This is a genomic window from Saccharibacillus endophyticus, from assembly GCF_013185185.1.
Taxonomy (GTDB): domain Bacteria; phylum Bacillota; class Bacilli; order Paenibacillales; family Paenibacillaceae; genus Saccharibacillus; species Saccharibacillus endophyticus.
Map to the genome: position 1 here is coordinate 1 of NZ_JAAZWE010000010.1, position 85,936 is coordinate 85,936.

An 85,936-nucleotide genomic window follows, 5' to 3' on the forward strand; every position below is an offset into this window, starting at 1 on the left:
CGAGCCGAGCCGAGCCGAGCCGAGCCGAGCCGAGCCGAGCCGAGCCGAGCCGAGCCGAGCCGAGCCGAGCCGAGCCGCTTATAGGCATTCGCTTCCGTGCAAAAAGCCGCGTTCCCTTGGGAACACGGCTTTTTGTCGATATTTATATTGTCTTTAAGGATGCAACCTTTCAACAAACGCGAGTCAAAGTCCTATCCCTGCTTTTCGGCATAAAGAACCGATCAGGCTCGTTCGTTAATCCAGCGGTGTCTCCAGCTTTTCCAGTTCCGCGCGTCTGGCACGGGACTTGCTGCTGATTTTCATCAGGAACTCGTACACGACAGGTACGATCACGAGGGTCAGCGCGGTGGAACTGATCAGGCCGCCGATTACGGTGATCCCGAGACCCTTGGAAATGATCCCGGCTCCGCCTTCCCAGCCCGCAACAAGCGGAATCAAGGCTCCGATTGTAGCAAGGGCGGTCATCAGGATCGGACGCAGACGGGTCGATCCGGCTTCGAGCAGCGCTTCGCGCGTCGAGAGGCCTTCGCGTTCCTTATGAATCACGCGGTCGATCAGGACGATCGCGTTGGTGACGACGATACCGATCAGCATCAGTACGCCCATCAGTGCCGATACGCTGAGCGATTCTCCGCCGATCAGCAGACCGATCAATGCGCCGATGACGATGAACGGCAGCGAGAACAGAATCGCGAACGGTGCCAGACCGCCGCCGAAGGTGACGACGAGCACGAAATACACGATCGCGATCGCGGCCAGCATCGCGAGGCCGAGCTGCGAGAAGGTATCGTTGATCTGCTCCGTAACGCCGCCGAATTCGACGGTGATGCCGTCCGGCAGATCCAGATCGTTAATCTTGTTCTCCAAAGCGGTCGAAGCGCCGCCGACGTCGGAGGAAACGATATTGGCCGACAATTGGGCGACGGTCTTGCCGTCGGAGCGGCTGATCGTGTCCGGCGCAAGGCCTTCTTGAACTTCGACGACGTCGCTGATCGGGACTTGAACGCCGAGCGGCGAAGTCAGTTCGGTGTCTTCGATTTCGGAAAGGGTCGAATACGTCTTGCTCTCGGTCTCGATGTAGACGTTATGGTTTTGCCCGTCCAGATCGACTTCGGTCAATACCGGACGCTGCGTAACCGGAGCGAGCGCCATCGCGATCTGTCCGGCAGTCAGTCCGTACGAGCTGAGCTTTTGCTGATCGGCCACCAATGTATATTGGTTATAGCCTTCTTCCAGGTTGCTTTCGGCTTCTTCGAAGTTGGAATCGGCCTGAATCAGCTTCAATACTTCGTCGGCTACCGGCTTGAGGTCGTCCGTGCTGTCGCCGTAGATGCTGACGCTCAGCTGGCTGCCGCCCAGGCCGCCGCCGATATCCATTTGGCTCCATTCGCCGTCCGGAACGCGTTCTTCCAGGCCGGCCAGCAGGTTTTCCTTAACCTTATCGAAGTCAGCGGTATCGCTTTCGAACTCCGTATAGAATAGGGCGGAATTCGATGAACCAAAGCCCAACGGATTCGATCCGCCGATCGAATATTGCATATTGGTCAGATTCGGCTGATCGCGGACGAATTCTTCGGCGTCCAGCATCCGCTGCTGAGCCTGTTCATCCGTCGCGCCCGCTTCCGGCGAATACGTGAACGTGAACGTCTTGTCTTCTTGTTCCGGCAGGAAGCTGGTGCCGACATACGGCAAGGTGAACAAGCTGCCGACAAGCAGCACCACCGCGATCAGGAACGTGATCAGCTTATGGGACAGCGACCATTCCAGAATGCGCTTGTAGCCTTCGGACATGCGGCTCGGCTTGTCGTGCGCAACTTTTTTCTTGATGCCGCCGCGGAACAGCGTGTGGGCCAACATCGGCACAAGCGTGATCGCGATCAACAGCGAGGCGAGCAGCGCGAACACCATGGTCAGGGCAAACGGCATGAACAGCTCGCCGACCATGCCGCTGACGAAAGCAAGCGGAACGAATACGGCCAACGTGACGATGGTCGAGGACATGATCGGCAGGAACATCTCCCGCGTCGCGGCGCTGATCAATTGACGTCCGCGCAGCTTCTCGCTGCTCAACGTCATGCGCCGGTAGATGTTCTCGATAACGACAATCGAGTCGTCGACGACCCGGCCGATCGCGACGGTCATGGCGCCGAGGGTCATCATGTTCAAGGTGACGCCCATCTGCTTGAGCAGCAGAACGGCAATCAAGAGCGAGAGCGGAATCGACAGGATCGAGATGATCGTCGAGCGGATATCGCGCAGGAAGATCAGAATGATCAACACGGCGAACAACGCGCCGAAGATCGCTTTTTCCAACATGGTGCGAACGGAATCTTCGATCGGCTTGCCCTGGTCGAGCATGACGGTCAGGTTCAGGCCGGAATATTGGCTCTCCAGGTCGGCGATACGGTCTTTGACCGCATTGACGACGTCGACCGTGTTGGCATCGTTGGTCTTGACGATCTGAATGCCGATCGATTCCAGGCCGTTGGTGCGGGAGACGGACTCGGAGCTTCCTACGACTTCGAGCGTCGCGATATCGCTCAGCTTGACGGTAGGCAGTCCGTTTGCTGCCGCAGCGGCAGCCGCGCCCTGTTGGGCTTCGCCTTCTTGTGCAGCCGCGGCGCCTGCGCCTTGCTCTGCATCGCCTTGCTGCGCGATGTCGACGCCGGCACCCTGTTGGGCTTCGCCTTCTTGGGCGGCATCGATGCCTGCCGCGCCCTGTTCGTCGGTACCTTGACCTTGTCCGGCGCTTGGCGTACCGGAAGCGTCAGGGGCTGCGGCGCCTTGTGCTCCGCCAGCCTGCGGCTGCTCGGGAACGACCGGAATTTCCAGCGCCTTCAGATCGTCCAGCGTCGTGACGTTGCCGTCAACGACAACCGCCGATTGCGTGTCGTCAAGCGTGAACAATCCGAGCGGGGCGCGAAGAGACGAAGCGTCCACGATATTTTGTACCGTTTCCCGCGTCAGACCCAGTTCGGCCATTTTGGCATCATCGAAAGTCAGCTGAACTTCGCGCACGTATTGACCGGAGAGCTGAACCGAGGCGATGCCTTCGATCTTCTCCAGCTCCGGCAGCACCTGCTCTTGCGCGATCCGGGACAGCTCTTCCAGATCGTCCGCACCGGTCTCGGCTGATGCGCTCAGCGAGATAACGGGGAAGGAATTCAGGCTGAAGCGCGTGATTTGCGGACGCTCCACGCTTTCGGGCAGCGTGATCTGGTTCAGTCCTTCGCGAATCTGGGCCGTCGCTTCGTCCAGATTGGCGCCGAAGTTGAACTCGACGGCGAGGGAAGCCACGTTTTCCATCGACGAGGAGGTAACGTTCTGCACGCCGTTCACGTTGCGCAGCATTTGTTCCAGCGGTATGGTCACTTCGTTCATGACCGTCTCCGGGGCGGCGCCCGGATCGACCGCCGTAATGCTCAGGAACGGGACATTGATATCAGGTATGGTTTCCTGCTTCATGGTGAGTCCGCTGTAAATGCCGGCTGCCGTGATGACAATCGTCAAGAACCAGACCGCAAGCTTGTTTCGCAGGGAAAAGCCGATGATACTTTTCATAAAAAGATTCTCCACTCCTCTTAGATGGACTGCACCCGTTGTCGGGCGTCATTTTCGCGGACGTGCTTATTGTTTCGACGACGGGGATTCATGCGCGGACAATTCGTCCAAACGATAAGAAACAAGCGGGCCGAGCTGTTCCAGCGCGCCGTGCAGAACATGGACTTCTTTCAGATTGGCGAACATGCCTTTCACGACGGCTCGTCTCGGCGAGTCGGCAGAAAGTTCTTCTTCCAGCACGTCCAGCGCCTCCAGCGCTTCTTCGCGCTCGGCGCGCAGCAGGGGACTCCAGGCAAGCGTGTCGCGCATTTGGCGGATCAGGATAAACGGACGTCTGGCCGCGCCTGATTCATCCGGCGCTTCCTTGATCCACTCTGCCCACAGCGACGAGGGAATCAGCGGTTCCGGCTGCTGCCGGAGCAAGCGCTCCGCGGCCGCGTCCACCATGGATTCCAGATGGCGGAGCGCCTCTGGAATCGGAATCTCCGGCATGCCCCAATCGTCGGCGAGCTGAAGGTACGAGAAGGTCAATCCGCCGATGACGACGGACAGGTCGCCGGAGTATCGGTCGATCTCCGGTCCGTAGATGCCGATCAGGCTGCGGCGGATCAGGAGAAAGGCTTGGGTCAACAGCGGATTCCGCACGGGAGCGCACCGTCCTTCTTCCTGCCGTTGTCTCAGCTGATCGCCGATCCCGCTGAATTCCTGCTCCCGGATCTGCATCAGCATGAAGGATTTGAATTCGATCAACGAATGCAGAAGCACTTCGATCTGCGCGAGAAAAGTTTCCCGGGCGGAGCGGTTTTCCGCGGCCGCGGCTTCCAGCTTCTCTTGCAAGGTGCCGAGCGCGTATTCGTGGATGGAGCGGATCAGTTCTTCCTTGGAACGAAAATGCTGGTACAGCGTCCCCTTGGAAAAACCGCATCGTTCCGCAATGTCCTGCATGGATGTCGCCTTGATTCCGCGCTCGGAAAACAGGGCGAGGGCCACGGCGAAAATCGTATGTTTGCGCTCTGCGGATTTATCTGCCAAAACGTCATGCGCCTCCTTGTTTGACTTGTGGGTTCTGTGAACGACTGTCGAGTCAGGAATTAGTATAAACGAAAAAAACAGCCGTCTCAACTTTACCGGAAAATCGGGGTCGAGAACGGCTGTTTTCGATTATGAAATCAATTTGAGTCCGACTGCCGCGGCCAAGATCATGGCAATGAACAACAGGCGCTTGGCTTCTTTGGCTTCGCCGTACATGAACATGCCGACGAGCGCGCCGCCTACCGTGCCGATGCCGGTCCAGATCGCGTAGGCCGTACCCATCGGAATATGCTGCATGGCGTAAGTGAGCAGCGAGAAGCTGCCCGCGAAGGCGGCAATCAACAGGGCAAAAGCGGGAACGCCTTTGCGCAAAGAAACCTGCTTGAGTCCGATCACGCCGAATACTTCGCAGCATCCGGCCAAAACGAGAGCCATCCACGGCATATCAGATCGCCTCCTTTTTGCTGACGATGCCTGGAGCGGTTTCATCCTTCGGCGAGTCGGTGACAAGCTTCAGGCCGACGACGCCGGATAGCAGAAGCAGGATAAGCAGCGTCTTGGCAATGCTGAACGGCTCGCCGAACAACAGCGTCTCGGCAACGACCGTCCCTGCCGTGCCGAGCCCCGTGAATACCGCATACACGCTGCCGATCGGCAGCACTTTCGAAGCGTTGATCATCAGCCAGAAGCTTGCCGCGATCCCGATCACGGTCAGCAGCCATTCCCAAATATTCGAGGAGTGCTTGAGGCCCGATACCCAGGCGACCTCGAACACTCCCCCGATCAATACATACAACCACCCGCGATTCGCACGGCTCATGGTATTCACTCTCCTTAAAAAAATCGGTTACTCCGCAATAAGCACGCCCCGACAATATACCGGCCAGATCGCCTCCAGACGCCTTGCCGCTTTTGCCCGGGTCGTATAAATAGCTTCAGCCATCACGCCGTCCAGCACCGTCAGATAAGCCAACGCCGCTTCCTGCGCGCCTTCCGGACGCAAGCGTTCGGAATGAACGGGCTGCTCCAACAGACGAATCAATCCAAGCTCGGCCTGAGCGAAAAACGGATTGACGAGCGCCATCACCTGGTCGTGCAAAGCGCTCGGCGGGAAATAACACATCCGCAGCAAAAAGCGCGTTTCCGCATCCGATTCGTGATCGTCCATCAGCCGCTCAATAAGCTCGCGCAGCGTCTGTTCGAACGGACGTGCCGTATCTTGCAGGATATGCCTAAGCAGCATGTACTGCTTGCGACGCAGCGTTCGTTTGAACACGCACAAGAACAAATCTTCTTTGCTGCGGAAATGGGCATAGATCGAGGGCTTGCGTATCCCGACTGCATCCGCGATCCGGCCCAGCGAAGCTCCTTCGAACCCTTCGCTGGCAAAAAGTTGCAGCGCGACATCCTCGATAGCAGGTTTGCGAGTCATGCGGAAGCTCTCCTTTTCCCGTCAAAATAGCAATCAAAACCGAACTAACGATCGTTAGGTTGTAATTTAGCATGATGGATTCGGAATGTCAACGGGAAGGGTAAAGGGAGTTAACAAGGACTCGGATCGTGTTCGAAAAAGGATTTGCCTGACCGAATAATGAAACCGAACGGGGTTCGGCACGTAGTGACCTGAACGAAGAAATCCCCCTATACCCGAGAGGAGCATGCGAAGTGAGACGCGGATTACTTGTATTTATGCTTGCCGTGCTTCTGTTCGTCTTTTATTATTTCGGCGTCGATTTGTTCGGAACGACCGCGGCTGCCGTAATGAGTATTTTTTCCACCCTGACCGTCGTCTCGATTGCTTTCGTGATCTTCATGGACAACCGCAATCCTTCCAGTACGCTATCCTGGATTCTGGTATTGGGGCTGCTTCCGGTCGTGGGGCTGATTTTCTATTTCCTGTTCGGACAGAACTATTTCCGCCGCCGCAAGTACGATAAAAAAGCGGAGTGGGATCGTCGCATTTATAAGTGGAGCGAAAAAGATACGCTGGCGGGCGTGGAGAATACGGCGCATTTTACCGAGGAGCAGCAGCGGATTCTGCGCCTGTCGCGCCGCTTGTCGCTGATGCCCGTCTCTTATTCCAGCCAAACGGCGGTGCTCACCAACGGCGGAAGCACCTTTTCGGAATTGTTGGAGGCTCTGCGCGCGGCGAAGCATCATATCCACATGGAGTATTACATTTACCGGGCGGACGATATCGGCACGCAGATTCAACGGCTGTTGATCGAAAAAGCCAAAGCGGGCGTCGAGGTTCGATTCATGGTCGATGCGGTCGGCAGCATTCAGCTTCCGCGAAAGTTTTTGGACGAGATGCGGGAAGCCGGAGTGAAAGTGGCGTTGTTCGGCGCGACGAAGTTTTTGCTGGCCACGAGCCGGGTCAATTACCGCAACCATCGCAAGATCGTGGTCATCGATAAAAATATCGGGTTCATCGGCGGATTGAATGTAGGCGACGAATATCTCAGCCGCAGCAAAACGTACGGCTTCTGGCGCGATACGCATATGCGGATCGAAGGCGAGGCGGTCAGCACGTTGCAGCGGATCTTCCTGCGCGACTGGCGGCATATGACGAACGAACAGCCGACGGGACCGGGGTATTTTCAGTCTAAAGGCAAACCGAACCCGGAATTGGGCGCCGTGCAGATCATTGCCAGCGGACCGGATAACGACCGCCGCGCATTGAAGCATATCTTCTTCTCCATGATTACGACCGCAAAAAAGTCGGTCTGGATCGCGACGCCGTATTTTATACCGGACGAGGACATCCTCACCGCGCTGCGAACCGCCGCTTTATCCGGGCTTGACGTACGGTTGCTCTTTCCGGCCAAGCCGGACAAAAAGCTGCCGTTCTGGGCGTCGCACTCGTATTTCCCGATCCTGCTGGACGCCGGCGTGAAAATTTACGAATACGAAAAAGGCTTCCTGCATTCCAAACTGCTGATCGTGGACGGAGAAACGGCGAGCATCGGTACCGCCAATATGGACATGCGCAGCTTCCACCTGAATTTCGAGGTCAACGCGCTGCTTATGAACAACGCCAGCGTACAACGCATCACCGCCGATTTCGAACGCGACCTCCTTAACACAACCATGATCGATCCCGCAAAATTCGGCAGCAAACGCATGGCCGTCCGCTTCATGGAATCCGCAGCCCGCTTGCTGTCCCCTCTGTTATAAAAGTGATCAGACACACTATCTTTAGGGCCGTGACCGCCCCTCAACATGCCGAGAAAGCCCAACGTAGCCGGAAGCGAGAAGACGGAGAGAGAAATTCAGTGTAGGAGCGATAGCGTTCGCCTTTGAAATCGGGAAAATACAAATAAAAGTTCAATCCTTTTTCCCGATTTCAACACGCGACCGAAACGAATTTCTCTCGCAGTCTTCTCGCTTCCCCGCCACCGTAACTTTCAAGAGCAATGAGAGGGCCATAATCGGCCCTTTTTCCCATCCCCCAAAATCTTGTTTGTGAGACGAAGCTTGCTATGTTAGGCTAAAGGAGAATATTTGAATCGCAAGCCAACCGATTTTACAAAGTACATCATTCACAAAACGAGCCGTTAGGCCGGTTATTGGGTAATTAAAAATAATGTGAGAAGTCTAATCACGAAAGGTGAATGGAATGGCGCAAAAGGAAAATCGAAAAACTGCGGTGATCGTAGGAGCAGGACCCGGAGGATTGGCGGCAGCCATGCTGCTCGGCGCAAAGGGATACGAAGTCGACGTGTATGAAAAGCAAGAGGTTCCGGGAGGACGTTCGGGCCGCATCAAGCTGGGAGCGTACACCTTTGACCGGGGCGCAACATTCGTCATGATGCCGCAATTGCTGGAAGAGCTGTTCGAACAAGCCGGGCGCTCGGTGCATGATTATGTGGAGCTGCACAAGCTGGACCCGTTGTATGGATTGTATTTTGATCGCGGACGTACGGTGTTGATGCCGTCCAGCGACAACGAAGAGACCGCAAAACGCATCCAGGCGCTTTTTCCTGGGGAAGAGGCCGGATTCTACCGCTTTATGACCGACGAGTCAGTGAAGTACTCACACGTGGAACCGCTGCTGCGGCGGCCTTTCGGCGGCTTCGGCGATTATATGAAAAGCGATGCGATAAAGGCACTTCCCTACCTGAAAATTACGGATACCGTATACGGTCAGCTTTCGCGCTACTTCAACGACGAGCGGCTTAAATACGCATTTACCTTCCAATCCAAATATTTGGGCATGTCCGCATGGAACTGTCCGGGAACGTTCACGATTCTGTCCTACATGGAACATCGTTACGGACTGGTGCATCCGAAAGGCGGAGTCGCGGCTTTGTGGGATGCCATGGTCAAAGTCGCCGAAGAGCACGGCGTGCGATTCCATATGGGCAGCCCGATTGAACGAATCCTGACGCAAAAAGGTCGCGCCACGGGCGTTCGGTTAAAAGGCGGAGAGACTCGGGAAGCGGATCATGTGGTGATCGGAGCGGACTTTGCTTCGGCGATGAACGGACTGTTCGAACCCGGCGTGCTCAAGAAATATACCCCGAAAAAGCTGGAAGCGAAAAAATATTCCTGCTCGACCGCGATGCTGTATCTGGGTATCGACGGGGACGTCGATCTGCCGCACCACTCGATTCATTTCGCCGACGATTACGAGAAAAACGTCAAAGAAATCACGGAGAGCCTGACGCTGTCGGAAGATCCGTCCATCTACGTGCACAACCCGTCCAGACTCGATCCGACGCTTGCGCCGGAAGGCAAATCGTCGCTGTACGTGCTGCTGCCCGTTCCGAATCTGAAAGGCGACGCGGATTGGGTCGGACAGCGCGCAGAACTCAAAGAACGCATGTTGAGTCGTCTGGAAGAGATCGAGCAGCTCAAAGACATCCGCGGCCGCATCGAGGAGGAAGCCTTTTTCACGCCGCAGGATTGGCAGGATTCGCTGGATGTTTATCAGGGAGCCACGTTCAACCTGTCGCATAATCTGGGGCAAATGATGGCGCTGCGTCCGCATAATCAATTCGAGGAAGTCGAGCGGGTTTGGCTGGTGGGCGGAGGCACGCATCCGGGCAGCGGCCTGCCGACGATCTTCGAATCGGCGCGGATCAGCGTGGATCTGATCGAGAAAGCCGACGGCAAGGCGCACAGAAGCGCGGCTCCGCAAACGCTCGGCACAGCAGGAGCAGCCGAGTGAGCGGCGGTCCGAAAGTCGCCATCGTCGGCGGCGGCATCGGGGGACTGACGGCTGCCCTGCTGCTCAGCAAGCAGGGCGCCGAAGTGACGCTGCTCGAAGCGCGGGATCGCCTCGGCGGGCGGATCGCGTTCGAGCGCGACGAAGGCGATGTGCGTCGAATCGACCAAGGCCCGACCATTGTCCTCCTGCCGGAAATGCTGTTGTCGATTTTGGAAGAAGGCGGGGTCGATCGGGAGCGCATCAAGCTGATCGAATCCGACCCGCTGTATCGGATTCATTTCTCGGACGGACAGGTCATGACCAAGCGCAGACGCCCCGAGCATCAGGCCAAAGAAATCGATCGCTTGTTTCCCGGGGAGTCGGAAGCGTACATGCGGTACATGAACCGTACGCGCGAATTGTACCCCGACGCGCAAAAAGCGGTATTGGAACGGACTTTTCCGCGCAAGCGGGACTTTTTTACCCCGCGCCAGCTCCGGATGCTCGGTCAGCTTCAAGCCCATCGGAGCGTCAGGGGAGCTGCCGCCCGATACTTCCGAAGCGATAACCTGATCGACGCCTATTCGCTTCAGTCCCTGTATATCGGGGGACAACCTACCGGAACGCCGGGAGTATACTCGATTCTGCCGTACGCGGAGCATGAATTCGGCATTTGGATGATCGAAGGCGGTTATGCCCGTCTTCCGGTCATTTTGGAGGAAGAGCTTCATTCGCGCGGCGTCGAGATCCGACTGAATACGCGCGTCGAGCGTTTAGAGGTTGAAAAGGGACGCTGCACGGGTATTGTAGTGGATGGAGTACGGGAAAAATATGATGCCGTGCTGTTCAACGGGGACTTCCCGGGCATCTTGCCGCTGCTTGAAGGACATCCGGAAGCTGCCCGGCGGAAAAAGCCGTATCAACCTTCTTCCGGATGCGTACTTGTCTTTATGGGGGTATCCAAACGCTGGGAAGATACGGCGGCGCATCAGTTTTTCCTGCCGGACAGTCTGAGCGACAGTTTGCAAGCCGTGTTCGAGCGGGGCATGATTCCGGCGAATCCGTCTTTTTACGTGTTCAATCCGGTCGTGCTCGACCCCGATGCCGCGCCGGAAGGCGAAAGCGTGCTGTACTTCTTGATCCCCGCTCCCGACGCTTCGCGCATCGCCTGGTCCAAAGAAGGCCGGCGGCTGGCGCGCAAGGTGCTTCGGGCTGCCGAGGAACGAGGATTTTCGGGATTGCGCGAATCGATCAAATGGATCAAGCTGCGCACGCCCGAGGATTCGAAAGCGGACGGCAACTATGTCGGAGGAAGCTTCGGCATTGCCCCGATCCTTGCGCAATCGGGTCCGTATCGACCTCAGCCGAAACCTTTTAAAACGATTGACGGACTTTATGCGGCGGGGGCTTCCGTGCATCCGGGCGGCGGGGTGCCGATCGTGATGCAGGGAGCGAGAATGGCCGTAAATCAGCTTTTGGAGGAGTGGAATCCATGAACGAACAAATTATGCAGCAATGCGAAGAAACGATGCGGCGGGGATCGTCTTCGTTTTACCACGCCTTCCGCGATTTGCCTGAACGCAGGCGGCATGCCGTCTATGTGATCTACGCGTTTTGCCGGCTGATCGACGATAGCGTGGATGAACCGGAGACGTCGCCGTTTACGATCCATGAACTGAAAGAGCGGTTTTTAAATTTGGAAAAAGCAGAAGGACATTTCATCTGGCCTGCGCTGCGTTGGTTGTTCGCCAGCTTCCCGAACCTTAATCGACATCCGTTTTTGAATCAGATGGACGGTCAACTCTCCGACTTGACGCTGCTGCGTTACGAGACGATGGGGCAGCTGGAGCATTATTGTTATCTGGTGGCCGGGACGGTGGGCGAGATGCTGCTGCCGGTGCTGCGCGACGATCTGCATGTAGAGGCGGCGGAAGCCGGAATTGCTTTGGGCAAAGGCATGCAAATCGTCAATATCATTCGCGATGTGGGAGAAGACTTGCGCCGGGGGCGTCGTTACATTCCGGCGGAGCTGATGCGCCGTCACGGATATACGGACGAGGATCTGGATAATGGAGTGATCGACGCGCGCTTTGTCGCCATGATCGACGAACTGCATAGCCAGGCGGCGAAGTGGTTCGCGAAAGGGTTGTCCAACCTGGAGACGTATCCGAAGCGCAGCGGTTTGGCGGTCGCTTTGGCCGCGGCGTTCTACGGCGCGATCTTCGATCAGGTGCGCCGCAACGGATATGATGTGTTCAATCGCCGCGCGATCGTGCCGGATGAGGAAAAAGGCGTACTGCTTATGAATGTAATGACCGCTTTCGGTGCGATTGACGGGACGGCGGATAGCGCAGCGGTATCGTGATCGGCGAGTTGGGGGAATATGCGGCGACAGAAAAGATAAGCATGCTTGATCGAACCGTTCGTATTTCGGGTATCGTGTTTTATTTCTGGATGTCGATCGGCCTGACTCTGATGTTGACGTTCGGCGTGCCGAATATGCTCGGCTTTTCGAATGCGTTGTTTCTGGTTTTTTATGCCGCGTATGCGTTCGTGCTGCTTCGTTTGGCGATGGAGCCGACGGCAGCCGAGGCTCGACGGCCGGAACGCCCGTTATTGCGTCTGACGCTGGGCGCAGTCGGGATATGGCTGGGCGGTATGGGAATCGAGTGGAGCGGCGTGCATACGGGCTGGCCGTTCGGAGGGTACCACTATTCGTGGATTCTGGGTCCGCACCTGTTCGGCGTGCCGATCACGTTGGGTTTTGCCTGGATTGCGGTGATCGGCAGCTCGGCCTTGATTGCGGGACCGGGAAGACCGACACTGCCGGGACGATTATGGAAAGCCGTGCAGATCGGGACTTGGACGGTGTTGATCGATTTTGTGCTCGATCCCGCCGCCGCGTCGCGCGGTTTCTGGCATTGGAGCGGGGAAGGCGGCTTCTACGGGATTCCGTGGAGCAACTTTGGCGCCTGGTTCGGGGTAGGGGCGATCTTGTCTTTGCTTCTGCCGGAACGCATTCCGAGCCGCCGGACGTTGCAGCTCGGTTTAAGGCTTTATCAATTTATTTTGCTGATGTTCGGTCTGATCGCTCTGCAAGACGGGCTGTACGGTCCCGTCTGGATTGCCGCGGCCGGCATCGTGCTGTCGGAGGCCCGAGTTCGTTATGATATCCGCAGAGAAAGCTCCGGCGTTTCGTGCGCTGTTTGATTTTTATAATCGCCGTTACCTGCTGCCTCGCGCGTTTCGTTCCGTCGGGTTATACGGAACGCTGGACGCCGGGATTGAACCGGAACGTCCTGTTTTGTACATAGCCAATCATAGCTCATGGTGGGACGGCCTGCTGCTCTACCATCTGTGGCGTCGCAGCGGCGAGCACAATCACTATGTCATGATGGACGAAGCGCAGCTGTCGGAATATCGTTTTTTTCGCAAGCTGGGTGCTTATTCGGTGGATAAAAGCGCTGCCGGGGCAAGCCGCGCTTCGCTTCGTTACACCGAGCGGCTGCTGGGCGAAGGGGCGAGGGTATGGCTTTTTCCGCAGGGGGATATTCGTCATCTGGAGAGCCGTCCGCTGGAATTGCGGAGGGGAGCCGCCCATTTGCTCAGACGGGTGCCGCATACCGCAGTCGTGCCGGTGACGTTCTATTATACGTCGGGCCTGCACTCCAAGCCGGAGGTATCGCTGATGGTCGGGCAACCGCTGATTGAAGATTGGGCGGGCTCGGAGGGCGCGGCGACGACGCTGTTGTTGCACGGTCGGCTGACGGAACAGCTTGACCGCCACCGCGGTTATGCGATCGCTGCGGTAAACGACCCGTCGCGCGCCAAGCTGCCCGACCGCGAGCTGCTGCGTGCCGGCTTGTCCGTCAACGAAAAATATGAACGTTTTCGCAAAAAAAGGAGGCCCGCGCATTGACTCTCACCTGGATTCTGACTGTCGTTTGCGCACTGCTGATCGCCCAACTGGTTTTCGTGCTGCTCAATGCGAAGGCGCTGCCGGTTCCCGGCCGCCGCACCAAGCCGATCGAAGGCCGTCCGCTGGTCTCGGTCTTGATTCCCGCGCGCGACGAAGAACGCAACATCGAAGACTGCCTGCGCCACGTATTGGCTTCCGACGACTCGGAGTTCCGGCTTGAAGTGATCGTGTACGACGACGATTCGAGCGACGATACGGGCGGGATCGTGCGCCGGATCGCGATGGAAGATTCGCGCGTCGGGTTGATGCGGGGCGGCGAGCTGCCTTCCGGCTGGAAAGGAAAATGCTATGCCTGCCATAACCTGGCGGAACGCGCTTCGGGAAGTTGGTACCTGATGCTTGACGCCGACGTGAGATTGGGACCGATGGCGATCCGCGACACGCTGCGTTCGGGGCAGAAGAAAAAAGCCGGCTTGGTCACGGGATTCCCCAAGCAGGTTACGGTGACGCCGCTGGAAAAGCTGGTCGTGCCGATGATGGAATTCGTGATTTTGTGCCATCTGCCGATCGCGATGGTATCGCGCTCGCGCAGCGGCTTGTTTGCCGCCGCGCACGGCGCCTACATGCTGATCAAAAAGTCGGCTTACGAATCCGCGGGCGGTTATGAAGCGGTCAAAGACGAGATGGTCGACGATATGGCGATGGCGCGCGCGGTCAAGAAAGCCGGTTACAAAATGCTTTTGGCCGATATGAGCAAGCATGCCCGTATGCGCATGTACCATACCGGGCGCGAAGTATGGGACGGCTTCAGCAAAAACCTGTTCTCGGGTCTAGGAAAAAATTACGTGCTGCTGCTCGGATTGCTGATCTGGTACATCGGCTTGTACCTGCTTCCTCCGGTTGCTTTGCTCATCGGATTGTTCTCGGGCAATATGCATCTGACAGCTTTCAGCGGAGGCGCCATGCTGCTCGGCATGGCGATCAAAGCCGTATGCGACGCGCGCGGCGGCTTGACGGCCTGGCACGGCGTCTGGATCGCGGCGACGATTGCCTGTACGCTTGCGATTGCGCTATCGAGCGTGTTCGGCGGCTTGAACGGGCAGGGGCATGAATGGAAAGGGCGTCGTTACGGATGAACAGGAAAAGAATGGAGGCATGTTCATGAGCCGCAAAGCGGTGATCGTCGGCGGAGGGCTGGGCGGATTGTCTTGCGCGATCGGTCTGGCCGTCGAAGGCTTTGACGTTACGCTGACGGAAAAGGAATCCATGCTCGGCGGCAAGCTGAAGCGCGTGGAGAAGTCCGGCTATCGCTTTGATCGAGGGCCGAGTACGATTACGATGCTGCATGCGTTTCGGCGTGTATTCGAGCGCGCGGGAAGACGGATGGATGATTATATCACGACGTACGAGTTGGAGCCGCGCACGCGAAACGTCTTTTTTGACGGGACTACGGTAGATTTGAGCCGGGATGCTTCGTGGATGCGTGAGCAGATTGCTGCTTATAGCCCTGAAGATGCTGTGCGGTATCCGGCATTTTTACAGGAAGCACGGCGTATATACGGATTGGCGGACGGCCGTTTTTTGAATCGACTGATGCTGTCCACCCGAGAGAAAATCGATCCGCTGCTGCTTCGGGATTTTCTCAAAGTTCGTCCGACCACGACATTGCGCGCTTTGCTGGCTCGTTATTTCGGTCATCCGTATACGTTGGCGATGTTCGGGCGTTATGCGACGTATGTAGGGGCTTCTCCTCTGCGCGCGCCCGCGATTTTTGCTATGCTGGCGCATGTGGAAGCGGACTTGGGGATTCACGGCATTCGCGGAGGCACATACGGTCTGGTCGAAGGCATGGAGCGTCTGGCGAGAGAGTTGGGCGTCAAAATCCGGACCGATACGGAAGTGTTGTCGATCAAGGTACGATCCGGGCGCGCCTACGGCGTCGAGACAACGGCAGGCGTCCTTGAAGCCAGCGAGATCGTATGTAACGGCGATTTGCTGACGACGGCTCGTTTGGTCCCGGATCGTCTGCGTCGCCGGAGCTCGTCCAGCCGCTTGGATACGTACGAGCCGTCTTTGTCCGGTTTCGTTTTGCTGGCCGGAGTGAAACAGCGTTATGATTCTTTGCTGCATCATACGATGTTGTTTCCCGAAAAGTTGGAGAGCGAATTCGCGGACATTTTCGAGCGCAAGGTTGCGCCGGACGATCCGGCTCTGTACATTTGCAATAGCGGGTATTCGGAAGCCGGCACGGCACCGGAGGGCGGAAGCTCCTTGTTCGTGCTTGCGAATGCGCCTTATTTGTCCGAGTCCTGGGATTGGCAAAAGCAAAGGGAAACGTATACGGGCAAACTGATCCGAATGTTGGAAAAGAGAGGGATTGGCGGTTTGGGTACGGCAGAGGTATTGGAGCGGTATACGCCTGCCGACTTGCAGCGGGATACTTATGCGCATCGGGGGGCGATTTACGGCATTTCCTCCAATACGCTTCGCCAGACCTTTTTCCGTCCCGGTAATCGCGACCCTGACGTGTCCGGATTATGGTATGTCGGGGGCACGGCGCATCCAGGCGGCGGCACGCCGCTTGTGACGCTATCGGGCCAACTTGTCGCCGAACGGATTGCCAGCACAAAGATATAAATGTACGGATCATGACAAGGTACCCGCGCAAGAGTTGACCAGGCCGGCATCGGCTTGTCATTATTAAGGAAGAAAAGAGGGGAGCGGCCATGACGAGAGAGCAAGGGATTTCCGGCCCGTCGACCGGAGATCGAAAAAGCGAGCATGTCCGCCTGTGCCTGGAGGAAGAGGTAGCTGGCGTCGGCGTAACCACGGGATTCGAGCGGTATGTTTTCCGTCATAATGCGCTGCCGGAGCTGAATTTTGACGCTATCGATCTCTCCGCCGAGTTTGTCGGACGCGCGTTGCAAGCCCCGCTGTTGATCAGCTCCATGACCGGAGGAAGCGCAGGCACGGGACGAATTAACGAGCGCTTGGCGGAAGCGGCACAACTGCGCGGCTGGGCGATGGGATTAGGTTCCGTGCGTGCCGCGGTGGAACGCGAGGATCTGGCGGAGACGTTCAAAGTCCGGCACAAAGCGCCGGATATTCCGGTCATCGCCAATCTGGGTGCCGTGCAGCTGAACTACGGATTCGGTACGGACGAGTGCCGCCGCGCGGTAGAGATCGCGGAAGCGGACGCGCTTGTCTTGCATTTGAACAGCTTGCAAGAAGTTTTCCAACCGGAAGGCAATACGAACTTCGCGGACTTGCTGCCGAAGATCAAGCGCCTATGCTTGGAACTTGGCGTACCGGTCGGGATCAAAGAGGTCGGCTGGGGAATCGACGGGGAAACCGCCTTGCGCTTGGCGGAAGCAGGCATTGCGTTCATTGACGCGGCAGGAGCAGGCGGAACCTCGTGGAGCCAGGTAGAAAAATTCCGCAGTTCCGACCGGATGCGCCGCACGGCAGCCGAAGCCTTCGCAAGCTGGGGCACCGGCACCGCCGATTGCATCACCGAAATCCGCGCCGCTCTGCCCGACCTCCCTTTGATCGGCAGCGGCGGCCTGAAAAACGGCGTAGATGCAGCCAAAGCCATTGCGCTGGGAGCGGATCTGGCGGGCGTCGGCCGTGCGCTGCTCGGACCCGCCGTCGATTCGGCGGAACGTGCGGCGTCAGCGATGGAGCAAGCCGAATTCGAACTGCGCACCGTCATGTTCGGCATCGGCGCGGGAAGCGTCGCCGAACTCAAAGCAACGAAACGCCTGATCCGCCGATAAGCGGAGCAGGCGTTTTTTGCTTCGCGAATCGCTTCGGAAAGTCTTGCCCGCCTCCCGTATCGCTGCGCCCAATTTCCTGTTATAATAGGCGGTGATGCTTATTTCAGGGCAAGCTGGCGCATCCTTTTTCGCGCGAACGCGTTATTTCAAGATCAAACTCAGAGGAGTTGTGTATTCATATGGCATTGAAAGCCGGTATCGTAGGTTTGCCGAACGTCGGCAAGTCCACATTGTTCAACGCAATCACGCAAGCGGGAGCAGAATCCGCCAACTATCCGTTCTGCACGATCGATCCGAACGTCGGCATCGTCGAAGTTCCCGACGAGCGTCTCGACAAGCTGACGGAAATGGTTACGCCGAAGAAAACCGTACCGACGGCATTCGAATTCGTCGATATCGCAGGTCTGGTACGCGGCGCGAGCAAAGGCGAAGGTCTGGGCAACAAATTCCTGGCCCATATCCGCGAAGTGGACGCGATCGTACACGTCGTTCGCTGCTTCGTGGACGAAAACATTACGCACGTTGACGGCAAGATCGATCCGGTGAGCGATATCCAGACGATCAACCTGGAGCTGATCCTCGCCGACATCGAGAGCGTGGACAAAAGAATCGAACGCTCGAAGAAGAACATGAAGGGCGGCAACAAGCAGTACGCGCAGGAGATCGAAGTGCTGGAGAAGGTCAAGGAAGCGCTGTACAATGACCAGCCGGCGCGCAGCATCGATCTGACGGAAGACGAACTGCAGCTGATCCGCGAACTGCATTTGCTGACGCTGAAGCCTGTGCTGTACGCGGCGAACGTGGCGGAAGACGAAATCGCGGATGTGGCCAACAACGCTTACGTGCAAAAAGTTCGCGATTTCGCGGCTGCCGAAAATGCGGAAGTCGTGCCGATCAGCGCGAAAATCGAAGAAGACATCTCCGAGCTGGAAGGCGAAGACAAGCAGATGTTCCTCGAAGAACTGGGCATTCAAGAGTCCGGCCTGAACCTGCTGATCAAAGCGGCTTACAAGCTGCTCGGCCTGTACACGTACTTCACGGCAGGCGTGCAGGAAGTTCGCGCGTGGACGATCCGCAAAGGCACGAAAGCTCCGGGCGCGGCGGGCGTGATCCACTCCGACTTCGAACGCGGATTTATCCGTGCCGAAGTCGTGGGTTACCACGACCTTGTGAACGCCGGTTCCATGAACGGTGCCAAAGAACGCGGTCAACTGCGCCTTGAAGGCAAAGAATATATCGTGCAGGACGGCGACGTAATGCACTTCCGTTTCAACGTTTAATCGTCGGACTAAAAAAGCCGTTCTCCTTTTTGATGGGAGAGCGGCTTTAGTTTGTCTAGAGAGTCACGTAAGCGGGGGAAGCGAGAAGACTGCGAGAGAAATTCGTTCAAGACGCTGTCTCACTCGGAAAATGGATTGGATTTAAATAAGGAGTTTTCCGAGTTCAAAGGCGTCTTTCACTGAATTTCTCTCTACGTCTTCTCACTCCCAGTTACGTTTGAGTTTCTCGACAAACTGGCCGTTCTCCTTTTTAAAAGGAGAACGGCTTTTTTGTGCTCGATGAAAGTCTTCACTCGCAGATTTAAAGAATTAAGGGTGACGTGCTCAATTTGTTCATTCAGCAGGCTTTTTGTTATAACCCTTCTCGCCGTAAGGCGTGAGCTTGGCGAGCCATTTATTTTCCAACTCGCCGAGCTGTTCGCGGATGGAGACGTAGGCGTTTTCCGAAGGCTTGAGCACTTCCAATACTTCGAATTCGAACGCGTCTTCGCCGTATGTTTTCCAGTCTTGTTGAAGCTCTTTATTTTGGAAGCTGCCGTTATTCAGTTCGAAGCGTCGTCCGTCCATCGACTTCAGGTTGGGGAGGGATGCGATGAAGGATTTGCCGCTGGCCTTGTGCATGATGCGGTAGACGCCGCTTTCTTGTTTGATTTCTTTGTAGATGGCCTGCAATTCTTTGCGGCGATCGGCGTGATTCACGGATGTATCCTCCTTCGGCGCTTTTTTGGCTTGAGGCGCCTTCTTTTTGGTTGCTTGCCGGGTTGGTGTCGCGATTGTATCATTCGGGTCAGCTGCGTAATCCGGTCGACCGCCTTGCGTCGTCCAGTAGGCGCTGCCGTCCGACTCGCGGTTGATAAAACCGTAGTCGACCAGATTGCGGCGCAGAATGGCATAATCCTCGTAGATCGGAGAAAGTTCTGCGTTCAGTTCTTTTTCCGTATACATTTTGCCGTCGTCCAGGATGGAGGCGACATGCCGCAATACGGCAAGCCGATGCTTTTCTTTCAGATCAAAGGTCAACAGGGGGCCGTCCAGCCCTTCCGGAAAAGCCCGGGATAAAATTTGCGTTTGTTCGTCCTCGGTCATATTGTAACGGTCGTCCATCATGCGGGCCTGGGGATGCGGGGCGATGAAAGAGGGTTCCGGACTGTCGCTTCGCTCCTTGAGCAGTTCCATCAACGCCAGAAAAATGCGCGCTTGCCGTTCTTTTTCCTTCAATACGAATCGATGGTTCCGGATCGTCGAAGCGCTGCCGATCTCAAGCTCGGTCTTGATCTCGTCATCGCTGCGTCCCTCATAAAAAAGCCGCAGCAGCGCGTTTTGATGACCGGTGAGTCCGGTGGCTTTCTTGTCCAGGCCGATTAAGGCTTGGAAAGCTGATCCGTGCCGGGCTTCGATATGGCGCTGCATGAATTTTTTGGCATCGTAAAAGGTTCCGTCTTCGGCATAGATCAGACCTTGCTCGGTGGCATGGCCGCAGAACAGGCAGACGAAGGTTTCTCCGTCACGGGCGTATCCGTTCTTCAAATCTTGTACGGGAGCGTTCCATAGGGTATCCGAAGTGCTCATGGGACAAATCCATCCTTTGTTTGGAATATAGTAAACTATTTTCGGTTTTGTTTGATAATATATAAACATCATTCTTATATGTTTGTCAAATAACAAACGATAATCGTATTTGTTGGTAAAATAAAAAGCCGCTTTCGCCATTAAAGACGAAAGCGGCTTTTTGCAGCTTTTGAATAGAGTCAAGATCAATTCTCGAACGAGATCAGTACCTCGACCGACGTGTCGTTAGCCAAAAGCTCTACGCTCAACACTTGCTTGGAACTCATTTTGACCGAGATGTTATCGCCGGAGAGCAGGGTCGGCGTGGAAATGTCGATGCTGATGCCCAAGCCCGCGAATTCGGTTGCCGCGGTAGCGGTCAACATATTGGACAATTCGGACAATGCGCTGCGTGCCATATCGTCAAGCTGCTCGACAGGCATGCCCATCATCATGGTCGAAGCGATTTTTTTCGCATGTTCGGTATCGATCCGATAGACGACGTTACCTTTGAGCGCGCCGACGATGCCCACCAGAATGATGATGCCCGAGCAGGTAAGGTCCTGTCCTTTTATGCCGAGCCCGCCTTTGCGAACTTCTGCGAAACCGAGCTGAGGCATGACTTTCATGAATGATTCGATAAAGGGGTTAACATGTGTTACGTCCATTTGTCCTCACCTCTTTTAAAGCCGACGTTAAGAAGCACTTCGCCGAAATCGGTGTCTCCGACGGCGCTTACCGTTTTGAAAGGCGCTTGCGAGATCAACATACGGTCCCCGTGCATGATCGACGGAGGCGCCAGACGCAAGCCGAATGCTTTGTTTTTCCTGTTCAGGATGGAACAGGCGTTGCCTGCTACAATATTGGCATACTCCGCAAGCGCGGCCGTAACTTCGTTGGGATTGGCAGGTTCTTTTTTCATCATGGCCGCAACGAGCGCGTGAGCGGTGTCTTTGCTCAAGTCGATCATCAGCCTGCCGGAAAATTTCCCGATGATGCCGATTATGACCGCGATGCCGCGAGATTCGAAATCGGTAGTCAGCTCATACTCGTTTTTATAAGTGAGCAGCGTTTTCGTCATCCGGTTCAATCCGTCTTTGAGCGTTTCTTTGAACACTTCGACGTACTCGTCTTCCAATTCGGCGTATATTTCTTCGAAAGCGATCGCTTTCTGAATGGCAGCCAGAAGTTCATCGGCATCGACGGGCTTTTGAATGTAGCCGGATACATGATTCTCTTTGGCTTCTTTGAGGATTTCGTCATCCATCATGGAACTGATCACGATGACTTTGATATTCGGATTAATGGCATGGACGGCGCGCGTGCATTCCAATCCGTCCGTTCCGGGCAGGGTCATATCCATCGTCACCAAGTCGGGCTGCGTCGCCGCGATCACTTGGTTGACTTCTTCCAGCGTTCCGGCATCGCCTACGACTTCAAATCCGTTTTCTTCCAGGATGTTTCGAATAACCGCTATTGAAAAAGGCGAATCATCCACAATTACGACTCTTGCTGCTGACATCGAACCCCGTCCTTTCTCTTGCTGCGCATTTTGCTGAAGATCAGTGAGCTTACGCCGTCATCCGGCAGCCGAAAGAATGTTATCGTGCCGAGGTAGGTGTATTGTAACTAATATCGACAGATAGCAGGCAGAATTTGAGTGGAAAATCAAGGGATTAAGCAGGAAGTTTCGATAGTCAATTCTGCGGCTCTGTGCTATAATTAAGAGTCGTCGTACATGGATACGAACGGCTCTTTTTCTTAATCTTTTTCTTTTCAGTAATCGTGGCACAGGAGGCATCGACATGATGTTTATAGGCGTGCACTTATAGCGGGTATAGATGAGTATAATTGCGCATTCAGCCCTACACTCACAACATTCAAATCTAAACTATATAAAGAGGTGATCGGCCTTGTTGGATAAATTACAGGCACTGGTTGACCGTTACGACAAATTGAGCGAGCTGCTGTGCGACCCTGACGTGGCAAGCGATTCGAAAAAGCTGCGCGACTACTCCAAAGAGCAGTCCGACCTGCAGCCGGCTTACGAAGCGTACACGGAATACAAACGCGTTTCGGAAGATCTCGACGCGGCAAAAGAAATGCAGGGCGAAAAGCTCGACGACGAAATGCGCGAAATGGTCAAAATGGAAATCGACGAATTGTCCGCGCGCAAAAGCGAACTGGAAGAAATCATCCGGATCGTTCTTCTGCCGAAAGATCCGAACGACGACAAGAACGTGATCGTCGAAATCCGCGGCGCGGCCGGCGGCGACGAAGCGGCATTGTTCGCGGCGGACTTGTATCGGATGTACAGCCGTTACGCGGATACGCAAGGCTGGAAGGTCGAGCTGATGGACGTGAACGAGAGCGATCTGGGCGGCTTCAAGGAAGTCATTTTCATGATCAACGGCCGAGGCGCGTACAGCAAAATGAAATACGAGAGCGGCGCGCACCGCGTACAGCGGATTCCGGCAACGGAATCGGGCGGCCGCATCCATACGTCGACCTCGACGGTAGCGGTGCTGCCGGAAGTCGAAGAAGTGGATATCGTCATCAGCGACAAAGATATCCGCGTGGACACGTTCTGCTCCAGCGGCGCGGGCGGACAATCCGTCAATACGACCAAATCGGCCGTGCGCGTGACGCACGTTCCGACCGGAATCGTGGCGACCTGCCAGGACGGCAAATCGCAGAACTCGAATAAGGAAAAGGCGCTTCAGGTGCTTCGTTCCCGGATTTATGACGTGATGCGTCAAGAAGAAGAAGCGAAGTATGCCGGCGAGCGTAAAAGCAAAGTCGGTACGGGCGATCGCAGCGAGCGTATCCGTACCTACAACTTCCCGCAAAGTCGCGTGACCGACCACCGCATCGGTCTGACCATGCACAAACTGGATCAAATCATGAACGGCGATATTCAAGAGATCGTATCCGCGCTGACGATCGCCGAGCAGACGGATCTGATCGACGAGAAAGGCATTTGATTCGTTGGGTTCGGATCACTTGAACATGAATCCATTGAATCGGGCACGTTCGGGCCGGAGCGGCTTTCAATTGCGCGATGGCCTGACGCTCCGGGAAGCCTTTGCGGAGGCTTCCTCTTTTTTGCGGGAACGGGGCGTAGAAGAAGCGGACGAAAATACGCGGCTGCTGCTGAAAGAAATTCTCGGCATGTCGGGAGCGGAATACGTCATGGCGCTGCGCGATCCTTTTCCTTATGAACATGCGGACGCGGAACGTTGGGAGAACGCGATTACGCGCAAAGGCGACGGAGAACCGGCACAGTACATTTTGGGCGATCAAGAGTTTTACGGCTTTGTCTTCGAGGTGACGCCGGACGTGCTGATTCCGAGGCCGGAAACGGAGCTGTTGGTGGAAGCGGTGCTGGGCCACGCGAAGACGTTATGGCCGGAAGGAAGCGCATCGGTGCTCGACGTCGGCACGGGCAGCGGCGCGATCGCGGTGAGCCTGAAACTGCTGCGTCCGGAACTTGAAGTGACGGCCAGCGATATCTCGCCGGGCGCTTTGGGCGTTGCGCAGCGTAACGCTCAGCGGCTTGGCGCAGAGGTGACTTTCGGCGAGGGGAATCTGCTGGAGCCTTTTGCAGGCCGAGCTTTTGACATTCTGGTCTCGAACCCTCCCTATATCCCGGCTGCCGATATCGAGGAGCTTCAACCCGAGGTTCGCGACTTCGAACCTCGCGGCGCATTGGACGGCGGACTGGACGGGCTGTGGCCGTACCGGGAAATTATGAAGCAGCTCGATCTGCTGCAACATGATCCGAAGTTGATCGCGTTCGAACTGGGCATGGGCCAAGCGGATGCGGTAGCCGAGATGCTGCGCGGGCGCGGAAGCTGGAGCACGGTGGAGACGGTGTTCGATCTGGCGGGAATCGGCAGACATGTGATCGGGATCATCTGACTTGAATCAGTAAGCATGAAAAAGCCGCGCGGGCGGGGAGCATGGGCGGCAGCGCCGCAGCGCTTCCCGCCTTTTTGTATCCGGTGCAGGGCGAACTGCGCGGGATGTCGTCCACATGACAAGCAGGGGCGTTATCGCCTACAATAGAAAGACGAATAGAGATAAAGGCTGAAAGGACCGCGTCGCGGTTCCAAAGTGTCGAGAAATTCTAAGGTAGCTGGAAGCCAGAAGGCGGAGAAAGAAATTCAGAGAAGGAACGATAGTGTTCGCCTTTGAAATCGGGAAAATACCACTAATATTCAATCCTTTTTCCCGATTTCAACACGCGACCGGAACGAATTTCTTTTGGAGCCTTTTGGCTTCATGCTCCAGCGTAACTTTCTCGACAGTCTGGAACCCAGACGCGGTTCGCAAGGCTAATCGCGGCATCGCCGAGGCAGAAACGGAATACCGTTCGCCTGCATGCCGCAAGAGGGAATATTTGGCCTTGAATAGGCTTTTCGGAGGAACCATACCGCATGTTGACCAAATGGAAACATATCGATTGGACCCTGATTATCGTTCTGCTCTGCATGATGGGAATGTGTATTCCTCTCGTGCACAGTGCCGTAGCAACGAGTGATCGATTCAGGGGCCTGGACACACAGATGATTTTTTATTACATTCTAGGCTTTGGCGTTATTTTCTTCATGACTCTGGTCGATTACCGGCTGTACGTGAAGTATTTCTGGATCGTGTACGGCGGGGGCATGCTGCTTTTGCTGTTGACGCTGACGCCGCTCGGCCAGACGCAAAACGGCGCTCAAGGTTGGTTGAAGCTTGGACCGATCGGCATGCAGCCGGCGGAATTGTTCAAGTTGGCGCTCGTCATTACGATCGCCTCTCTTTTAGCCAAACGAAACAAGGAAAAGCTTGGCTTTTTTGCCGACGTGATTCCGATCGGCATTGTCGCGTTCATTCCCTTTGCCGTCGTTATGATTCAAAACGACTTGGGCAACGCGCTCAGTTACGTGTTGATTTTGCTCGGCTTGTTATGGATCGGCAACCTGAAGTTCACGCACGCTTTGATTATTTTCGTGTTGGGTGCAGGATTGCTGTTCGGCGGAATCAAGGCTTATGTCACCTACCATGATCAGGTCTCGGACTTTATGACGAATACGCTCGGCCGCGCCCACTGGCTGGATCGCATCGATCCGTGGCTGATGCCCGACGAAGCAAGCCGCGACGCCTCGTGGCAGACCAAAAACGGCAAATACGCCATCGCGGGCGGAGGCATGCTGGGTCAAGGCTTCATGCAGGGCGAGATGGTGCAGAACGCGACAGGCTCGCTTGTTCCGTATACGTATTCGGATTCGATTATCGTCGTGATCGGCGAGGAATTCGGTTTCGTCGGGATATCGTTCCTGCTGGTGCTGTACTTCATCATGATTCACCGGATGATCGTGATCGCGCTGGAGTGCAAAGACAGGGTAGGGTCATATATCATCGTGGGGATCGTGGCGATGTTCATGTACCAGATTTTCGAAAATATCGGGATGTTTATCGGCCTGATGCCGCTGACGGGGATCACGCTGCCTTTTATCAGTTACGGCGGTACGTCGCTGCTGATCAATATGGCGAGTATCGGCGTCGTGATGAGCATTCGGGCTTGCACGAAGGAAGACCTCGTGCGCGACGAATTCGCGGACGTCAAAGGCTCGAAAGTCGATGACGGCGGAATCCAGGCGATTCGCGGCGCGTTGTCGAGGATGGGAAGATCGAAGAAAGCTTAAAAAGTCGGATAGGGCGAGAAATGCTCGGGTAACGGCTTGATCGGATATTGAGGGATTGCGAAGAACGCGTACGACGACAAAGCGGGAATTCGCTTTGAATCAACCGACATGCGGCTGCGGCCAAGCGGCGCGTGTTGCGGGAGGCTGCGGCGATGCTGGGCAAGATCAAAAATATCGACTGGACGATTGTAGTTATTTTGTTGATGTTGGCTGGGATATGTATTCCTGTCATTCATAGCGCCGTATCAAGCGGAAGCAATGCGAAAATGGCAGGCTCCGAAACGCTGATGGCCGTATATTATGTGCTTGGTTTCGTAGCGTTGTTCATCATTACTTTTGTCGACTATCGACTGCTCGTTAAGTATGCTTTGTACTTGTATATCTTCGGCATCGGCGTATTGATGTTGGTATGGAGTCCGCTGAGCAGCGAAGGGATCAACGGCGCAAACGGATGGATTCGGGTGCTTGGAGTCAGCGTGCAGCCGGCGGAACTTTTCAAATTGATTCTGATTATCGGAATCGGAGCATTTTTGGCTCGTAAGCAAACGGCAAAGCTTGGGTTTTGGAGAGATGTCTTACCGATCGTGTTGGTCGCGGTGGTTCCGTTCATGATTGTCATTGCCCAGAACGACTTGGGTAACGCGCTTTGTTATGCTATCATTTTGGCAGCTTTATTATGGATAGGAAACATCAAATATACGCATGTGTTGATTTTCGGAGTGCTGGCGGGAAGCGTTTTGTACGGCGGCATCACGGCATATCGCAGCTTCCGTACCGAAATCGAGGAATTCATGAAAATTCATATGCCCAGCCAAAAACACTACTTGGTAAGACTGGATCCTATTTTGATGCCGGATGCGGCCGGAGACAGCTATCATGCAGAACGTGCCCTTGAGTCGATCGCGAGCGGCGGCATGCTTGGCAAAGGGTATATGGCGGGCGACTTGTCTTCCAAAGTTCCTTACACATACGCCGATTCGATCATCACCGTGATCGGCGAGGAATTTGGTTTCGTAGGGATGGCTTTTTTGTTACTGCTTTACTTCATTTTGATCCACCGCATGATCGTAATTGCTTTGGAATGCAGGGATCGGTCGGGTCCTTTTATCATCGTAGGCATCGTAGCGATGTTCCTGTATCAAATTTTTGAAAATATCGGCATGAATATCGGCATTATGCCTATTACGGGAATCACGCTTCCGTTTATCAGTTACGGCGGAACGTCATTGCTGATCAATATGGCAAGTATGGGAATCGTCATGAGTATTCATGTGCATAATCAGGAAGCCATCAAGATGGAGGATCGATTGCAAACAGACCATCTGGATGAGTTGGGCAAAGAAGCAGAATACAAGTCTCGAGGCTTCAAGTGGCCTTCGTTAGGATTAGGCCGGGCTAGAGCTTCGAGGGAAAAAAGTAAGTGATGTAAAGCGAGAGGGGTCAAAGGCATGCAAGAACGCATCGATACGCAGATCTGGGAACTTGGCGAGCAGGGTTCCACGGGGAACAATGCTCGAAATGTTTTGGGGAATGCGTCCGTTCGAGAAGCCGCTGCCATGCTCGCCGACGGTAAACTCATCGCTTTTCCGACCGAAACCGTCTACGGACTAGGCGCCGATGCCCGAAACACGGATGCTGTAGCCGGAATTTTCGCAGCCAAAGGCCGTCCTTCGGATAATCCGCTGATCGTGCACATCGCGAATCGTTCGGAGCTGGACGCGTTTGCAGCAGAAGTATCCGAAGCCGACGAAAAGTTGATGGCTGCTTTTTGGCCGGGACCGCTGACGCTGGTGTTGCCGGTCCGTGCTGAGGCTTTATCTCCCAAGGTTACAGCCGGCTTGGACACGGTCGCGGTTCGTATGCCGGATCATCCGGTTGCTTTGGAATTGATCCGAGCTTCCGGCTGTCCGCTTGCGGCACCGAGCGCCAATCGTTCCGGCCGGCCGAGTCCCACGCTTGCTTCCCATGTGTGGGAGGATCTGAACGGTCGCATCGACGGGATCGTGGATGGCGGTCCGGCAGGAGTCGGCGTGGAATCGACCGTGGTACGGACGAATGCGCTCGGCGGCGCGACCGTGCTTCGCCCGGGTGGCGTATCGGTCGATGAACTAATTCAGGTTCTTGATGCTCCGGTTAATCAAGTGTCCGCCGACCACGGAGCAGACCTTGATCCGGAGGCGGTCATGGCCGAGGCAGAACCCATGCAATCATCGCCGACTGAAGCCGGATCGCACAACGCCGAACTCCGCAGTGAATTACGGGATGATGTTACGCAAGGCGGCACGACGGAAGAAGCTCCTCGTTCGCCGGGGATGAAATATACGCATTACGCGCCGAGCGGACAACTTGAGATCGTAATCGGTTCGGACGATCAGGTGAAAAAGGGAATTCGCGAGCGTCTTGCCGCTGCGCGAGTACGCGGAGAGAAGACAGGCGTATTGGTGTTTGACGAGCATTTGGCTTGTTACGAAAAAGGGGCCGATGTCGCCTTGTCTCTCGGCAGCAAACATGATCTGCGCGAAGCGGCTTCCCGGTTATACGCGGCTTTGCGGCAATTCGACGAGTCAGGTACCACGTATATGCTGGCCGAAGGCTGCTCGGAAGAAGGCATCGGCTTGGCGATTATGAACCGGATGAGCAAAGCGGCTGGCGGACGCATTCACCGGGTTTAATTTAAAAACACTTTTACGCAAAGGAGACGGTTCGCTTGAAACATATTTTATTCGTATGCACGGGTAACACTTGCCGGAGTCCGATGGCTGAAGGTTTGCTGCGCCAGATGGCGCGGGAACGCGGCGTGGATGTGGATGTTCGCTCGGCCGGCGTGGCAGCATCGTGGGGCGTGCCGATCTCCCGCCATGCGGAGGGCGTGCTGCGCGACCATAGCATCAACGATCGTTTGACCTCTTCCCCGTTGGACCGGGATTTGGTGGAATGGGCGGATTTGATTCTGACGCTAACCGGATCGCACAAAAGCCATGTACTGAGTTATTTTCCCGAAGCATTCGAGCGTGTCTACACCTTGAAGGAATACGTGGAAAATGATCCTGAGGTGTTGGCCGACCTGGAAGAGTTGGATAGCTTAACGGCATCGGCCGAGTTGTCGCGCGCGCTCGGCGAAGCCGTGGACGCGACCGTGCGCCAGCGGATGATCGAGCTGCGCCAGCGTATTCCGATCTTCGATATCTCCGACCCGTTCGGCGGTTCGCGAGATGACTACGAAGCGACGGCGGCCGAGATTCGGACGGCGCTGGATCGATTGCTGGATAAGCTGGAGAACATCGGGTAAGCGTAAAAGCATAGTCAGAACATATAGCGAGCCGCCTGCCGATTTCGGTGCAGGCGGCTTTTTGCGCAGCGCGTAGCGGAGTGTGCGTGCATACGAAATCAGAGAAGTAATCGGCGCAGATCAGAAATGGGCGAGCAAGGATTTTCGAGGACCGGGATTTGGTGCACTTAACGGAACGAGACGACGCTTAGCGTGAAAAATGGCCGGATTTCGGGGGGAAAGCAGGGGAATGAGCATCTAACGGCAATACGATCCGTTAAAATCCCGAAGAGGGTTGATTTGGGCTTCTAAAGGATATAGAAGTCATTAGCCGAGCTTTTGCAGCATTACCGAACGTCTGTGAAATGCTTCCCATTGTTTGTCCGTATTTTGCACGAATTTAAGTTGATTTTTGCCCTTTGTTGTCTTATGATGAAGGGGAAATTGCAGATCCGGTGTAACTGGCGACGAATGTGGGTTCAACCACGATGGAGCACCGGAGTAATCGGCCGGTCGCCTGGGCAAAGAGCAGCTTCGCGCGTTTTTACGCGCGCGGTCGCTCTTTTTGTTTTTTTAATCAACGTTCCGCTCCGCCTACTCTCTTTCCTTTGAGCGATTTCGGCGTTATGATCGATAGAGGAAATTCTTAACGGCAATTAGCGAAGGAGTGACGGAGATGAAGCAGGAACACGAGAATTCGATTCGCCTTCAGGTAACGCTTGCGGTACGTGAATTGGCGGAGACTGCTGGACTGAAGCCGGGCAAGGTTCTGGTGGTCGGCACCAGCACAAGCGAAGTGGCAGGCCGGCGGATCGGAACTTCGGGAGCACTCGAAGTCGCCCAATCGCTGCTGGCGGGCATTCGCGAGGTTCAGCAAGAGTTTGGTTTCGATGTGGCCTACCAATGCTGCGAACATCTCAATCGCGCACTTGTGGTCGAGCGTTCGCTGCTGGAGCGACTCAATCTGCGTGAAGTATCGGCCGTGCCGGTACCCAAAGCAGGCGGTTCGATGGCTTCCGCAGCGTATCGCGACATGCAGGAGCCTGCGCTGGCCGAGAGTATCGAGGCTCATGCGGGTCTGGACATCGGCGAGACGCTGATCGGGATGCATTTGCGCCGTGTAGCGGTTCCGCTTCGACTGTCGGTCAGACAGATCGGCGAAGCCCGAGTGAACGCCGCGTTGACCCGTCCTCCGCTGATCGGCGGGGAGCGAGCGGTCTACCGTTTGGCGGAGAACGAAGATTCAACTTTTTGCGAGTGACGACATTTTTTAAACCCAGGGAGGAATACGTTAACATGGAAAACTTGAGAAAAAGCGACCCGGCCGTACTTAAAGCAATGGGACTGGAACTGGACCGTCAAAAAGCCAACATCGAGCTGATCGCATCCGAGAATATCGTGAGCGAAGCGGTTATCGAAGCCATGGGCTCGGTCCTGACCAATAAATACGCAGAAGGTTACCCGGGCAAACGTTACTACGGCGGCTGCGAGCATGTCGACGTCGTTGAAGATCTGGCGCGCGACCGTGCAAAAGAACTGTTCGGCGCAGAGCATGTCAACGTGCAGCCTCACTCCGGCGCGCAAGCCAACCTGGGCGTATATCTGGCAGCACTCAAAGCAGGCGATACCGTTCTGGGCATGAACTTGGCGCACGGCGGTCACTTGACGCACGGCAGCCCGGTTAACGCTTCGGGTATCCTGTATAACTTCGTGGCTTACGGCGTGCGCGAAGACAACTTCCGTATCGATTATGACGACGTGCGCAAAGCGGCTTTCAAACACCGCCCCCGCATGCTCGTTGCCGGTGCAAGCGCGTATCCGCGTACGATCGATTTCGAAGCACTGGCTTCGATCGCAAACGACGTCGGCGCATTGTTCATGGTCGACATGGCGCATATCGCGGGTCTGGTCGCTGCGGGTCTGCACCCGTCGCCGGTTCCGCATGCACACTTCGTAACGACAACGACGCATAAAACGCTTCGCGGACCGCGCGGCGGCATGATTATGTGTAAACAACCTTGGGCGCAAGCGATCGACAAAGCGATGTTCCCGGGTACGCAAGGCGGACCTCTGATGCACGTGATCGCTTCGAAAGCCGTTGCTTTCGGCGAAGCGCTTGACCCGTCGTTCAAAGTGTACGCACAGAACGTGATCGACAATGCCCGCGTATTGGCGGACACGTTGATCGGCGAAGGCATCAACATCGTATCCGGCGGTACGGACAACCACTTGATGCTGGTCGACACGCGCGGCGTAGGCATCACGGGTAAAGAAGCGGAGCATGTCCTCGACTCCGTCGGCATCACGGTCAACAAAAACGCGATTCCGTTCGACACGACAAGCCCGTTCATCACGAGCGGCATCCGTCTGGGTACGCCGGCCGCGACTTCCCGCGGCATGGACCAAGACGCGATGAAGTCGATCGGACAGATCATCGCTTCCGTGCTGAAAGCACCGAAAGACGAAGCCGTTCTGGACAAAGCGCGCGCTAACGTCAAAGAACTGACCGACCGCTTCCCGCTGTATCCTAGCCTGCAATACTAATATTTTCGCACTATTGCGCACCTGACCGCATAAAGTCGCCTTAAAGCCGTACATCGGTTTTAAGGCGACTTTTTTGTATTGTCGAAAAACCTGTCTACTCAATGCGAGCAGGTAGGAAACGCTGTTATGCGTCTGTAATCGCTATTCAACGTGTCGAACAACTTCAACGTAACTGGAAGACAGAAAGCGGAGAGAGAAACTCAGTGAAAGACGCCTTTGAACTCGGAAAATTCCTTATTTAAATCCGATCCATTTTCCGAGTGAGACAGCGTTTTGAACTGCATTTCTTTCGGAGTCTTCTGTCTTCCCGCACAAATGTAACTTACCCGACAACGCGCAAAAAATGCAACTCTTTCCCTGAATGTTTCTGGTAATTTCAGGATGTGTGACAGACAGCAGCCAAAATCGGGTATATAACCATTACGTTTTGCAATCGCTTTAATCTTTCAGGTATCTAAAAAAGCAGAGGGAGAGGATACGGTTGAGCCGCAAAAAACTTTCGCAACTTTCGCAGCAGCTCGTTTTCGTGGGCCCGACGACGATCTTTTTCACGTTAATCGTCCTGGTGCCGTTCTTGCTCGGTGTTTACTACTCCATGACCAACTGGAACGGAGTATCAACCAGCGTCGAGTTCGTGGGCTTCAGCAACTACGTACATATTTTTACGTCGGACCCCGAGTTCCGCAATTCGTTCTGGTTTACGGTAAGGTTTACGGTCGTTGCCGTGATCGGCGCGAATCTGCTCGGATTTTTCCTGGCGTATTTCTTGACCAAGCCGTTGAAAAGCAAAAACGTTCTGCGGACTGTCTTTTTCATGCCCAACATGATCGGAGGCCTGCTGCTCGGATTTATTTGGCAGTTCATCTTCGTGCGCGGATTCGCGGCGATCGGGGAAGCAACGGGCTGGTCATTCTTCAATCTGCCGTGGCTGGGCGACGAACCGACCGCATTCTGGGGCATCGTGATCGTGTTCATTTGGCAGTATGCCGGTTATCTGATGGTCATCTATATCGCGTCGCTCGGCAATGTGTCCAAGGACGTGTTGGAATCGGCGCAGATCGACGGAGCGAACCGCAGCCAAGTACTTTGGAAAATCATCGTGCCGCTGATCATGCCCGCCGTTACCGTCTGCTTGTTCCTCGCGATCTCCTGGTCCTTTAAAATGTTCGACTTGAACCTGGCGCTGACCAACGGCGGACCGTTCAACGCGACCCGTTCGGTGGCGCTCGATATTTACCGCGAAGCGTTCACGAACAGCCGACTCGGATTGGGCACGGCCAAGGCCGTCATCTTCTTCGTCATCGTCGCGATCATCACGGCTCTTCAAGTACGGGCGACCAAACGCAGGGAGGTTGAAGCTTAATGGAACAAGATACGAGATACCGCATTCCCACATTGATTCTCGAAATCGTGCTTATTGTGATCGGCCTGCTGTTCCTGGTGCCGTTCTACTTCCTGATCTCCAACTCGCTGAAAACGTTCGGCGAAATTTTGTCGGATGCGGCGGCGCTGCCGAGCACGCTGCAATGGTCCAACTACAAGTCGGGCTGGGAGGCGATCAATTTTCCGTCCGCTTTTAAAAACTCGCTGATCATTACGGTCGTGAGCAACCTGCTGCTGGTGCTGCTCAGCTCGATGACGGCTTATCAGATGGTGCGGCATAACACGAAGTTCAACAAAGCGCTGCTTGCCTTGTTCGTGGCCGCGATGGTCATTCCGTTCCAATCGATCATGCTCCCGCTTACGGACGTGACGAGCCGGATCGGACTCAGCGACAGCCTGATCGGTTTGATTATCGCTTATTTGGGCTTCGGCGCTCCGCTGTCGGTATTCCTTTTCCACGGCAGCATGAAATCGATTCCGCTCGAAATCGAGCAGGCGGCGCGGGTGGACGGTTCAGGTACGTACGGCGTCTTTTTCCGTATCGTGTATCCGATGATGCGCCCGATGTACGTGACGATCATCATCTTGAATACCCTTTGGATCTGGAACGATTACCTGCTGCCGTCGCTCATGCTGACAAGCGAAAGTTTGCAGACGATTCCGATCGCGACGTACATGCTATTCGGTCAATATACGAAGCAGTGGGACTTGGCGCTTCCGGCACTGGTGCTGGGGATCGCTCCGGTCATCATCTTTTTCCTGGCTATGCAAAAATACATCGTGTCCGGCATTGCGGCGGGCGCCGTGAAAGGGTAAGGGGGAGAGTCGTATGTTCGGGAAAAAACTTATGATGCTGCCTGCCTTGATCCTGACCGCCGCAGCCGTGCTTTCAGGCTGTACGCAGGGCGGCAGCGCGGGCGAATCCGGGCAAAAAATCATTAACATTTATCAGGGCAAAGTCGAGATTTCGGATCAGCTTCAGGAAATGAAAGAACTGTACGAATCGTCCCACCCGGGCGTCGTGCTGAATATCCAATCGGTCGGCGGCGGCACGGACTATGCGGCTTCGCTGAAGTCCCGTTTTTCCGCGGGGGCCCAGCCTGATATTTTCACGATCGGCGGGTTCCAGGAACGAGATCTGTGGCTGGAGTATTTGGAGGATTTATCGGATCAGCCGTGGACGGAGAACATGGACCAGGTGGCCAAAGATCCGATGAGCGCGGACGGGAAGCTGTACGGTTTTCCGCTGAATTATGAGGGTTACGGGTTCTTGTACAACAAAGACATTTTCGAGGAAGCGGGCGTGACCGAAGTTCCCAAGACGTTATCCGAGTTGGAAGCGGCCGCGCAAAAAATTCAGGACGCCGGCTACACGCCGTTCGTGAACGCTTATGCGGAATGGTGGGTGCTGGGCAACCATAACGTGAACGTGCCGTTTGCCCGCCAGGATGATCCGGAAGCCTTCATGCAGGCGCTGGACGAAGGAAACGCGGATATGGCGAGCAACGAAATTTTCGACGGCTGGTTGGACCTGCTCGATCTTACGCTTAAGTACGGCAATGCCAACCCGCTGACGACGGACTACAATACGCAAATGTCCACGTTCGCCAACGGTCAGGCCGCGATGACGCAGCAGGGCAACTGGGTGCAGCCGACGCTCGACGGGATCAATCCCGATCTCAACGTGGGGATGATGCCGATGCCGATCAGCGACGATGCCGAAGCTAACGACAAGCTGTTCGTGGGCGTGCCGACGTACTGGGTCATCAACAAAAATTCGCCGGTCAAAGAAGAAGCGAAAGAGCTGCTGCAATGGATGGCGGGAACGCCCGAAGGACAGCAGTTCCTCACCGAGAAGTTCCAGTTCATCCCGGCGTTCAACAATATCGAAGCGGCGGCGGAAGACATCGGACCGCTCGGCGGAGATCTTACAACCTATATCGCGGACGGCAAAGCGCTCAACTGGTACTTCCAACAGCTGCCGATCGGCACGCCGCAGGATTACGCCAGCTTGATGCAATCGTATATCGCGGGACGGGATACCAGAGAACAATTGCTCGATAATATGCAGGCCTCGTACGATAATCTCAAGGTCAGATAAGGCAAGCTTATTCCATGGAGTGGGACTTGCGTAACGCTCTCAGTCGGCATTTTGGCTGAGGGCTTTTTATATGGAAGGAAAATATGGAAAAAGAGCTGCCCTATTTTGTGTCGGTCCGTTTACGGCGGGTGCAAGAGGGCCTTTCTAATGCTATAATGGACAAGATTTACGGTGCGCCGCATTCTGCATCAACCTTGGTGACGGAAAGAGGCGTACCCGACGCGGAATTCGAGACGAATTACCCGAATAACGGACTTCTATTGGAGAAGCCGAACATGGTACGGAGGGACGAACCTTATGAGTAAACTGGTGATTTGCGATCATCCGCTGATCCAGCACAAACTGACTTTTATCCGAGACGTAAACACGAACACGAAAGACTTCAGGGAATTGGTCGACGAAGTCGCGACGCTGATGGCGTACGAGATTACGCGCGAAGTTCCGCTCGAATCGATTCCGGTGGAAACTCCGGTAACCCAAACCGAGGGTAAAGTGATCTCCGGTCGCATGTTGGGTCTGGTTCCGATCCTGCGCGCAGGCCTGGGCATGCTCGACGGCGTATTGAAACTGCTTCCGGCGGCAAAAGTCGGACACGTGGGTCTGTTCCGCGATCCGCACACGCTCCAACCGGTCGAGTATTACGTGAAGCTGCCGACGGACGTGCAAGAGCGCGAACTGATCGTCATCGATCCGATGCTCGCGACGGGCGGTTCCGCGATTGCGGCAATCGACGTGCTCAAAAAACGCGGCTGCACGCAAATCAAGATGATGAACCTGATCGCTGCGCCGGAAGGCGTGAAGGCCGTTCAGGATGCTCACCCGGATGTGGACATCTATGTGGCTGCACTGGACGAGAAGCTCGACGACCACGGCTATATCGTTCCGGGACTCGGCGATGCCGGCGACCGTCTGTACGGTACGAAGTAAGAAATTGGAACTCGGTACCTTGACCGCTTAAGAGGTTAGGATACGCCCCTCGAGATTTCGTACCTAACCCGTGTACGAAGTCTCCAACGGAAACCCACCTAAAACGTGTGGGTTTCCAGCGAACATAATCCTATGATTAAGAGTTGATAATGTACTAACTGGAACGGTTTGGGGAACGAAGTTAAAAAAGCGCTTTATTTAATGAAGGAATTAAATCGGGCGCTTATCGTTCCGGCTTCGAAAAGACCGGATCACGAACGGAAAGGTGAGAGAATATACTGATGAAGAAGATCAAAGTCATGACCATCTTCGGCGTGCGTCCGGAAGCGATCAAGATGGCTCCGTTAATTCTTGAACTGGAAAAGCACCCGGAAGAGATCGAATCCATTGTATGCGTTACGGCGCAGCATCGTCAGATGTTGGACCAGGTGCTTGAAGTATTCAAGATCACGCCGGATTACGATCTGGACGTCATGAAAGACCGCCAGACGCTGAACGAGATTTCGATTCGCGTGCTGCAGGGACTGGAGCCGGTACTGCGCGAGGCGCAGCCGGACATCGTGCTGGTGCACGGCGATACGCTGACTACCTTCCTGGCCAGCTACTCGGCATTCATGCAGCAGATCAAAGTCGGACACGTGGAAGCCGGACTGCGTACGTGGAACAAGCTTTCGCCGTACCCGGAAGAAATGAACCGTCAGCTGACCGGCGTTTTGGCCGATCTGCATTTTGCGCCGACCTCTTGGTCGGCCGGGAATCTTGCGCAGGAGAACAAGTCAAAGTCAAGCGTTTTTGTCACAGGCAACACCGTTACGGATGTGTTTCAATATACCGTGCGGCCCGATTACACCCATCCGGTATTGGATTGGGCCAAGGGGAAACGACTGATCCTGATGACGGCGCACCGCCGCGAGTCGCAGGGCGAGCCGCACCGCAACATTTTCCGCGCGGTGAAAAGGATTGCCGACGAGTTCGAAGACGTGGCGATCGTGTATCCCGTTCATCCGAGTCCCGCTGTCAAAGAGCCGGCTCACGAAATCCTCGGCGGTCATCCGCGCATCTCGCTGATCGATCCGCTCGACGTCGTGGATCTGCATAATTTTTATCCGCATACCCACATGATTCTGACCGATTCCGGCGGCATGCAGGAAGAGGCGCCTTCCTTCGGGGTTCCTGTACTCGTTCTGCGCGATACGACCGAACGGCCGGAAGGAATCGAAGCGGGAACGCTTGAATTGGTGGGAACGGAAGAAGAGAAGGTGTATGCACGGACCCAAGCGCTGCTCAGCGACTCTACTTTGTACGATTCCATGAGCCGGGCCGCCAACCCGTACGGAGATGGCAAAGCGTCGCAACGAATTGTCAATGCGATTCTGCACAGTTTCGGTTTTAAACAAGGTCGTCCAGAAGAATTTCACACAATGGACACAATTTAAAGCGAAGTTGCATTGTGATTGACTAGGTAAACAGTATACAGTATAGCTGTACGGTTGATACGCTTTCACAAATGCGCTTCGTGTAGTGTCAAATAATCGTCACAACCTTCCGGGAACGCCGGATACTACCAAAACGTATGAAGAGACGTGACCATAACTCCTGCAAAAACCATGAAATTTCCAAGAATTTTTCTTTAAAAGGAAAAGTTCGGCGAATTGACAATAACTCTTACTGTTCAGTAAAATGAATGGGGATTATGAGGTTGACAACCGATGAATAAACGGGACAAACCGTTTAACGATAAGGGCCCTTGGAAAGCTATCGGGCTTGTAAGTGCGATCGGGATCGAGCTTGCCGTCTTTACGCTGATTGGAGTTTTCCTCGGACGTTGGATCGACGAAAAGTTTGGCGGTTCCGGCCTGTGGGTCGGCATCGGCGTGCTTGCCGGTCTGGTTCTGGGTATGCTCGGTGTGGTTGCTGTCATCCGTAAAGTCTTGGAGGGAAGCGATGAATGAATTAACCAGGTATATGCGTTGGTTGACTCGCATTACCTATGTATTGCTCGCAATCGGTGCGGTATGGATGTTGATCGCTCCGCATCATCATCCTGTTCTTATGGGCTTGATTCTGGGGCTCAGCATCAGCTGCTTGAGTTCTTATTTCTTGCTGTACAAGGTCAGAAGAATGACTGACGCCGCTGCGGAAGGTCGAAGAGTCCGCGGAGGAATCGGTTTTGTCTGGCGCGCGCTTGCTGCGGTCGGCGGCATCGTCGTCGCGATCGAGTTTCCGCGCGAGATTAATCTTCAGGCGCTTTTAGCCAGTATGGTAGCCGCCCCGTTCATTCTTTTGATCGTGGGGATATTCATAAACCGCAAAGAAAGCCAGGCCGAGATGGCCCGTTTTGCAGAGCGGAGAGAAGAAGTAGAACAGCTAACCGGAGAAAGGGGTGAAAAAGATGCATGAAGCTCCCGTCATAGAGCTTTACGGTATTCCGCTAGACCTTTCGATCATTATTCCGATGATTGTCAGCTGTATCATCGTTTTTGTTCTTGCAAAAGTGGCAACCCGGAACTTGTCCGTGGAAAACCCGGGCAAACTTCAGAACTTTATGGAGTGGGTGGTCGAATTCGTACAAAACCAGATCGCGAGCACGATGGACTTGAAGCATGGCCGTCCGTATATCGGATTGGCGATCACGCTGATTATGTTCATCTTTGTAAGCAACATGCTGGGCCTTCCGTTCGGTATCGTGATGGGTTACGATAGCGCGGCGGACGCAACGATCTTCGGTCAGCCGATTACAACCGCTGTTGAAGCTTTCAACACGGCTGCAGCTGCCGGCAACGCACATCCGCACGTCGAGGTCGCGTTCTGGAAATCGCCTACTGCTGACGTTTCCGTAACAATGACTCTCGCAGCGATCGTGTTCCTGGTCGTTCACTTCCAAGGAATGACGAAGAATACGAAAGGCTACTTCAAGCACTACCTGGAGCCTTATCCGGTATTCCTTCCGATTAACTTGATCGAGCAGTTCTCGAGTTTGCTCACGCACGGTATGCGTCTATACGGCAATATCTTCGCAGGCGAAGTTCTGATCGCAGTTATTCTTAAGCTAAGCGCAGTCGGCGCGGTCGGTCTGGTCGCTTCGATTCCGATGATGATGATCTGGCAAGGATTCAGTATCTTCATCGGCGCGATTCAAGCCTTTGTCTTTATGATTCTGGCTATGGTTTACATATCCCAGAAGATCGTCAAGCACGAAGACCATTAGCCGCTTGTTAGCGAATGATCGTTAACGAAGTAGCGTTGTCGCAAGCGAGTCTCAAGCCCGATCCATTCCAAGCGGAAGCGATTCAGGCAGACTATATATTTTAGCAACACAAAATTGAGGAGGATTACATTCAATGGGACCATTAGCATTTATCGCGGCTGCAATCGCAGTTGGCTTGGGCGCATTCGGCGCGGGTATCGGTAACGGTATGATCATCAGCAAAACGGTAGAGGGTATCGCTCGTCAACCGGAAGCGAAATCCACACTGCAAACGACTATGTTCATCGGCGTAGGTCTGGTCGAAGCTATTCCGATCATCGGTGTCGTACTGGCGTTCCTGTTCTGGGCGGCAGCTTAAGTTAAAAACACGGCGGGGATGGCAGCAGCCTCCGCGCCTTCTTTTTGAAATGGACGCGTTTCGGGTGCGACGCCGCGGTGTCGCTCTCGCGCAACGCGCGAAATATCAAGACATGCATAGCCTGAAAAACCCGGAAAGGAGTGACTTAAGTGCATTTTGTATGGACCTCTACGATTGTAACGCTAGTTTCTTTTCTCGTTCTGTACTTCCTGCTTAACCGCTACGCCTTCGGACCTTTGATGTCGGTAATGGAAAAGCGTCGCGAGTTGGTGCTCAGTCAATTAAACGAGGCGGCGGAAACTCGCAGCGAAGCCGCGGCTTACGTCGAACAGCAAAAAGAAGCGCTGCAGCAAGCGCGTCAGGAAGCTTACGAAATTCTTGAGCAATCGAGACAGACGAGCGGCAAGCAGGCCGATGCGCTGATTGCGCAAGCCAAGGAAGAAACGGCTCGCATGAAAGACGAAGCGATCCGCGATATCGACAGCGAGAAGAACAAAGCCATGGCTGCCCTTCGCGGCGAAGTCGGTCGCGTATCGGTACAAATCGCTTCCAAGCTCATCGAGAAAGAGATCGACGAGAAAGCGAACGAAGGCCTTGTTGACCAGTACCTGAAAGACGTAGGGACGAAATCATGAGCCGGGACGTAAAGGTTGCCAAACGATACGCCCGTGCTCTGTTTGAAGTCACGTTTGCCGAAGGCAAAGTTGCCGAAACGCAGGCCGAACTGAAAGCGTTGGCCGAAGTGTTCGCTTCCAACGCGGATTTGCGGGAGTTCGTATCTTCGCCCGGTGTATCTACGGAAGATAAGAAAAAGGCGCTGAACAGCGTTTTCGAAGGTCGCGTATCCGTTCCGGTGATCCGTACGGTAGACCTGTTGATCGAACGCGGCCGGACGGGATTGTTCAGCGAACTGCGCGAGAGTTACGAACGTATTTCGAACGATGCGCTCGGCGTAGCCGAAGCGGTCGTTTATAGTGCTTTTCCTCTGACGGCAGCGGAAGAAGCAGCCGCAGCCGAGCGTTTCGGCATTTTGACGGGCAAGAAAATCACGGTCCGCAACGTAGTGGACAAGAGCGTACTGGGCGGCGCAAGAGTGGTCATCGGCAACACGCTGTATGACGGAAGCCTTGCAGGCAGCCTGGCGCGTCTCGAAAAGTCTTTTGAACGGCAAGCATAAGTGACAGGGGGGAAACCACTTGAGTATCAGACCTGATGAAATCAGCACGCTGATTAAGAGCCAGATTCAACAGTATCAAAATGAAATCGAAGTCGCCGAAGTGGGAACCGTTATTCAAGTCGGCGACGGTATCGCACGCGCGCACGGCCTCGATAACGTATTGTCGGGCGAGCTGCTCGAATTTTCCAATGGCGTAATGGGCATGGCCCTCAACCTGGAAGAAGACAATGTCGGTATCGTTATCTTGGGCCCTTACACGGATATCCGCGAAGGCGACCAAGTTAAACGTACAGGCCGCATTATGGAAGTTCCGGTCGGCGAAGCCATGCTCGGCCGCGTCGTGAACCCGCTCGGACAGCCGGTTGACGGCAAAGGTCCGATCGAAACGCCGCATTTCCGTCCTGTAGAAGGTTCGGCTCCGGGCGTTATCGACCGTAAATCGGTACACGAGCCGATGCAAACGGGTATCAAAGCAATCGACTCGATGGTTCCGATCGGCCGCGGTCAGCGCGAACTGATCATCGGCGACCGTCAAACCGGTAAAACAACCATCGCGATCGATACGATCCTCAACCAAAAAGGCAACAACGTGAAATGCGTTTACGTCGCAATCGGACAAAAACAATCCACGGTTGCGCAAGTTGTGGAAACGCTGCGCCGCAACGGCGCAATGGAATACACGGTCGTCGTAACGGCATCGGCATCCGATCCGGCTCCATTGCAATACATCTCTGCATACGCAGGCTGCGCAATGGGCGAGTACTTCATGTACAAAGGCGAACACGCGCTGGTTATCTATGACGACTTGTCCAAACAAGCCGCAGCTTACCGCGAACTCTCCTTGCTGCTTCGTCGTCCTCCGGGCCGGGAAGCTTACCCGGGTGACGTATTCTACCTCCACTCCCGCCTGTTGGAGCGCGCCGCTAAATTGAGCGACGCTCGCGGCGGCGGCTCGCTGACGGCTCTGCCGTTCATCGAAACCCAAGCATCCGACGTATCGGCTTACATTCCTACGAACGTAATCTCGATCACCGACGGTCAGATCTTCCTGGAAGCGGACCTGTTCTATTCGGGTCAACGTCCGGCGATCAACGTCGGTATCTCGGTATCCCGCGTCGGCGGTTCCGCACAGATCAAGGCAATGAAAAAAGTTGCCGGCACGCTGCGTCTGGATCTCGCGCAATACCGCGAGCTGCAAGCTTTCTCGCAGTTCGGTTCGGACCTTGATAAATCGACGCTGTCCCGCCTTAACCGCGGTGCGCGCATGATGGAAATCCTGAAACAGGGCGTCAACCAACCTCTTGCCGTCGAACAGCAAGTCGTGAGCTTGTACACCGCTGTCAAAGGCTTCCTCGACGATATCCCGGTTGCCGACGTTCGCCGCTTCGAACGCGAGTTCCTGGCCTACATGACAACCGAGCATCAAGCGATTCTCGATTCGATCGTGCAAACCAAAGACCTCACGTCCGACAACGACAAAGCTTTGGTTGCCGCAATCGAACAGTTCAAAAAAGGATTTGCGACAACAGCCTAAGCTGCGCATCTCTTTATGAAGAGCCCTTAACGGCTTCGAACGTGTAAAGCCGCGTCCTTCCCTTGAGGGAAGAGCGGCTTTGCTCGCGAAGCCGAGGCTTATATAACGGTATTTTTCTACTTAATAAAGCGATTTTGCTTACGCAAAGTCCAAAGAATTGGATGAATTCCGATTGTAAGAAAGTTTTTAAGCGGAGGGAGAAATTCAGTGAACGACGCCTTTGAACTCGGAAAGCTTCCTACTTTAAATACATTCAGCTTTCCGAGTGAGACAGCGGATTGAACGAATTTCTCCCGCAGCGCTTAAGCTTTCTATACGAATAGGAATTTCTCTACATTCTGCGGATCATGCGCAAGCAAAGTCTATAGCCCATGCTTACGAAGTAACTTTGCTCACGCAAAGTCTGTAGGAGGTGACAAGATGGCAAAAGGAATACGCGAGATTAAGCGTCAGATTAAGAGTACGCAGAACACCCGCCAGATCACCAAAGCAATGGAGATGGTAGCGGCTTCCAAGCTGCGCCGCGCGCAGGAAAAAACCGAAGCGGCACGTCCGTACTCGGAAAAACTGCGCGAGGTCGTGGCGAGTATCGCTTCGAGCGGAATCGACGCCAGTCATCCAATGTTGGAGAAACGACCTGTGCGCAAAACGGCGTATCTCGTCATCACGTCCGACCGCGGTCTTGCCGGCGGTTATAACGCGAATATTTTGCGCCGGGTATCGAACGAGCTTCGGGATCGTCATTCGTCTCCGGACGAGTACATTCTGTACGTAATCGGGCGTAAAGGTCGGGACTATTTCCGCAGACGCGGGATTCCGGTCGCGGAAACCGTGACGGAATTGTCCGATGCTCCTTCTTTCGCGGATATCAAAGCAGTCGCGGCCCGAGCGGTAAAAGATTACGAACTCGGCCACTCCGACGCGCTGTACTTATGTTATAACCAATTCGTTAACGCGCTTACGCAGATTCCTCAAGTCGAAGGACTTCTTCCGATGGAGCCTGTTTCGTTCGAAGGCGCGGTTCAAAACTACGAGTTTGAGCCGTCGCCTGCCGAGGTACTGGATATTCTGCTGCCTCGTTATGCCGAGACGCTGATCTACAAAGCGGTGCTTGAAGGCAAAGCGAGTGAACTGGGTGCCAAGATGACTGCGATGGGTTCGGCAACCAAGAACGCATCCAAGCTGATTAACGAATATACGTTAACGTACAACCGGGCGCGTCAAGCGGCCATTACGCAGGAAATTACCGAAATCGTGGCCGGCGCGAGCGCCGCACAAAGCTGAAGCTTGTAGGAGGGAAAACCAAGCATGAATACAGGACGCATTATCAGCATCATGGGTCCGGTCGTTGACGTGGAATTCGAACGTGGTCAACTTCCTGAAATCCTGAATGCGCTCAAGGTTACAAAAGCGACGGAAAACGGTCAAACGATCGAACTGACTCTGGAAGTCTCGAACCACCTGGGCGACAACACGGTGCGCTGCATCGCGATGTCTTCCACGGACGGATTGACGCGCGGAAGCGCAGCAGTGGATACCGGAGCGCCAATCTCCGTTCCGGTCGGCGAAATTACGCTAGGACGCGTATTTAACGTTCTGGGCGAACCAATCGACGAAGCCGGCGACGTGGTTGCTCCGGTAAATAACCCGATCCACCGTCAGCCTCCGACGTTTGACGAATTGTCGACACAGGCTGAAATGCTTGAAACCGGCATTAAGGTTATCGACTTGCTGGCTCCTTACGCAAAAGGCGGTAAAATCGGTCTGTTCGGCGGCGCGGGCGTAGGCAAAACCGTTACGATCCAAGAGCTGATCAACAACATCGCACAGGAACATGGCGGTATCTCCGTATTCGCGGGCGTTGGTGAACGTACGCGCGAAGGTAACGACTTGTACCACGAAATGAGAGAGTCCGGCGTTATCAGCAAAACGGCCATGGTATTCGGTCAGATGAACGAGCCTCCGGGCGCACGTCTGCGCGTTGCCTTGACGGGTCTGACAATGGCTGAGTATTTCCGTGACGAAGAAGGTCGCGACGTACTGCTGTTCGTCGACAACATCTTCCGCTTTACCCAAGCCGGTTCCGAAGTATCCGCCCTGCTGGGCCGTATGCCTTCGGCCGTAGGTTACCAGCCGACGCTGGCAACCGAAATGGGTCAATTGCAAGAACGGATCACGTCGACCAAAAAAGGTTCCGTAACGTCGATTCAAGCGATCTACGTACCGGCGGATGACTATACCGACCCGGCGCCGGCGACGACTTTCGCTCACTTGGACGCGACGACCAACCTGGAGCGCAAAATCTCCGAAATGGGTATCTTCCCTGCCGTAGACCCGCTGGCTTCCAGCTCGCGGATTCTGGCTCCGGACGTTGTCGGCGAAGAGCACTACGAAGTTGCTCAAGGCGTTAAGCAGCTCCTGGCTCGTTACCGCGAGCTTCAGGACATCATTGCGATCCTGGGTATGGACGAGCTGAGCGAAGACGACAAAGTTATCGTTGCTCGTGCGCGCAAGATCCAACGCTTCCTGTCGCAGCCGTTCCACGTTGCCGAAGCCTTCACAGGCCTCAAAGGACGTTACGTACCGGTTAAGGAAACCATCCGCAGCTTCCGTGAAATCCTTGACGGTAAGCATGACGGTCTGCCGGAAGCGGCATTCCTCTTCGTCGGCACGATCGAAGAAGCCGTCGAGAAAGCGAAAACCCTGTAAGCTACTTAGGGTGAGGAGGGATACAAGTGAGCACCTTTTTGCTGGAAATCGTCACGCCGGAGCGTCTCATTTACTCCGGTGAGGTCACCAGTATCATCGCCAAAAGCGTAGAAGGCGACATGGGTATTTTGCCTGGGCACATTTCGATGGTTGCTCCGCTCCAGATCGGCGCTCTCACGGTGCAGCATGACAAAAAACGTTCGCATATCGCTGTACACGGCGGCTTCTTGGAAGTTCGTCGGGATAAGGTGGTTGTCTTGGCCGAAAGCGCCGAACTGCCGGAAAGCATCGATGTCGATCGCGCTCGTGCTGCAAGAGAAAGAGCTGAGCTTCGGATCGAAAGCAGCAAAATGCATCAAGATGAAGTCGACTTCCGTCGTGCGGAACTCGCGCTTAAGCGCGCAATGACCCGTATCGACGTAAATGCTACGGATGTCGTCAATAAGTAATCGCAAGGCCGGTCTCTTCGGAGTCCGGCTTTTTTTCGTAGGGCTTATTTCCCCGGAAATATAAAGCACACGATTCAAAAATCCGAGCGGTTTTCCGATAAAGGAAAAGGGCATTCAAAAGCGGGGTTTTTAGCAAAAAGCGCTTACATCAATTTAAGCAACCAAGCAAAACCCAATGAACAAGCTTTGAAGGAAAGTTATGTGCGCTTTTTTGTAAAAATTGTTTGAAATGTGCTGGATTCTTCGCTCGCTTCCCAGTATTATAGAGGAGTCCGCAAAAATATCGATACGCGGACCGAAGGTCTGACCGGACGAATGAAAGGGGCTTGAAATATGGCTGAAAGTAACCTGGCCGTTTTTTCGCAAACCGGAGTTTCCGGCATTCTGTCTATGGTCGTATCGCTGGGCTGTATTATGCTGGCCTGGTGGGCGCTGCAGAATTTAAAGCTCGATGTAATCATTCGCCATCCGCAGAGCTCGCAGGGAAAGATGCTGCATGTCCTGCTCGCGATCGTGCTCGGGCATTTCGTCGCGAACTTTGTTTTGGATTACGTCGGATGGTCGCAGTTGCTCCGGACAGGATTCTAGAGTCGGGATTGTTTAAAGTCGGAACGCTTGGGTTAATCAGTGATTAGGCTTGTTGGCTGCATCTTCTTTCAAAAGACGAACCGGCTCTCAGGTCGGCATGTGCACAATACCACAAACACAAATTATAGACACACAAAATTAAACGCAAATTAAACGCGCGGAGGGAATACGTAGATGAGCAAATTTATCGTCCGCGGCGGCAAACGATTGACCGGAACCGTCAAAGTTAGCGGTGCCAAGAATTCGGTGCTTCCTATCATCGCTGCCAGTCTTTTAGGACAAGAAGGAGAAAGTATCATTTCCGATGCTCCTCCTCTTGATGACGTTATGACCATCAATAAAGTTTTAGAATCGTTGGGAGCAGGCATTACATACCGTGATGAAGTCATCCGTGTAAATGCGCAAAACCTGACTTCATCCGAAGCGCCATACGAGTGGGTAAGCAAAATGCGTGCCTCGTTCCTCGTTATGGGGCCTCTGCTTGCGCGTTTGGGCGAGACCCGCATTTCGATGCCGGGCGGCTGCGCGATCGGCACGCGTCCGATCGACCAGCATCTCAAAGGTTTCGAAGCCATGGGCGCGAAAGTCACGCTTGGCGAAGGATATGTAGAAGCGAAAAGCGACGGCAGACTTCGCGGAGCTAAAATCTATCTGGATTTTGCCAGCGTGGGCGCAACGGAAAATATCATGATGGCTGCGACAATGGCGATCGGAACGACAACCATTGAAAATGCAGCCAAAGAACCGGAGATTGTAGATTTGGCAAACTATCTGAACGCCATGGGCGCAGTCGTTCGCGGCGCAGGTACGGATACCATTCGCATCGAAGGCGTAGATAAGCTGGTCGGCGCTCCGCATACGGTCATTCCCGACCGTATTGAAGCGGGCACCTACATGGTAGCTGCGGCAATCACGGGCGGCGACGTCTATGTGGAAGGCGCAATCGCAGACCATCTGGGTCCGGTAGTGGCCAAGATGGAAGAGATGGGCGTTACGGTCATCCCTGACGAAAACGGCATTCGCGTAATTGCGGACAAGCCGCTTCGCGCAGTGGACATCAAGACATTGCCTTACCCGGGCTTCCCTACGGACATGCAATCCCAGATGATGGCTTTGCTGCTCAGTTCTACGGGAACAAGCGTCGTAACGGAGACTGTGTTCGAGAACCGTTTCATGCACGTTGACCAGTTCCGTCTGATGAATGCCGAAATCAAGGTTGAAGGACGTTCTTCGTTCGTAAGCGGCGAGACGAAATTCGTCGGAGCGAAAGTGACGGCAACCGATCTGCGCGCAGGTGCGGCTTTGATCTGCGCAGGCCTTGTCGCGGAAGGCACCACCGAAGTCGGCGGAACGCATCACATCGACCGCGGATACGTCAATCTGACGGAGAAGCTCGTTGGACTGGGTGCGGATATTTGGCGCGTCTCCATGCCGGAGCCTGCTGCTTCGACAGAAGCGGCAGCAGCGGAAACGCCGGCACGCACGGAAGCACCTGCATTCAACGTGCAACCAACGTGGGCATAAGCATAAGATTTCGGTTGAAAAATCCAAGTTCGAGAGAACTTGGATTTTTTGCGTTTTTAGCCTGGTTTTCCGGTGAATTCCCGTTGATGTACACCCCATGAATATGGTATGTTAAAAGCTGGTAGTTTACAGGGTGGCGGGCGTAAGCGCGCAGTGAAGAAGCCGAATAAACAAGGATGCTGGAGGCCGCGAAAATACATGTTGAGCAAGGATATCGGAATCGACCTGGGCACGGCGAACGTGCTGATTTATGTAAAGGGTAAGGGAGTCGTCATCGATGAACCGTCGGTAGTGGCGGTAGAGAGAGAGTCCAAGCGCGTTCTGGCCGTCGGCGAAGAAGCTCGCCGCATGGTGGGACGTACGCCGGGGAATATCGAAGTCGTGCGGCCGCTGCGCGACGGCGTCATTGCAGACTTCGACATTACGGAAGCGATGCTTCGCTACTTCATCAACAAAGTGGGCGGAAGAAGCTGGTACAGCAATCCGCGGATTTTGATCTGCGCGCCGACCAATATCACGTCCGTCGAGCAAAAAGCGATCCGCGAAGCGGCCCAGCGTACCGGAGCGAAAGACGTATATCTGGAAGAAGAGCCAAAAGCCGCGGCAATCGGCGCAGGCATGGATATTTATCAACCAAGCGGTAACATGGTTGTCGATATCGGCGGGGGCACCACTGACGTAGCCGTTCTCTCCATGGGCGATATCGTAACGTCTTCTTCGATCAAGGTAGCCGGCGATACGTTCGATGAATCGATTATTCGTTATATCAAAAATAAATATAAATTGCTGATCGGCGAACGGACGGCGGAAGATCTGAAGATCAATATCGCTTCGGTTCACCCCGACGGACGCCAAGTGGAAATGGACATTCGCGGACGCGATATGGTCAGCGGCCTGCCTCGTACCGTTTCCGTTACATCGGCGGAAGTCAAAGAGGCGCTGGACGAATCGGTTGCTTTGATCGTGAGTGCCGCCAAAACGGTGCTGGAACGTACGCCTCCGGAATTGTCGGCGGATATCATCGATCGCGGCGTCGTGCTGACGGGCGGGGGCGCTCTGCTGCACGGTCTGGACGATCTCTTGGCACAGGAATTGCGAGTGCCGGTCTGGACGGCTGAGGACCCGATGCACTGCGTGGTTAAGGGTACCCAGAAGATGTTGGATCATCTCGACAAAACAGCCAAGAAAAAATTCTGATTTCCCCTCAACAAATTTTCGAATCTGCCGATATATAGAAGACAAGGCTGGAGGGGCTTTTTTGAAAAGCGCCGGCCATTAGGACACGGACAAAGACACCTTGAATTTTTCACAGACGGCAATAAACCGCATCCGCGATATCGGAAAGGGGAAAACATCGAATGCTGAGAGGATTATACACGGCGACCGCAGGCATGATGACGCAGCAGCACAGACATGATACGGTGACGCAGAACATCGCCAACTTGAACACGACAGGTTACAAACAAGTAGAGAGCGTGGCACGTTCTTTCCCGGAAGTCATGGTGGCGCTGCAAAACGGAGATCAAGGCCGCGATAACCGCCAGGTAGGCAAACTCAACACGGGCGTATTTGCCGAAGAAAGCATTTCGATGATGGTGCAAGGCGATGTGACGGAGTCGAATTCGTCCGACGACCTCGCACTGATTTCCGATATCCAGGTCGCGAATCCGCAGGGCGGCAACATTGCGTTTGATGATTCCGGCAAAGCCGTTCAAGCAAACGGACAGACGATCTATAAGCCGCAGGCCTTTTTCAATGTCGAGAATCCTGCCGGGGGAATCGGCTACACCCGCGATGGCGACATGCATTTGTCTTCGGACGGCCGTCTCGTCACTTCGATGAATCAGAACGTGCTGGGTCAGGACGGACAACCGATCGTGCTGGCCGGTTCGATGGACGATTACTGGGTGCGCGAGAACGGAACGATTTTCAATAAAGCAACGGGCGCCGCGTCCGGACGGATCGGGATCACGGTTGCCGAACAGCCGAACGGACTGACTCGCGACGGCGAAGGCTTGTTTGCGGAAAAGACGCAAGGAGCCGGTTCGCTGCGAGCTGCGACCAACGAGGACGCAATCGAAGTGAAACAAGGGTTCTTGGAGCGTTCCACCGTGGATGCCGCGCAATCGATGGTGGATCTGACGGCGGCGCTGCGCGCGTACGAAGCCAACCAGAAAGTCGTCCAGTTTTATGACAAGAGCTTGGACAAAGCCGTTAACGAAGTCGGAAGAGTCTAACTAAGGGGGCATATTCATGAATAACTCGATGATTAGCGCTGCGGTGACGATGAACGGCCTCCAGCGTAAGCTCGACCTGATTTCGGATAACATCGCCAACCTGGACACGGTCGGCTACAAAGCCAAACAGGGAAGCTTCCAGGACACGCTGACCCGAGTGCAGCAGCAAGGCAAATCGTTCCAACTGGACGGACGGCGAACGGATGCGGGATTCAATCTCGGCTTCGGTGCCCGCATGGGCGAAGTCACTGTCGATCTTACGCAAGGTCCTCTGAAAGAAACGGGCAGCCTGTCCGATCTTGCGATCGAAGGCAACGCGGTGTTCGAGATTCAAGTGAACGGCGAGAAAGCGTGGACGCGCGAAGGGGCATTCCAACTGGCACCGAACGGAGCCGATACGCGGAACGTGTACCTGATGACGAATCAGGGGCATCCGGTCATGGGAACAAACGGGCAACCGATTCGCATTCCGGCCGCATCGAAGCTGCAAGTGGATAGCGACGGCACGGTTCGTGCGCTGAACGCTAACGGCACGAGTACGGCTGCGGGTCAGATTGCGTTGGCGCGCGTTGATCGTTCCGAAGGACTCGTTCAGACGGACGGCAATGTATTCATCTTGGCAGACGGCGTGAATGAAGGCGACGTTTTGACGAATAACGGCGTGACGGCTCAGGTGAGACAACAATACCTGGAACAATCCAACGTGGACATGACCGCGCAGATGACCGAATTGCTTCAAGCGCAGCGCGCTTATCAATTGGCTGCCAAGGCGCTGACATCCAGCGATACCATGGCAACATTGGCAAACGGAATCCGTCAATAAGGTAATGTTCGCAAAAATGCATAGACGGTAAAATGAAGTCGTCCGAAGCCCCGGTATTTTCTCCGGGGCTTCGGACTTTGCAGCAAGGAGGGTTAGAAGTGGAAAAGGTGATGGACGAGCAAAGCGAAGGATCTGTGCGTCGCAAACGAACATTTGGCAGAAGATTGCTGCGTTTTATTCTTTTTCTGCTTTTTTTCGCACTTTGTCTGGCCGGAGGTCTGGTCTTCGGTTATGTCTATATCGGGAAGCAGGGGCTGGAAGAGGCATTCAAGCCGGAGACATGGATGCATGTATTCGACCTTGTTTTTGCTCCTTGAATCAGGAAGATACGCAAAAGCCGTTCTTGGATCGTCGGGATCTCGGAGCGGCTCTTTTTTTATGGCGGTTTTCCGCGATTTCTTTTTGCTGCGGGAAACTGTATAATGATGGGGGAAATTGCCGAAGGGAGTTTTGCTCGTGATGTTGGATTCGCAGCAGATTCAAGAAATTATACCGCACCGCCCGCCGTTTTTGTTGGTGGATCGGATTTTGGAGGTCGAACCGGGCAAACGCGCGGTCGGCATTAAAAACGTAACCGTTAACGAACCTTTCTTTGTTGGGCACTTTCCGGGTTATCCGGTCATGCCGGGGGTATTAATAGTTGAGGCGCTGGCTCAGGTCGGAAGCGTGGCGATGATGATCGTTGAAGAAAACCGGGGGAAACTCGGATTTTTCGCGGGCATCGACGGCTTCCGTTTCAGAGGACAGGTGAAGCCCGGCGATACGCTGCGGCTTGAGGTCGAAATGACTCGCTTCAAGGGGAAGATCGGAAAAGGACATGCCGTAGCAACCGTCGACGGAACCATAGTTGCCGAAGGCGACATGATGTTTGCGCTCGCCGACCGCGAATAGGCACCTAACCGCGAAGGCCTCTTCACCCCAACAATCCGGACAGGGAGGTACGACAAATATGTTGAATGAAAAAACCGCGGCGGTCGTCAAGCAATGGCTGGAAGACCCAAGCATCGATGAGGAAACCAAGCAGGAGCTGCGAGGGCTGGAAGCGCAGCCGGATGAACTGGAAGATCGTTTTTACCGGGAGCTGGAGTTCGGTACGGGCGGATTGCGCGGCGTGATCGGCGCAGGCAGCAACCGCATGAACCGCTACACCGTCGGTAAAGCGACGCAAGGACTGGCGGAGTACATACTGGAAACGGCAAAAGGCAAGGCAGGGAAACCTTCCGTCGTCATCGCGCACGATTCGCGCCACTTTTCGCCGGAATTTTCGCTTGAAGCCGCATTGGTCCTGGCTGCCAACGGCATCGTAGCCAAATTGTATCCTTCGCTTCGCACGACGCCGCAGCTGTCTTTCTCGGTTCGCCATTTGCAAGCGGACGGCGGGATTATGGTGACGGCAAGTCACAACCCGCCTGAGTACAACGGCTACAAAGTGTATAACCAAGAAGGCGGACAGCTTGTTCCTCATGAAGCGGAGCGAGTCATCAGCCTGGTGCAGGGCGTTCAATCGTTCTCGGCCATCAAACGGATTACCCGCGAAGAAGCCGAAGCGCAAGGTCTGCTGGTTTGGCTGGGCGATGCGGAAGATGAAGCTTTCATCGATACCGTAGCGAGCCTCTCCCTGAGCCGTGAACAATTGGCTGCCGGCAAAGGCGACGACCTGCAAATCGTCTTCACGCCTCTGCACGGTACAGGTAATCTGCCGGTGCGCCAAGTATTGGAGAAGATCGGCTTCAAAAATGTTGCCGTTGTACCGGAACAGGAACTGCCGGACGGCGACTTCCCGACGGTAAAATCGCCGAACCCGGAAGAACGCGAAGCGTTCACGCTGGCGATGAAGCTTGGCGAAGAGTTGAACGCGGATATCCTGATCGGTACCGATCCGGACTGCGACCGCATGGGCGCCGTAGTTCGCAACCAAGAAGGCAAGTACGTCGTTCTGAGCGGCAACCAATCCGGCGCGATCATGGTCGATTACGTGCTGAGTCGCATGAAAGAAGCGGGTACGCTGCCTGAGAACGGCGCGGTGATCAAAACGATCGTAACCAGCGAACTGGGTGCGGTCATTGCCGAGCATTACGGCGCTTCCGTACTGAACACGCTGACCGGCTTCAAATACATCGGCGAGAAAATGACGCAGTTCGAACAAAGCGGCGAGCATACTTTCCTGTTCGGTTACGAGGAAAGCTACGGCTATCTGGCAGGCAGCTACGCACGGGACAAAGACGCGGTGCTGGCGGCTATGCTGATTGCCGAAGCTGCGGCTTACTACAAGACGCAGGGCAAGACGTTGTACAACGTGCTGGAAGGACTGTATGCACAGTTCGGAACGTTCATCGAACGTCTGGAGTCGCGCACGATGAAAGGCAAAGACGGTCTGGCTAAAATCCAGTCCATCATGGCCGAATGGCGCGATAACCCGCCGACTGAAGTCGCGGGCGTGAAGGTCGTGCAGACTCTCGATTATGCAAAAGGCATCGATGGGCTTCCGTCCGAAAACGTGCTGAAGTATATCTTGGAAGACGACTCCTGGTTTGTCCTGCGTCCATCGGGCACGGAGCCGAAGATCAAAGTCTACTTCGCGGTTCGCGGCGACTCGCTCGCGGCAGCCGAAGAAGCCGTGGATCGACTGGTTCACGCGGTTACGGCAAAAGTAGACGCTTAAGCCTTACCCGTCACAATCGGATATTGATTAAAAATGGCCGCGGACCGATTCCGATTCGCGTTCGCGGCGGTTTTTACAGAACTCCCACGATGCCTCTTGCCGAAGCGCGCCGAAGCGGCGCGTTTCGGCAGGAGGCGTCTGACTTATCAACTTGAACAATGCCGGGACATCGCTTCCGGCAAGGAGGTATACGGAAATTGAGTCAGAAATGGCGTCAGTGGAACAAAGCGGCAACAAAGGTATTATGGATTCTGGTTATCCTGGGCATCGTGGCATCTTTACCGGTTGCATATGACCGCATCCGAACGGAAGGTACGTCCAAGAATGTAGAAATGATTTTCGATTATCGCGATCTGGTGCAGGTTTCTTCCTATCAAGGGAATCCTAGCGCTTGGATGAATGAACAGCTCGACGTTCTGCAAGAAGCGGGTATTCACACGATGGCCGTGTATCAAGCGACGCTGACGGAGTTATCCAATGCACGCCGCATCACGGTGTACAGCGAGCAGGATGCGGCGCGTTTGACAGGCAAAGTGTTGACCGCTAACGAGAATGCTACATATCTGCTGTTTACGGATGCCGAAAATCAGGCTAAGGTCGAACCGATCATCCGCAAAGCTTTTGCGAGCCAGGAGATCGCGGTCGAAGACTGGTCATTGAATGGGCGCAGCGGGTTGAAAATTGCGACGCCGGTACAAAATGCGGTGTTGAAAACGATGGAACCTGACCCGGTAGCGATGGAAATGCTGGAGTCCAAAGGCTTCCATCTGCTGCCGCGTCTAAGCAACAGTGCCGTGTACGATCAAGAAGGCCTGGCTTCGCTGCTGGATCGATTCAAGACGATGGGCGTCGATCGTATTCTATTTGACGGAGAAGAAGTGCCGGGTTACGCGGAAGAGCCGGACGAGCGTCATTTGGAAGATTTCGCGCAGCTGCTTAACGAACGCGGGATCGGGATCGCGGCGATCGAGAATCTGCGCGGACCTCAACGCGGCTTCGAGACGCTGGCGAAGGATACGAACTTCAACGTCGCTCGTTTGTATTCGCTGAGCGGTCGCGACTCCGCGCTCGATCCCGACATTATCGCGGACCGCTTTGCGCTGGCTGCGAAAGACCGCAATATTCGCATGATGTTTATTCATACGGCCGTGCAAACGAATTCGGTCGAAGGTCGAATCACCGATACGATCGAGAATCTGGTCGAAAGCCTGGACGGGCCCGAAGGAGCTATCCAGCGTATCGAAAACTACGGTTTTGAAATGGGACCCGCCGCTTCGTTCGAAGTCGCCGAGATGGCCGGACAGAACTATTTCCGCTGGATCGCGATTTTGGGCGCAGTCGCTTTGATTGCCCTGCTCGTTTCGATCTTTATTCCGCCGCTGACGCTGCTCGTCTTTGTCTTGGGCGTAGTAGGCACGGCAGGTCTGTATGTATTGCGGCCGCATCTGATGGAGCAGGCGCTCGCGCTGCTCGCCGGAATCAGTGCGCCGACGATTGCGATGGTATTCGCGATTCGCAAGATCGACCGTTTGTACGAAGCAGGCCAGAAGATGAGCGCGGGCCGAAGACTCACTCACGGCATTCTGTTGTTCTTGCGCACAAGCGCCATGTCGTTGATCGCGGTACCGTTCATTATTGCCCTGCTGAACCATGTCACTTACCAATTGGTGCTGGATCAATTCCGCGGCGTCAGCCTGCTGCATTTGGCGCCGATCGCGTTGACTGCCTTGTATGTGCTCTTTTACCGTAAAAATTCGGCGTTCGGCAGCGTGGGCAAGATTCTGCGCATGCCTGTCACGATCGCAATGGTCGTTATTGCGGTAGTCGCAGCCGTGGCCGGCTTATACTACTTGTCGCGTACAGGAAACAGCGGAAGTGCGAGCGGCATCGAGAAAACGTTCCGGACCCTGCTGGAGAACACCGTAGGCGTGCGTCCGCGCTTCAAAGAGTTCTTGCTCGGACATCCGATTTTCATTGCAGCTGTATTCGTCGCTCTGAAGTATCGCCATGCCGTTTACGTCATGATCATCGCCTCGATCGGTCAATTGTCGATGGTCGATACTTTTGCTCATATTCACACGCCGGTCTGGATTTCTTTGGTTCGTGACCTGCTGGGTATGGGACTCGGTATTATTGTAGCTCTTGGCTTCGTGCTCGTATGGCAAATCATCGAAAGGTGTTGGAAGAAATGGTCGCCACTGCTCGCAAGATTGTAATCTCTGGCTACTACGGATTCCGCAACAGCGGAGATGAAGCGGTACTCAAGTCGATTCTGACTGCGTTGGAGCAAGAAGGGAAACGCAGCGGCGTTACGTTTGAACCGATCGTTCTTTCCGGTGACCCGTCCTGGACGGCAGGCGTGTACGGCGTCAAAGCGGTGCACCGGATGAAGATGGGCGAGGTGCGCCAAGCCTTGAAGGAAAGCGACGGGTTGATCAGCGGCGGCGGAAGCTTGCTGCAGGATGCGACCAGCTCCAAAACGATCCCGTACTATGTAGGCGTCATCCGGCTGGCTCAATGGATGGGCAAGCCGGTGTTCATCTACGCGCAAGGTGTGGGGCCGGTCACACGGAAACTTTTCTACCCGTTGATTCACGGCTCGTTCAAGCGCAGTCACTATATCTCAGTTCGCGATCAGGAATCGGCCGCTCTGCTGCGTTCCATGAAAATGGACGGCAGCCGGGTCGAGATCGTGCCTGATCCGGTGATGGGTCTTCCGCTCCCTGCGGGAGCCGCGTCGAAATTCCCGGCCGAGAAGCCCGACGGACTGCCCAAGATCGCGGTGTCGGTACGTTTTTGGAACGAAGATCGCGCCGAACTGATCGGAATCGCGGACGGATTGCGCAAGCTGGCGGAGAGCCGCAATGTTCACTTCTGTTTCTTGCCTTTTCACCTTCCGGATGACGAAGCGGCTTCCAATTACGTGATCGAGCGAATGGGCGACGTCAAGTCGCTCGGCTCGAAGATCACGACGCGCCAGACCGAAGATCCTCAGGCGATGCTGCTCGAAGTCGGACGCTGCGATGCTCTTGTCGGCATGCGTTTGCATAGTCTGATCTATGCGGCTTCGCAGCGTGTGCCGGTAGCGGGAATCTCTTACGATCCGAAGATCGACAGCTTTTTGGCCCAATTGAACGTAAAAGCAATCGGGAACAGCGAACAGGTACGTCCGGAGCGGCTGGCTGAAGAATTGGCTCATCTGCTGGACGACGCCGAAAGCTGGAAAGCGGAGCGCGAGCCGCTTATTGCCGAGTTGAAGCGTGAATCGGCGCGCCCCGCGCGGGCGATCGCTGAATATTTTTCACATAAAGGATGAGCAAACCCTATGAGTCAGATGCAGAATGATGCCGGAATCGGCCGGGTGCCGGTCACTTCCATCTTCGGCGTCAACGTTTCGAAGCTGGACATGAAAGGAACCGTTGCCGTGCTGGAACGTGCCGTTGCTTCCAAAAAGCCGCACCAGGTGATCACCGCGAACCCGATTATGATCATGGCCGCGTTGGAAAGCGAAGAGAATATGCGCGCCATGCGCGAAGCCGAGCTGATCGTGCCGGACGGCGCGGGCGTAGTCTGGGCAGCCGAGGAATTCGGTGACCCGGTGGCGGAACGCGTGGCCGGATTCGATCTGCTGCACGAGCTGATGAAGCGCGGGGAAGAGCTGGGCTGGACGGCTTATCTGTTGGGCGCCGCGGAAGAAGTGGTTCAGGAAGCGGCCGGTCGGTTACAGAAACAATATCCGAAGGTTCGAATCGTCGGCGTTCGCAACGGTTACTTCGGCGCACCGGAAAATGCCGGGGTGATCGAGTCGATCCGCCAGGCGCAGCCCGATCTGTTGTTTGTCGCTCGAGACGCCAAAACGCAGGAGCCGTGGATCGCCCGCCATAAGCATGAACTGGGCGCTTCGGTGATCATGGGAGTCGGCGGAAGTTTCGATGTGATCTCAGGAAAAACGAAGCGCGCGCCGATATTTATGCAGAAGCTTCGCTTGGAATGGTTCTACCGTTTGGCGAAGGAACCTTCCCGGCTGCCGCGAATGATGGCTCTGCCGCAATTCATGCGTAAAGTCAAAAAAGCAAAGAAAAGCATGGAATAATCGTTGCGCAAAGGGAAATCTACATAATTCGTACTGGCATTCGGCCGCAGGGCGCGTTATAATAATTCCCGGTTGAAACACATTGGAGGTTTGAGACAACTATGTTCATCGTCTATATTTTAGGTTTCGTACTCGCGCTCGGATTGGCTCTGGGTCTGACGCCGCTCGTGAAGCGGTTTGCGATCAAGGTCGGAGCAGTGGACGTGCCGAACGCCCGCAAAGTGCATACGCGCATCATGCCTAGACTCGGCGGACTCGGGATTTTTCTCGCTTTTGCCATCACGCTTCTTGCCGTTATGCCTTTCCTTCCGTTCGACTTGTCGGAACGCGACGGGAACTTTATCAAGGCCTTCCTTACAGCCGGAACGATTATCGTGCTTACCGGCGCGTTGGATGACCGATTTGACCTGAATGCCAAATTGAAGTTCCTGATCCAGATCGGCGCGGCATGCGTCGTGGTGTTCGGATTCGGGATCAAAGTCGAATTCGTCAATATTCCTTTTATGGATGCTTATTCTTCGCTTGAAAACTGGATCGCGATTCCGCTGACCATCTTCTGGATCGTCGGCGTTACGAACGCGGTCAACCTGATCGACGGTCTTGACGGCCTGGCCGCCGGCGTATCGGGTATCGCGATCGGAACCATCCTCGTGATGGCGCTGATCAACGGCAACTTCCTGGTCGCGCTGCTTTGCCTGCTGCTGCTGGGAGGCATCATCGGCTTCCTGTTCTTCAACTTCCACCCGGCCAAGATCTTCATGGGCGATACCGGTTCCTTGTTCCTGGGCTTCAGCTTGGCGATGCTCTCGCTGCTCGGGTTCAAGCAAATCGCGGTATTGTCGTTCATCACGCCGCTGATTATCATCGGGGTGCCGCTGTCGGATACGTTCTTCGCGATCGTGCGCCGCAAGCTTCAGAAGAAGCCGATCTTCGCTCCGGACAAAGGACACCTGCACCATTGCCTGCGCGAACTCGGCTTCAGCCACCGCCAAACGGTGCTGATCATCTACGGAATCGCCGCGTTCTTCGGCGTGTTGGCGGTTATCCAGTCGGCTTCCGCGATGTTCGAAGCGAGCTGGGTGACGTTCGTCGTAATCTGTATCATGATGTTCTTCATGCAGATCGGTGCCGAAGTGATCGGTCTCGTCGGCCAAACGAAGCGCCCGGTGCTGCAGCTGTTGGCAAGACTTCGCCCGAAGCCGGAAGATCAAGCCAAGCCTTAACGCTTTCGATTTCCGATAATTGTGAAATTTTAACAAGCTTTGTTTTCTCTATGCGAATAGAGAAGCAAGGCTTTTTTTGTTTGTAAAAAATGAGGGTTTTTTATAACATATTCGCTTAATGCCGCCGATAAAAAGAACAACGACGCGTAACAAACAGGAAGTGAGGGACATCCATTGCAGATTGGCAACAATAAGACGACCCCTTCGGGGCGTGCGTCACAAAGGGGAGCTGTACAAGTGGGTAAACAAGGCATTAAGTCTCTGTTGAGCTTAATGATGGCAGTCGTTTTGATCTTCACGTTGGTTCCGGTATATCCGGCATCCGCCGCGGGCGGAACTTTGAAAATTACGAACTTGAGCGATAAACCGAATGCGCCGACGAACAGCGCGAACGGCAAAGTCGATATCATCGGTACGTTCCAAGACGTAAATACTTCTACGATCACTTATGTGATCGAGTCCATGGTCGGAGATACCGTCGTCGGATCCAGCAGCGGCGGAGACCGTCAGCCGGATACCGGCGATAACAAGACTTTTAAGTTTTATCAAGTCAGCGTGAAATCCGGTCTTAACCGGATTACCGTAAAAGCAACGACGACAAGCGGACAAGAAGTATCGAGCCAAGCTTACGTTTCGTTCGTCGATGCGCCTAACCTTTCTTCCGTAAAAGTAGGGGCAGAGGATACGCAGGAGAACGTTCCTTTCGTCGTATCTTCGCAAACGCCTTCCATTACGGTAGAAGCTCCGAATGCGGTAGACGTTCTGTTGAACGGCAATCCGATGTTCAGCGGCGGCGCGGGTACGTTCTATGCAACGCCTACGCTGACGCAAGGGTCGAACAAACTGACGTTCGAAGTGAAATCGGCTACGTCTTCTTATGCGGAAACGCGTACGTTGGTGTATTACGACGGAAACGCGCAAGTGTACAATACGAAAATCGGCGCGACGGCGATCGAGCCGAACGCGACGATCGAAGGATCGCCGACAGGAGCAATTTCGGGCGAAGTCGTTATTGCGATGCCTGCCAGCGGCACGGCGGCGAATACGGTAGCGGGAAAAATCACGTTCACGAAAATGGTAGACAACACGCCTCAAGTCTATCCCGATTTCAACGAAGCCGACATCACGTTGACCAAAAAAGACACGGTAGGCACTTCGCTGGTCATCTACAGCTTCCGCTCAACGGGAACCGTTTCTGCTTTGCAATCCGGTTCTTACCAGATGGATTTGCGCGTCAACAGCCAACAGCGTGCCACGGTAAGTTTCAAAGTACGCGGAACGGGCGATGCTTTTATCAAAAACGTGTATCAATTGTACGGCGTAAGCAGTTCTTCGAGCAGCGTCACTTCTTACAGCAGCAAAACGGCTTTCGATGCCGGAACGTCTCCGTACGTTTCCGTTCCGGAACTTCCGCTGTGGATCGCTGTCGATACAGGTAACGCAGCTTCCGTAAATCTCAAAGTTGACGGCGTGGCCCTTCCTTCTTCCGACTACGCGTCGTTCACGGACGGTAGCGGAACGGCATACAACATCTATAAAATCACCAAGCTCAAAAGCGGCCGTCAAACGCTGACTTTCGAATACGGCAGCGATTCGGTATCCGTTCCGATCAACTACCAATCGGCTCCGTTCATTCAGGTAACCAACCTGTATAACGAGCAGGTATTTACTGACGCCAACGCGATCACTTCGGTGCAGGGTCGTTTGATCAACTTTACCGGAGCTTCGAATACCGTAACGATCGAATACAGCGGACGTACGACGACCGCGACTTCGACGGACGGAACATTCTCGCTCAGCACGGCTAACTTCCCTCTGACGCTGACACCGGGCGCGAATACGCTGGTGTTGTCGGGAACGACGAACGGCAAAAAAGTATCGACGACGCTTAACCTGTACCTGATCGAGAACGACAGCATTCAGATTGAAAACTTCCATCCGCTCCCGGTCGATTCCTTGACTCAGGACAACTCCTTATTCATTCCGGGAGAAGCGGATCAATATACGACGAACGAGCTGTCCATGGACACGGAATTCGCGATTACTCCGGCAGACACGGCTGACGAAATCATCATCCGTTTGGACGGCAACAAAAAAGAAACCCGTCTGACACGCGGCACAGGAACGTCCTGGTCCCAATCGACGGGCGAGTTGAGAGTAAGTCCGAAAGCAGGCACGGTAAATGGCTTCATTATTGAAGACCTGGCTCTGCCGACAACAGGCGATCTGAAAGTTACCGTCTATGTCCGCAAAGGCACATCCACCACATCGAAAACTCTTACGGTAACCCGCGAGCTGCGTCCTTACACGATTCTGTCTCCGAAGCTGCCGAACGAAAGCGTCATTACGCAAAACTTCCTGGATGTCAGCATTCAAGCCGAAGGAGCTTCCAGCGTGGTGGTAGGCAAGCAGACTTTGGAAAAAGGCGACAAGGACATCTTCCGCGGCCGTCTGTCCGGTCTGAAAGCCGGTAAAAACACAGTTAAATTTACAGTTACTGCAGGCACGACTAAAACAAACGGTACTTTTGAAGTCAACTACTCTGCTGAAATCGTACAAGGCGCGCAATACAGTACGGTAATGCCGGCAGGCGGCAAGCTCAAACTATTCAAAGGCGATCTGCAAATCTCTCTGCCCAAAGGAACGCTGCTGAGAGAGATCAACCCGACTCCGGGCAGCCAGTCTCCTACGATCAGTCTTTTCGATAAGCAGGAGCTGTTAGCGGGGATCGCAAGCCCTGTAGACGGAAGAACGCTTAAAATCTATAACCAAGTCAACGTGAGCGACGGTCAAGGCGGTTATCGCGACGGTCAACTCAAACTTCTTGAATCCAACGGTACGATGGTGAGCCGCATGGTTCCGAAACCGCACTTCGGATACGCATCGAACTTATATTGGTTGGATGCCGGATATTTCGACGCCACAGCAACAAGCGATGACTACAAAACGGTTCTGGGCAATCAGCCTTACGCCGCGCCGGGATTCGAAAGCCGTTCGGCGAAACAATGGTTGGAGCCGACTCAAGAAGGCACGATCACGATCAAGTATGATCCGGATCTGGTTGACGCTTCGGCAGGAAATCTGGGCATCTGGAGATTGAACGGAAACGAATGGGTAAACGTCGGCGGAACGGTTAACAAGTCCGCCAAGACCGTAACTGCTCCGTTTGACGGATTCGGCTACTATGCGGTATTCGGTCTTCGTTACAGCTACGGCGACGTTATCGCGCAAGCGGATTTGCGCGGAGACGTGGAAATGATGATGTCCCGCGGGGTAATGAAAGCCAAAGACGCGAATGAGTTTGGCGTAAACGAAGTTATTACTCGCGGCGAATTTGCCACGATGCTGATCAGAATGTTGAATATCCCTCTGGATTACGACGAAGATATCACGAAGCGTACTTTCGATGACGTAGGTCCGGTAACGAATCAGTACATGGACTATCGTTATATCGAAACAGCAGTACGCAAAGGTATCATCCGCGGTACGGGTCCGCGCGTATTCATGCCGTACAATACGCTTAGCCGTGAAGATGCGGCGATCATGATCGCCAGAGCGATGAACCTGAAGCTGACCGACAATACGAAAGCCAAAGCCGGTCTTGAAAAGTCGTTCACGGACGCGACTACGATCAACTCCAGCTACGCAGGCGCCGTATTGGCGGTAACCAAAGGCAAGTATATGGAAGGCAAGGCCAACAAGCTTGAAGAAGGACAGAAGAAAGCAACGTACCGCTTCGATCCTAAAGCAACCTTTACTCGCGCAGAAGCTGCCGACATTGCGGTCAAAGTCATGACCAAGATGAAAACTCTGTAAAACAAAAGTGCAACTAAACGCAAAAGCAAAGCGTCTCTATACTGTAGAGGCGCTTTGCTTTTTTTAATGAGGTTTATGGCGAAGTACAGTTTTATGGAAAATTGTTTAAAATCGTTTTTTGTGTTTTGAAGCGTTTTACGTTAGAATAGCGAGTAACAATACTTTCTGTGAGGGTGGATATCAGCACTATGAAACCAATCAAGTCGAAAGCTCAGATTGATTATATGAAAGCCAAAACGAAATTCGAAGAACGTTCCAAGGTTTTGGAGGCTCGCGTAGCCGAAGAACAAAAGGAACAAGAAGTCGAACAAGAGCTTATGGAGCAACTGGTCTTGGAGACAGGATTCCACCAGGCGTTCAACGAGTTGGCCGAAGCTGAAAACGAATTGATCTCTTGGTCGCACGCGACGATCAAACATGACAAGACTTACAAAGACAACAAAAAGCCGATCGACGAAATGTACGAGAAGCTCAACTCTGATCCGCAAATGCGAGCAAGGATCATTCAACTGGCATTGCGTATTCGCTAAACCGCGAAAAATTCTATATCATATAGAAGATATAAAAGGCGTCGGAATTTGGCGCCTTTTGCGTTTACTTAAACCGAAGATTGTTTAAGTACATAGGTGGGTGGCTTTAAAAGAGTATTCTTTCGTCTTTTAAAAAAAATTGCAAAAAAAGTTTTAAAAACTCGCAACTTTTTTGCAACTGCTCGCGTCTAAGTCATTGAGTGTCAAAACAAGGCGCTTTTAACCTCCTGATTTCCAAAGATTGGTCTTAAAACCGTAAAGTTGTGTGCACTTGTGCGAAAATGGACTTTACGAGGGTTAGCGACCAATGTATAATACGGAAAGCGGGATTGGGCATCCTCTGTTTTGTGCTTACTTATCCAACACTTTTGTTTTCAAGTTTCTGTGATACCCGTCACAGACCTCATTTATACTTAACACCTGCTCAACTCTGGAAAGGGGGTGCAATCAGCTAATGAGTAACATGAGCGAATGCGAACCAACTACAGACAAAAAAAACACATTTACACTCCAAGGAGGAGAACAAAAAGGTATGAAGAAAATTGTATCCCTGGCCCTTTCTACGGCTATGGCTCTCTCGATGTTCGCTTCGGTCACTTCCGCAGCAACAATGACTACGCAAGAGAAGTATAACGCACTGGTAACTCAAGGTATCTTCGCTGGCTACCCAGACGGAAATGCTTACCTGGATAAAGACATGACTCGCGCTGAGTTCGCGAAAGTCGTAGCACTGCTGACTGGTCTGGAAACTTCGGCTACTGGCACGAACTCCTACCAAGACCAAAACTATGCGAACGCTTGGTATAAGCCTTACGTTGAAGCCGTAACGAAAGCCGGCTACATGCAAGGTACTACAACTGGAGCTAAAAAACTGTTCAACCCGAACGGTAAAGTAACAGTTCAAGAGATGGCAGCTACACTGGTACGCGCAGCTAAGCTGGACGTTCCTACTACTGGCATCAACAATAGCGCTTCGGCTTGGGCTAAAGGCGAAGTACAAGCAGCTATCAACGCTGGTCTGATCAGCAACACTGCCAACTTCACTGCAGCAGCAACTCGCGGCCTGCTGGTTGACACAGCTTACGCTTACCAAACAGCAGTTGTTAAACCAGCCGTAACTTCTTACGAAGTAACGGATAACGGCGCAACTGTAGTCTTCACACTGGCTAACGGTGAAAAAGTAACAGTTAAACCAACTACGGCTCTTAAGCCAAACGTTGCGACTACTGTAACTTTCACTTACGACGGTAAAGAGTACAGCGAAAGCGTGACTTGGACTGTAACGGACGCTACTAAAGTAGACAGCGCCGCTGCAAGCAACCTCAAGCAAGTAACTGTAAACTTCGACGGACAAGTCGACAAGACTTCCGCAGAAAACGTAAACAACTACAGCATTCCGGATCTGACGATCGAAACAGCTACTTTGGCTGCTGACAACCGTTCGGTGACACTGTTGCTGAGCCAAGGTACAGGAACAGGCAACCAACTGACTAACAACCGTCAAACTTCGGTAACAGTTAATGGCGTAAAACAAAACACTGGATCGACTTTGATCTCCGGTACAGTTAACTTTACTCCTTCGGACGTAGCTGTTCCAACAATCACTGAAGTCAACGCTCTGGGCACTGGCGCAGTAGAAGTTGTATTCAGCGAGCCTGTTGTAGAAAGCTCCATCACAGTTGCCGGCATCAACATCGACGGCCGCGCTGTAGCAGCAAACTTCAACTACGACTACGACAGAAATTCGGTTGTTATCGAAACTCCGCTGACAGTTGGCGAACATACAATCAGCCTGTCGAACGTACGCGATTACTCGGGTCTGGTATTGGCTCCAGTACAACGCACATTCACTGTAGTAGCAGACACAACTGCTCCAACAATCGCTTCGACGACTTCGAACGATCTGCGTGAAGTAACCGTAACGTTCAGTGAGCCAGTTCGTAGCATTGCTAGCGCACGTGCTAACAACGTTTCGACTCCTGCTAACGTTCAAATCTCCGGCAGAACGGCTAAACTGACGTTCTCAAGCAACCTGAGCTTCTCGGCTAACACGATTACGCTGACTGGCGTAACCGACTACAGCAACAACACAGCTCAAACGCTGACAGCTACAGTTACTCCTACTCTGGATCTGACTGCTCCTACCGTAATTGGTACGACTGTTGGTTCGGAAAATGGTAACTACTATGTAGATGTTCAATTCAGCAAAGCTGTAAACATCGACGGAACTGAAGCTGGTTCGGCTCTGAACCGTAACAACTACACGCTGAGAAGCACTGGCGGCGCAGTTGTAACTAGCGCAGGTCTGACTGACCAAGGACATCCAGTCGTTGCTCCAACAGTACGCGCTAACTCGAATAACCGTACTGTACGCGTAACATTGGGTCCTACAACTTCGCTCACAGCTACAAACTACACGCTGGAAGTTGCAGGCGTACGTGATGTAACTACAGCTCAAAACATCTTGACTCCTTACAGCGCACAACTGACGCTGAGCCAATCGGCTACAGCTACTCTGGAGCGCAGCTGGGTTAGCGGATCGTGGGTATACGTTCAATTCTCCGGTCAAATCGCAACTAGCGGCACAGGAAATGCACTGGAAGCTAGCAAATACCGTCTTGCAGCACCAGTAGCTTCGAACAGCACAACTCTGGGATCGACTACGATCTTGACTGATCGTAATGCAGATGTTGAACCTGTAGGTGCTAACACTGTTCGTATCTATGCTAGAAACTTCGTTGATGCTAACGGTTCTGCAGCTGGCCTTCTGAACCAAACTATCGTAGCAAGCTACGTTGGTAATACTTCGGGTACTTTCTTCACGACTTCGGATAACCAAGGCCGTGTAGAAGCAAGAAAAGTAATTACTAACGCTACTTCTTCGGTAGTACCTACTGCAACTCCAAGCGTAGGCAATGACCGTACAATCGCAGTAACATTCACGGCGCCTGTATCGGGAGCTACTACTTCGAATGTTAACTTCACTTATGCAGGTAACACTGCAGGTGTAAGACCTACAAACGTTGTAGCTTCGAACAACAACAGAACGCTGACAATCACTCTGCCTGACACGGTTTCGGCTGACTTCACAAACGGTCAACTTCAGTTTGCAGGATTGAATGATCAATTCGGCAACTCGGTTGTTCAAAATGTGGATGTTACCAATGCAATTAGACCGGTTGCTACTTCTTCTACGGTTCCGACTACTGCAGTAACTCGTGCTGTATACACTGCTGATACAACACGCGATCAAATTACTGTAGATATTCCGGTTACTCGTAATGTTTATGTAAACACTACAGGTACTACAACTGCAGCAGCTAACCTGTTCAAAGCTAGCGTTGGAACAAACTCTGCTGTAAATGGTACTAGCGTACAAGTGATCAACAACAATACGCTTCGCGTAACGTTCCTGATCCCAGAAGCTACTACATCTTCCTCGCTGTACGTAACATTTGACGGTACGGCAAATGCTACTACTAAGCTGATCGCTACGGGTCCTGCAGATGCAGCTTCTAGCGCAGCACTGGGAAGCTTCACAGTTACTGGTACAGTACCTACTCGTTAATCTTCCTAAATTCTGATTTCTTATAAATCAGATTGTTTCAAGAAAAGAAGCTCCCTGACGAGGGAGCTTCTTTTCTTTTATATTTGACACCCAACCTCCCAATCAGTTACCATTACATTCGAGGATGGAATAATCAACCTTTTCCCTACGGGAATAGGTTCGTTTTTTGTATACGGGAATTTTATGTAACAACTCAAGGAGGTACACGCTTATGTCGCTTCAAGGACGGCGTTTGTTTACATCCGAGTCCGTAACGGAAGGTCACCCAGATAAGATCTGCGATCAAATTTCCGATGCGGTATTGGATGCGTTTTTGACTAATGATCCGAATGCGCGGGTAGCTTGCGAAGTCGCGGTCGCTACGGGACTGGTGCTTGTTATCGGCGAAATTAGTACGAAATCCGAGTATGTTGATATTCCTTCTATCGTACGCAACACGATCAAGGAAATCGGTTATACGCGTGCAAAATACGGCTTCGACTACAATACGTGTGCGGTACTGACCTCGATCAACGAACAGTCTGCCGATATTGCGCAGGGCGTCAACTCGGCGCTGGAAACTCGCGATCCGGAACAAATGAAATTGGAAACCGAAAACATCGGTGCCGGCGACCAGGGACTCATGTTCGGCTTCGCGTCGAATGAGACGCCGGAACTGATGCCGCTTCCGATTGCATTGTCTCACCGTATCGCTCGTCGTTTATCTGAAGTGCGCAAAAACGAAACGCTTGATTATTTGCGCCCTGACGGCAAAACGCAAGTCACGGTCGAATACGACGGCGACAAGCCGGTTCGCGTTGACGCGATCGTCGTTTCCACTCAGCATGCCGACGGTATTACGTTGGAACAGATCCAAGACGACATCAAAAAGCATGTTATTTTGCCGGTCGTTCCCGCTGATTTGTTAGACGAAGAAACCAAATATTTCATTAATCCGACAGGACGATTCGTGATCGGCGGACCGCAAGGCGATGCAGGTCTTACCGGGCGTAAGATCATTGTCGATACCTACGGCGGTTATGCCCGTCACGGCGGCGGTGCTTTTTCGGGCAAAGATCCGACGAAAGTCGACCGCTCGGCGGCTTATGCAGCCCGTTACGTCGCAAAAAATCTCGTAGCAGCCGGCTTGGCCGACAAATGCGAGATTCAATTGGCTTACGCGATCGGCGTAGCAAACCCGGTGTCGATCAGCGTGGATACGTACGGAACAGGCAAAGTCAGCGAAGAAACGCTGGTTAAGCTCGTGCGCGACAATTTCGATCTGCGTCCGACAGGCATCATTCGCATGCTGGACCTTCGTCGTCCGATCTACAAGCAGACGGCAGCATACGGTCACTTCGGCCGTACAGACGTAGATCTGCCATGGGAACGTACAGACAAAGCAGAAGAGCTTAAAGCCCAAGCAGGCGCGTAACGGTTCGAGAAGCGCTTCAAACGCGAAAAATTGAGAAGAGACCTCTAACGAGGTCTCTTTTTTATGAATATAACGATTAACTATCTTTTCCAACGGCGGCTAATTATTTGCTTACTCTCTTCCGATATAGAAAGGGACTGTCTTTTTTAGGAATCCGGGGAGGAGAGGTATACAATGAAGAACAAAATCGCGTTAGGAATGGCTTCCTTGATGCTGATTAATACGCTGATGCCGGCAGCGTGGGGGACGCTAACCGGAGAGCAAGGAAGCTATGTCGCATCTGCGGCCACCGTGGAGGCAGCAGCTTCCGTTAAAACATATTCGCCTGCAAGCAAGGGGCAAAACGTTTCTTTAACCCCAGGGCTTTTAGTGACATTTGATCGTCAAGTTGAATTGGCATCCGGCGCAGGAGCCAAAAAATTCACATTATTCAAACAAAGCGACAATACGCCTGTCGTGACGTTCAATGGTCAATCTCTGCAATTTCAAGGCGACGGCACTCAAGTCGTGCTGCCTGTCGATAAGCTAAAGCTTGCGGCTAATACCGGTTATTATATTCTGGCCGATGCCGGAATCCTTACGCCCGTATTGACGGATGCGGAGAAACAGCAAGCTGTAGCAGCCGCGCCTTGGACAGGGATCACGAACGCGTTGACCTGGACCTTTAAAACAGGAGCCGAAGCCGACACAACAGACCCGGACCTTGTAAACACAACACCGGTGAATAACGCGATCGGAGTGAAGGCGGATAGCAAACTGGGTTTGACCTTTACGGAAGCGGTAATCGCAGGCGAAGGTGTCGTGACTTTGAAAGAGATCGACCCGTCTCAGCCGAATTCGGCTGCGCCTATCACGATTCCGGTCCTCTCCACGATGGTTACGGGGCTTGGAACAGCTAACGTAACTATCGATCCGTCGCAGACGGGACTCAAGCCGGGATTCCGTTACGAAGCGCATATCGATGCGAACGTCTTTACGGATCTGTCAGGCCGATTCTATCCCAAAGCCATCGACTGGTCGTTCCGCACGGAATCGGCCAACAACGTACCTCCGACCGTTCAAACACGCAGTCCGCAAAACGGATTGTCCGGAGCGAATACGGCGGGGACATTATCGATTACGTTCAGCGAACCGGTAACCCCTAATAAAGGGACGGAAGCTCAGCCGAACCAAGGAGGCGTATCGATCTATCGTCTCAACGACGGCAAACTGATTCAAACCTTGACTCCAAGCGAGTTTACTATGGATAGCGAAACGGGAACCAAAGCTTCCGCAGCCTATAAGGGTTTGGAGCGTAATACGACTTATTATGTATTAGCCGGTGCGGACACATTCCGGGATTTGGACGGGACTTCGTTTGCCGGCATTGCGACTTCTCGAGATTGGACGTTCACTACGACGGGAGATGCGCTTGCTCTGAATACGCTGAATCCTGCGGCCGGTACCGTCGGTGTAACAGCAGGTTCCAATTTGCAATTGACCTTCAGCCGTAATGTATACCCGAATAGCGGAGCAGGAGATATTCGGATCCGTCGGAATGACGGCGTAACCGATACGCTTACTATCGGTTCGGGTCGGATTACGGGCGGCGGAACGAATACGGTAACTTTGTCGCCGACAACGCCGTTAGCCGTAGGCTACACGTACACCGTTGAGATTCCGGCCGGATTATTCGGCGACTCGGAAGGGAATGCTTATCCCAAAAGCGGCCAGCCGTTAAGTTGGTCCTTCTCGACGACGACAAACAATACGCTTCTTCAGGTCTATTCCATGACTCCCGTAGATCGCAGCACAGGCGTTTCCGTCGAGTCCAAGCCGAGCATTCGATTCAATCGCAGCGTTACGCTGAGCGGTACGGGGATTACGTTGTATCGAAACGGCGGAGCGAAGATCGAAGCGGATGTGAGCGTCAATACGGCGAATACTACGGAAGTTGTCATTTCGCCCAAAGAAAAACTGGCGGCAGGAACCTTCTATTATATCGATCTTGAAAACGGGTCGGTACGCGATCGCGCCAACGACGGCATTTCTTTTGCGGGCCTGAAAGGCAGTACGTCTTGGAGCTTCCAGACTGCCGCTTCGGATACGGCATTACCGACTGTTCAGAGCGCCAAGCTTGATAGTCCGACTTTGATTCGCCTGACGTATAACAAGTCGCTGAATGCGTCGCAAACTCCGCTGCTCTCCAGCTATACGGTATGGGTAAACGGCGAGAAACGGGTGCCGGGCAGCGTGTATATCAGCGGGGACAGCCTCTATCTGCGTTTGGATACAGGAGTAGCCGTAGGCCAGGACGTTAAAGTTTCTTATGATCCGGGCGTTCGTCCTTTGGTCGATACCAGCGGCAATGCGGCTGCGTCGCTTGCGTCTTATACCGTATCCAACGGAATCGACAGCGCGATGCCGAAGCCGAAAGAAGGCACGGTATACGGCAGCATGGTCACCCTCATCTTTGAAAACGGCTTGAAAACACCCGCTTCCCAAGCTTCCGGGCAGTTTACGGTCACGGTAGACGGACGGGCCTACAACGTTCGTTCGCTGACCAGCAGTTCTCAAGCGCTGCTGCTGTATCTGGATTCGAGCGTTCCCGACGGAGCGGTAGTCAAAGTCGGCTATTCGCCGAACGGAGCCCCGCTTCAAGATTATTTGGGGCAAAATATCTCCGCCTTTTCCGACTTCGGCGTTCGCAACTTGTTAGACACCCGTCCGCCTGAATTCGTGAATGCGGAAGTAGCGGGCACGGAGCTGATTTTGAACTATAACGAGGCCCTTCGGACGGATGCAGTTCCGACAAACAGTCAATTCTCCGTATTGTCCGGCGGCTCGCCCGTCTATGTGAATGCGGTCAAAATCGAAGGCAGCAAAGTGCGTTTGACGTTGGCTTCTTCCTTGATCGCAAACGGCAATATCACGGTATCCTATGTGCCGGGTACGCTGAAATTGACGGATCTTAACGGCAATGCGGCAGGCTATTTGAATCTCCAGCCTGTCGGAGCCGCATCCGGAACGAGCGGTATCCGTACAGCAACGGGGAGCGGCGGGCAGATTGCGGTAACCTTCACCGGCTCCTTGTATACGCCGGACGAGTCGGCTTTCCGACAATTTTCGGTTACGGCGGACAACAATGCCGTGGAAGTCACTTCGGCTTCGTTTGCGGGCAGCACGCTTACGCTCAAATTAGGAAGCGATCTGCGAGCCGGGCAAAGCGTCACGCTCTCGTACATGCCGGGAGTCAACCCGCTGAAAAACGTATCCGGCACGCAGGTGATCGGCTTCAACCGGATGGCCGTGCAGAATTTGACCGGCACGACAACTTCCACAGATCCGACCACGAACCCGACTACGGACGGTTCGGTACTGCCTGCTTCTGATTTCGGAAAAGAGATGCTGCTGATGGAGCGTACAGGAGCGACGTCTTCCGACGCCTCTACGACATTCAATACCAATACGCATCGGTATACGATCAATGCGGCCGCGCTCAAAGGTGCGTTGGACACGGCTTTTGCGCGCAGCGCGAAAAACGGAGCGGTCGTTTTCGAGGTTCCGGATGCCGAAAACGCCGGACTCGTCACAATTCCGATCCAACCTTTGAAAGATGCCTACGCGCAGCGAAACGGAATGTCGTTTGCGGTACGTTTTAAAGACATGGTCTATGAACTTCCGTTATCTTCGTTAAGCAGCGTGTCCGGCGGTACGGATTCGCAGTTGACGGTGCAGATCGAAAGCCTGCCGACAACTTCGTTGAGCCGCACGATTACGATGTTGAGCGACGCCAATGCGCAGATGTTAAGCAATCCGGTCGATATTCAGACTTTGATCAGTACGACCAGCGGCATTTATTCGTCGTCTGAGGCAACAGGGATTCAAGGCAACTACCGGATGAAACTGAACGTGAATGCTCCGGCTTCCCGGACATCGGTGGTATACTTTGACGGCAATTCGACTTCGCCGACGTTCACGCCCAGCAAATCGGCCTCCCAGACAGCCGGAATGCTGCTGACGGGTTCGTTCGCGGGAAGCCGGACTTTGATTCCGGTGAACTCGACCACGACGGTTTCCGGCGTTAACGGGCACTGGTCGCAAGGAACCGTAAACGAGATGGGCGCCAAATACGTGCTTAGCCCGAGTTTGACGAGTTCGTTTGCGCCGAAAGCTGCTATTACGCGGGGAGAGTTTGCCGAGCTGATTAGCCGCGGTCTGGGCCTGAGCAACGATGCGGTAGCCGCGTCCGTATTCAGCGATATCGGGTACAGCAAAGTGCCGATCGGCTCGATCGGAGCCGCGGTCAAAGCCGGCATCGTGACGGGTTATCCGGACGGAAGCTTCAAACCCGGTGCTTCGATTACGCGCGAAGAAATGGCGATCATGATGGTGCGCGCGCTGAACTATGCGGGAACGGACGTGTCTTTGAGCAGCAGCACTAATCAGGTTTTATCTTCGTTTAAAGATCGAGCCAATATTCGATATACCGACGAAGCGGCCAAAGCCGTTCAAGCCGGAGTCATCCAAGGCGCAACGGGCGGGAAGTTCAATCCGAAAGGAAACGCCACTAAATCGGAATCCGTCGTCATGCTTTCGCGTGTGCTGCAAAAAGCAGGATATTTGAACTAACCAACTAAATAATTCCAAAGAACCAGTTCGCCTAGTCCTCCTCGCTCAGACTTTTTCGAACTATACACAAAAGCGATCATTTCTTCAAATTATTTGGTGAAATGATCGCTTTTTCTCTTTTCATTTTGCGGAAGTGAGGTAGAATGGTTTATTGTAGTTTGTTTTTTTGTCGAATTTGCAGGAACTTTTGCGCGTCGTTTCAGTCTATTACAATAGTGGCGTATATTGGCCTCGCATGGATTAGTCATACATACGCGAACGAATCTGTACAGATAGGGAGCGAAACCGAACATCATGAATAAGCAGGGCAAAAAGATAGGGAAAAAGTGGATGGTTGCCGTATTGGCCGGAGCCTTGGTCGTGCAGCCGCTCGCTGTTCCGGGCTGGGGAGCGTTGACGGGAGTGCACGCGGCTTCTGCGGCGGCAGCCGTTTCCATCAACAAGACCAATGAAGAAATCATCACGTCCGGCGCGAATCTGTTAACCTATAAATACTCCGTACCCCGTTCAGGCAAAACAGCGACCGGCCTGGCCAGCGTCATCCAGGTCGATCTGCAAAATCCGTACGTTAAGCTGGATGTCATGACCGGAAAAGGCGGTAAGTTCACCACGCTGCAAACCGTTAGCGGCATGGCCAAAGAAACCGATGCCGTAGCGGGCGTCAACGGCGATTATTTCAATACGGCGGCCGAAGGAGCTCCGATGGGAGCGCAAGTCTCGAACGGCGTGCTGATGTCCAGCCCGTCCGAGCTCAAAGGGATGTATGCGTTCGGCGTGACCAAAGACCGCAAGCCGGTGATCGACCAGTACGATTTTTCCGGTACGGTTAAGTCGGATGGCGGACAAGCGTTCGACCTGGCGGGAATCAATCTGGTCTCGTACAGTCCGGAGCCGAACGGCGGCTACAGCCACGTCGATGCGATGTACATCTACACGGACGCCTGGGGCAACGCGGAACGTCCGAAGAACAGCGCGACGATCCCTTCCGAGGCTTTGGTGGAAAACGGTGTCGTCACGAAAGTGTCGCTGAACAAGGCTCTGGAAGGCAAAGTTCCGGAAGGCGCCTATATCCTGCGTGCGCACGGGAAAGCAGCGGCTTACATGAAAGCGAATCTGACCGTGGGCGCGCGCGTGCAGACGGACTACAGCCTGGTGTCCCGAACGACGGGGCAAAAGCTTGATCCGGCTTCGCTTGAAGTCATGATCGGCGGCCACACCATTCTGGTCGATAACGGCAAAGCCGCGTCGTTTTCCCGCAATGTCGACTCGATCGGCGGCTATCGGGCGCGCACGGCGTTGGGCTACTCGCAAAGCGGGCGTTATGCGTACATTGTGACGGTTCAAGACAACGACGGCAGCAGCGGCATGTCCTTGACCGAGCTTCAGGGCTTCATGACGAGCCTGGGCATTTGGAAAGGCATCAACCTGGACGGAGGCGGCTCGACCACGATGGTGTCGCGTCCGCTCGGCGAAGAACAGGCGCAGCTCACGTTCACGACCGAATACGGCGGTCAGACGCAGCGCAGCGTCGTGAACGGGTTGGGCGTGTACACGACGGCTCCGGAAGGCAAGCTCAAAGGCTTTGCGGTAAGCGGCAAAACGCAGTTGTTGATCGGAGAAACGGCCAACTACAGCGTGAAGGGCTATGATACCTACTATAATCCGATCGCGGCGGCGAATATCAATCCGTCGTGGAAATCGAGCAATTCGAATGTCGTTTGGAACGGCAGCACATTGACGGCGAAAAAAGCAGGCACGGCCACGTTGACGGCGACCAGCAGCGGAGTCAGCTCGACGCTTCAGGTTGAAGTGCTGGGTGCCGATTCCCTCTCGTCTTTGAATCTGGGAGCAGCAACGGCGTCGCTTAAGGCAGGTACCGTCGTTCCGTTGTCCGTAACCGCGACTTTGAAATCCGGCAGTACGGTCAGCATTGATCCGTCCGCGCTGGATTGGGAGTTCGTCGGCTTCAAGGGAAGCATCAAGGACGGGTCGTTGAACGTGACGTCCGTGAACAGCGGAGCGAAAGTCGGTTACGCGATTGCCAGCTACGAAGGCTTCAAGACCATGCTGACGCTGGCCGATGTGCAGGAGACGGATTGGGAAACCTTCGAAAATGTGGCCTACGGCTTGTCGTTTACGGGCAGCCCGTCCGCGGTAACCGGCAAAGTGCAGATCAAGTCGGGTACGGGTACGCATTCCGGTTCGAAGGTGCTGCGCCTCGATTATGATACAACGGCAGGGACAGGCAATAAATATGCGTACATCAACCTGAACGGCTCGTCGGGCAAAACGCTCCCGTCGGGTGCAAGCGCGCTGAGCCTGGACGTGTTGGGCGATAATAGCTACAACTGGCTCCGGGCCGAGGTCGTCGGCCCAGACGGCAAGACCGTTTACGTCGATCTGGCGAAGAGCCTGAACTTTACCGGTTGGAAAACGCTTAGTGTGAACCTCAATCAATATGGTACAATTGCGTATCCGGCCAAAGTCAAACGAATTTATGTCGTGAATTTGGCGGAAGGACAGGATGAACGTTCCGCAAGCGGCTTCGTGGAAATCGATAACATCAAGACGACCTCGCCGGCGGACGCGGGTTCGTTGGGTCTTCCGTCAGGCGTGAACGCCAAGATGACGGTCGGTTCCAAAACGCTGCTGACGAACGGCAAAGCAAGCACGATGGATGTATCGCCCGTCGTGCGCAGCGGAGTCACTTACCTTCCGGTCAAATACATCACGGATGCGTTCGGAGGAACGTCGGGTTGGGAAGCCAAAACCGGTTCAATCTCGATTCGGCGCGGAGATCAGCTTCTTGTATTAAATTTGAATAAAAAGGACTATATTCTAAACGGAAAACGCAAAACTTCCGATTCGGCCACGATAAGTGTGTCAAATAGGACTTTAGTCCCTGTAAGGCTGGTTTCCGAGCAGCTTGGATTGCTTGTAAAATGGGAACAAGAAACGAAGACTGTGACTATCGAGTCATGATACGATAGGTTCTGAACGATCACCTGTTTGACGATAAGGTGAACGCCGGAGAGAATGGAGTCGATTTTGCCCGTGGATTTCCAAGCGGATGCTTTGAACCGAGTCATCAAAAATACCATCCAAGTCGTCGAAGACAGCAAGTATCAAATTTTTGAGATATTGGACCAGTCCCGCGCCGAACTCAACTCGCTCACCGCAGAACTGCAGAAGGTTATCAAGGAAACTTCGGACACGGCCGACATGGTCGATGATCTCGAAGGGAAATTCCGTCTTTCCCGTATCCGGCTCACGGAAGTGAGTCGGGATTTCGTTAAATATACGGAGAATGATATTCGGCAGGCCTATGAGCGGGCCACGCAGTTCCAATTGGAACTTTCGGTGTATAGGGAAAAAGAAGCTTATTTGCGAGCCCGTCGAGACGAGCTTCATCTTCGCGTGCGCAATGCCACGAGTTCGATCGAGCGCGCCGAGGCGCTGGGTTCGCAAATGAGTGTCGTCACCGAATATTTGTCCGGCGGAGAAGTCGGACAAGCAACCAAAATGTTGGAATCCGCAAAAACCCGCCAGATGGTCGGCTTGAAAATCATTCTGGCTCAGGAAGAAGAACGTAAACGCATTTCCAGGGAAATTCATGACGGTCCGGCGCAACTAATGGCTAATATGGCGCTCCGGACCGAAATCGTCGAACGCATGCTGGGCAAGCAGGATTACGGCCGCGTTCAAGAAGAAGTGGCGGATCTCAAAAAGCAGGTGCGTTTCAGCCTGGAAGAGATTCGCAAAGTCATTTTCAATCTCCGACCGATGGCGCTTGACGACCTCGGATTGATTCCGACGCTTCGCAAGTACACGCGCGACTACGAGGAAAAAAACCGGATTCGCACCGTATTCGAGACGAGGGGCAAAGAGTATCGGCTCTCTTCCGCCATGGAGGCTGCCGTCTTCCGCTTGATTCAGGAGGCGCTCACCAATGCGGCCAAGCACGGAGACCCTACTCATGTCGTCGTCGAGATCGCCTACCAGACGCAGCTTGTCAAAATCTCGATTCGGGATAACGGACGCGGCTTTAACATGGATATCTTGGAACAAAAGGCGAACCAGCATGCGCACTTCGGTTTGATTGGAATGCGGGAAAGAGTCGAGCTGCTTGAGGGACGAATGGAGATCGAATCAGCCGAGAATCAAGGAACCAAAATCGTGATCCATATCCCGACGAATGTAGAAAATGGAAAGGGGTATGAAGATGGAGAGCATGAACTCGGAACAACCTAAAATTAAAGTGCTTTTGGCTGACGATCACCAATTGTTCCGTGAAGGATTGAAAAGGATTTTGAACATGGAGGACGATATCGAGGTTATCGGGGAGTGCAGCGACGGCATTCAGGTGCTGGAATTCTGCAACGCCTACAGACCCGACGTCATCCTGATGGACATCAACATGCCCAACGAGAACGGCGTGGAAGCTACGGCGAAACTCCGCGAGATTTTCCCGGACATCAAAGTCATCATGCTGTCGATTCACGACGATGAAAGCTATGTCTTCGAGACGCTGCGCAAGGGAGCCAGCGGTTATCTCTTGAAAGACATGGAAGCGGAGTCGCTGATCAACGCGATCCGCAGCGTAGCGGCCGGCCACGCTTATATTCATCCCAAAGTGACGGGCAAACTGATTCAACAGCTTCAACGCATGACGTTCGTTAACGAACGCGGCGCCATGTTCGAAGGCGTGCAAGACGAAGAAGCCGGCGTTAAGTTCATCGGCGGCGAAGACAACCCGCTTACGCGCCGCGAAGCTGAAGTGCTGCGTCTGATGTCCGAAGGCAAAAGCAACAAAGCCATCGGAGAATTCTTGTTCATCAGCGAGAAAACGGTTAAAAACCACGTCAGCAGCATTCTGCAAAAGATGGAAGTCGAAGACCGGACGCAGGCCGTCATCAACGCAATCAAGATGGGCTGGGTTACGCTGTAAGCAACGCCTTCATTTTACGGACGAAAGTAGGGAATTGACGCTCGTGTTTCCTAGTGCGTTGTCTCCGTCTCATACCCAACACATCAAGCAGCTCTGCAAACAGGTTGAGACAGCGTAACGGGACCGATCTTGCGAAAAGCAGGGTTCGGGAAAAGTTAGTAAGTGAAGAAAATAACGTATTATCAGGAATGAAGCACACTCCTTATACGCTCGCAAGAGCGCAAAGGGTGTGCTTTTTTTATTGAATTTTTCAAAAAAATTTATCGGAGGAACAGAAATGAAAGCAGGGGTATATATTGCCGGACATGCGAAGAAACGGAGCTGGTATGTGTCGCTGGATTTGAATGTGGATCGATGCTGGTGGGGACTGCAACAAGCAAGAGGGACAGAATCGGTATTTTTTCGTCTCGTTTCCCGGGGAATGCCCCTGCAATGGGCGACGGCATTGGCGGCGCTCCAACTTGACGCGCATATTCCGGCTTGGACAAATTCCGACTGGAGCCGGCATATCCGTTCTGGTTTGGCCGAAGTGCTGAACGCGGAAGATCTGGCCTCTTTTGAGCATTTATCGGGTATTGCGGAGTCCGATGAAGCGCAAGATACGGCAATGCCTGTTCTTGGAAGCCCATTAAATGAAGCAACAGCGTCGACTTGGCTTAGAGAGTTGCATGATTCCGCAAAACGATTGACTGAAGGGTTGAACGGGAGGTCGCTGCTTGGGGGAGAAGTAGAGTCCATGTTGAAGGAGCTGGATCCTGCTTCGGAAAAGCAATGGAGATCCGTCGCGCAGTTTGCGTATTTGCAAGGAACGATCAAGCTGGAGAACGCCGTGAAAACGAAGCCAAGAAGTGCTGCGGTTCGACAGGGTCTTAAAAATGCGTTTGGTTCGGGAAATGTGCTTGCTACAAAATCGGCCCATCAGTGCATGCGCTGCGGCAGTGCTGCCGGCGGAGGCCCCTGCGGTTCGTGCGGCTCGTCCGATTGCGCGAGATGCGAGGCTTGCCGCGCGCTTGGGAGAAGCCGTTCCTGCGAGGTGTTGGTATCAAGGTTGCAGCAAAAGGATGACGCAGCATCAGATCAAGGCATATTAAGAAGGGAGAAAGTAACACAAACAGACCTGCGGGCAAGACTGACGTATTGGAATCTTAGCCCGGCGCAGGCCGAAGCCTCCGAACAAGCCGTGCATTTTCTGGAATCGCCGATCGGGACGTCCCGATCGGCTGCCACCAAACCCATGAAGCAACGACGCATTTTTCATGTAGCCATGCAGTCCGACGCCAAAAGATCCGATACATCCGGCTACGCCGCACAAGATCCAAGCAGCCGATTTCTGCTTTGGGCAGTAACCGGAGCGGGCAAGACAGAGATGTTGTTTCCGTTAATCGAACAGGTTCGCAGTCAGGGCGGTCGCGTGCTGGTCGCTACGCCCCGGCGTGACGTCGTATTGGAGCTGGCTCCGCGTCTGCGCAAAGCTTTTCCCGGTGAAACGCTGGTCGCCCTGTATGGAGGCAGCGAAGAGCGATGGCGGCGCGGAGGAGTAACATTGGCGACCACGCACCAGGTGCTGAGGTTTGTGCATGCGTTCGATTTGGTCGTCATTGACGAGCTGGACGCTTTTCCTTTTCACGGCGATCCCATGCTGGCTTACGCCGCGGAACGCTGCCGGGCAGTCGACGGGAGAACCGTTTATCTGTCAGCCACTCCGCCCAAGGAACTGCAGTCGCTGGTGCGCAAAGGGCATCTGGCCTGCGCGAAAGTGCCGGTCCGCTATCATCGTCATCCGCTGCCTGTCCCGGTGCTGCTTCGTATGCGTTCATTGTCTGAATATTTGCGAAAAAAACGACTGCCGGATGTACTGCTGCGAAAATGGCGAGCATCGTTGGAGCGAGGAGCGCAGGTTTTTATTTTCGTGCCGAAGATCGCGTTCGCGGAGCCGCTGGCGGCGCTGCTGCGTCTTGCTTTTCCGGGAATTGCCGTCGGGGCGACTTCCTCGCAGGATGAAGGACGCGGAGGCAAAGTGGTATCTTTTCGGGCAACGGATTTGAGAATGCTGGTGACGACGACCATATTGGAAAGAGGGGTCACGGTTCCTCGCAGCGACGTCTATATTTTGGATGCGGACAGCGGGCTGTTCGACGAAGCGTCATTGGTTCAGATGGCAGGTCGCGCAGGGCGCTCGGCAGACGACCCCGCAGGCAGGGTCGTTTTTGCAGCAGTTCAGAAAACGAAAGCCCAGATCGGAGCCCGTCGCCAAATTCGCCGGATGAACCGATTGGCCCGGCCGTTTCTGCTGCCTCGGCATGCCCGAAAAAGCTCGGAGTCCAAGCGATGAATATCGGGGCATTATTGCGTACGTTGTTGATGCCGACCCGCGAGAGCTGTCTGGCATGCGGTCAGTCGGCCAAGCTTGGCATGATTCTTCCTCTGCTCTGCGAACGCTGCGCTAACCGGATTCCGTGGATTGTTAAGCCGCGCTGCCCGATATGCGGACGGGCGCAGGAATGTCCGGATTGCCGGCGTCCCGAAGCGGGAGCGAGAGCTTTTTCCATCAATCGCAGCGCCGTCCTCTATGATGCGACGATGCGGGAGTGGATATCGGCGTACAAATACGGAGGAGCGGAACGGTTTGCGGAGCCTTTTTCGATCATGTTGGAGCAGGCTTACCTCCGGATGTGCCGTGAACGGTCCGCGGCGGGCGCGTGGCAAGCGGATCTGGTCACTTGGGTTCCCGTGAGCGCGGAGCGCCTTGAGGAAAGAGGGTTCAACCAAGCCGAGCTTGTTGCCCGCCGGTTGGCGAAACGTCTGAAGCTTCCGGCTTGCGACCTTTTGACGCGAAACGTGCACACGGGCAAGCAGAGCTTCAAGAGTCGGGCCGAACGTTTGCGGAATCTGGACGATGCTTTTTCCTTACTTCCTAATTTAGACCCCGGGGACTTTAAACAATGGGAAACAATAGGAAGCGCAAAACATCCCGGCGGGTCTTTTCCTATTCAGGTCCTGCTGGTGGACGACATTTATACGACGGGGACGACCGCAGCCGTGTGCGCTTCTGTGTTGAAAAGTTTGGAAAACGTTATAGATCGACCCGTGCTCGTGTACAGCCTGACGCTTGCCCGCTCGTAAAAGCGCTTGTAATGTATGCGTTATGCGTTAAAATGATAGAAGCAGCTAGAATCCTTTCGACTCTTTAGTGTGGACAAGTTACTAGAACCTTTAACAGATGAGAAGATTATCCGATATATAAGGTTGAGCGACATTTCAACATCGGCAACGAACAAGAAGGAGGCGCCCTCGAGATGAATTTGGCGAATTGTCCGCGCTGCGGCAAGGTTTTTGTGATGAATTTTAAAGGAGTCTGTGCAGCCTGCTTAAAAGATATCGAGAACGAATACGAAGCATGCGTCAAGTATTTACGGGATAATAAAGGTGCCCATATGCAGGAATTGTCGGATGAGACCGGCGTCAGCGTCAAGCAGATTACTACCTTTATTCGCGAAGGACGCATTTCGACCGCGAGCGCCCCGAACTTGAGTTACGGCTGCGAAGTGTGCGGAACTTTTATTCATGAAGGAAATATTTGCGAATCATGCCGGGCAAAATTGACGGGCGATTTGCGGGAAGCCGCCAAAGATCAGCCTAAGGCTCAAAAAAATACATCCAGCGGTGCCTATAAAGCCGTCGATCGGTTCAGAAACGACTAAAAAGTCCGTGCTCGTTTACCCAGCAATAGGAACAACGAAACAGAAATAGTCCAAATTTACGCTTGACAATTTAAAATTTTTATTTGAATAGCTCTAAACAATGTTTGAACAGGCACCGATAAACTTATTATAAGCTTATCGGTGCTTTTACTTACTCAGCGAAAACTCAAACCTTTAGGAGGTTGACCATATTATGAAGATCAACGACACATCGAGAATCGGAGCCATTAACCCTTACCAACGCACGCAAGAGACGCAGCGTACCGAAGAAACGAAGAAAACGGCGCGAAAAGACGAAGTGACGATTTCCACGGAGGCGATGGATATGCTGAAAGCAGCAAACAAACCGGCCGACAGCGATCGCGCAGCACGCATCCAAGACTTGAAGCAGCAAGTAGCGGCCGGCACTTATTCGGTAGACGCAAATAAAATTGCCGAAAAGCTCTTACCATATCTCGGATAATAACCGATAAAGGTTATAACGGAATGGGGGACTTTTTCAGAAACCCGGTTGATCCGGCGTTTTTGGGGAAGTCCCCTTTTTAAAATAATCGGAAAGAAAGGTGAACGATCTTGGCACTGAAGCAGTTGATCGGACAGCTGGAGCAGCTGAACCGTTCCCATCTTGAAATGATCGAAATCGCAGAGACGAAAAAGGAAGCCGTGATTAAAAACGAAATCGACGTATTTATCGCTACGATGAATCGCGAGTCGAAATTGTTGAAACGGATCCAGACGGAAGACGAGCTGCGTACGGAGCTGGCTTATGCTTTTATGCAGGAACGCGGAATCAAATCCCGACTGAAGCTGACGATTGCCGAAATTTCAAGATTGGTCTTCGATCCGGACGAGAAACGGGAACTGCTGGACGTGCACGCTCGCCTTTCGGAAACGCTGATGCGTCTCAAGCAAATCAATGACATGAATCGCCAGTTGATCGAACAGGCGCTGTCGTTTATCGACTTTTCCATGGAACTCATGGCGCACCGCCCCGAGCAAGACGTAACGTATCAACACCCTGCATCCCAGGGCTACGGTTACGGAAGCTCGGGCATGTTCGACAGACGCGGTTAACGAGTAAAGGAGAGAACCTATGACATCGACATTCCATTCCTTGGAGACGGCTAAGCGAAGCCTGTATACGCAGACGACGGCGCTTAGCACGACCGGACATAATATCGCGAATGCCAACACGGCGGGCTATTCGCGCCAAGTCGTGAAGACGCAGGCAACCAGCGCTTTTGAAATGCCGGGATTGCGCAACTGGACAAGCGCCGGACAATTGGGCAGCGGCGTTGAAGTGACAGCGATCGCGCGGGTGCGCGATTCGTATTTGGATGATCAGTTCCGCAGCGAGAACAGCGGACTGGGCGGTTGGACGGTACGTCAGGAAACGCTCAGCAAGCTGGAAGCGATCGTGAACGAACCTTCGGAAACGGGTCTGAGCACGGTCATGAACAACTTCTGGTCGGCGTGGTCGGATTTCAGCAAAGACCCGCAGGATATCACGAATCGGAAAATCATCAAGGAAACGACGCTTGCGATGACGGATTCCTTGAATCAAACATCGAAGCAATTGGATGCGATGACAACTGATATTACGGCGAACATCAACCTGAAAGCGACCGAGATCAACTCGCTGCTGCAAACGATCGCCGATCTGAACGCGGGCATCAAAAAAGTCGAAGACATGGGCAACAACGCCAACGATCTGAGTGACCAACGCGATTACGCGGTCGATCAGCTGTCGAAGATCGCGAATGTGGCGGTTACGAAGCTGGATACGGGGTATCAGGTCACTTTGGGCGGTGCTGCGGCGGTAGCGGGCACGACGGTGACTCCGGTAACGGAAGCCAGCCTGAAGGCTGCTTTTGACGGAGGAACGCTGAATAAGGGCGAAGTGTACGGGATGTTCGTTTCGCGGGACGATTACGTAGTCGATTACCGTTCGCAGTTGGATACGCTGGCGAATACGCTGGCGAACGGCCAATTTGAAGTTACCCTTCCCGCGGGCAGCGTTATTCCGGATAACACGACGCTGAGCGTAGTGAATGCGGACGGCACGCAAACGAATACGACATTCTCGAACACGGCGGGTAATCGGACGTTAACCGCTCCAATCAACGTGAAAGTTGACGGCATTAACGGACTCATGAAGATCGGATATACGATCGACGGCACGACGCCTTCGGCGGGTATCGACTTGTTTACGGCGGGCAGCGCCGGAACCGGCGGAGCCATTACAGCCGGGAATATCACGCTGAACGGACAAATCCAGAACAATCCGAACCTGATCGCTTCTTCTTTCCGCGTGACGGGAGCCGGAACGACTAGCGAATCGGTCGTGACAGGCAATGCCGGTCTTGCCCTGATCATGGCGGATATGAAAAGTATGAAATTCGACTTCGGCAGCGCGGCTTCGACGCCGGTTACGATCGACGACTACTTCGGATCGATCACGGGCCAACTCGGCGTGCAATCGAAAGAAGCGGCTCGCCAAGCGCAGAACGCAACGAATCTTTCGGATCAGGTCGAGACGCTCCGGCAATCGGTCAGCGGCGTATCCCTCGACGAAGAAATGACGAACCTGGTTAAATTCCAACAGGCTTATAACGCAAGCGCGCGTTTTATGACGACATTCGACGAAATGCTTGATAAACTCATCAACGGCACCGGTACGGTCGGCCGCTAATTTTTAGGGGAGGAATAATACAATGACCATCCGGATGACATCGAACATGATGAGCTCGACGCTTCTCGGCAACTTGAACCGCAATTTGTACAACATGGACAACCTGGAGCAGCAGATTTCTTCGGGCCGCAAAATCAACAAACCTTCCGACGATCCCGTAGGCGTGACCTACGCGCTTCGCTACCGTTCGCAGTTGGCGGGTAACGAACAGTTCCAGCGCGCGACCGATACGGCACAGAGCTGGCTGGACGAGACGGACAGCCAGATGGGCAGTGCAGGGGATGTCATGACCCGTTTGAAGGAATTGATGGTGCAGAGCAGCACGGGGACGTATTCGGACACGGACATGCAAGCTGCTGCCAATGAAGTCGAACAGCTTAAGAAGCAGCTTGTGGATATCGGAAACAGCAAATTCGGCGGCAAATTCATTTTCAATGGGCAAGCTTACGGCGATATGCCTTACCCGGTAGCGGCCGGGACCGATTATTCGCAAGTCGAGACCGACAATACGGCGGTGAAGTATGTAATCGGAGAAAATATTCAATTCCAAATCAATACGACGGGCAATGAGTTCTTCGGGATGAAAGGCGATTCGGATAACGTATTTGCTGCTATGGACCGAGTTGTCGCAGCCATGAAATCGGGAGATCAATCGGCAATCACGGCGGAAATGAGCGGCGTAGAGTCGAGAACGAACAAAATGCTTGCGGCGCGTTCGGAAGTCGGAGCGCGCACGAACCGTGTCGAATTGGTGAATAGCCGTTTGCTGGATCAAGAACAAAACACGACGACGTTGTTGTCGAAAACGGAAGATCTTGATGTTGCGGAAGCGTTGATCAAAGCGACAAGCGCCCAGACTGTTTACGAAGCGGCGCTTAAATCTTCGGCGAATATTATGAACTCTTCTTTGATCGACTTCATGCGTTAAAAGGTCGGAATGTTGAAATTTGAGGTTTAAAAAGATAATCTGAAGCTATGGACAACGGTCTGTAGCTTTTTTAAATCGCGAGGAGGATCTACATGGTACAAATTCAATCGGTTCACTTGGGTGAATTAACGGTAGGCGAAGAAGATCTGATTACATTCCCGAAGGGAATCCCCGGTTTTGAAGAGGTTACGGAATACGTGTTATGCGACGTGGACGATACGTATAGTTATTTACAGGCCGTTGATCAGGCGGAACTGGCGTTTATCGTTACTGACCCCTTTACTCATTTTCCCGATTACGAATTCGAGCTTTCCGACGAGTTGATCGAGGAGCTGAGCATCGCCGAGGAAAAGGGAGTAGCGATTCGCTGCATCGTGACCTGGAACAGCAATCCGGCTCGAACGACGATTAATCTGTTGGCACCCTTGGTATTTAACGTTTCGGATTGTTTGGGCAGACAGATCGTACTGCAAAACACGTCTTATCAAACTAAACACTTATTGAATCAGTCATCCCAAAGTGAAAGCGGGGAATCTTAATGCTGGTACTCTCAAGAAAAAAAGGCGAGTCCATCGTCATCGGCGACGATATTGAATTGACTGTTCTTTCCGTGGAAGGCGATACGATCAAACTCGGCATTAAGGCTCCGAAACAAATCGAGATCTTCCGCAAAGAGATTTTAGCCTCGGTTCAGGAGAACAACGAGAGCGCGGCGATCGATCCGAAGCAGTTTCTTGCTTTGCTTCAGGCTCATTCTAAAAAAGATTAAAACGATCCGAGAATTTTCGCTAAAACTATTCATGAAACCGTAAAAAGTAACGATATATAATAAGGCGGAGGAAGCGGAGCAGAACGATGAACTGCGAACAACTCACGCTAAAACAACCACACGGATGTGGGAATAACCAATTCAGGGAGGAAATATCATCATGATTATCAACCACAATATTCAGGCCGTA

70 protein-coding genes and 1 riboswitch are annotated in these 85,936 nt (G+C 53.8%); of the genes, 62 read left to right on the forward strand and 8 right to left on the reverse strand.

Annotation, left to right across the window (positions count from 1 at the left end; translation table 11 throughout):
- Positions 1 to 234: 234 nt before the first annotated feature.
- The 5 genes from HRQ63_RS24115 to HRQ63_RS24135 all read right to left on the reverse strand — a co-directional run bounded on the left by HRQ63_RS24115 (position 235) and on the right by HRQ63_RS24135 (position 6,025).
- A complete protein-coding gene (locus HRQ63_RS24115; RefSeq protein ID WP_172247709.1) occupies positions 235 to 3,561 on the reverse strand; it encodes an efflux RND transporter permease subunit in 3,327 nt (1,108 codons plus the stop codon).
- A gap of 66 nt (positions 3,562 to 3,627) precedes the next feature.
- Positions 3,628 to 4,593 (reverse strand): TetR family transcriptional regulator, encoded by a 966-nt coding sequence (locus HRQ63_RS24120; RefSeq protein ID WP_172247710.1) that lies wholly within the window; start codon positions 4,591 to 4,593, stop codon positions 3,628 to 3,630.
- A gap of 129 nt (positions 4,594 to 4,722) precedes the next feature.
- The gene (locus HRQ63_RS24125) at positions 4,723 to 5,037 is read right to left on the reverse strand and encodes a DMT family transporter (RefSeq protein ID WP_172247711.1); all 315 of its coding nucleotides are present in this window, start codon (positions 5,035 to 5,037) and stop codon (positions 4,723 to 4,725) included.
- A 1-nt stretch (position 5,038) separates the two neighbouring features.
- Positions 5,039 to 5,413, reverse strand: coding sequence for a DMT family transporter (locus HRQ63_RS24130; RefSeq protein WP_172247712.1), 375 nt, complete (start codon positions 5,411 to 5,413; stop codon positions 5,039 to 5,041).
- Between the two features lie 27 nt (positions 5,414 to 5,440).
- Positions 5,441 to 6,025, reverse strand: a complete 585-nt coding sequence (locus tag HRQ63_RS24135; protein ID WP_172247713.1) for a TetR/AcrR family transcriptional regulator — start codon at positions 6,023 to 6,025, stop codon at positions 5,441 to 5,443.
- 233 nt (positions 6,026 to 6,258) lie between these two features.
- Here HRQ63_RS24135 and cls point away from each other — a divergent pair, with 233 nt between their 5' ends.
- The 10 genes from cls (at position 6,259) to ychF (ending at position 18,720) form a co-directional block, all read left to right on the forward strand.
- Positions 6,259 to 7,770 carry a cardiolipin synthase gene (cls, locus tag HRQ63_RS24140; RefSeq protein WP_172247714.1) on the forward strand — a complete coding sequence of 504 codons (1,512 nt, stop codon included), beginning with the start codon at positions 6,259 to 6,261 and terminating at the stop codon, positions 7,768 to 7,770.
- A gap of 442 nt (positions 7,771 to 8,212) precedes the next feature.
- Positions 8,213 to 9,766, forward strand: a complete 1,554-nt coding sequence (locus HRQ63_RS24145; RefSeq protein ID WP_172247715.1) for a phytoene desaturase family protein — start codon at positions 8,213 to 8,215, stop codon at positions 9,764 to 9,766.
- Positions 9,763 to 11,241 (forward strand): phytoene desaturase family protein, encoded by a 1,479-nt coding sequence (locus HRQ63_RS24150; protein WP_172247716.1) that lies wholly within the window; start codon positions 9,763 to 9,765, stop codon positions 11,239 to 11,241. Before HRQ63_RS24145 ends, HRQ63_RS24150 begins: the two co-directional genes overlap by 4 nt.
- On the forward strand, positions 11,238 to 12,110 hold the full coding sequence (locus tag HRQ63_RS24155) for a phytoene/squalene synthase family protein (RefSeq protein WP_172247717.1): 873 nt from the start codon (positions 11,238 to 11,240) through the stop codon (positions 12,108 to 12,110). Before HRQ63_RS24150 ends, HRQ63_RS24155 begins: the two co-directional genes overlap by 4 nt.
- Positions 12,111 to 12,151: 41 nt before the next feature.
- Entirely contained in the window at positions 12,152 to 12,955 is an 804-nt protein-coding gene (locus HRQ63_RS24160) for a carotenoid biosynthesis protein (RefSeq protein WP_216674068.1), read from the forward strand.
- Positions 12,912 to 13,664 (forward strand): lysophospholipid acyltransferase family protein, encoded by a 753-nt coding sequence (locus tag HRQ63_RS24165; protein WP_172247718.1) that lies wholly within the window; start codon positions 12,912 to 12,914, stop codon positions 13,662 to 13,664. Before HRQ63_RS24160 ends, HRQ63_RS24165 begins: the two co-directional genes overlap by 44 nt.
- Positions 13,661 to 14,800, forward strand: coding sequence for a glycosyltransferase family 2 protein (locus HRQ63_RS24170; RefSeq protein ID WP_172247719.1), 1,140 nt, complete (start codon positions 13,661 to 13,663; stop codon positions 14,798 to 14,800). Before HRQ63_RS24165 ends, HRQ63_RS24170 begins: the two co-directional genes overlap by 4 nt.
- A 25-nt stretch (positions 14,801 to 14,825) precedes the next feature.
- Positions 14,826 to 16,301, forward strand: a complete 1,476-nt coding sequence (locus HRQ63_RS24175; RefSeq protein ID WP_172247720.1) for a phytoene desaturase family protein — start codon at positions 14,826 to 14,828, stop codon at positions 16,299 to 16,301.
- 89 nt (positions 16,302 to 16,390) lie between these two features.
- Positions 16,391 to 17,440: a type 2 isopentenyl-diphosphate Delta-isomerase gene (gene fni / locus HRQ63_RS24180; RefSeq protein WP_172247721.1), complete on the forward strand. Its 1,050-nt coding sequence runs from the start codon at positions 16,391 to 16,393 to the stop codon at positions 17,438 to 17,440.
- A gap of 179 nt (positions 17,441 to 17,619) precedes the next feature.
- Positions 17,620 to 18,720: a redox-regulated ATPase YchF gene (gene ychF, locus HRQ63_RS24185; RefSeq protein ID WP_172247722.1), complete on the forward strand. Its 1,101-nt coding sequence runs from the start codon at positions 17,620 to 17,622 to the stop codon at positions 18,718 to 18,720.
- Between the two features lie 333 nt (positions 18,721 to 19,053).
- Here ychF and HRQ63_RS24190 read toward each other — a convergent pair whose 3' ends face one another.
- The 3 genes from HRQ63_RS24190 to HRQ63_RS24200 form a co-directional block, all read right to left on the reverse strand.
- On the reverse strand, positions 19,054 to 20,289 hold the full coding sequence (locus HRQ63_RS24190; protein WP_172247723.1) for a DUF2087 domain-containing protein: 1,236 nt from the start codon (positions 20,287 to 20,289) through the stop codon (positions 19,054 to 19,056).
- 185 nt (positions 20,290 to 20,474) lie between these two features.
- The gene (locus tag HRQ63_RS24195) at positions 20,475 to 20,936 is read right to left on the reverse strand and encodes a chemotaxis protein CheX (RefSeq protein ID WP_172247724.1); all 462 of its coding nucleotides are present in this window, start codon (positions 20,934 to 20,936) and stop codon (positions 20,475 to 20,477) included.
- Positions 20,927 to 21,790 (reverse strand): response regulator, encoded by an 864-nt coding sequence (locus HRQ63_RS24200; protein WP_172247725.1) that lies wholly within the window; start codon positions 21,788 to 21,790, stop codon positions 20,927 to 20,929. The genes HRQ63_RS24195 and HRQ63_RS24200 overlap by 10 nt, the downstream gene beginning before the upstream one ends.
- A 391-nt stretch (positions 21,791 to 22,181) precedes the next feature.
- Between HRQ63_RS24200 and prfA the strand changes: the two genes are divergently transcribed.
- From prfA to csrA, 52 genes are all read left to right on the forward strand, one after another.
- Positions 22,182 to 23,252 (forward strand): peptide chain release factor 1, encoded by a 1,071-nt coding sequence (gene prfA, locus HRQ63_RS24205; RefSeq protein WP_172247726.1) that lies wholly within the window; start codon positions 22,182 to 22,184, stop codon positions 23,250 to 23,252.
- A gap of 25 nt (positions 23,253 to 23,277) precedes the next feature.
- Positions 23,278 to 24,189, forward strand: a complete 912-nt coding sequence (prmC, locus tag HRQ63_RS24210) for a peptide chain release factor N(5)-glutamine methyltransferase (protein WP_172247727.1) — start codon at positions 23,278 to 23,280, stop codon at positions 24,187 to 24,189.
- Positions 24,190 to 24,707: 518 nt separating this feature from the next.
- The gene (locus tag HRQ63_RS24215; protein WP_172247728.1) at positions 24,708 to 25,961 is read left to right on the forward strand and encodes an FtsW/RodA/SpoVE family cell cycle protein; all 1,254 of its coding nucleotides are present in this window, start codon (positions 24,708 to 24,710) and stop codon (positions 25,959 to 25,961) included.
- 152 nt (positions 25,962 to 26,113) lie between these two features.
- Positions 26,114 to 27,385: an FtsW/RodA/SpoVE family cell cycle protein gene (locus HRQ63_RS24220; protein ID WP_172247729.1), complete on the forward strand. Its 1,272-nt coding sequence runs from the start codon at positions 26,114 to 26,116 to the stop codon at positions 27,383 to 27,385.
- Positions 27,386 to 27,409: 24 nt separating this feature from the next.
- On the forward strand, positions 27,410 to 28,633 hold the full coding sequence (locus HRQ63_RS24225; protein WP_172247730.1) for an L-threonylcarbamoyladenylate synthase: 1,224 nt from the start codon (positions 27,410 to 27,412) through the stop codon (positions 28,631 to 28,633).
- A gap of 35 nt (positions 28,634 to 28,668) precedes the next feature.
- Positions 28,669 to 29,250 (forward strand): low molecular weight protein arginine phosphatase, encoded by a 582-nt coding sequence (locus HRQ63_RS24230; RefSeq protein ID WP_172247731.1) that lies wholly within the window; start codon positions 28,669 to 28,671, stop codon positions 29,248 to 29,250.
- Between the two features lie 426 nt (positions 29,251 to 29,676).
- A riboswitch (ZMP/ZTP riboswitch) is annotated at positions 29,677 to 29,759 on the forward strand.
- Between the two features lie 146 nt (positions 29,760 to 29,905).
- Positions 29,906 to 30,490 (forward strand): TIGR01440 family protein, encoded by a 585-nt coding sequence (locus tag HRQ63_RS24235; RefSeq protein ID WP_172247732.1) that lies wholly within the window; start codon positions 29,906 to 29,908, stop codon positions 30,488 to 30,490.
- A 35-nt stretch (positions 30,491 to 30,525) separates the two neighbouring features.
- Complete coding sequence (locus HRQ63_RS24240) at positions 30,526 to 31,773, forward strand: serine hydroxymethyltransferase (protein ID WP_172247733.1); 1,248 nt, start codon at positions 30,526 to 30,528, stop codon at positions 31,771 to 31,773.
- Between the two features lie 481 nt (positions 31,774 to 32,254).
- Complete coding sequence (locus HRQ63_RS24245; protein ID WP_172247734.1) at positions 32,255 to 33,136, forward strand: carbohydrate ABC transporter permease; 882 nt, start codon at positions 32,255 to 32,257, stop codon at positions 33,134 to 33,136.
- Positions 33,136 to 33,972, forward strand: a complete 837-nt coding sequence (locus tag HRQ63_RS24250) for a carbohydrate ABC transporter permease (protein ID WP_172247735.1) — start codon at positions 33,136 to 33,138, stop codon at positions 33,970 to 33,972. Before HRQ63_RS24245 ends, HRQ63_RS24250 begins: the two co-directional genes overlap by 1 nt.
- 13 nt (positions 33,973 to 33,985) lie before the next feature.
- Complete coding sequence (locus HRQ63_RS24255; protein ID WP_172247736.1) at positions 33,986 to 35,257, forward strand: ABC transporter substrate-binding protein; 1,272 nt, start codon at positions 33,986 to 33,988, stop codon at positions 35,255 to 35,257.
- Positions 35,258 to 35,554: 297 nt separating this feature from the next.
- A complete protein-coding gene (gene upp, locus HRQ63_RS24260) occupies positions 35,555 to 36,184 on the forward strand; it encodes a uracil phosphoribosyltransferase (RefSeq protein WP_172247737.1) in 630 nt (209 codons plus the stop codon).
- A gap of 281 nt (positions 36,185 to 36,465) precedes the next feature.
- Positions 36,466 to 37,620 (forward strand): non-hydrolyzing UDP-N-acetylglucosamine 2-epimerase, encoded by a 1,155-nt coding sequence (gene wecB / locus HRQ63_RS24265; protein ID WP_172247738.1) that lies wholly within the window; start codon positions 36,466 to 36,468, stop codon positions 37,618 to 37,620.
- 273 nt (positions 37,621 to 37,893) lie between these two features.
- Complete coding sequence (locus tag HRQ63_RS24270) at positions 37,894 to 38,136, forward strand: AtpZ/AtpI family protein (protein WP_172247739.1); 243 nt, start codon at positions 37,894 to 37,896, stop codon at positions 38,134 to 38,136.
- The gene (locus tag HRQ63_RS24275; RefSeq protein ID WP_172247740.1) at positions 38,129 to 38,584 is read left to right on the forward strand and encodes an ATP synthase subunit I; all 456 of its coding nucleotides are present in this window, start codon (positions 38,129 to 38,131) and stop codon (positions 38,582 to 38,584) included. Before HRQ63_RS24270 ends, HRQ63_RS24275 begins: the two co-directional genes overlap by 8 nt.
- Positions 38,577 to 39,392 (forward strand): F0F1 ATP synthase subunit A, encoded by an 816-nt coding sequence (gene atpB / locus HRQ63_RS24280; RefSeq protein ID WP_037287104.1) that lies wholly within the window; start codon positions 38,577 to 38,579, stop codon positions 39,390 to 39,392. The genes HRQ63_RS24275 and atpB overlap by 8 nt, the downstream gene beginning before the upstream one ends.
- 133 nt (positions 39,393 to 39,525) lie before the next feature.
- Positions 39,526 to 39,750, forward strand: coding sequence for a F0F1 ATP synthase subunit C (gene atpE / locus HRQ63_RS24285; RefSeq protein ID WP_037287105.1), 225 nt, complete (start codon positions 39,526 to 39,528; stop codon positions 39,748 to 39,750).
- 149 nt (positions 39,751 to 39,899) lie between these two features.
- Positions 39,900 to 40,385, forward strand: a complete 486-nt coding sequence (gene atpF / locus HRQ63_RS24290; protein WP_172247741.1) for a F0F1 ATP synthase subunit B — start codon at positions 39,900 to 39,902, stop codon at positions 40,383 to 40,385.
- Positions 40,382 to 40,927 carry a F0F1 ATP synthase subunit delta gene (locus HRQ63_RS24295; RefSeq protein WP_172247742.1) on the forward strand — a complete coding sequence of 182 codons (546 nt, stop codon included), beginning with the start codon at positions 40,382 to 40,384 and terminating at the stop codon, positions 40,925 to 40,927. The genes atpF and HRQ63_RS24295 overlap by 4 nt, the downstream gene beginning before the upstream one ends.
- Positions 40,928 to 40,946: 19 nt before the next feature.
- Positions 40,947 to 42,461, forward strand: a complete 1,515-nt coding sequence (atpA, locus tag HRQ63_RS24300; RefSeq protein ID WP_037287112.1) for a F0F1 ATP synthase subunit alpha — start codon at positions 40,947 to 40,949, stop codon at positions 42,459 to 42,461.
- A 420-nt stretch (positions 42,462 to 42,881) separates the two neighbouring features.
- Positions 42,882 to 43,745: an ATP synthase F1 subunit gamma gene (gene atpG, locus HRQ63_RS24305; RefSeq protein ID WP_172247743.1), complete on the forward strand. Its 864-nt coding sequence runs from the start codon at positions 42,882 to 42,884 to the stop codon at positions 43,743 to 43,745.
- Between the two features lie 24 nt (positions 43,746 to 43,769).
- On the forward strand, positions 43,770 to 45,170 hold the full coding sequence (atpD, locus tag HRQ63_RS24310; protein WP_037287117.1) for a F0F1 ATP synthase subunit beta: 1,401 nt from the start codon (positions 43,770 to 43,772) through the stop codon (positions 45,168 to 45,170).
- Positions 45,171 to 45,196: 26 nt separating this feature from the next.
- Positions 45,197 to 45,619 carry a F0F1 ATP synthase subunit epsilon gene (locus tag HRQ63_RS24315; RefSeq protein WP_172247744.1) on the forward strand — a complete coding sequence of 141 codons (423 nt, stop codon included), beginning with the start codon at positions 45,197 to 45,199 and terminating at the stop codon, positions 45,617 to 45,619.
- Positions 45,620 to 45,952: 333 nt separating this feature from the next.
- Positions 45,953 to 46,207 carry a DUF1146 family protein gene (locus HRQ63_RS24320; RefSeq protein WP_172247745.1) on the forward strand — a complete coding sequence of 85 codons (255 nt, stop codon included), beginning with the start codon at positions 45,953 to 45,955 and terminating at the stop codon, positions 46,205 to 46,207.
- 174 nt (positions 46,208 to 46,381) lie between these two features.
- Positions 46,382 to 47,731 (forward strand): UDP-N-acetylglucosamine 1-carboxyvinyltransferase, encoded by a 1,350-nt coding sequence (gene murA / locus HRQ63_RS24325; RefSeq protein ID WP_172247746.1) that lies wholly within the window; start codon positions 46,382 to 46,384, stop codon positions 47,729 to 47,731.
- A gap of 198 nt (positions 47,732 to 47,929) precedes the next feature.
- Positions 47,930 to 48,928 carry a rod shape-determining protein gene (mreB, locus tag HRQ63_RS24330; protein WP_037287125.1) on the forward strand — a complete coding sequence of 333 codons (999 nt, stop codon included), beginning with the start codon at positions 47,930 to 47,932 and terminating at the stop codon, positions 48,926 to 48,928.
- Positions 48,929 to 49,089: 161 nt separating this feature from the next.
- Positions 49,090 to 49,968: a flagellar hook-basal body protein gene (locus tag HRQ63_RS24335; RefSeq protein WP_172247747.1), complete on the forward strand. Its 879-nt coding sequence runs from the start codon at positions 49,090 to 49,092 to the stop codon at positions 49,966 to 49,968.
- Between the two features lie 16 nt (positions 49,969 to 49,984).
- The gene (locus HRQ63_RS24340) at positions 49,985 to 50,791 is read left to right on the forward strand and encodes a flagellar hook-basal body protein (protein WP_172247748.1); all 807 of its coding nucleotides are present in this window, start codon (positions 49,985 to 49,987) and stop codon (positions 50,789 to 50,791) included.
- 98 nt (positions 50,792 to 50,889) lie between these two features.
- Positions 50,890 to 51,108, forward strand: a complete 219-nt coding sequence (locus tag HRQ63_RS24345; protein WP_229714336.1) for a DNA-directed RNA polymerase subunit beta — start codon at positions 50,890 to 50,892, stop codon at positions 51,106 to 51,108.
- A gap of 142 nt (positions 51,109 to 51,250) precedes the next feature.
- Positions 51,251 to 51,682 (forward strand): 3-hydroxyacyl-ACP dehydratase FabZ, encoded by a 432-nt coding sequence (gene fabZ / locus HRQ63_RS24350; protein ID WP_172247769.1) that lies wholly within the window; start codon positions 51,251 to 51,253, stop codon positions 51,680 to 51,682.
- Between the two features lie 58 nt (positions 51,683 to 51,740).
- The gene (locus HRQ63_RS24355; RefSeq protein WP_172247749.1) at positions 51,741 to 53,453 is read left to right on the forward strand and encodes a phospho-sugar mutase; all 1,713 of its coding nucleotides are present in this window, start codon (positions 51,741 to 51,743) and stop codon (positions 53,451 to 53,453) included.
- Positions 53,454 to 53,650: 197 nt separating this feature from the next.
- Positions 53,651 to 55,669, forward strand: a complete 2,019-nt coding sequence (locus HRQ63_RS24360; RefSeq protein ID WP_172247750.1) for a DUF5693 family protein — start codon at positions 53,651 to 53,653, stop codon at positions 55,667 to 55,669.
- Positions 55,642 to 56,769 carry a polysaccharide pyruvyl transferase CsaB gene (gene csaB, locus HRQ63_RS24365; RefSeq protein WP_172247751.1) on the forward strand — a complete coding sequence of 376 codons (1,128 nt, stop codon included), beginning with the start codon at positions 55,642 to 55,644 and terminating at the stop codon, positions 56,767 to 56,769. Before HRQ63_RS24360 ends, csaB begins: the two co-directional genes overlap by 28 nt.
- 9 nt (positions 56,770 to 56,778) lie before the next feature.
- Complete coding sequence (locus tag HRQ63_RS24370; protein ID WP_172247752.1) at positions 56,779 to 57,546, forward strand: WecB/TagA/CpsF family glycosyltransferase; 768 nt, start codon at positions 56,779 to 56,781, stop codon at positions 57,544 to 57,546.
- Positions 57,547 to 57,647: 101 nt separating this feature from the next.
- Entirely contained in the window at positions 57,648 to 58,769 is a 1,122-nt protein-coding gene (locus HRQ63_RS24375) for an MraY family glycosyltransferase (RefSeq protein WP_172247753.1), read from the forward strand.
- Between the two features lie 237 nt (positions 58,770 to 59,006).
- On the forward strand, positions 59,007 to 62,585 hold the full coding sequence (locus HRQ63_RS26325) for an S-layer homology domain-containing protein (protein ID WP_172247754.1): 3,579 nt from the start codon (positions 59,007 to 59,009) through the stop codon (positions 62,583 to 62,585).
- 188 nt (positions 62,586 to 62,773) lie between these two features.
- On the forward strand, positions 62,774 to 63,115 hold the full coding sequence (locus HRQ63_RS24385) for a hypothetical protein (RefSeq protein ID WP_172247755.1): 342 nt from the start codon (positions 62,774 to 62,776) through the stop codon (positions 63,113 to 63,115).
- Positions 63,116 to 63,569: 454 nt separating this feature from the next.
- Entirely contained in the window at positions 63,570 to 66,683 is a 3,114-nt protein-coding gene (locus HRQ63_RS24390) for an S-layer homology domain-containing protein (protein ID WP_172247756.1), read from the forward strand.
- 211 nt (positions 66,684 to 66,894) lie between these two features.
- Positions 66,895 to 68,097, forward strand: a complete 1,203-nt coding sequence (metK, locus tag HRQ63_RS24395; protein WP_172247757.1) for a methionine adenosyltransferase — start codon at positions 66,895 to 66,897, stop codon at positions 68,095 to 68,097.
- Positions 68,098 to 68,271: 174 nt separating this feature from the next.
- The gene (locus tag HRQ63_RS24400; RefSeq protein WP_172247758.1) at positions 68,272 to 72,708 is read left to right on the forward strand and encodes an Ig-like domain-containing protein; all 4,437 of its coding nucleotides are present in this window, start codon (positions 68,272 to 68,274) and stop codon (positions 72,706 to 72,708) included.
- 294 nt (positions 72,709 to 73,002) lie between these two features.
- Entirely contained in the window at positions 73,003 to 75,690 is a 2,688-nt protein-coding gene (locus HRQ63_RS24405; RefSeq protein WP_172247759.1) for a stalk domain-containing protein, read from the forward strand.
- A 72-nt stretch (positions 75,691 to 75,762) separates the two neighbouring features.
- On the forward strand, positions 75,763 to 76,959 hold the full coding sequence (locus HRQ63_RS24410; RefSeq protein ID WP_172247770.1) for a sensor histidine kinase: 1,197 nt from the start codon (positions 75,763 to 75,765) through the stop codon (positions 76,957 to 76,959).
- Positions 76,931 to 77,656: a response regulator gene (locus tag HRQ63_RS24415; RefSeq protein ID WP_037287163.1), complete on the forward strand. Its 726-nt coding sequence runs from the start codon at positions 76,931 to 76,933 to the stop codon at positions 77,654 to 77,656. Before HRQ63_RS24410 ends, HRQ63_RS24415 begins: the two co-directional genes overlap by 29 nt.
- Before the next feature lie 277 nt (positions 77,657 to 77,933).
- Positions 77,934 to 79,988, forward strand: coding sequence for an ATP-dependent helicase ComFA (locus tag HRQ63_RS24420; protein ID WP_172247760.1), 2,055 nt, complete (start codon positions 77,934 to 77,936; stop codon positions 79,986 to 79,988).
- Positions 79,985 to 80,779, forward strand: coding sequence for a ComFC family protein (locus HRQ63_RS24425; protein WP_172247761.1), 795 nt, complete (start codon positions 79,985 to 79,987; stop codon positions 80,777 to 80,779). The genes HRQ63_RS24420 and HRQ63_RS24425 overlap by 4 nt, the downstream gene beginning before the upstream one ends.
- 173 nt (positions 80,780 to 80,952) lie before the next feature.
- Positions 80,953 to 81,357: a TIGR03826 family flagellar region protein gene (locus tag HRQ63_RS24430; RefSeq protein WP_172247762.1), complete on the forward strand. Its 405-nt coding sequence runs from the start codon at positions 80,953 to 80,955 to the stop codon at positions 81,355 to 81,357.
- Between the two features lie 193 nt (positions 81,358 to 81,550).
- A complete protein-coding gene (gene flgM / locus HRQ63_RS24435) occupies positions 81,551 to 81,820 on the forward strand; it encodes a flagellar biosynthesis anti-sigma factor FlgM (protein ID WP_037287172.1) in 270 nt (89 codons plus the stop codon).
- Between the two features lie 110 nt (positions 81,821 to 81,930).
- Complete coding sequence (locus HRQ63_RS24440; protein WP_172247763.1) at positions 81,931 to 82,431, forward strand: flagellar protein FlgN; 501 nt, start codon at positions 81,931 to 81,933, stop codon at positions 82,429 to 82,431.
- Between the two features lie 19 nt (positions 82,432 to 82,450).
- Positions 82,451 to 84,049: a flagellar hook-associated protein FlgK gene (flgK, locus tag HRQ63_RS24445; protein WP_172247764.1), complete on the forward strand. Its 1,599-nt coding sequence runs from the start codon at positions 82,451 to 82,453 to the stop codon at positions 84,047 to 84,049.
- 22 nt (positions 84,050 to 84,071) lie between these two features.
- Positions 84,072 to 84,977 (forward strand): flagellar hook-associated protein FlgL, encoded by a 906-nt coding sequence (gene flgL / locus HRQ63_RS24450; RefSeq protein WP_172247765.1) that lies wholly within the window; start codon positions 84,072 to 84,074, stop codon positions 84,975 to 84,977.
- Positions 84,978 to 85,069: 92 nt separating this feature from the next.
- Positions 85,070 to 85,516 (forward strand): flagellar assembly protein FliW, encoded by a 447-nt coding sequence (gene fliW, locus HRQ63_RS24455; protein ID WP_172247766.1) that lies wholly within the window; start codon positions 85,070 to 85,072, stop codon positions 85,514 to 85,516.
- A complete protein-coding gene (gene csrA / locus HRQ63_RS24460; protein ID WP_172247767.1) occupies positions 85,516 to 85,746 on the forward strand; it encodes a carbon storage regulator CsrA in 231 nt (76 codons plus the stop codon). The genes fliW and csrA overlap by 1 nt, the downstream gene beginning before the upstream one ends.
- Positions 85,747 to 85,936: the final 190 nt, after the last annotated feature.

Excerpts from the sequence above, each read along its gene's own strand:
- HRQ63_RS24115 (WP_172247709.1), bottom strand. The coding sequence starts at position 3,561 with ATGAAAAGTATCATCGGCTTTTCCCTGCGAAACAAGCTTGCGGTCTGG.
- HRQ63_RS24125 (WP_172247711.1), bottom strand. The coding sequence starts at position 5,037 with ATGCCGTGGATGGCTCTCGTTTTGGCCGGATGCTGCGAAGTATTCGGC.
- HRQ63_RS24130 (WP_172247712.1), bottom strand. The coding sequence starts at position 5,413 with ATGAGCCGTGCGAATCGCGGGTGGTTGTATGTATTGATCGGGGGAGTG.
- HRQ63_RS24135 (WP_172247713.1), bottom strand. The coding sequence starts at position 6,025 with ATGACTCGCAAACCTGCTATCGAGGATGTCGCGCTGCAACTTTTTGCC.
- HRQ63_RS24145 (WP_172247715.1), top strand. The coding sequence starts at position 8,213 with ATGGCGCAAAAGGAAAATCGAAAAACTGCGGTGATCGTAGGAGCAGGA.
- HRQ63_RS24155 (WP_172247717.1), top strand. The coding sequence starts at position 11,238 with ATGAACGAACAAATTATGCAGCAATGCGAAGAAACGATGCGGCGGGGA.
- HRQ63_RS24160 (WP_216674068.1), top strand. The coding sequence starts at position 12,152 with ATGCTTGATCGAACCGTTCGTATTTCGGGTATCGTGTTTTATTTCTGG.
- HRQ63_RS24165 (WP_172247718.1), top strand. The coding sequence starts at position 12,912 with ATGATATCCGCAGAGAAAGCTCCGGCGTTTCGTGCGCTGTTTGATTTT.
- HRQ63_RS24175 (WP_172247720.1), top strand. The coding sequence starts at position 14,826 with ATGAGCCGCAAAGCGGTGATCGTCGGCGGAGGGCTGGGCGGATTGTCT.
- fni (WP_172247721.1), top strand. The coding sequence starts at position 16,391 with ATGACGAGAGAGCAAGGGATTTCCGGCCCGTCGACCGGAGATCGAAAA.
- ychF (WP_172247722.1), top strand. The coding sequence starts at position 17,620 with ATGGCATTGAAAGCCGGTATCGTAGGTTTGCCGAACGTCGGCAAGTCC.
- HRQ63_RS24190 (WP_172247723.1), bottom strand. The coding sequence starts at position 20,289 with ATGAGCACTTCGGATACCCTATGGAACGCTCCCGTACAAGATTTGAAG.
- HRQ63_RS24195 (WP_172247724.1), bottom strand. The coding sequence starts at position 20,936 with ATGGACGTAACACATGTTAACCCCTTTATCGAATCATTCATGAAAGTC.
- HRQ63_RS24200 (WP_172247725.1), bottom strand. The coding sequence starts at position 21,790 with ATGTCAGCAGCAAGAGTCGTAATTGTGGATGATTCGCCTTTTTCAATA.
- prmC (WP_172247727.1), top strand. The coding sequence starts at position 23,278 with ATGAATCCATTGAATCGGGCACGTTCGGGCCGGAGCGGCTTTCAATTG.
- HRQ63_RS24215 (WP_172247728.1), top strand. The coding sequence starts at position 24,708 with ATGTTGACCAAATGGAAACATATCGATTGGACCCTGATTATCGTTCTG.
- HRQ63_RS24220 (WP_172247729.1), top strand. The coding sequence starts at position 26,114 with ATGCTGGGCAAGATCAAAAATATCGACTGGACGATTGTAGTTATTTTG.
- HRQ63_RS24225 (WP_172247730.1), top strand. The coding sequence starts at position 27,410 with ATGCAAGAACGCATCGATACGCAGATCTGGGAACTTGGCGAGCAGGGT.
- HRQ63_RS24235 (WP_172247732.1), top strand. The coding sequence starts at position 29,906 with ATGAAGCAGGAACACGAGAATTCGATTCGCCTTCAGGTAACGCTTGCG.
- HRQ63_RS24240 (WP_172247733.1), top strand. The coding sequence starts at position 30,526 with ATGGAAAACTTGAGAAAAAGCGACCCGGCCGTACTTAAAGCAATGGGA.
- HRQ63_RS24250 (WP_172247735.1), top strand. The coding sequence starts at position 33,136 with ATGGAACAAGATACGAGATACCGCATTCCCACATTGATTCTCGAAATC.
- HRQ63_RS24255 (WP_172247736.1), top strand. The coding sequence starts at position 33,986 with ATGTTCGGGAAAAAACTTATGATGCTGCCTGCCTTGATCCTGACCGCC.
- upp (WP_172247737.1), top strand. The coding sequence starts at position 35,555 with ATGAGTAAACTGGTGATTTGCGATCATCCGCTGATCCAGCACAAACTG.
- wecB (WP_172247738.1), top strand. The coding sequence starts at position 36,466 with ATGAAGAAGATCAAAGTCATGACCATCTTCGGCGTGCGTCCGGAAGCG.
- HRQ63_RS24270 (WP_172247739.1), top strand. The coding sequence starts at position 37,894 with ATGAATAAACGGGACAAACCGTTTAACGATAAGGGCCCTTGGAAAGCT.
- HRQ63_RS24275 (WP_172247740.1), top strand. The coding sequence starts at position 38,129 with ATGAATGAATTAACCAGGTATATGCGTTGGTTGACTCGCATTACCTAT.
- atpB (WP_037287104.1), top strand. The coding sequence starts at position 38,577 with ATGCATGAAGCTCCCGTCATAGAGCTTTACGGTATTCCGCTAGACCTT.
- atpE (WP_037287105.1), top strand. The coding sequence starts at position 39,526 with ATGGGACCATTAGCATTTATCGCGGCTGCAATCGCAGTTGGCTTGGGC.
- HRQ63_RS24295 (WP_172247742.1), top strand. The coding sequence starts at position 40,382 with ATGAGCCGGGACGTAAAGGTTGCCAAACGATACGCCCGTGCTCTGTTT.
- atpG (WP_172247743.1), top strand. The coding sequence starts at position 42,882 with ATGGCAAAAGGAATACGCGAGATTAAGCGTCAGATTAAGAGTACGCAG.
- atpD (WP_037287117.1), top strand. The coding sequence starts at position 43,770 with ATGAATACAGGACGCATTATCAGCATCATGGGTCCGGTCGTTGACGTG.
- HRQ63_RS24320 (WP_172247745.1), top strand. The coding sequence starts at position 45,953 with ATGGCTGAAAGTAACCTGGCCGTTTTTTCGCAAACCGGAGTTTCCGGC.
- murA (WP_172247746.1), top strand. The coding sequence starts at position 46,382 with ATGAGCAAATTTATCGTCCGCGGCGGCAAACGATTGACCGGAACCGTC.
- mreB (WP_037287125.1), top strand. The coding sequence starts at position 47,930 with ATGTTGAGCAAGGATATCGGAATCGACCTGGGCACGGCGAACGTGCTG.
- HRQ63_RS24335 (WP_172247747.1), top strand. The coding sequence starts at position 49,090 with ATGCTGAGAGGATTATACACGGCGACCGCAGGCATGATGACGCAGCAG.
- HRQ63_RS24340 (WP_172247748.1), top strand. The coding sequence starts at position 49,985 with ATGAATAACTCGATGATTAGCGCTGCGGTGACGATGAACGGCCTCCAG.
- fabZ (WP_172247769.1), top strand. The coding sequence starts at position 51,251 with ATGTTGGATTCGCAGCAGATTCAAGAAATTATACCGCACCGCCCGCCG.
- HRQ63_RS24355 (WP_172247749.1), top strand. The coding sequence starts at position 51,741 with ATGTTGAATGAAAAAACCGCGGCGGTCGTCAAGCAATGGCTGGAAGAC.
- csaB (WP_172247751.1), top strand. The coding sequence starts at position 55,642 with ATGGTCGCCACTGCTCGCAAGATTGTAATCTCTGGCTACTACGGATTC.
- HRQ63_RS24370 (WP_172247752.1), top strand. The coding sequence starts at position 56,779 with ATGAGTCAGATGCAGAATGATGCCGGAATCGGCCGGGTGCCGGTCACT.
- HRQ63_RS24375 (WP_172247753.1), top strand. The coding sequence starts at position 57,648 with ATGTTCATCGTCTATATTTTAGGTTTCGTACTCGCGCTCGGATTGGCT.
- HRQ63_RS24385 (WP_172247755.1), top strand. The coding sequence starts at position 62,774 with ATGAAACCAATCAAGTCGAAAGCTCAGATTGATTATATGAAAGCCAAA.
- HRQ63_RS24390 (WP_172247756.1), top strand. The coding sequence starts at position 63,570 with ATGAGTAACATGAGCGAATGCGAACCAACTACAGACAAAAAAAACACA.
- metK (WP_172247757.1), top strand. The coding sequence starts at position 66,895 with ATGTCGCTTCAAGGACGGCGTTTGTTTACATCCGAGTCCGTAACGGAA.
- HRQ63_RS24400 (WP_172247758.1), top strand. The coding sequence starts at position 68,272 with ATGAAGAACAAAATCGCGTTAGGAATGGCTTCCTTGATGCTGATTAAT.
- HRQ63_RS24405 (WP_172247759.1), top strand. The coding sequence starts at position 73,003 with ATGAATAAGCAGGGCAAAAAGATAGGGAAAAAGTGGATGGTTGCCGTA.
- HRQ63_RS24415 (WP_037287163.1), top strand. The coding sequence starts at position 76,931 with ATGGAGAGCATGAACTCGGAACAACCTAAAATTAAAGTGCTTTTGGCT.
- HRQ63_RS24420 (WP_172247760.1), top strand. The coding sequence starts at position 77,934 with ATGAAAGCAGGGGTATATATTGCCGGACATGCGAAGAAACGGAGCTGG.
- HRQ63_RS24425 (WP_172247761.1), top strand. The coding sequence starts at position 79,985 with ATGAATATCGGGGCATTATTGCGTACGTTGTTGATGCCGACCCGCGAG.
- HRQ63_RS24430 (WP_172247762.1), top strand. The coding sequence starts at position 80,953 with ATGAATTTGGCGAATTGTCCGCGCTGCGGCAAGGTTTTTGTGATGAAT.
- flgM (WP_037287172.1), top strand. The coding sequence starts at position 81,551 with ATGAAGATCAACGACACATCGAGAATCGGAGCCATTAACCCTTACCAA.
- flgK (WP_172247764.1), top strand. The coding sequence starts at position 82,451 with ATGACATCGACATTCCATTCCTTGGAGACGGCTAAGCGAAGCCTGTAT.
- flgL (WP_172247765.1), top strand. The coding sequence starts at position 84,072 with ATGACCATCCGGATGACATCGAACATGATGAGCTCGACGCTTCTCGGC.
- fliW (WP_172247766.1), top strand. The coding sequence starts at position 85,070 with ATGGTACAAATTCAATCGGTTCACTTGGGTGAATTAACGGTAGGCGAA.
- csrA (WP_172247767.1), top strand. The coding sequence starts at position 85,516 with ATGCTGGTACTCTCAAGAAAAAAAGGCGAGTCCATCGTCATCGGCGAC.